General features: G+C 42.1%; 106 protein-coding genes, 2 tRNA genes, 5 rRNA genes and 1 pseudogene (2 of these 114 running past the window's edge). 60 read left to right on the top strand and 54 right to left on the bottom strand.

Annotated features, from left to right (window positions below):
- The 4 genes in view from KQP93_RS00765 to KQP93_RS00750 are tightly spaced (at most 42 nt apart) and all read right to left on the bottom strand, a layout consistent with a single transcriptional unit that may run on beyond the window.
- Positions 1–431 carry the 5' end (the start) of an SIR2 family protein gene (locus tag KQP93_RS00765; protein WP_217875489.1) on the bottom strand. It extends 919 nt beyond the left edge of the window, so only the first 431 of its 1,350 coding nucleotides appear in the window; it begins with the start codon at positions 429–431; its stop codon lies beyond the left edge, outside the window.
- Positions 432–446: 15 nt separating this feature from the next.
- Positions 447–1,592, bottom strand: coding sequence for a restriction endonuclease subunit S (locus tag KQP93_RS00760; RefSeq protein ID WP_217875488.1), 1,146 nt, complete (start codon positions 1,590–1,592; stop codon positions 447–449).
- A complete protein-coding gene (locus KQP93_RS00755) occupies positions 1,582–3,102 on the bottom strand; it encodes a type I restriction-modification system subunit M (protein WP_217875487.1) in 1,521 nt (506 codons plus the stop codon). The genes KQP93_RS00760 and KQP93_RS00755 overlap by 11 nt, the downstream gene beginning before the upstream one ends.
- Before the next feature lie 42 nt (positions 3,103–3,144).
- Entirely contained in the window at positions 3,145–3,393 is a 249-nt protein-coding gene (locus tag KQP93_RS00750) for a helix-turn-helix domain-containing protein (RefSeq protein WP_217875486.1), read from the bottom strand.
- 121 nt (positions 3,394–3,514) lie between these two features.
- Between KQP93_RS00750 and KQP93_RS00745 the strand changes: the two genes are divergently transcribed.
- The 3 genes from KQP93_RS00745 to KQP93_RS00735 are packed head-to-tail and all read left to right on the top strand — an operon-like array spanning position 3,515 to position 5,935.
- A complete protein-coding gene (locus tag KQP93_RS00745; protein WP_217875485.1) occupies positions 3,515–4,033 on the top strand; it encodes a hypothetical protein in 519 nt (172 codons plus the stop codon).
- Positions 4,034–5,599: a DEAD/DEAH box helicase gene (locus tag KQP93_RS00740; RefSeq protein WP_217875484.1), complete on the top strand. Its 1,566-nt coding sequence runs from the start codon at positions 4,034–4,036 to the stop codon at positions 5,597–5,599. It begins immediately after the preceding gene.
- Positions 5,600–5,608: 9 nt separating this feature from the next.
- Positions 5,609–5,935 (top strand): hypothetical protein, encoded by a 327-nt coding sequence (locus KQP93_RS00735; RefSeq protein WP_217875483.1) that lies wholly within the window; start codon positions 5,609–5,611, stop codon positions 5,933–5,935.
- A gap of 43 nt (positions 5,936–5,978) precedes the next feature.
- Here KQP93_RS00735 and KQP93_RS00730 read toward each other — a convergent pair whose 3' ends face one another.
- From KQP93_RS00730 to KQP93_RS00715, 4 genes and pseudogenes are all read right to left on the bottom strand, one after another.
- Positions 5,979–7,106 (bottom strand): hypothetical protein, encoded by a 1,128-nt coding sequence (locus tag KQP93_RS00730; RefSeq protein WP_217875482.1) that lies wholly within the window; start codon positions 7,104–7,106, stop codon positions 5,979–5,981.
- Positions 7,103–7,909, bottom strand: coding sequence for a hypothetical protein (locus KQP93_RS00725; RefSeq protein ID WP_217875481.1), 807 nt, complete (start codon positions 7,907–7,909; stop codon positions 7,103–7,105). Before KQP93_RS00725 ends, KQP93_RS00730 begins: the two co-directional genes overlap by 4 nt.
- A gap of 52 nt (positions 7,910–7,961) precedes the next feature.
- Positions 7,962–8,417: a dUTP diphosphatase gene (gene dut, locus KQP93_RS00720; RefSeq protein ID WP_217875480.1), complete on the bottom strand. Its 456-nt coding sequence runs from the start codon at positions 8,415–8,417 to the stop codon at positions 7,962–7,964.
- Positions 8,418–8,610: 193 nt separating this feature from the next.
- Positions 8,611–8,751: pseudogene (locus KQP93_RS00715) on the bottom strand (dUTP diphosphatase); the annotation flags it as partial.
- Positions 8,752–8,884: 133 nt separating this feature from the next.
- Here KQP93_RS00715 and KQP93_RS00710 point away from each other — a divergent pair.
- The gene (locus tag KQP93_RS00710; RefSeq protein WP_055021757.1) at positions 8,885–9,514 is read left to right on the top strand and encodes a peroxiredoxin-like family protein; all 630 of its coding nucleotides are present in this window, start codon (positions 8,885–8,887) and stop codon (positions 9,512–9,514) included.
- Between the two features lie 32 nt (positions 9,515–9,546).
- Here KQP93_RS00710 and KQP93_RS00705 read toward each other — a convergent pair whose 3' ends face one another.
- Together KQP93_RS00705 and KQP93_RS00700 are read right to left on the bottom strand one after the other, a co-directional pair.
- Positions 9,547–9,915 (bottom strand): YacL family protein, encoded by a 369-nt coding sequence (locus KQP93_RS00705; RefSeq protein ID WP_217875479.1) that lies wholly within the window; start codon positions 9,913–9,915, stop codon positions 9,547–9,549.
- 121 nt (positions 9,916–10,036) lie between these two features.
- A complete protein-coding gene (locus KQP93_RS00700) occupies positions 10,037–10,261 on the bottom strand; it encodes a hypothetical protein (protein ID WP_054554878.1) in 225 nt (74 codons plus the stop codon).
- Positions 10,262–10,520: 259 nt separating this feature from the next.
- On the opposite strand from KQP93_RS00700, the gene uvrD reads away from it, so the two are divergent.
- The 4 genes from uvrD to KQP93_RS00680 all read left to right on the top strand — a co-directional run bounded on the left by uvrD (position 10,521) and on the right by KQP93_RS00680 (position 16,736).
- Positions 10,521–12,686, top strand: a complete 2,166-nt coding sequence (gene uvrD, locus KQP93_RS00695) for a DNA helicase II (RefSeq protein WP_058583696.1) — start codon at positions 10,521–10,523, stop codon at positions 12,684–12,686.
- The gene (locus KQP93_RS00690) at positions 12,664–14,733 is read left to right on the top strand and encodes a GNAT family N-acetyltransferase (protein WP_217875478.1); all 2,070 of its coding nucleotides are present in this window, start codon (positions 12,664–12,666) and stop codon (positions 14,731–14,733) included. The genes uvrD and KQP93_RS00690 overlap by 23 nt, the downstream gene beginning before the upstream one ends.
- A complete protein-coding gene (locus KQP93_RS00685; protein ID WP_217875477.1) occupies positions 14,696–15,820 on the top strand; it encodes an ABC transporter substrate-binding protein in 1,125 nt (374 codons plus the stop codon). The genes KQP93_RS00690 and KQP93_RS00685 overlap by 38 nt, the downstream gene beginning before the upstream one ends.
- Positions 15,821–15,887: 67 nt before the next feature.
- Entirely contained in the window at positions 15,888–16,736 is an 849-nt protein-coding gene (locus KQP93_RS00680; protein WP_217875476.1) for a CZB domain-containing protein, read from the top strand.
- Between the two features lie 499 nt (positions 16,737–17,235).
- On the opposite strand, the gene rrf (KQP93_RS00675) is transcribed toward KQP93_RS00680, so the two are convergent.
- From rrf (KQP93_RS00675) to rhlB, 5 genes are all read right to left on the bottom strand, one after another.
- Positions 17,236–17,350, bottom strand: a 5S ribosomal RNA gene (rrf, locus tag KQP93_RS00675).
- Between the two features lie 124 nt (positions 17,351–17,474).
- A 23S ribosomal RNA gene (locus tag KQP93_RS00670) occupies positions 17,475–20,357 on the bottom strand.
- Between the two features lie 281 nt (positions 20,358–20,638).
- Positions 20,639–22,179: ribosomal RNA gene (locus KQP93_RS00665) — 16S ribosomal RNA — on the bottom strand.
- The 16S, 23S and 5S rRNA genes sit together here, the layout of an rRNA operon.
- 521 nt (positions 22,180–22,700) lie before the next feature.
- A complete protein-coding gene (gene gppA / locus KQP93_RS00660) occupies positions 22,701–24,194 on the bottom strand; it encodes a guanosine-5'-triphosphate,3'-diphosphate diphosphatase (protein WP_217875475.1) in 1,494 nt (497 codons plus the stop codon).
- A 48-nt stretch (positions 24,195–24,242) separates the two neighbouring features.
- Complete coding sequence (gene rhlB / locus KQP93_RS00655) at positions 24,243–25,517, bottom strand: ATP-dependent RNA helicase RhlB (RefSeq protein WP_217875474.1); 1,275 nt, start codon at positions 25,515–25,517, stop codon at positions 24,243–24,245.
- Positions 25,518–25,607: 90 nt separating this feature from the next.
- On the opposite strand from rhlB, the gene trxA reads away from it, so the two are divergent.
- The 3 genes from trxA (at position 25,608) to KQP93_RS00640 (ending at position 28,789) form a co-directional block, all read left to right on the top strand.
- A complete protein-coding gene (trxA, locus tag KQP93_RS00650; protein WP_054554679.1) occupies positions 25,608–25,934 on the top strand; it encodes a thioredoxin TrxA in 327 nt (108 codons plus the stop codon).
- A gap of 181 nt (positions 25,935–26,115) precedes the next feature.
- Positions 26,116–27,375 (top strand): transcription termination factor Rho, encoded by a 1,260-nt coding sequence (gene rho, locus KQP93_RS00645; RefSeq protein ID WP_062566226.1) that lies wholly within the window; start codon positions 26,116–26,118, stop codon positions 27,373–27,375.
- Positions 27,376–27,538: 163 nt separating this feature from the next.
- Positions 27,539–28,789, top strand: coding sequence for a methyl-accepting chemotaxis protein (locus KQP93_RS00640; RefSeq protein WP_217875473.1), 1,251 nt, complete (start codon positions 27,539–27,541; stop codon positions 28,787–28,789).
- Here the strand turns inward: KQP93_RS00640 and KQP93_RS00635 are convergent.
- Positions 28,762–31,596 carry a tetratricopeptide repeat-containing hybrid sensor histidine kinase/response regulator gene (locus KQP93_RS00635; RefSeq protein WP_217875472.1) on the bottom strand — a complete coding sequence of 945 codons (2,835 nt, stop codon included), beginning with the start codon at positions 31,594–31,596 and terminating at the stop codon, positions 28,762–28,764. The two genes, KQP93_RS00640 and KQP93_RS00635, sit on opposite strands and share 28 nt — an antisense overlap.
- Before the next feature lie 158 nt (positions 31,597–31,754).
- Here KQP93_RS00635 and KQP93_RS00630 point away from each other — a divergent pair, with 158 nt between their 5' ends.
- Positions 31,755–32,336, top strand: a complete 582-nt coding sequence (locus tag KQP93_RS00630) for a DNA-J related domain-containing protein (protein ID WP_217876721.1) — start codon at positions 31,755–31,757, stop codon at positions 32,334–32,336.
- 9 nt (positions 32,337–32,345) lie between these two features.
- Here the strand turns inward: KQP93_RS00630 and dbpA are convergent, their stop codons facing one another.
- Positions 32,346–33,734: an ATP-dependent RNA helicase DbpA gene (gene dbpA / locus KQP93_RS00625; protein ID WP_055199234.1), complete on the bottom strand. Its 1,389-nt coding sequence runs from the start codon at positions 33,732–33,734 to the stop codon at positions 32,346–32,348.
- A 187-nt stretch (positions 33,735–33,921) separates the two neighbouring features.
- On the opposite strand from dbpA, the gene KQP93_RS00620 reads away from it, so the two are divergent.
- Positions 33,922–34,878, top strand: a complete 957-nt coding sequence (locus KQP93_RS00620) for a tetratricopeptide repeat protein (RefSeq protein ID WP_217875471.1) — start codon at positions 33,922–33,924, stop codon at positions 34,876–34,878.
- A 277-nt stretch (positions 34,879–35,155) separates the two neighbouring features.
- Here KQP93_RS00620 and KQP93_RS00615 read toward each other — a convergent pair whose 3' ends face one another.
- Positions 35,156–37,114 (bottom strand): alpha/beta hydrolase family protein, encoded by a 1,959-nt coding sequence (locus KQP93_RS00615; RefSeq protein ID WP_217875470.1) that lies wholly within the window; start codon positions 37,112–37,114, stop codon positions 35,156–35,158.
- A gap of 108 nt (positions 37,115–37,222) precedes the next feature.
- The gene (locus KQP93_RS00610) at positions 37,223–38,128 is read right to left on the bottom strand and encodes a DUF808 domain-containing protein (RefSeq protein WP_217875469.1); all 906 of its coding nucleotides are present in this window, start codon (positions 38,126–38,128) and stop codon (positions 37,223–37,225) included.
- A 113-nt stretch (positions 38,129–38,241) separates the two neighbouring features.
- Here KQP93_RS00610 and KQP93_RS00605 point away from each other — a divergent pair, with 113 nt between their 5' ends.
- The 4 genes from KQP93_RS00605 to KQP93_RS00590 all read left to right on the top strand — a co-directional run bounded on the left by KQP93_RS00605 (position 38,242) and on the right by KQP93_RS00590 (position 41,444).
- On the top strand, positions 38,242–38,529 hold the full coding sequence (locus KQP93_RS00605; protein WP_217875468.1) for an MliC family protein: 288 nt from the start codon (positions 38,242–38,244) through the stop codon (positions 38,527–38,529).
- 85 nt (positions 38,530–38,614) lie between these two features.
- Positions 38,615–40,081, top strand: a complete 1,467-nt coding sequence (gene ubiD / locus KQP93_RS00600; protein WP_217875467.1) for a 4-hydroxy-3-polyprenylbenzoate decarboxylase — start codon at positions 38,615–38,617, stop codon at positions 40,079–40,081.
- An 87-nt stretch (positions 40,082–40,168) separates the two neighbouring features.
- Positions 40,169–40,882 (top strand): NAD(P)H-flavin reductase, encoded by a 714-nt coding sequence (gene fre, locus KQP93_RS00595; RefSeq protein WP_217875466.1) that lies wholly within the window; start codon positions 40,169–40,171, stop codon positions 40,880–40,882.
- 145 nt (positions 40,883–41,027) lie between these two features.
- Positions 41,028–41,444 carry a CBS domain-containing protein gene (locus tag KQP93_RS00590; protein ID WP_058585405.1) on the top strand — a complete coding sequence of 139 codons (417 nt, stop codon included), beginning with the start codon at positions 41,028–41,030 and terminating at the stop codon, positions 41,442–41,444.
- Between the two features lie 172 nt (positions 41,445–41,616).
- Here KQP93_RS00590 and add read toward each other — a convergent pair whose 3' ends face one another.
- From add to cyaY, 8 genes are all read right to left on the bottom strand, one after another.
- On the bottom strand, positions 41,617–42,618 hold the full coding sequence (gene add / locus KQP93_RS00585; protein ID WP_217875465.1) for an adenosine deaminase: 1,002 nt from the start codon (positions 42,616–42,618) through the stop codon (positions 41,617–41,619).
- A 103-nt stretch (positions 42,619–42,721) separates the two neighbouring features.
- Positions 42,722–45,418, bottom strand: a complete 2,697-nt coding sequence (locus KQP93_RS00580; protein WP_217875464.1) for a CHASE domain-containing protein — start codon at positions 45,416–45,418, stop codon at positions 42,722–42,724.
- Between the two features lie 30 nt (positions 45,419–45,448).
- Positions 45,449–46,558: a heme biosynthesis HemY N-terminal domain-containing protein gene (locus KQP93_RS00575; RefSeq protein WP_217875463.1), complete on the bottom strand. Its 1,110-nt coding sequence runs from the start codon at positions 46,556–46,558 to the stop codon at positions 45,449–45,451.
- Entirely contained in the window at positions 46,555–48,375 is a 1,821-nt protein-coding gene (locus KQP93_RS00570; protein WP_217875462.1) for a uroporphyrinogen-III synthase, read from the bottom strand. The genes KQP93_RS00575 and KQP93_RS00570 overlap by 4 nt, the downstream gene beginning before the upstream one ends.
- A gap of 1 nt (position 48,376) precedes the next feature.
- Complete coding sequence (gene hemC / locus KQP93_RS00565) at positions 48,377–49,315, bottom strand: hydroxymethylbilane synthase (protein WP_175079610.1); 939 nt, start codon at positions 49,313–49,315, stop codon at positions 48,377–48,379.
- Positions 49,316–49,351: 36 nt separating this feature from the next.
- On the bottom strand, positions 49,352–50,239 hold the full coding sequence (locus tag KQP93_RS00560; RefSeq protein WP_217875461.1) for a DUF2914 domain-containing protein: 888 nt from the start codon (positions 50,237–50,239) through the stop codon (positions 49,352–49,354).
- Positions 50,240–50,260: 21 nt separating this feature from the next.
- On the bottom strand, positions 50,261–50,917 hold the full coding sequence (locus KQP93_RS00555; protein ID WP_217875460.1) for an alpha/beta hydrolase: 657 nt from the start codon (positions 50,915–50,917) through the stop codon (positions 50,261–50,263).
- Positions 50,914–51,237 (bottom strand): iron donor protein CyaY, encoded by a 324-nt coding sequence (gene cyaY, locus KQP93_RS00550; RefSeq protein ID WP_054554661.1) that lies wholly within the window; start codon positions 51,235–51,237, stop codon positions 50,914–50,916. The genes KQP93_RS00555 and cyaY overlap by 4 nt, the downstream gene beginning before the upstream one ends.
- Positions 51,238–51,385: 148 nt before the next feature.
- Between cyaY and lptM the strand changes: the two genes are divergently transcribed.
- From lptM to KQP93_RS00510, 8 genes are all read left to right on the top strand, one after another.
- Positions 51,386–51,565, top strand: a complete 180-nt coding sequence (gene lptM, locus KQP93_RS00545; RefSeq protein ID WP_054554660.1) for an LPS translocon maturation chaperone LptM — start codon at positions 51,386–51,388, stop codon at positions 51,563–51,565.
- On the top strand, positions 51,566–52,819 hold the full coding sequence (lysA, locus tag KQP93_RS00540) for a diaminopimelate decarboxylase (RefSeq protein ID WP_217875459.1): 1,254 nt from the start codon (positions 51,566–51,568) through the stop codon (positions 52,817–52,819). It abuts the gene before it with no gap.
- Between the two features lie 64 nt (positions 52,820–52,883).
- Entirely contained in the window at positions 52,884–53,714 is an 831-nt protein-coding gene (gene dapF, locus KQP93_RS00535) for a diaminopimelate epimerase (RefSeq protein WP_054554658.1), read from the top strand.
- Positions 53,711–54,322 (top strand): DUF484 family protein, encoded by a 612-nt coding sequence (locus KQP93_RS00530; protein ID WP_217875458.1) that lies wholly within the window; start codon positions 53,711–53,713, stop codon positions 54,320–54,322. Before dapF ends, KQP93_RS00530 begins: the two co-directional genes overlap by 4 nt.
- The gene (locus tag KQP93_RS00525) at positions 54,319–55,272 is read left to right on the top strand and encodes a tyrosine recombinase XerC (RefSeq protein WP_217875457.1); all 954 of its coding nucleotides are present in this window, start codon (positions 54,319–54,321) and stop codon (positions 55,270–55,272) included. The genes KQP93_RS00530 and KQP93_RS00525 overlap by 4 nt, the downstream gene beginning before the upstream one ends.
- Before the next feature lie 12 nt (positions 55,273–55,284).
- Positions 55,285–55,995 carry an HAD-IA family hydrolase gene (locus KQP93_RS00520; protein WP_217875456.1) on the top strand — a complete coding sequence of 237 codons (711 nt, stop codon included), beginning with the start codon at positions 55,285–55,287 and terminating at the stop codon, positions 55,993–55,995.
- 69 nt (positions 55,996–56,064) lie between these two features.
- Positions 56,065–57,177 (top strand): retropepsin-like aspartic protease family protein, encoded by a 1,113-nt coding sequence (locus tag KQP93_RS00515; protein WP_217875455.1) that lies wholly within the window; start codon positions 56,065–56,067, stop codon positions 57,175–57,177.
- Between the two features lie 9 nt (positions 57,178–57,186).
- Positions 57,187–57,546, top strand: a complete 360-nt coding sequence (locus KQP93_RS00510; RefSeq protein WP_217875454.1) for a HopJ type III effector protein — start codon at positions 57,187–57,189, stop codon at positions 57,544–57,546.
- A 14-nt stretch (positions 57,547–57,560) separates the two neighbouring features.
- Here KQP93_RS00510 and KQP93_RS00505 read toward each other — a convergent pair whose 3' ends face one another.
- Together KQP93_RS00505 and KQP93_RS00500 are read right to left on the bottom strand one after the other, a co-directional pair.
- Complete coding sequence (locus KQP93_RS00505; RefSeq protein WP_217875453.1) at positions 57,561–57,968, bottom strand: GNAT family N-acetyltransferase; 408 nt, start codon at positions 57,966–57,968, stop codon at positions 57,561–57,563.
- A 307-nt stretch (positions 57,969–58,275) separates the two neighbouring features.
- On the bottom strand, positions 58,276–58,581 hold the full coding sequence (locus tag KQP93_RS00500) for a DUF6482 family protein (RefSeq protein ID WP_062566248.1): 306 nt from the start codon (positions 58,579–58,581) through the stop codon (positions 58,276–58,278).
- Between the two features lie 80 nt (positions 58,582–58,661).
- On the opposite strand from KQP93_RS00500, the gene KQP93_RS00495 reads away from it, so the two are divergent.
- The 3 genes from KQP93_RS00495 (at position 58,662) to KQP93_RS00485 (ending at position 61,006) form a co-directional block, all read left to right on the top strand.
- Positions 58,662–59,348, top strand: coding sequence for a pseudouridine synthase (locus KQP93_RS00495; protein ID WP_217876720.1), 687 nt, complete (start codon positions 58,662–58,664; stop codon positions 59,346–59,348).
- A 68-nt stretch (positions 59,349–59,416) separates the two neighbouring features.
- Positions 59,417–59,791 (top strand): BlaI/MecI/CopY family transcriptional regulator, encoded by a 375-nt coding sequence (locus tag KQP93_RS00490; protein ID WP_054554650.1) that lies wholly within the window; start codon positions 59,417–59,419, stop codon positions 59,789–59,791.
- Positions 59,792–59,800: 9 nt separating this feature from the next.
- Positions 59,801–61,006 carry a M56 family metallopeptidase gene (locus tag KQP93_RS00485; RefSeq protein ID WP_217875452.1) on the top strand — a complete coding sequence of 402 codons (1,206 nt, stop codon included), beginning with the start codon at positions 59,801–59,803 and terminating at the stop codon, positions 61,004–61,006.
- A 78-nt stretch (positions 61,007–61,084) separates the two neighbouring features.
- Here KQP93_RS00485 and KQP93_RS00480 read toward each other — a convergent pair whose 3' ends face one another.
- Entirely contained in the window at positions 61,085–61,468 is a 384-nt protein-coding gene (locus tag KQP93_RS00480) for an MAPEG family protein (RefSeq protein ID WP_063700644.1), read from the bottom strand.
- 235 nt (positions 61,469–61,703) lie between these two features.
- On the opposite strand from KQP93_RS00480, the gene KQP93_RS00475 reads away from it, so the two are divergent.
- Positions 61,704–62,582: a DMT family transporter gene (locus KQP93_RS00475; protein WP_217875451.1), complete on the top strand. Its 879-nt coding sequence runs from the start codon at positions 61,704–61,706 to the stop codon at positions 62,580–62,582.
- A 40-nt stretch (positions 62,583–62,622) separates the two neighbouring features.
- Here the strand turns inward: KQP93_RS00475 and KQP93_RS00470 are convergent, their stop codons facing one another.
- Together KQP93_RS00470 and KQP93_RS00465 are read right to left on the bottom strand one after the other, a co-directional pair.
- A complete protein-coding gene (locus KQP93_RS00470; RefSeq protein WP_217875450.1) occupies positions 62,623–62,940 on the bottom strand; it encodes a DMT family transporter in 318 nt (105 codons plus the stop codon).
- Positions 62,940–64,472: a carbon-nitrogen hydrolase family protein gene (locus tag KQP93_RS00465; protein WP_058585386.1), complete on the bottom strand. Its 1,533-nt coding sequence runs from the start codon at positions 64,470–64,472 to the stop codon at positions 62,940–62,942. Before KQP93_RS00465 ends, KQP93_RS00470 begins: the two co-directional genes overlap by 1 nt.
- Positions 64,473–64,732: 260 nt before the next feature.
- On the opposite strand from KQP93_RS00465, the gene KQP93_RS00460 reads away from it, so the two are divergent.
- Entirely contained in the window at positions 64,733–65,833 is a 1,101-nt protein-coding gene (locus KQP93_RS00460) for a GGDEF domain-containing protein (protein WP_254907700.1), read from the top strand.
- On the opposite strand, the gene KQP93_RS00455 is transcribed toward KQP93_RS00460, so the two are convergent.
- Entirely contained in the window at positions 65,826–68,108 is a 2,283-nt protein-coding gene (locus KQP93_RS00455) for a penicillin acylase family protein (protein WP_217875449.1), read from the bottom strand. The genes KQP93_RS00460 and KQP93_RS00455 overlap by 8 nt on opposite strands.
- Before the next feature lie 165 nt (positions 68,109–68,273).
- Between KQP93_RS00455 and KQP93_RS00450 the strand changes: the two genes are divergently transcribed.
- The 6 genes from KQP93_RS00450 (at position 68,274) to folX (ending at position 75,088) form a co-directional block, all read left to right on the top strand.
- Positions 68,274–71,639 (top strand): response regulator, encoded by a 3,366-nt coding sequence (locus KQP93_RS00450; RefSeq protein ID WP_217875448.1) that lies wholly within the window; start codon positions 68,274–68,276, stop codon positions 71,637–71,639.
- A 15-nt stretch (positions 71,640–71,654) separates the two neighbouring features.
- The gene (locus tag KQP93_RS00445) at positions 71,655–72,281 is read left to right on the top strand and encodes a YceH family protein (RefSeq protein WP_217875447.1); all 627 of its coding nucleotides are present in this window, start codon (positions 71,655–71,657) and stop codon (positions 72,279–72,281) included.
- A 67-nt stretch (positions 72,282–72,348) separates the two neighbouring features.
- On the top strand, positions 72,349–73,185 hold the full coding sequence (nadE, locus tag KQP93_RS00440; protein ID WP_217875446.1) for an ammonia-dependent NAD(+) synthetase: 837 nt from the start codon (positions 72,349–72,351) through the stop codon (positions 73,183–73,185).
- 248 nt (positions 73,186–73,433) lie between these two features.
- The gene (gene folM / locus KQP93_RS00435) at positions 73,434–74,153 is read left to right on the top strand and encodes a dihydromonapterin reductase (RefSeq protein WP_062566254.1); all 720 of its coding nucleotides are present in this window, start codon (positions 73,434–73,436) and stop codon (positions 74,151–74,153) included.
- A gap of 18 nt (positions 74,154–74,171) precedes the next feature.
- Positions 74,172–74,726: a GTP cyclohydrolase I FolE gene (gene folE / locus KQP93_RS00430; RefSeq protein ID WP_055199245.1), complete on the top strand. Its 555-nt coding sequence runs from the start codon at positions 74,172–74,174 to the stop codon at positions 74,724–74,726.
- A gap of 2 nt (positions 74,727–74,728) precedes the next feature.
- Positions 74,729–75,088 carry a dihydroneopterin triphosphate 2'-epimerase gene (gene folX / locus KQP93_RS00425; protein ID WP_054554637.1) on the top strand — a complete coding sequence of 120 codons (360 nt, stop codon included), beginning with the start codon at positions 74,729–74,731 and terminating at the stop codon, positions 75,086–75,088.
- On the opposite strand, the gene KQP93_RS00420 is transcribed toward folX, so the two are convergent.
- Positions 75,085–75,519 (bottom strand): YqaA family protein, encoded by a 435-nt coding sequence (locus KQP93_RS00420; RefSeq protein WP_217875445.1) that lies wholly within the window; start codon positions 75,517–75,519, stop codon positions 75,085–75,087. The genes folX and KQP93_RS00420 overlap by 4 nt on opposite strands.
- Positions 75,520–75,576: 57 nt before the next feature.
- Positions 75,577–75,948, bottom strand: coding sequence for a DUF4870 domain-containing protein (locus KQP93_RS00415; RefSeq protein WP_217875444.1), 372 nt, complete (start codon positions 75,946–75,948; stop codon positions 75,577–75,579).
- Between the two features lie 205 nt (positions 75,949–76,153).
- On the opposite strand from KQP93_RS00415, the gene KQP93_RS00410 reads away from it, so the two are divergent.
- The 4 genes from KQP93_RS00410 to KQP93_RS00395 are packed head-to-tail and all read left to right on the top strand — an operon-like array spanning position 76,154 to position 79,852.
- Positions 76,154–76,855 (top strand): spondin domain-containing protein, encoded by a 702-nt coding sequence (locus KQP93_RS00410; RefSeq protein WP_130166501.1) that lies wholly within the window; start codon positions 76,154–76,156, stop codon positions 76,853–76,855.
- Between the two features lie 9 nt (positions 76,856–76,864).
- Entirely contained in the window at positions 76,865–77,593 is a 729-nt protein-coding gene (locus KQP93_RS00405; protein WP_217875443.1) for a spondin domain-containing protein, read from the top strand.
- Between the two features lie 58 nt (positions 77,594–77,651).
- A complete protein-coding gene (locus tag KQP93_RS00400; protein WP_217875442.1) occupies positions 77,652–78,377 on the top strand; it encodes a response regulator transcription factor in 726 nt (241 codons plus the stop codon).
- Positions 78,377–79,852: a sensor histidine kinase gene (locus tag KQP93_RS00395; protein ID WP_217875441.1), complete on the top strand. Its 1,476-nt coding sequence runs from the start codon at positions 78,377–78,379 to the stop codon at positions 79,850–79,852. Before KQP93_RS00400 ends, KQP93_RS00395 begins: the two co-directional genes overlap by 1 nt.
- 21 nt (positions 79,853–79,873) lie before the next feature.
- On the opposite strand, the gene KQP93_RS00390 is transcribed toward KQP93_RS00395, so the two are convergent.
- Positions 79,874–82,039: a S9 family peptidase gene (locus KQP93_RS00390; RefSeq protein ID WP_217875440.1), complete on the bottom strand. Its 2,166-nt coding sequence runs from the start codon at positions 82,037–82,039 to the stop codon at positions 79,874–79,876.
- Between the two features lie 129 nt (positions 82,040–82,168).
- Positions 82,169–85,870 carry a S8 family serine peptidase gene (locus KQP93_RS00385; protein ID WP_217875439.1) on the bottom strand — a complete coding sequence of 1,234 codons (3,702 nt, stop codon included), beginning with the start codon at positions 85,868–85,870 and terminating at the stop codon, positions 82,169–82,171.
- Positions 85,871–86,114: 244 nt separating this feature from the next.
- Between KQP93_RS00385 and KQP93_RS00380 the strand changes: the two genes are divergently transcribed.
- Both KQP93_RS00380 and KQP93_RS00375 read left to right on the top strand, forming a co-directional pair.
- A complete protein-coding gene (locus KQP93_RS00380; RefSeq protein ID WP_054554628.1) occupies positions 86,115–86,585 on the top strand; it encodes a DUF2721 domain-containing protein in 471 nt (156 codons plus the stop codon).
- A gap of 103 nt (positions 86,586–86,688) precedes the next feature.
- Entirely contained in the window at positions 86,689–87,141 is a 453-nt protein-coding gene (locus tag KQP93_RS00375) for a c-type cytochrome (RefSeq protein ID WP_217875438.1), read from the top strand.
- Positions 87,142–87,198: 57 nt separating this feature from the next.
- On the opposite strand, the gene KQP93_RS00370 is transcribed toward KQP93_RS00375, so the two are convergent.
- Positions 87,199–87,849: a cytochrome b/b6 domain-containing protein gene (locus tag KQP93_RS00370; protein ID WP_217875437.1), complete on the bottom strand. Its 651-nt coding sequence runs from the start codon at positions 87,847–87,849 to the stop codon at positions 87,199–87,201.
- 152 nt (positions 87,850–88,001) lie between these two features.
- Between KQP93_RS00370 and KQP93_RS00365 the strand changes: the two genes are divergently transcribed.
- The 3 genes from KQP93_RS00365 (at position 88,002) to KQP93_RS00355 (ending at position 89,595) form a co-directional block, all read left to right on the top strand.
- Positions 88,002–88,709, top strand: a complete 708-nt coding sequence (locus KQP93_RS00365) for an AzlC family ABC transporter permease (RefSeq protein WP_254907699.1) — start codon at positions 88,002–88,004, stop codon at positions 88,707–88,709.
- Positions 88,706–89,005: an AzlD domain-containing protein gene (locus KQP93_RS00360; protein ID WP_217875436.1), complete on the top strand. Its 300-nt coding sequence runs from the start codon at positions 88,706–88,708 to the stop codon at positions 89,003–89,005. The genes KQP93_RS00365 and KQP93_RS00360 overlap by 4 nt, the downstream gene beginning before the upstream one ends.
- Before the next feature lie 107 nt (positions 89,006–89,112).
- Positions 89,113–89,595, top strand: a complete 483-nt coding sequence (locus KQP93_RS00355; RefSeq protein ID WP_217875435.1) for a glutathione peroxidase — start codon at positions 89,113–89,115, stop codon at positions 89,593–89,595.
- A gap of 54 nt (positions 89,596–89,649) precedes the next feature.
- On the opposite strand, the gene KQP93_RS00350 is transcribed toward KQP93_RS00355, so the two are convergent.
- Entirely contained in the window at positions 89,650–89,838 is a 189-nt protein-coding gene (locus tag KQP93_RS00350) for a PA3496 family putative envelope integrity protein (protein WP_082389337.1), read from the bottom strand.
- Positions 89,839–90,229: 391 nt separating this feature from the next.
- On the opposite strand from KQP93_RS00350, the gene KQP93_RS00345 reads away from it, so the two are divergent.
- Positions 90,230–91,030: a YggN family protein gene (locus tag KQP93_RS00345; protein ID WP_217875434.1), complete on the top strand. Its 801-nt coding sequence runs from the start codon at positions 90,230–90,232 to the stop codon at positions 91,028–91,030.
- A gap of 61 nt (positions 91,031–91,091) precedes the next feature.
- Here the strand turns inward: KQP93_RS00345 and KQP93_RS00340 are convergent, their stop codons facing one another.
- On the bottom strand, positions 91,092–92,534 hold the full coding sequence (locus KQP93_RS00340) for an aminotransferase-like domain-containing protein (protein WP_217875433.1): 1,443 nt from the start codon (positions 92,532–92,534) through the stop codon (positions 91,092–91,094).
- Positions 92,535–92,635: 101 nt separating this feature from the next.
- Here KQP93_RS00340 and KQP93_RS00335 point away from each other — a divergent pair, with 101 nt between their 5' ends.
- Positions 92,636–93,565 carry a DMT family transporter gene (locus tag KQP93_RS00335; protein WP_217875432.1) on the top strand — a complete coding sequence of 310 codons (930 nt, stop codon included), beginning with the start codon at positions 92,636–92,638 and terminating at the stop codon, positions 93,563–93,565.
- Between the two features lie 53 nt (positions 93,566–93,618).
- On the opposite strand, the gene KQP93_RS00330 is transcribed toward KQP93_RS00335, so the two are convergent.
- On the bottom strand, positions 93,619–94,467 hold the full coding sequence (locus KQP93_RS00330) for a diacylglycerol/lipid kinase family protein (protein ID WP_217875431.1): 849 nt from the start codon (positions 94,465–94,467) through the stop codon (positions 93,619–93,621).
- A gap of 324 nt (positions 94,468–94,791) precedes the next feature.
- Here KQP93_RS00330 and KQP93_RS00325 point away from each other — a divergent pair, with 324 nt between their 5' ends.
- From KQP93_RS00325 to KQP93_RS00305, 5 genes are all read left to right on the top strand, one after another.
- Positions 94,792–94,932 carry a hypothetical protein gene (locus KQP93_RS00325; RefSeq protein ID WP_166341396.1) on the top strand — a complete coding sequence of 47 codons (141 nt, stop codon included), beginning with the start codon at positions 94,792–94,794 and terminating at the stop codon, positions 94,930–94,932.
- A 227-nt stretch (positions 94,933–95,159) separates the two neighbouring features.
- Positions 95,160–95,250, top strand: a tRNA-Ser gene (locus tag KQP93_RS00320).
- Between the two features lie 53 nt (positions 95,251–95,303).
- Positions 95,304–95,396 (top strand) — tRNA-Ser (locus KQP93_RS00315).
- 108 nt (positions 95,397–95,504) lie between these two features.
- Positions 95,505–96,005, top strand: coding sequence for a DUF4124 domain-containing protein (locus KQP93_RS00310; RefSeq protein ID WP_217875430.1), 501 nt, complete (start codon positions 95,505–95,507; stop codon positions 96,003–96,005).
- Between the two features lie 69 nt (positions 96,006–96,074).
- On the top strand, positions 96,075–96,842 hold the full coding sequence (locus KQP93_RS00305) for an MBL fold metallo-hydrolase (protein WP_217875429.1): 768 nt from the start codon (positions 96,075–96,077) through the stop codon (positions 96,840–96,842).
- Between the two features lie 12 nt (positions 96,843–96,854).
- Here KQP93_RS00305 and KQP93_RS00300 read toward each other — a convergent pair whose 3' ends face one another.
- Together KQP93_RS00300 and KQP93_RS00295 are read right to left on the bottom strand one after the other, a co-directional pair.
- Positions 96,855–97,970: an aminotransferase class V-fold PLP-dependent enzyme gene (locus KQP93_RS00300; protein WP_217875428.1), complete on the bottom strand. Its 1,116-nt coding sequence runs from the start codon at positions 97,968–97,970 to the stop codon at positions 96,855–96,857.
- On the bottom strand, positions 97,970–99,139 hold the full coding sequence (locus KQP93_RS00295; protein WP_217875427.1) for a PrnB family protein: 1,170 nt from the start codon (positions 99,137–99,139) through the stop codon (positions 97,970–97,972). Before KQP93_RS00295 ends, KQP93_RS00300 begins: the two co-directional genes overlap by 1 nt.
- 113 nt (positions 99,140–99,252) lie before the next feature.
- On the opposite strand from KQP93_RS00295, the gene KQP93_RS00290 reads away from it, so the two are divergent.
- The 3 genes from KQP93_RS00290 (at position 99,253) to KQP93_RS00280 (ending at position 102,286) form a co-directional block, all read left to right on the top strand.
- On the top strand, positions 99,253–99,714 hold the full coding sequence (locus tag KQP93_RS00290; RefSeq protein WP_062566269.1) for an Lrp/AsnC family transcriptional regulator: 462 nt from the start codon (positions 99,253–99,255) through the stop codon (positions 99,712–99,714).
- Between the two features lie 68 nt (positions 99,715–99,782).
- Positions 99,783–101,150 (top strand): alpha/beta hydrolase, encoded by a 1,368-nt coding sequence (locus KQP93_RS00285; protein WP_217875426.1) that lies wholly within the window; start codon positions 99,783–99,785, stop codon positions 101,148–101,150.
- Positions 101,147–102,286, top strand: coding sequence for a GNAT family N-acetyltransferase (locus KQP93_RS00280; protein ID WP_217875425.1), 1,140 nt, complete (start codon positions 101,147–101,149; stop codon positions 102,284–102,286). Before KQP93_RS00285 ends, KQP93_RS00280 begins: the two co-directional genes overlap by 4 nt.
- Here KQP93_RS00280 and KQP93_RS00275 read toward each other — a convergent pair.
- A complete protein-coding gene (locus KQP93_RS00275) occupies positions 102,263–102,853 on the bottom strand; it encodes a DUF938 domain-containing protein (RefSeq protein ID WP_217875424.1) in 591 nt (196 codons plus the stop codon). The genes KQP93_RS00280 and KQP93_RS00275 overlap by 24 nt on opposite strands.
- A gap of 182 nt (positions 102,854–103,035) precedes the next feature.
- Between KQP93_RS00275 and KQP93_RS00270 the strand changes: the two genes are divergently transcribed.
- The 5 genes from KQP93_RS00270 to KQP93_RS00250 all read left to right on the top strand — a co-directional run bounded on the left by KQP93_RS00270 (position 103,036) and on the right by KQP93_RS00250 (position 106,137).
- The gene (locus KQP93_RS00270; protein WP_054554610.1) at positions 103,036–103,230 is read left to right on the top strand and encodes a hypothetical protein; all 195 of its coding nucleotides are present in this window, start codon (positions 103,036–103,038) and stop codon (positions 103,228–103,230) included.
- 145 nt (positions 103,231–103,375) lie between these two features.
- A complete protein-coding gene (locus tag KQP93_RS00265; protein ID WP_058585360.1) occupies positions 103,376–103,702 on the top strand; it encodes a hypothetical protein in 327 nt (108 codons plus the stop codon).
- 8 nt (positions 103,703–103,710) lie between these two features.
- Positions 103,711–105,087, top strand: a complete 1,377-nt coding sequence (locus tag KQP93_RS00260) for a class II fumarate hydratase (RefSeq protein ID WP_217875423.1) — start codon at positions 103,711–103,713, stop codon at positions 105,085–105,087.
- Between the two features lie 149 nt (positions 105,088–105,236).
- Complete coding sequence (locus KQP93_RS00255) at positions 105,237–105,722, top strand: hypothetical protein (protein WP_217875422.1); 486 nt, start codon at positions 105,237–105,239, stop codon at positions 105,720–105,722.
- A 13-nt stretch (positions 105,723–105,735) separates the two neighbouring features.
- Entirely contained in the window at positions 105,736–106,137 is a 402-nt protein-coding gene (locus tag KQP93_RS00250) for a hypothetical protein (RefSeq protein WP_217875421.1), read from the top strand.
- Here the strand turns inward: KQP93_RS00250 and KQP93_RS00245 are convergent.
- The 10 genes from KQP93_RS00245 to KQP93_RS00200 form a co-directional block, all read right to left on the bottom strand.
- Positions 106,130–106,315, bottom strand: coding sequence for a hypothetical protein (locus tag KQP93_RS00245; protein WP_054554683.1), 186 nt, complete (start codon positions 106,313–106,315; stop codon positions 106,130–106,132). The genes KQP93_RS00250 and KQP93_RS00245 overlap by 8 nt on opposite strands.
- A gap of 65 nt (positions 106,316–106,380) precedes the next feature.
- Entirely contained in the window at positions 106,381–106,698 is a 318-nt protein-coding gene (locus KQP93_RS00240; protein ID WP_217875420.1) for a hypothetical protein, read from the bottom strand.
- Positions 106,695–107,333, bottom strand: coding sequence for a hypothetical protein (locus KQP93_RS00235; protein ID WP_217875419.1), 639 nt, complete (start codon positions 107,331–107,333; stop codon positions 106,695–106,697). Before KQP93_RS00235 ends, KQP93_RS00240 begins: the two co-directional genes overlap by 4 nt.
- Positions 107,334–107,404: 71 nt before the next feature.
- Positions 107,405–108,097 carry a PspA/IM30 family protein gene (locus tag KQP93_RS00230; protein ID WP_130050095.1) on the bottom strand — a complete coding sequence of 231 codons (693 nt, stop codon included), beginning with the start codon at positions 108,095–108,097 and terminating at the stop codon, positions 107,405–107,407.
- A gap of 24 nt (positions 108,098–108,121) precedes the next feature.
- On the bottom strand, positions 108,122–108,535 hold the full coding sequence (locus tag KQP93_RS00225) for a YjfI family protein (RefSeq protein WP_054563728.1): 414 nt from the start codon (positions 108,533–108,535) through the stop codon (positions 108,122–108,124).
- Between the two features lie 79 nt (positions 108,536–108,614).
- A complete protein-coding gene (locus tag KQP93_RS00220) occupies positions 108,615–110,267 on the bottom strand; it encodes a polyamine aminopropyltransferase (RefSeq protein WP_371319681.1) in 1,653 nt (550 codons plus the stop codon).
- Positions 110,268–110,340: 73 nt separating this feature from the next.
- A complete protein-coding gene (locus KQP93_RS00215) occupies positions 110,341–111,240 on the bottom strand; it encodes a DUF350 domain-containing protein (protein ID WP_054563730.1) in 900 nt (299 codons plus the stop codon).
- A gap of 30 nt (positions 111,241–111,270) precedes the next feature.
- Positions 111,271–112,203 (bottom strand): CHAD domain-containing protein, encoded by a 933-nt coding sequence (locus KQP93_RS00210; RefSeq protein ID WP_217875418.1) that lies wholly within the window; start codon positions 112,201–112,203, stop codon positions 111,271–111,273.
- Positions 112,204–112,715: 512 nt separating this feature from the next.
- Positions 112,716–112,830: ribosomal RNA gene (rrf, locus tag KQP93_RS00205) — 5S ribosomal RNA — on the bottom strand.
- A 124-nt stretch (positions 112,831–112,954) separates the two neighbouring features.
- Positions 112,955–115,343 (bottom strand): 23S ribosomal RNA (locus tag KQP93_RS00200) (it continues 494 nt past the right edge of the window).

The raw sequence follows: 115,343 nt of genomic DNA, 5'->3' as shown, positions 1-115,343 counted from the left end.
TCGTGCTCTAGAATTTCTAAACCTTCTAATAGCTTGTTTGCTGTTCGAATCTGATCTTCTATATTGGCTTTATCACGGCCAGCATTTTTGGCAGAGGTGTCAACAGCTTTTAATAAAGTGTCTTTGTGCGGATATGTAGGAAAGTCTGCTTCCTCCATATTGGCCCCAGTTTGTTGTGAAGCAAGATAAGCTGTTGCGCAGGTTAAACCGCTACCAGCGAGTAGATTAAGATGCTCGTTTTGAAATAATGCCGTCAACCACGGCTCTACATCCTGCCTAAATTGAGTGCTACAAACACCTTCATCTTCACCTGAACCTTCAAGGAAAAGTTTTGTGCCATCCTGAACAAAATGTCGAGGCTCTTTATCTTCAAAGACTTTAAGCGTGATTTCCCAAGGAGTAACTTCCCTGTTATTGTTATTCTGTTCCATAAATACTCCTTGATACTAAACTTTTACTCTGCGCTTGCCCGTTATTAACTGCTGCATTAACGCTTTTTTCTCTTGTTTTAAATCTGCTAGTTGTTGTTCTAATAATTCGATTTCTTTATCCGCATTCGTTAGCACTTGAGCTATTTTTTGTTGCTCAATTAATGGCGGTAACTTTATTTTAATCTTTTCGATGATTGATTTAGACAAACTAGGAACGCCGCTAGCCTCACTATATCTTCTCCAATGTATGGTCAGAAAATACTGGTAGATAAATTTAGGAATTGTGTTCTTAAAGCTGTGCGTATAGAACAAAGTGTCAACTGTCCAAAATTTACCACTTAAGAACATTGGCTGATCAATTGTACCTTTTCGGCCTATGCAAACACTTTCTCCGTCATATAAGTAATCGGAAACATACAGCATATGCCCCCCAGAGCCGTAAACTGGTACATTACCTTCTGATAAGTGCTTATAGTCCTTCCCTCCGCCAATTTTTAACACATCTCCTAACTTGGTTTCGATCCAATCACCTTTAAATTCTTTACCTGATTCGTCAAGTAAACGTTTTTTACCATTGAGCAGTTGTTGCATTAGTGCTTTTTTTTGCAGTTTACTGTTGCCGATCAGACGCTCGATATTACTAATCGCTTTGTCCCAAGTTGATAGGATTTTAGCGATTTTGCGTTGTTCTGGTAGTGGTGGAGTTAATACTTTAATTTTATCAAAATCAGCCTTACCAACATTTGGTTGAGCAGCCTCATTGACTATATTTTCTATTCTCTTTTGAACAGTGAAAGAAATAAGAAAATAATAAAGAAAATCTTTATCCAAAAAATTAGGTTTAGGTTTAAAATTACCTACTCGGTAGTTTTGTAAACATAACTCAATGTCTTCTTGAACCTTACAGGTTTTACCTAGTGTACCACCAGTCAACGCCATTAAGACATCGCCAGCTTCTATTTGGTATTTGGAAAATTCACTAGCTAGTTCTTCTGAAATATAGGAACATTTTTCAAGACTAACTCCACGAAGATGTGAAATGCTCGCAATTTTTACTATCGGCACACCAGATTCAGAAAAGTGATGTTCTCTAAATTGAAAACCATGAATTAATTCTGCTACAGAATTGAAGTTATTTAATGTCCATCCATTAGGCACCATAACCCAACTCCTTTAAGTAGCTTTCCATTTCTGCTTCAAGGTTTTGCAGCCTATTTTTCAGTTGCACACGCTCAGCCCGAACAGCGACTAAATCAATCTCAGCTTCTTCTTCAAACGTATCTACATAACGTGGAATATTAAGGTTAAAGTCGTTTTCTTTAATCTCATCTAGTGTTGCTAAGTAAGCGTATTTATCAACTGTTTCACGGGTTTTGTAGGTGTCGATAATCTTTTGGATATTATCTTTAGTTAACTGGTTTTGGTTTTTACCAGACTTAAACTCTCGGCTGGCATCAATAAACAACACATTATTATCGGTTTTATGCTTTTTGAAGATTAGGATTGCCGCTGGAATACCTGTGCCAAAGAATAGTTTTTCTGGTAAGCCAATCACTGCATCGAGTAGGTTTTCTTCAATAAGTTGTGTACGGATTTTCCCTTCACTTGATGCTCTAAAAAGTACACCATGAGGAACTACCACCCCCATGCGCCCAGATTCTGGTTTAAGCGTTTCTATCATATGGCTGATGAACGCATAGTCACCTTTGGTTTTAGGTGGGACACCACGGCGGAAGCGGCCAAACTCGTCATTAGCAGCACCTTCAAAACCCCATTTGTCGAGTGAAAATGGCGGGTTTGCAGTTACAACATCGAAATGCAATAACCCCGTACCTTCTTTATCGAGTAGCATTGGATGACGAATGGTATCGCCCCATTCAATACGGTGGTTATCTTCACCATGAAGGAACATATTCATCTTGGCAAGTGCCCAAGTAGAACCTATCGCCTCTTGCCCAAAAAGTGCGTACTTTTTCGATCCATTGAAGTTGTTCCTGATCATTCGTCCACACTTCATTAAAAGCGATCCTGAACCACAAGCGGGATCACAAATTTGATCACCTTCTTGCGGATCAAGTATTGCCGCCAACAGATCCGAGACTTCTGGAGGTGTATAGAATTCGCCAGCCGACTTACCGCTACCCGCAGCAAAGTGTTTGATTAGGTATTCGTAAGCATTGCCGATAATATCAAGTGAACCTACACGGCTTGGGCGAAGGTCTAATACTGCTTTTCCAAAGTCTTCTAAAAGATGGCGAAGGATATCGTTCTTTTGTTTTTCTTGGCCTAGCTTGTCTGTATTAAAGCTGATGTCTTGGAAGACATTTTTTAACTTGCCACCATTTGCTTCCTCTATGGCGTGTAATGCTTGGTCAATACGTTGTCCGTTGCCAGCTTTGTGACGCTCTTCGTACAAATCCCAAAAGCTTGCACCTTTCGGTAATACAAAACGTTGTTTTGCCATCATTGCATGAATTAAGTCAGGCTGTTCACCGTACTGTTCTACTAGCTTGTCGTACTCATCCTGATAAACGTCAGAGATGTACTTTAAGAACAGCATGGTCAAGATGAAATCTTTGTAGATTGAAGGGTCAACTGTACCTCTAAAGGTATCGCAAGCAGCCCATACCGCTTTATTAATTTCGTCTTGGTTAATCTGGGTAATTGTCATTTCAAGATCCTTAATACGTCATTCCCTGTTGCTTGGAGAAGATTATTGTTCTGTACGATTAAATTGTGTTTCCACTTCTTTTGATTCAGGAAAGATGTCAGAAGCTTTGCAACCTAATAAGTGAATAATTTCATATATGCGTTCACAGGATGCAGCTACTGAACCAGATTCCACGCGACTTATATAACTTTGCTCAACGTTCAATTTGTCAGCTAACTCTGCTTGGCTAAAGCCACTTTTTGTTCTTGCTAACTTGATGTTAAGTCCAATAATTTTTAGTGCTGGCTGCATCCAAAAGCTCCGCAGTTAAATGGAATATCTTCCCACATTGCGGATCTTTCACCTATGCCATATAATACATAAAATATGACCTATTAGTCATATTTTATGTATTAATGTAGATAATTTTGAAATGAAACTAGATCCAGTAATTAAAACAATCATCAGCATGAAAAACATTGATCGTTTTTCAGTCACTGAAATTCGAACTGCTTACCTTGCTTTGATGAGTGATGAAATGCTGGATAGTCAGAAGATCAGGCAATTTATTTATGATGACTTACACAAATTAGTAAAACAGGGGTGGTTAGTTAAAAAGACCGCCAGTAATGGCAAAGAGAGTCGTTTTACAAAAACAGAAGCTTTTGATCCTGAATTAATAGCTGAAGAACTAGAGCAACCTTTTACAAAACCTAACAGCAAATTAAGTGAAACAATTAAGTCGCTCTACTCCGATTTGAGCGCGTTAAATGCTGACCTTTTACAGTGTATGGGGGCACTAGATTCATTTCTAAATTTAAAACAGCAGCACCCAGAATTATCAGACGAATTCAAAGAGTTCATTCATTCTACTAAAGAGCAGAAGCATATTTTAAAAGGGAAAATAGCTGCAACTGAAGAGATTTTAAAAAAGTTAAAAGAGAAAAAGTAAATGAAATTAAGAAGTTGGCAGTCTGAGTGTATTAACTCAGCAATTTCAAAATACACCAGTTCAACAGATTCCAGTGATTTTAAAAAGCACTTCCTAGCGCTCGCAACACCTGGGGCTGGCAAAACTATTATGTCGGCAACGTTAGCTCGAAAAATGTATGAACTTGGTTTAATAGACTTAGTGTTATGTTTTTCGCCGTCGTCAATCGTATCATCAGATTTTAGTGATGAACTCACCGCACAGTTTAAAACTGAATTTAATGGCAAAGTTGGCTCTTTAGGTGACGCATTCACATACCAAAAACTTGGAACTCTCGATAATGACACTTGGAAGTTATTTGATCGTTTTAGGGTATTCGTGATCTTTGATGAGATTCATCACTGTGCAGGATCTTCAACTCATGATGCCAATGCTTGGGGCGCTCCGATCATCGAAGTCATTCGAGAGAAAGCAGCCTACAGCATCGCTTTAACAGGTACGCCGTGGCGCTCGGACTCGTTGCCAATCGCTCTTTCAACTTATTGTGAAGACAACCGGATTCAATGTGACTATGTTTACGGTTTAAAACAAGCAATAGCTGATGACGTTTGTAGGGTTCCTCAGGTCATTGCCGTAGACAACAATAAAATTGTTGTCACCAAAAATAAAAAACAAAAAGTATTCAAAAGTTTCAATACCTTGCTATCAGCTAAGGCCACTTCATATTCTCATATCGTTTTAAACGAGATAGTAAATGACCAAGTGCTTTCTAGAGCGATTATTAAATTCAATGAGATAAGAAAAATAAACAGGAATGCAGGGGGCTTGGTTGTAGCATCTTCTATAGAGCACGCTGAAGCTATTAAGCAGCTGATGACAAAAAGCTACAACATAGGTGCTGTAGTTGTAACAACGAATGAGGCAAGACCTTCCAATAAGATAAAAGACTTTAGAAATAGCAGTGATGAATGGCTCATTAGTGTAGGTATGGTCAGTGAAGGTACTAACATTCCTCGTTTACAGGTTTGCTGTAACCTAACAAACGTCACAACAGAAATGTACTTTCGCCAGATATTTGGCCGTATTCTTAGAAAAACAGATGCTCCCAACCAAGAAGCCTTCATGTTTATGCCAGCGGAACCTAATCTGGTGAATTATGCAAGGAGAATGGTTCAAGATATCCCTGATGAAGTAGCTAAAGTCAAAATCGTAAAAATGGATGAGGAAATAACTACAAATGCTGAGGAGCTGACACCTGTTGAAGCCGCTCGGAGCAATACGCATGTTTTACCTGAGAAGCATGAAATTACTTTTGGTCGCCACTGTGTCGAAGATATTCAGCGCCAAATCCAGAATATGCTGTCGAATCATTACTTAGATGAGTCTGAAGGAGCACAGGCTAAAGGGCTAAGTTCTAAAAAACCAAGTTCGCACCAAAGTGTTTCTAATATACCTAAGGCTAAATGGTCGATGGGCATTGTCGGAAAATATCGTCAAGAAACGTTAAAAGTTGCTGATATAGAACCCTTCCTAATATCTCAAGCTTCAAAAGCTAAGTTGGCCGAACTTAGTCAGCAACTAAAATAAGGTTGAATCATGATCGTAAAACCACAAGGCTGGGTAATTTTAAAGTTTTCAACACCTGCTGATACATTTTATAAAATATTCAGCAGTTGGCGCGGTGGCTACTTGGATGGAGATTCTTGGCGACTTAGTTCCGGTTCTCTTCACCTACCAACACTTTCAGAGTGTGGAAAGTATTGGGTTTGGCCGCAAGAGTCAGGCTCTTGTTATCACCTGTCTATTAATGGTGAAGATGGGTATTCATATTATACCGCACAAGTTTTAGGAAATATCATCCTCAAGTCTGGAGAAAATGATGTTTTCATTGAGAGAATAAAACTGGTTTCACTTTTAAGTTAAAAGTGGACTGAGGTACTAAATTTTGAAGAATAAATGTTCTGGTCTACATATACAGGGGGTCTGTTGTTTTAAACAATGAATCCCTAGTCTTACCACCATACATATAAGAAAAGATTTTACAGTGACCAAAATTTTCATTCATTTTACTTTCTAGTTCTTGAAAATTTGGTGAAGCACTTAGCTCTAGGAATGAATCTGTTACTAAAGAACCTATGACAAACTCATCACCAAGAGGAAGACCTACCGAATTGTTTGCCCATGCACTTAGCAAAAGTTCTCCCTTATAATTAATGCCAAAAGATTCACGCATCATATCGCAGGGGTTTAAATCCAAATTTGAATTCGTCAAATGCTTCAGAGCACACTGGAGTCTGACTTTTGTACTTCCTTGTTCTGAAAGTTCTGTAAACTTGTTTATAGCGTGTTTTAATGCTTCTCGATCTAAGTTATTTTTTCGTAAATACTTAATACCTCTTCCAACAGGAAAAGTTCGCATCAGAAGAAGTTCGTCAATACCTCTTGAATCAAGTTCCGCATATATTTTATTAATATTTATAGACTCGATATTCCCAACATGTAGAGGTAATTGAGCTTTAGTGCGTATCCCAATTTGCGCAAATCGCTCTGCAATTTTGATATTTGAAACATTGTATCCTTTTGGCCTTGTACAGGGGGTGGTAGTATGATTTTCATCGTAAGTAAACTCATACTCTCCGATATACTCTGCTAATTCACTCAACTCATACCTTTTTATCGAATACCCTGTAGAAGTTATAGATATGTTATCGGCTCCAAATAACTTTGATGCTTCTCTTATTACTAAATAATTTTCATAGCAAGATAAAGGGTCACCTCCAGCAAAATCTATAGAAACATCATATCCCTCTAAATTCTTTAAAATCTGCAATTTACTTTCTAAGTCCGGCTCAACTCCTCTTAACTGTCTATCAAGAAGAGCAAGATCAAATTGGGTAGGTTGTTTCGTAGGGTATTTTTCTTTGAAAATATCAGACAACTTAGCGTTAACAACTCGTTCATTTGTCAGAGAGTGTTCTGTAGCAATAATCTCGCCAAACTTATTGCTCACATGTACTGCATCAGTACAACAAAACTCACAATCCCAAGGGCAAACTAGAGTTATATTCCATATTATATCCAGCTTTTTAATCATTTAAATGTGGCGCTATTGGTAATGAAATCGGATTTATTGTCCCTTAACATGTCCAGCACATCCCTATTTTTGTTCTGGGTAGATAAATCTGCTTCAAGTTCCTCCAGAGCTTTCCATTGAAACTCTTTTGTGCTCACTTTGAATGTATCCAATGTTGAGATGTCTCTACTTTTTAAAGAAGTCGTTGCAGCAAGGTGGAAATAAGAGCTGTGATATTCTTTTACTACTCGTTCAGATGGATGAAATTTCTCTGTAATTTCTTGCTTGTCTAACAACTGATTAATTTCTATTTCTGACTCGTGGTAATCAAGTAAATCTCCAACTTGTTTTCTGATACATTCTTGCGTCGAAGAATTCCTATTAATTCTTACATAAGGCAAGAAATAACAATCACCCCACGCTTTGTTTTTAAATACTAAAATCTGATCTTCACCTGAGTGAACTCTTTTCACAATAAAAAGTGCATTTCTATCCGGCTGATTTATATAATTCTCGAATAAGGTTTCTTTTAACTTTTTTATAGGGTCTTCTTTTTTTATGTGCGTCACTAGACTATGAACAAACTTGAAGAAAGATAACGCTAGACCCAATACAAACAAAAACTCAAAGGGATGTTTAAAGTGCATCAAATCCATAGAAGAAGATAGAACCGTCACCAACAAAGTTAATGTTATTCCAGCCCAAAACTGCCAAGACTTATCCGAGTGGATATATTGATCGTGTTTTGTTAAATATAACTCAAGCTTGTCTTTTGTATAGGTAAGCTTATCTGCTACATAGTTTTCTTTGTTTTCTGTAGACACTTCGACATCCTTTTGCGTTAATAATATTTGTATATTTTATATACGGGAGGTTTTATTTCTTCCCTGAATGACCAAAGCCCCCTTCACCACGATCACTCTTATTAAATTCTTCTACTATCTCGAATTGAGCCTGAATAACGGGTAAGAAGACTAGTTGAGCAATCCTATCTCCTGACTCAATTTCAAAGGTCGTATCGCCTCTGTTCCAGCAAGAAATGAATAGTTGACCTTGATAGTCCGAGTCAATCAAACCTACTAAATTACCAAGCACAATACCGTGTTTATGCCCAAGACCTGAGCGTGGCAAAATCGTTGCTGCCAAGTTTTTATCCTGCATGTGGATAGCTATTCCTGTTGGAATCAGCTCTGTTTGTCCTGGTTCAAGAGTAATTGTTTCATCAATACATGCTCTTAAATCTACACCAGCTGAGCCTTCTGTTGCGTATGCTGGAAGAGGGATTTCATTACCGATTTTTGGGTCGAGGATTTTTACTTCTATACTTTTCATCTATATCTCGTCTGTTTTGATTTTAGTCACTAGAATTTAGTGAGCATAATAGTTTGGTTTAGTCTGTGAAGCATCAAAAAAATGAGTGGGTAAAAAATGAGTGGTTATAGCTAACATTTAGCTCTACAAATCAACAAACTTAGGACAAAAATTAAAAACACTCACTTTTTAGTGAAAAATTAATTGACTAAAAGTGATCAAGCATTTCAGCACACTCAACCCAAATTGCACGATACCATTCAAAACCTTGGCTAAACCATTGCTCATGAACTTTGGTATTCATCGCATTTTGCATTTCGAGCATAACAACGAGTTTTTGTAAATTAGCAGACATTCTTTATCCCAACTTGCATTTTTTATTTGCCTATATACTACAGTTAAATTTGAGTTTGATGTAGGTAAAGATGAAATAAATCCCGCAACAATCAGGTCATCTTTGCAGTTGATAAAAATAACCGAGGAAGCCCATGTTTAAATCTCTATTCATTAGTGCACTGTTTGTACTATCAAGCCACGTTATCGCTGCAACTGCAACCAATATTGCCGAGTCAGCAGAGCAAGTAAGTCCGTTGTTACCCGGCTTAACGGTGCCAAATGTTGAATTGAAAGACCAATATGGTAAAACCGTCTCGCTAGCTGAGCGCTTTAAAGAGAAAACTACCGTGCTGATTGTTTATCGTGGTGGCTGGTGCCCATATTGTTCAAAACAATTGGCCAGCGTGCAAAAAATTGAGAAAGAATTAGCAAGCTTAGACGCGCAATTAATTGCCGTTTCGCCAGACAGCCCTGAAAAACTCGCTGAAACAAAAATTACAGCACCTAGCTATCAATTGCTTTCTGACGACAGCCTTACTTTGGCGCAAACGTTAGGTTTAGCGTTTTATTTAGATGACAAAACAGCAAAGATTTACCGCAATAAGCTTGGGGTTAACTTTGTCTCGTTAGAAGGTGAGCCGAAAGTAGCACTGCCAGTACCCGCAGTATTCGTAATAGATACTAATGGGTTAGTTCATTTTCAATACGCTAACCCAAATTACAAAGTACGCTTAACAGAAGATTTATTACTAGCCGCTGTTAAATCAGTGAGTGAGCAATAAATTAGCAACCGATAAGCAGAATATGCTTCTGCTTATCGGCCTTGTGTAAATTCTTGCCAAGATTCAATTAAATCAACAAAATCTTCAAAACCACAGCCACTGCACAGGCCTTCTTCTTCAAGCATTAAATCATCATCTTGGTAGGCAACTAAGTCTTCGTTATCTTGATGTAATGCATGTGCTTCGAATAGCGCTTCATCTTTACTTAAGATCAAATCAATTTCTTGACCTTGTAAGGTTAATAACTCATGACTACTCTTAACAGCAGAGATCAACGCTTGCACCATCGCAATTTTTTCTTTTCCGACTTCTTCGTTTAGCCAACGGCCTATGATGGCGTGTTCAGAGGAAATTTTAATGCGTAAACCGCTAATAGGATCGCGGATAAATTGATATTCCATGAAGGGTACTCTTAATACGTTATCTGCTAATTATACCGTTTGCAGCTAAACGTGGCGAGTTTAGTCGTCTTAAAACAACTCGAGCGCCTAAGTGGCGCTCGTGTTTGTGCTAATTAAATAGCTAGAGTCGCGATTTGAAGCGTGCAGCATCAATAATCGCCCATAGGTATACGATTGGTAGTAGAATAAAACCAACTGCCACATAAATTAGTGCACCACTAATAACCCATGCTAAAAAGAATGCAATAGCCGCCATTAAACGACCTTGTACCAATTGTCCTAAACCAGGAAAAAAGATATTACATATTGCTGCGATTACATTACCGCCAGAACCTTGCTCTGCCATACTAACCTCTGTAGTTTTTAATGATTATACTTTTTATAATCACACTTTATGCCAACTTATTATGACTTACAAATCAAAGTGTTAAAAAGTAGCGTTATTTTGATTTTAGTTCTTTTTGCTAAAAATCGGTCAAATTGACAATTTTTATATCGTAATTTTAATGACTTGCCAAAATAGCTGTTTATAAAAACAGTATTTTATTTAGCCTTGCATAAACACCTGTTATACTCCACCCATTATAGATTGAAAAGGCGTAACGATGGACGTTTCTGAATTACTCGATGGCTTAAATGACAAACAACGGGATGCAGTCGCAGCCCCATTGCAAAATATGCTGGTACTTGCAGGTGCAGGTTCTGGTAAAACTCGAGTACTTGTTCATCGCATCGCATGGCTCATGCAAGTGGAGCAAGCTTCTGCATACAGCATCTTTGCGGTAACCTTCACTAACAAAGCCGCGAAAGAAATGCGTACACGTGTAGAAGAAACGTTAAAAGCACCGGTTGGTGGTATGTGGATTGGTACCTTCCACGGCTTATCTCATCGTATTTTACGCGCCCATCACCGTGAAGCGAACTTGCCTGAAAGCTTTCAAATCTTAGATTCTGACGATCAACAACGTATGATCAAACGCTTACTCAAAGCGATGAACATCGATGATAAAAAGTGGCCAGCAAAACAATTTGGTTGGTATATCAGCGCGAAAAAAGATGAAGGTCTACGCCCTAAAGACATTCAAGCCTACGATATTAATGAGCAAATGATGCTGAAAGTCTATGCTGCATATCAAGAGGCTTGTGACCGTGCAGGTTTAGTCGACTTTGCAGAAATACTGCTGCGCTGCTACGAAGTACTTAAGAACCACCCAACACTTTTACGTCACTATCAACAGCGTTTTGCCCACATGTTGGTAGACGAGTTCCAAGATACCAATACAATCCAGTACGCTTGGTTAAAACTACTCGCGGGTAACACCAACAGTATTATGATCGTAGGTGATGATGACCAAAGTATCTATGGCTGGCGTGGCGCAAAAATTGAGAATATCAAACGCTTTTTAACTGACTTCGAAGCGGAAACTATTCGCCTTGAACAAAATTACCGTTCAACGGCAACAATTTTGAAAGCGTCAAATGCGCTGATCAAAAACAATGCCGAACGCATGGGTAAAAGCCTTTGGACGGACGGCAATGATGGTGAGCCTATTTCTGTTTACGCTGCGTTTAATGAATTAGACGAAGCGCGCTTTGTCAGCAGCAAACTACGTAGCTGGCTAAATGCAGGTAATGCATTACAAGACGCCGCAATTTTATACCGTAACAACGCGCAATCTCGTGTACTCGAGGAAGCAATGCTACAAGAAGGTTTAAAATACCGTATTTACGGTGGTATGCGCTTCTTCGAACGCCAAGAGATCAAAGATGCACTGTCGTATTTACGTTTGGTAGGTAACCGTCAAGATGATGCTGCTTTCGAGCGTGTTATTAACACCCCAGCCCGAGGAATTGGTGATAAAACACTAAGCCATATCCGTGATTGCGCGCGCAATGAATCATTGCCACTTTGGTATGCCGCAAAAGCAATTATCGAGCAGCAGCACTTATCTGGCCGTGCAGCAAGTGCCGTCACAAAATTCTTAGAACTTGTTGAGCATATCGAAGATAAGATCAGCGATCTCACTTTAGAAGAGCAAGCGAAATACGCCATTCAAACCTCTGGGTTAATGGCAATGTATCAAGCTGAAAAAGGTGAAAAAGGCCGTGCCCGCGTAGAGAACTTAGAAGAGCTTATTAGTGCTTGTGGTCAATACGAACTCCCTGAAGATGAAGAGTTCAGCTCACCACTGCAGGGATTTTTGGCTTATACCTCACTAGAGTCTGGCGAAGGTCAAGCTGACGAGCACGAAGACGCGGTGCAAATGATGACTCTGCACTCAGCAAAAGGCCTAGAATTCCCGCTGGTATTTATGGTTGGTGTTGAAGAGGGTATGTTCCCATCACAACAAAGTAATGAAGAGTCTGGTCGTTTAGAAGAAGAACGTCGCCTATGTTATGTTGGTATGACTCGCGCGATGGAAAAACTATATATTAGCCATGCAGAAAGCCGCCGTTTATACGGACAAGAAAAATACCATAGCCCATCACGCTTTTTACGTGAAATGCCTGAAGACTGTATCGAAGAAATTCGTATTAAAACACAGGTTTCAAGGCCACCTGCGGCAGGTCGTTTTAGTCCCTCAGTAACACACGCAGCATTTGAAGATAGCGGCTTTAACTTAGGGCAACGCGTATTACACGCTAAGTTCGGTGCAGGAACCGTACTCAATTACGAAGGTAGCGGCGCACAGTCACGTATTCAAGTGAACTTTGATGACCTAGGCAGCAAATGGCTTGTAACACAGTATGCAAGACTTCAAGCCTTATAATGAATATTTAACAGCACTATGTCATGAGCTGGTGATTGAAAAGCATCGCCAGCTTGTCATTGTGCAAGGCAGCGAAACTTGGTGCTACCAGTTTGCAAGCCAATTAGCGCTTAAAAATACCTATGTTTTCAGTAGCAGCTCATTATTAGCAAATAGTGAGTTTCCAAAACATACTCACCAAATTCTTGGCCAAGAGTTTCAACACGCAATTTTTGATGGTTTTAGCGGTTTATATGCCGATAAACTCGCCGCGCTTGCCGGTACCGTAAAAGCAGGTGGTGTACTGATACTGTTGCTGCCCGATGACCGCAAGTGGCAAGACCCTGCACTCACAAGTATTACCTCTTACGGCCAAGTGATTAAACACAGCTTTTTTAATCAGCGTTTATTCGCCAAGCTAAAGTTGCAGCCATATTATTTTACTGAGCACTCGCTTCCTACTTACCAATCAGTATCGCCAGCAACTGCTGAAATAAATTATCAGCAACAACAAGCATGTGTTGAGCAAATTATTAAAACCGCAACAGGGCGCGCTAATCGTCCTTTTGTGATCAGTGCAGACCGGGGTCGTGGTAAGTCAGCTGCTTTAGGGCTTGCAGCAGCAAGTCTTCAAGATAAAAGAATCCTTATTTGTGCCACACAAGCCAAAGCCGTACAAACAAGTTTTAAGCATTTAGCCACTGAGCTTGGTGTTAGCAAAGAGCAAAACTGCAAGCAACTAGCTAACCTTAGCTATATTGCGCCAGATACACTGCTAAACGAAAAACCTGACTGCGATCTGTTATTTGTCGACGAAGCAGCGGCAATTCCGGTTCCTATGCTATTGCAGATCCTAAAAAGTTATCCACGAATCGTATTTGCTAGCACTATGGTTGGTTATGAAGGAAATGGGCGTGGTTACACGTTACGTTTTTTACATTACTTACGTAGCCAATATAAATCGCTAAAGGCCGTTACTCTGGATGAACCTATTCGTTTTGCTAAACATGACCCTCTCGAAAATAGCCTACGCGAACTATTACTACTCGATGCAAAGTACCTAGATACGCAGAGTGTTAAGTCTTACCAATTTGAAAACATAAGCAAAGAGCAACTCATTGATGATGAGCAGCTGCTTAGCCAAATTATGGCGCTATTGGCTTTAGCTCATTACCAAACCACTGTAAATGACTTACGCCAATTGCTTGATGCCCCAGAGTTACAGCTATCGATCTGCAAACAAGAAAATGCATTAAAAGCCGTTTGCTTAATTGCTGTTGAGGGTGGCTTAACACCAGACATCGCAGAGCAAGTAATAAAAGGAAAGCGCAGGCCACATGGTCATTTAATGGCGCAAACCCTGACTCAATTGAGCCGATATACAGAAGACTTATGTAAACGCTCAGCGAGAGTCGTGAGAATAGCTGTTGCACCTGAGTGTCATCAACAAGGTATAGGCTCAGCACTGTTAAACTACTGCGAAAGCCAATTAAACAATTGCAGTTATTTTGGTGCCAGCTTTGGCGCAAATGCAGCGTTAGTTAAGTTTTGGCAAAGTAATGGCTTTAATGTTGTTAAGCTTGGATTTGGTCACGATAAAGCAACGGCTGAACATGCTGCTTTAGTGATTAAAGCGTTAGATAAACAAACTACAGATAGCGCAGCACTCTTAATAGAAGAGTTCAAGCAAGACCTGTCTTTGCAACTACTCGGTCACTTTAGCTCACTTCCTTGGCAGCTTATTGCAGAGCTATTCAAAAGCTTACCAAAAAGTGACTATTCTCCTACCTTAGATGCAAGAGCTGAGCGACTGTTAACCGGTGACATTAACCTCTTCCAAGTACAGCCATTGCTATGGAAAATGATTTGGGGCACACCAATTAGTCTAAATTTATTAGATGAACATACAAAATTCATCCTTATTCGACTAGTATTACAGCAAACCTCTGTAAATAGCTTAATCGAAGAAGCCGGTTTTACAGGTAAAAAAGACTTAGACTCACAGTTCAAAACCGCAGTGCAAGGTTGGTATGCTCACTATAAATCACTTCAAAATAACAGCCATTAAGTGTTTATGTTTTTATGCCTTGCTGCTATCTCAGATAGCTTTAGCTGAACACGCACAGCCTACCATTAAACTCGGCATGTCGACGGCACTGACTGGACCTGCTAAGCAAATAGGTGAACAACTGGCGCTTGGCAGTAATATTTACTTTAACAAAATCAACAAAGAAAACGGTATTAATGGGCAAAGTATCGATCTGATCTTAGCTGATGATGGCTATGAGCCAAAAAATACCGTAGTGAATACCCGCGAGTTTCTATTTGACCAAAAGATCCATGCGATTTTTGGCTCTATGGGCACACCAACAGCTCATGCAATTAAGCCCCTGCTAGATAGACACCGTATTCCATTTCTAATGCCGTTTACGGGGGCTGATTTTTTACATAACAGCTCAATGCCAAATGTATTTAATCTTCGCGCTAGCTACCAAGATGAAGCCATTGAGCAAATTAACTACCTCGTTAAAGAGCGTAAGCATGAAAAAATTGGCTTAATGATCCAAGCCGATGAGTTTGGTTATATGGTAGAGAGCAATCTCGTTAACGCCCTAAAAATACATGGTATTAAACCTGTAGAAGTCACGCGGTTTAAGCGTAATAGTGATGATATTTCAAAAGCTTTAACACTTCTAAAAGAAAGTAATGCAACCGCAATTTGTTTGGTCGGCACCTACGAGCCTCTCGCTGAATTTGTTAATGCTGCAAACAAACAAAACTTCAACCCAGACTATACTTCTGTGTCTTTTGTATCCAGTCATGATTTATATCTGCGAATTAAGCAGCCCGCCAACATTATGGTCACCGAAGTGGTACCTGACCCAAATAATTGTAAAAACCCTTGGTGTAAGCAATTTATTGAAGATATCGAGCCTTATCACACTAGTGCAAATAGAATTATATTTGAAGGTTATTTGAATGCTGTTGCACTCGTAAGCGCGGCCCAAAAATGCCCAACGCCATTAAACAATCAATGCCTACTGACCGAGCTAAATCGCCTCTTTACTGACACATCAGATTTCGCTGATCTATTTAACACTCACACTTCTGGAAATAACAAAAAAATCTACCGCTCATATTTTAAGAGTAATTAGGTTAAACTACGCCTAAATTACAATAATGTTCTATGCTATAGAAACTTAACAAGGCTTTGAGGGAAATATGGATCTGATTAATTTTCGAGTTGGCCAAAAGACCATTTCACTAAAAATTCTCGATATTCTTCTAACTGAGCGTTACGAAGGAAATTTAACGTCGTTGCCAAATGAAAATAAAAGCTTCATTGGGGTTAAAGATTACATGGAAACTCCAACGCCTATCTTTGATTTAGGAATTGTATTAAACAATCACTCAACCAAAGAAACCAATGCCGAATTATCCGACCTTTTAGTCGAAAGAGAGAAAGACCATTTAGATTGGCTTGATGCCTTAGAAAATAGCTTAGTAACAGGTGCGCCTTTTACAAAAGCCACAGATCCAGACAAATGTGCCTTTGGTCGTTGGTATAACAACTTCGAAACCGATAACGAAGACTTACAAAGTATCTTAGCCAAGTTTGATAAGCCACACCGTGAATTACATGCCATGGCTGGTGAGTTATTAGAATTACAAAAGAGCCAACCTCACGACAAAGTAATCAACTTATTTGCAGAAAAAAAACGCCAAACATTCAACCAACTTATTAGGCTGTTTGAATCGGCACGTGAGCAGATCATTCTTGATTACAAGCCAATCATCATCTTCACCACAAAAGACGGCGTAACACCTCATATAGGCCTTCTAGTCGACAAAGTAGAAGACAACATCAACGTAAAAAAAGAAGACATCAAACCGTTAGACCAACTTACCTCGGTTGGTTTTGATGTTGATCCGCAAACTAAAAACATGATGCGGGGACTAATCAAAATGAAGCATAAACACAGCTTATTATTAGACCCAAGTGCCATCTTCCGCCCAGAGCACCTCATGCGCCACGAAGCAGAAGAAACCGAAGAGTATGGGCTTTTTTAGTTGCATGAGTAAAGTTTTGAGGACTGGCGTAGGTTGGGTAGAGCCCAGCGAAACCCAACACAGAGCTATCAGCTTTCAGCCGTCAGCGATCAGCCGCGCGGTGGGGTTGTTTGCTGCTGCGTTTCCCTCTGCTCTAGGTTCTAGGTAAAGTGTACTTGTAGGAATGGCTTTAGCCGTGAATGTGTTTGTTATGGTCTAGATTCGGCACTGAAGTGCCTCCTACGGGGTTTTGTTGCTGTGGGTGACTCTGTACTACATTCTCTGTAGATCAACTGACATCTAATATCTAATGTCTAACCTTCTCATCACGTAGGAATGGCTTTAGCCATGAATGTGTTTGTTATGGTCTAGATTCGGCACTGAAGTGCCTCCTACGGGGTTTGTTGCTGAGGGTGACTCTTTACTAAACAACCCCACAGCTCAACTGACGTCTGACGGCTGAAAGCTCCCAGACGCAAAAAAGCCCGACTCTTTCGAATCGGGCTTTCTCTTATTTGGAGCCTGGCGATGACCTACTTTCACATGGCAAATGCCACACTATCATCGGCGCTGTTTCGTTTCACTACTGAGTTCGGCATGGGGTCAGGTGGGTCCAAAACGCTATTGTCACCAAGCAAATTTGGTTCGTTAATCGCTCTAGCAATTAACTAAAATTTGGAATTCTGATATCAAGTAAATGTCTACTTTAGTAACTTAACTTCTGTCTGTTACGCTGTCATAAAACGCGTTTGGCGTTGTATGGTTAAGCCTCACGGGTAATTAGTACAGGTTAGCTTAATGGCTCGCACCACTTCCACATCCTGCCTATCAACGTTGTAGTCTTCAACGGCCCTTCAGAGACTTTAAAAGTCTAGTGAGAACTCATCTCGAGGCCTGCTTCGCGCTTAGATGCTTTCAGCGCTTATCAGTTCCGAACGTAGCTACCGGGCAATGCCATTGGCATGACAACCCGAACACCAGCGGTTCGTTCACTCCGGTCCTCTCGTACTAGGAGCAACCCCTCTCAATTCTCAAACGCCCACGGCAGATAGGGACCGAACTGTCTCACGACGTTCTAAACCCAGCTCGCGTACCACTTTAAATGGCGAACAGCCATACCCTTGGGACCGACTTCAGCCCCAGGATGTGATGAGCCGACATCGAGGTGCCAAACACCGCCGTCGATATGAACTCTTGGGCGGTATCAGCCTGTTATCCCCGGAGTACCTTTTATCCGTTGAGCGATGGCCCTTCCATTCAGAACCACCGGATCACTATGACCTACTTTCGTACCTGCTCGACGTGTCTGTCTCGCAGTTAAGCTGGCTTCTACCATTACACTAACCGTACGATGTCCGACCGTACTTAGCCAACCTTCGTGCTCCTCCGTTACTCTTTGGGAGGAGACCGCCCCAGTCAAACTACCCACCAGGCACTGTCCGTAATCCCGATTAGGGACCAACGTTAGAACATCAAAACTACAAGGGTGGTATTTCAAGGACGGCTCCACAAAAACTAGCGTTTCTGCTTCAAAGCCTCCCACCTATCCTACACATGTAGGTTCAATGTTCAGTGCCAAGCTGTAGTAAAGGTTCACGGGGTCTTTCCGTCTAGCCGCGGGTACACAGCATCTTCACTGCGATTTCAATTTCACTGAGTCTCGGGTGGAGACAGCGTGGCCATGGTTACACCATTCGTGCAGGTCGGAACTTACCCGACAAGGAATTTCGCTACCTTAGGACCGTTATAGTTACGGCCGCCGTTTACCGGGGCTTCGATCAAGAGCTTCGTCCGAAAACTAACCCCATCAATTAACCTTCCGGCACCGGGCAGGTGTCACACCGTATACGTCATCTTGCGATTTTGCACAGTGCTGTGTTTTTAATAAACAGTCCCAGCCACCTGGTCACTGCGGCTCCCGTCCGCTTAGAGAGCAAGTCTCATCACAGATAGGAGCGTACCTTCTCCCGAAGTTACGGTACGATTTTGCCTAGTTCCTTCACCCGAGTTCTCTCAAGCGCCTTAGTATTCTCTACCTGACCACCTGTGTCGGTTTGGGGTACGATTCGGTATAATCTGAAGCTTAGAGGCTTTTCCTGGAAGTATGGCATCAACAACTTCACACCCTTAGGTGCTCGTCTCGTGTCTCAGTCTTAAGAGTCCGGATTTTCCTAAACTCTCAACCTACTCACTTTCACATGGACAACCAACGCCATGCTTGTTTAGCCTGCTCCGTCCCCCCATCGCAATTATACCAAGTACGGGAATATTAACCCGTTTCCCATCGACTACGCCTTTCGGCCTCGCCTTAGGGGTCGACTTACCCTACCCTGATTAACATGGGATAGGAACCCTTGGTCTTCCGGCGTGCGGGTTTTTCACCCGCATTATCGTTACTCATGTCAGCATTCGCACTTCTGATACCTCCAGCATACCTCCCGGTACACCTTCAACGGCTTACAGAACGCTCCCCTACCACTCAAACAAAGTTTGAATCCGCAGCTTCGGTGCATAGTTTAGCCCCGTTACATCTTCCGCGCAGACCGACTCGACCAGTGAGCTATTACGCTTTCTTTAAAGGATGGCTGCTTCTAAGCCAACCTCCTGGCTGTCTGGGCCTTTCCACATCGTTTCCCACTTAACTATGACTTTGGGACCTTAGCTGGCGGTCTGGGTTGTTTCCCTCTTCACGACGGACGTTAGCACCCGCCGTGTGTCTCCCGGATAGTACTTTACGGTATTCGGAGTTTGCAAAGGGTTGGTAAGTCGGGATGACCCCCTAGCCTTAACAGTGCTCTACCCCCGTAAGTATTCGTCCGAGGCTCTACCTAAATAGATTTCGGGGAGAACCAGCTATCTCCCGGTTTGATTAGCCTTTCACTCCTAGCCACAGGTCATCCCCTAACTTTTCAACGTTAGTGGGTTCGGTCCTCCAGTTGATGTTACTCAACCTTCAACCTGCCCATGGCTAGATCACCGGGTTTCGGGTCTATACCTTGCAACTATACGCCCAGTTAAGACTCGGTTTCCCTACGGCTACCCTAATCGGTTAACCTCGCTACAAAATATAAGTCGCTGACCCATTATACAAAAGGTACGCAGTCACCCTCGAGGGGCTCCTACTGCTTGTACGTACACGGTTTCAGGTTCTATTTCACTCCCCTCACAGGGGTTCTTTTCGCCTTTCCCTCACGGTACTGGTTCACTATCGGTCAGTTGGGAGTATTTAGCCTTAGATGATGGTCCACCTATATTCAGTCAAAGTTTCACGTGCTCCGACCTACTCGATTTCACTTAAGATGCATTTTCGTGTACGGGACTATCACCCTGTATCGTCAAACTTTCCAGAATGTTTCACTAACACATAATAAGCTTAAGGGCTGGTCCGGTTTCGCTCGCCGCTACTTCCGGAATCTCGGTTGATTTCTGTTCCTACGGGTACTTAGATGTTTCAGTTCTCCGCGTTCGCCTCTTACACCTATGTATTCAGTGCAAGATACCTGCAAGCAGGTGGGTTTCCCCATTCGGAAATCCTAGTCTCAAGCGCTTTTTACTAGCTTGACTAGGCTTATCGCAAGTTAATACGTCCTTCATCGCCTCCAACTGCCAAGGCATCCACCGTGTACGCTTAGTCACTTAACCATACAACCCAAACGGGTCTTTGTTAGTGACAGCTGTTAACTTCGCCAGAAGTTAATTCATCAAATAATGATGAGAATACTAAAGTAGATACCAATTAATCTTTCGATTAATGGCATATTTTTTACTTTTGAAAACTCTTTATAAATAACAATGTTATCTATAAGAATTTTAATATCAGCTTTCCAAATTTTTAAAGAGCATATTAATTAGTTAAACCAAGCGGTTTAGCTAACTAACAATCATCTGTGTGGACACTACGAACAAATAAGTTCTAAATCGTATAAGGAGGTGATCCAGCCCCAGGTTCCCCTAGGGCTACCTTGTTACGACTTCACCCCAGTCATGAATCACTCCGTGGTGAACGTCCTCCCGAAGGTTAGACTATCCACTTCTGGAGCAACCCACTCCCATGGTGTGACGGGCGGTGTGTACAAGGCCCGGGAACGTATTCACCGCATCATTCTGATATGCGATTACTAGCGATTCCGACTTCATGGAGTCGAGTTGCAGACTCCAATCCGGACTACGACGCACTTTAAGTGATTCGCTTACCCTCGCAGGTTCGCAGCACTCTGTATGCGCCATTGTAGCACGTGTGTAGCCCTACACGTAAGGGCCATGATGACTTGACGTCGTCCCCACCTTCCTCCGGTTTATCACCGGCAGTCTCCTTAGAGTTCCCGACCGAATCGCTGGCAACTAAGGATAGGGGTTGCGCTCGTTGCGGGACTTAACCCAACATCTCACAACACGAGCTGACGACAGCCATGCAGCACCTGTATCAGAGTTCCCGAAGGCACCAAACCATCTCTGGTAAGTTCTCTGTATGTCAAGTGTAGGTAAGGTTCTTCGCGTTGCATCGAATTAAACCACATGCTCCACCGCTTGTGCGGGCCCCCGTCAATTCATTTGAGTTTTAACCTTGCGGCCGTACTCCCCAGGCGGTCTACTTAATGCGTTAGCTTTGAAAAACAACTCCGAAGAGCCGAGCTTCTAGTAGACATCGTTTACGGCGTGGACTACCAGGGTATCTAATCCTGTTTGCTCCCCACGCTTTCGTACATGAGCGTCAGTGTTGACCCAGGTGGCTGCCTTCGCCATCGGTATTCCTTCAGATCTCTACGCATTTCACCGCTACACCTGAAATTCTACCACCCTCTATCACACTCTAGTTTGCCAGTTCGAAATGCAGTTCCCAGGTTGAGCCCGGGGCTTTCACATCTCGCTTAACAAACCGCCTGCGTACGCTTTACGCCCAGTAATTCCGATTAACGCTCGCACCCTCCGTATTACCGCGGCTGCTGGCACGGAGTTAGCCGGTGCTTCTTCTGTAAGTAACGTCACAGCTAAGTGCTATTAACACTTAACCTTTCCTCCTTACTGAAAGTGCTTTACAACCCGAAGGCCTTCTTCACACACGCGGCATGGCTGCATCAGGCTTGCGCCCATTGTGCAATATTCCCCACTGCTGCCTCCCGTAGGAGTCTGGGCCGTGTCTCAGTCCCAGTGTGGCTGATCATCCTCTCAAACCAGCTAGGGATCGTCGCCTTGGTGAGCCATTACCTCACCAACTAGCTAATCCCACTTGGGCTAATCTTATGGCGTGAGGCCCGAAGGTCCCCCACTTTGGTCCGTAGACATCATGCGGTATTAGCAGTCGTTTCCAACTGTTGTCCCCCACCATAAGGCATATTCCCAAGCATTACTCACCCGTCCGCCGCTCGACGCCAGAGGTGCAAGCACCTCTTCGTTTCCGCTCGACTTGCATGTGTTAGGCCTGCCGCCAGCGTTCAATCTGAGCCATGATCAAACTCTTCAATTAAAAGTTTTTTTCTGTCCCGAAGGACATGCTCAATGAATTCTGAATTTTGATATCTTTCGATATCGAATTGACTGTGCTGAAACAAGTAAACTTGTTTCCGTTGGTCACTCAGTTCAATTGAGACTCTAAATTTGTTTGCGTCATCTAGCGAACTAGAATCTGCTGTTAGAACTCAATCTGTACGAGTGCCCACACAGATGATTGCTTTATATTGTTAAAGAACGTTTTGAGATACTTTTGCGTCTCAAGGGCTGTGCATTCTACGCAAGCCGTTATTTTTGTCAACACTTAATTTTGAGAAAAGTTTATTTTTTCAAAACTCAGTTTTACTTGACTCAATCGACTCGTTGTTTTGCTTGTTTGTAAGCAGTCCGCCGTGTCGATGGATGCGCATTATAGGGAGATCCGAATTGAGATCAACTGTTTTTTGAAGTTTTTATGAAAAAAATGACTGTTCGCGCAAAATACGAACGAAACGGGTAAAAACAGCACTAAAAAAGGCCCTTAAGGGCCTTTTAACGTTATTTTACTATGAGCCTCCAACCTACTTTTGCTTGTAGCTTGGACTCTAGTTGCAGCTCACTGGCCATTAATGGGTGATATTTTAACCAATCACCATCAAATGTCAGTGTGAGGATGTTTTCATTAACACTGAGATCAATCGCTGGTAGTACATCATCTTGGCGACGCATTGATAAGATCACGGCGATCCGCACCACTCTTGTTAAACATTCTGCGACTACTTGATGACAGCCTAAGTGAGCAAAGCTGTTTTTAATAAGATCAGCACGATGTTCATTAGCAACAGCGGTGATCAGTTTATGCTCAGATTGCGAGAACCCTGGCATATCTGTGTTTTCTATAATGTAAGCTGTGTGCTTATGATAAAGCTTATACTCTATCAGTAAGCCAATCTCGTGCAATTTTGCTACTGTCCTTAGTAATGCGATTGCATTTTCATCGATTGATTGCCACTGCCCCATCACACTTTTTGCTAACTGCTCTGCAAGTTGCGCAACACGACAAGCCTGTTTTTGATCTACATGATAGCGACTCATTAAACCATCAACTGTGCGCTTGCGGATGTCGTTGTTATGAAGCTCTGGCACCATGCTATATAAAACACCTTCACGCAATGCACCGCGCGCAAGGCCCATTTGTTTTATATCTAGCGATTCAAACAAGGCGATTAATATAGCGAGGCCAGATACAAATACTAGGCGGCGCTCTTCACTCAAGCCTGGAAGTTCAAGATCAGCAATCGTTTCAAATTGCACTGATTGCTCTTTAATAGCGAGAAGTTTATCAAGCGTTAAAAGCTCATCTTGGTTTTGTGCAACCATGATTTCTTGAATTGCTTGCACTGTGCCTGACGCGCCGCTCGCAATTTGCCATCCGGTTGCTTGGTATTCATCGACAATTTCTGCAACCACTTCACTTGCAGCTTTAATTGCAGCAGCAAAATTTTCGTTACTGAGCTTTTGATCTTTGAAGTAGCGTTCTAGGAAGGTAACACACCCCATGTGTAGGCTTTTATAATGCAGTGCATCAAAACCCTGACCGATAACAACCTCGGTACTGGCTCCGCCAATATCGATAACCAGTTGTTTTCCGCTACAAGCAGAAGTGTGCGCCACACCTTTATAGATTGTCTTAGCTTCTAGCTCACCGCTGATAACATTGATTTTATGACCAAGGATCTGTTCAGCTTTATGCTTGAATACATCAGCATTAGTAGCAAGACGTAAAGTTGCGGTCGCAACAATTGTGATGTTTTTCTGTGGTATGTCTTGCAGACGTTCAGCAAACAAGGCTAGGCATTCCCAACCTCGTTGCATGGCTTCAGTGCTAAGGACGTTGTTTTCATCAAGCCCTGCAGCAAGCCTTACTTTACGTTTGACTCGACCGATCGTTTGTAGACCGCCAGCAATCGATTTAGCGATCAGCATATGAAAGCTATTTGATCCTAAGTCGATTACTGCATACACATTTTTTTGCGGTTGAAGTTGCCCCACCGTTCAAAAACCTCTAGTTACTACTAAGTCTTCAATGGCGGTCGTTTATCACGACCGTGATTTCTGGTAACTATTATTTGGTCGACGTCCGTTGTTATTACGATTACGTGGGCCTGTAGAATAGTTGCGCTTTTTCTGAATAGTAGGCTTAGTTAAATCATCAAGCAATGCACTTTTATCATAATGTGATAATGGAATGCTGTGTTCTATATATTGCTCAATTTCGTGGAGATTATAGGCATACTGTTCACAGGCAAAGCTAATAGCGTGTCCTGATGCACCAGCACGTCCGGTACGACCAATACGGTGTACATAGTCTTCACAATCATCTGGCAAATCAAAGTTAAATACATGACTTACTTCTGGGATATGCAAACCACGAGCAGCAACGTCTGTGGCTACTAAAAAGTCTAAATCGCCTTTGGTAAATTGAGCCAAAATTGATTGACGCTTTTTCTGGTTTACATCACCGGTTAATAAGCCAACTCGGTGACCATCCGCTTTCAGCCATGCATAAACATTCTCACAACTGTGTTTCGTATTTGCAAACACAATCGCTTTATCTGGCCATTCTTCTTCAATTAAAGTTAACAGTAACTTAATTTTGTCATCTTGTGATGGATGGAATAGCTCTTCTTGAATACGCTTACCTGTTTTTACATCAGGTTCAACTTGTACGTGTTCTGGATTAGTCATATGTTCAAACGCTAATTCCTGCACACGATATGACAAGGTTGCAGAGAATAATAGATTTAGTCGTTCAGACGTTTCTGGCATACGTCTAAACATATAACGAATATCTTTTATGAAGCCTAAATCGAACATACGATCTGCTTCATCAAGCACTACAACCTCGATTTCATTAAGGGTATAACAGCCCTGCTTGTACAAATCGATAAGGCGTCCAGTAGTACCAATTAAAATATCAACGCCTTTTTCTAGTTGTGCACGTTGTTTTTCGTAATCTTCGCCACCATATACTAATCCTAAGTTAAGATTACAGTGTGGCGCTAAAATTTTTGCATCTTTGTGTATCTGAATCGCCAGCTCCCTTGTTGGGGCCATGATCAGGGCTCTTGGATGTTTACTAGATGCTTTGCTAGATTGTAATAACCGATGGCACGTGGCAGTTAAAAACGCCAACGTTTTGCCCGTACCTGTTTGCGCTTGGCCCGCAATATCGCGGCCTTCACAAATAAAAGGTAGGCATTTAGCTTGAATGGGTGTGCAATATTCAAACCCATTTTCGGTTAAACCGGCAACCACTTCCGGTGCGATAGCAAAGTCTGAAAACTTTTTATCGGTCAAATGTGTCTTAGTCATAGCGTTTAAGCATAACGTTTAAACTTGCAATAAGAAACAAGAGTGTTTAAATACGCATTAAATATTTCGCCTAACTAATCGGAGATCGCAATGAGCGAGAAAATTATTCAATTAACTGACGATAGCTTTGAAGCTGACGTACTACAATCAGACAAACCTGTACTTGTTGATTTTTGGGCTGAATGGTGCGGACCTTGTAAAATGATCGCCCCTATTCTTGACGAAGTAGCTGGCGAGTTTGATGGCCGAGTTACCGTTGGTAAACTTAACATCGACCAAAATGCAGGCACACCACCAAAGTTTGGTATCCGTGGTATCCCTACATTACTTCTTTTCAAAGATGGTCAAGTTGCAGCAACTAAAGTTGGTGCACTTTCTAAAACTCAATTAGTAGAGTTTTTAGAAAACAACATCTAATGAAAATATAAAAAAAGGGCTTTTTGCCCTTTTTTTAGCTTTATTTTGTTTAAAGACTGGACGCCTTGCTAGTGACCTGCTAGTTTATAAAGCCAACTAATCCTTAGTTATACCAACAAACCTCACTCATGTATCAAACGATGATTTTGAGTATGACAATTGTAATAAAGAACCCACCAATATGCATTTACGCGAATTAAAAGACAAGTCTATCAAAGAGCTTGTAAACTTAGCTGAGTCCATGGGGCTCGAAAACGTAGCCCGTTTAAGAAAACAAGACATTATTTTCGCCATCCTTAAAGCGCACGCTAAAAGCGGTGAAAACATCTATGGCGGCGGTGTACTAGAGATCTTACAAGATGGTTTTGGTTTCTTAAGATCATCTGAAGCATCATATTTAGCCGGCCCAGATGATATTTATGTATCACCGAGTCAAATCCGTCGATTCAGCATGCGTACTGGTGACTCAATTTCAGGCCTTATTCGTCCACCTAAAGACGGTGAACGTTACTTCGCACTATTAAAAGTAAATGAAGTAAACTTCGACAAACCTGAAAATTCTCGCACAAAAATCCTATTTGAAAACCTTACCCCACTACACGCAAACGAACGTTTACGTATGGAGCGTGGTAACGGTAGTACCGAAGACATCACAGCTCGTGTACTTGATTTAGCCTCTCCAATTGGTAAAGGCCAACGTGCGCTTATCGTTGCTCCGCCAAAAGCGGGTAAAACGATGCTACTGCAAAACATTGCGCAATCAATCAGCTATAACCAGCCTGATTGTGAGCTAATGGTTCTTCTTATCGACGAGCGTCCAGAAGAAGTAACAGAGATGCAGCGTCTTGTTAAAGGTGAAGTAATAGCATCAACGTTTGATGAGCCGGCAAGCCGTCACGTTCAAGTTGCCGAAATGGTAATTGAAAAAGCGAAGCGCCTGGTTGAGCACAAAAAAGACGTGGTTATCTTACTTGATTCAATCACACGTCTTGCTCGTGCATACAATACCGTGATCCCTTCATCTGGTAAGGTATTAACCGGTGGTGTTGATGCAAACGCATTACACAAACCAAAACGTTTCTTTGGTGCAGCTCGTAACGTAGAAGAAGGCGGTAGCTTAACAATTATTGCAACGGCTCTTATCGATACTGGTTCGAAGATGGACGAAGTTATCTACGAAGAGTTCAAAGGTACTGGTAATATGGAATTACACTTAAATCGTAAGATTGCTGAAAAGCGTGTATTCCCAGCGATTGACTTTAACCGTTCAGGTACGCGTCGCGAAGAATTACTTACTAAACCTGATGAACTACAAAAAATGTGGATCTTACGTAAGATCGTTCATGAGATGTCAGAAATTGACGCAATGGAATTCTTAATTGATAAACTTTCAATGAGCAAAACCAATGACGAGTTCTTTGACTCAATGAAACGTCAGTAAAAATTATTTCGTTTTAAAAAATGCCTGTTTAATACAGGCATTTTTTTTGCTTAAAACTAAGGACATAACACTTTAAAAGTTATACTTTTACAGAATAAGTTTATTGGTAATTAACAGAAATTTGTTCTATACATTATAGGATTAAAAGGTAAGGATCTCCTCAATGACCCGCATTAAAGTAGCTGTAGCTCTATTTATAATAAGCTTACTTAGTTGTATTGCTAGTTTTACCGTATTTGATATTTCTACTACTGCTATGGCCGTGCTTACACTTATTGTAATCATTCCATGGCTTGCTTTAATTGCTTTTGTTTATACAACAGATAAAAAGCAACAAGATCATTTAAGCTACTTTGTTAAGCAAACTACTTCTGAAAAAGGTATCGATTTTACTTTTCGCTTTGACGAAAATGACAGAGAGTTGCCTAATGCGTGTCATGCACTTAACGCAGGTTTGACAATGGCTGAGCATATGCTTGGCGAAATATATTCGTCATCTGCCCGCTTGTTACCTATGGCTGATGCACTTCGTGATACCTATGCATCGATGACTCAAAAAGCCACCATCCAAGATGCCCACGGTATTGATTTAGCAAATACGATCAATCGAATGATTGAAGTATCTAAAGAGCTGGATAGAAGTCTCGAACAAATATTAAGTTCAGTATCTGATGCCACTAAATCAGTACAACAAACCCGTTTAGACACAGATAAAAGCCAGGCTAGTCTTATCAAGCTTGCCGATAATATCAACCTGACGAGTGAACAGATTATTTTACTTAAGCAAGATAGTGATGCGATTGGCTCAGTTATTGATGTTATCAATAGTATTGCCGAGCAGACTAACTTACTTGCGCTAAATGCTGCCATTGAAGCTGCGCGTGCTGGCGAGCAAGGGCGTGGCTTTGCGGTGGTCGCTGATGAAGTACGAAACCTAGCTGCCCGCACTAGTAAATCAACACAAGAAGTGCGTGAGATGGTTTCTAAAATTCAGCATAGTACTGAACAAGCAAATTCATTAATGCAAACGGCACTTAAAGAAACCGAGCGCACGGTTGAGCTATCTGAGGCTTCAACTAAAGAAACAAATAAAATTGAACAAGCGATGCTTGAAATTAATGCGTTTTCTGAGAGTGTTCATGAGCAAGTGGCCATGCAAAGTCAAATGTCTGATGAAGCACAAACCAGTATAGATGCGATGGTTGAACTTAACTCTGATGCACTTTCAAGTTCACAAATACAAGCTGTATCGAGCAAAGACTTAGTACGCCTTGCACACTCTTTAGATGAAAAACTATCAATGTTTCTGATCACTCACCCAGAAACCGATCAAGAGCAGCGTATTGATCGCTCTAGATTCGAAATGACTCAAGAAGTTGAGCAAATTCAAGACGGTGATATAGAACTGTTCTGACCAACCGATGCATTATGTAGTTGCTCAAGTAGCTGAGCAACTAAGCTCGTTAAGTCAGTAAGTTTATCTTGCTTTAACGCTGACTCAAGTGCCATGGCACTCATCGCAACATCATCTAACTCAAACATTTTAGCCGCGCCACCTATACGGTGAGCATCCTGCTGTAAGTTAAACAATTCATGAGCTGCAAAGTGCTGTTGTATCAATGCGCTTTCATGCTCAAAGCTATTGATAAAACTTGCCACTAAGTCGCTCATATCATGCTGGGACTTATTTGTGGCACTGTCTTTTTTGCAATGCTTAGCAAGTTGCGTGTAAAACACTTTTTTATCAATCGGTTTAGCAAGGTAACCTGTAAAACCAGCTTCAAGGTAACTGTCGATTTCGTGGCTAATTGCGTTAGCCGTTAATGCATACACAGGCTGGGTAAAGCCACACTCTTGTAGTAGCTTGAGTGCATTTAATCCGTCTAGCACTGGCATTTGAATATCGAGCAGCACCACATCAGGGAATTCCTTGAGGCAATGCTCTACAGCTTGCTCACCATTTTCTACCGCAATAACCTCAAGACCCATCGACTCTAAATAACGAGAAATTAAACGGCGGTTATCTGGGTGATCTTCAGCAAGCAGCACTTTACCAGACAAACCTTTTGTTGCTGGCTGCACAAACTTTGCAAGCTCAACTGTTTCCGTGCTTGGAGTATGCTCTTTGCACGGCAAGTAAAACGAAAATATGCTGCCTTTATTTAACTCACTTTCAACACTGATATAGCCACCCATCATCATCGCAAGCTGTTGCGATAGGCTTAAACCAAGCCCGGTGCCCCCAAAGCGACGGCTGATGCTATTGTCGCCTTGTCTAAAACATTCAAAGATTTGCTTAAGCTGCTCAGCGTTCATACCAATACCGGTGTCAGTTACACGAAACCATACGCCTTGCTCAACTTTATAGACTTTTAACTCTACTTCACCTTGATTAGTGAACTTAATTGCATTGGCACATAGGTTGATAAGAATCTGTTTAATGCGGGTAAAGTCGAGCTGACTGTAAAACTGTTCGCCAAGCTCATTATGAAATGAAAAGTAAAGCCCTTTATCTTTAGCTTGACCACTAAGCATAGAATGAACATCAGTAAGTAATCGAACTAAATCACCTTCCTTTAGGCTTAACTCTAGCTTGTTAGCTTCGATTTTACTGATATCAAGTACGTCATTAATCAGCTCTTTTAAGTGATCGCTTTGTTTTTGAATAACAGCCAGCTCATCGTTTAACTGCTCTGGTTTATAATAACCATTCATTAGATTATCGGTTTGGCCTAGGATTGCAGTTAAAGGTGTACGAATTTCATGGCTAATATTTGCCAAAAACTGACTTTTAATTTCATTCGCGCTGCGTAATTGATCTGCGGTTTCTTCAAGCTCTTTGGTGCGTTTAGCAACCATTAACGAAAGTTGCTCTTTTGCCCCTTTTTCGATGTTACGACGATAAATAGTAATCCCCGTCACTACTATCATCACAAACAAGATAAATAGCATAATGCCCAACTGACGTTGTTTAGACATTTCGAGCTCTTGTACATTCTGTAACTGCTTTAATTCAACAATTTCTTGATTAAGCTGACTTGCTTGGATTTGGCTTTGCAGCTCACCCATAGACTTTAATAATTTTAGACTTTGCTCGCTTTTAAAAGCCCGAACAAACTCATCAAAACTAGCAACAGCTGCTGCATAGTCACCCTTACCTGACTTAATCAGGGCCATCATTCCAGCACCGTCTTGTACTCTCAAATCATCTTTATATTGTTTAGCCATAAAAACTGAGGTAGTTAGAGTGGCCTCAGCTTCAGCTAGCTTACCTTGTAATAACTCGATTTTTGCTTGCGACAATAAGCCTGCCAACTCTAATGTTTTATTATCAATTTTTTTTGCAAACTCAACGGCTTTTTCTGCATGACTTAAGGCAAGCTCTAAATCACCGGTGCGAAGATACACATTAGCGATATTAGCGTGGCGTGAAGAGAGAAAGTAAGCGTTATCCGTTTCTTGGTAATAGCGCAAAGCACGCTGATAGTAGTGTAAAGAAAGTTGATACTGGCCAAGCTCTGAGTAAGCCACTCCCATATTGCCATACGACTGAGCAACGCCATCTTCATCGCCTAATTTTTGGAAGATCTCTAGCGTTTCTCTATACATATCTAGCGCAATATCATAACTCGATAAACGAATATAAATACCCGCTATGTTGTGTAAAATATCGGCTTTATCTTGCTCGCTACCATGCTCTTCATATATTTCTTTCGCTTCTTTGTAATATTTAAGTGCTTGATCCATATTGAACATATCAAAGTAAGCAAGGCCAATATTACTGAGTAAGTTTGCTTCGGCAATTGGCTCTGGTAGTTTTTCTGCAACGCTTAATGCCTTGCTATACGCAAGCACCGCTTGTTGCATCAAGCCTTGATAATAATAAGTGACGCCTTGCATTTTTAGACTACGAAAATAGCGATTTGGCGTTGCTGTAAAACTTGTAGCTTGCTCTGCCAATTGGTAGTTTTTTACCGCCGCCGAGAAATTACCTTTCTCTAAAGCAAAGTCGGCAAGCTGCATGTAAATATCGAGGCTTAGTTCTTGATTTATCGTATTTTGATTAAGCAGCTTTTTGGCAAGCTGTTGCTTTTCTTGCCATTGCTCGGATTGGCTAAATTGCTCAAGTAGCGAAGTGGATGCAAAGCTAGACTGCGAACCAAACAAACTACAGCTGAACAATAAAGCAGTGAGCAAGCTTACACGCAGTGATGTGAACATATGGCGAAATCCCTTAAAATCAACTTAGCCTGAAAATGAAGTTATTTAAGCTCGGCTAAATGCATTCCCTAGTATCTAAAAACATTAGCGTAGTTTCAAAAAAACAGCTGTGATAGCGTATACCAATGTAGATTACACTAAAGATAGACTTGCGAACAATGGTTAACCCACTGATTGATGAGATTTTTTACCTTCTTTTGGAACAAGCAACGTGGAAGGTTCATACGCTTGCCAGCGCACTTAGCGAATTAGGAAAAATAGAGCAATTAGACAATGACCCACAAAAAGATCTGTTTAAACGCAACTTTTTAGTTATGAATGGTCTATATCAACTACAAGCACAACTTGCACCTGAGCAACAGCTACAGATTGCGTCACTTCACATTGAACTTGTTAGTAAGCAAACAGGTAACGCATTAGAAAGTCATGACCCACTACGAGATTACTATTTAGATTGGCAAAACTTTGATACAACGAGCGATGAAATAGATGCGTTGTTAACTGATTTTTGGCAGCGATTTTCTTCATTTAGCCCAAACAAGGGCATTCACTCATTACCTCAGCAGCAGCTATTAGAATTACAACAGGCGTGGCAGCTACCTACTGACTTTTCAGAAAAACAGTTACAAAAGCGATGGCGGCAACTGGCATTAAAACATCACCCTGATCGCCAAGGCTGTGCAATTGAGTTTAAGAAAATACAACTCGAATATGAGCAACTTAAAGCAAGCTGCTCATAACTCAACAATTTATCGGCTCAAACGTCGCGCACGGATCTTACGCTTTTTAATATTACCTTCAGTCAATTTACGTAATGCAGGTTTTGCAGCAGCTCGCTCCACAGCAATAAAGGCCACATTATCAAGTACGTTAATTTTACCTACCTGATGACCGGCAATTCCCTCTTTACCAGTTAATGCACCTAAAATATCACCGGCACGAATTTTTTGCTTCTTGCCAGCATCAATCATAATGGTTGCCATGGTTGGCTTATAAGCGGGCTTTTCTAGCAAGCTAAATGGCGGAATTGGTTCAGGGTCAAAGTCACGCTCGTAGTGGTCGCCAATTTGTGCCACTTTAAATTGCTCAGCTTCACCATAAATAGAACATGCAATACCCTTTTTACCTGCTCGACCAGTACGGCCAACACGGTGTACATGGGTTTGTGGGTCATGCGCTAGGTGGTAGTTCACGACCATATCCATATCGTTGATATCTAAGCCACGCGCGGCAACATCCGTTGCAACAAGAATACAGGCGCTTTTATTAGCAAAGCGGATTAAAGTACGCTCACGTTCACGTTGATCTAAATCACCGTGTAAGGCAACAGCACTAAACCCTTCAGCATAAAGGTCATCACAAATCTGTTGTGTTTCAACCTTGGTGTTACAAAAAACCACACAGCTTTCTGGTTGGAACTTCAATAACAACAGCTTCAATGTATTAAAGCGCTGTTTGTTATTATCTAGCTTGTAAAAGTATTGCTTGATTGTGCTTTTTGTTTGCTCTTCTTCTACCTTAATCATTTCTGGGTTGCTAAGCACTCGCTCAGCTATCGCAGCAATTGATTTTGGATAAGTCGCACTAAACAATAATGTTTGGCGTTGATTTGGAATGCACTCAACGATAGCATCAAGGGTATCCTGAAAACCCATGTCTAGCATTTGGTCAGCTTCGTCTAGCACCAAGGTCTCGACATCATCTAAACGCAATGTGCCTTTGCGAATATGGTCATCAACACGACCAGGAGTACCAACAATGATATGCGCGCCATGCTCTAATGATCCAATTTGTGGACCAATAGAGACACCACCACATAAAGTTAAAACTTTAATGTTATGAATACCACGGGCAAGCTTACGAACTTCTTCAGCTACCTGCTCTGCTAATTCTCGGGTTGGACATAAAATGAGAGACTGAATACGAAAGCGTTTCACATTTAACTTAGCCAGCACACCTAAACTAAATGCAGCCGTTTTACCCGACCCCGTTTTGGCTTGGGCAATAATATCTTTGCCTTGCAAGATCACTGGCAAACTTTGCGCTTGCACTGGCGTCATTTGCGTATAACCTAAAGTTGATAAGTTATCGGTTAACTCTCGCGGCAAAGCCAAAGATGAAAAAGCAGTAGCAGTCACAGTAATATTCCAAACTTGATAATTGAGGGACATCCTCGAAGATGCTGTGGATCATAGCAGAGAATGTGCTGTTTCTCTAAACGAAAACACTGTTCAGCATATTTAATTCATATTTGCTTACAGTTTGCTGCTTTCTAACTCTCTGCATTTGTTCTAGTTTATTGATAGCAACCTTCAGGAAGAAACTATGCTTCTATTTAATACCGCTGCAGCTGATGTTTTCTATAAAAAACAAAAAACGTGCCCTCACTGTCATAGTGAACATTATTCTTTAAGCAATCAGAGTAAAGTTTTGCGCTTTACTATTTTGCCCATCATGCCACTTTCTATTAATTATCAAAGACAATGTGATGACTGTGGCTATGTTACTCCTGCACCTTGGTATTCATTGCCCGCCTTAGAGTTAGCGTCGTTTATAAAATACTTTATTGGCCTATTCATTATCGTTTACCTATTAACAAATGCATTAATCGGTGCGAATGAACAAACTGAAAATGAGCAAACTTACTTAAACGAGCCAAAGTTATTTGATACCTATTTTGTCTATTCAGATAAATTTACTGGCAAACCAAAACGTATTAACAACTTAAAAGTAGCTCAGCTCGTTGAATTTGATGACAAGAACATGACTTTTAGAGTTGCTAACTACACTTACAAGTACAATAAAGACATCGAGATTGCGATGCGCACCAGCATGCTAGTTCAAGATGATTACTTTTCTAGTAAAACCCTGACTTTCAGTAAGTCACAAATAAAGCAGCTTTATGATGAAGGCAGCATTTATAAAATTATGCGACCTGAGCTTTATAGTTTATTTGGTGGTTTTGTTATGCACCCGCCTAGACCTAAGCCTTTATATACGGGCGTTAAGCTCGATAAACATAATCAGGAAGGGATTACTTACTTCAAAGATGGCCTATACGAGGAAGCGTTGAAAAGTTTTACTCTGTCTGCGGAAGATGGTTATGCATGGGGGCAATTAAACTTGGGTCAGATGTATCGTGATGGCCAAGGGACAGAAGTGAATAACGAAAAAGCAGCTTACTGGCTCAACAAAGCGACCTTACAAGGGAATCCTAAAGCAAAGATTGAGCTCGCAGAGCTATGCTTGAGTTACGATTGTAGTAAATTGAATACTCAATAATCTATTACCCATAAATATCACACATAAGAAACCAGCCTAATTATATGGTTCTCACTATTTACTTTAAATTTGTTATGTTATAACATCTTTGTACTGACGTAGTATTTATACTCTTTTAAAGCCGAGTTACTCTCCCTGCTCTGCTTTTGAGATTACGCAGCCTGATGAAAGAATCATCTTTTGAGTTTGTATAACTTGAAGGAAGACCTTGCACACTAGCACGCTTACGTTCCCGTGCTAAATCCTTGCCGGCGAGCTTGCTCGCCGGCACTTTTCTTTAAAGCTTTAAATGATCATCTAAAAAAGCCAATACTTTTTTATAGTAAAGAGTGCGGTGCTCTTCTTTATAAAAACCGTGGCCTTCATCATCTAGAATAGTGATTTCATATGGATGCTTAGCTTTTTTCAACGCTGCTTCTAATGATTCTGCTTGCTCAATTGGCGCACGTTCATCTTCACCACCATGCACAATAAGCACAGGTGCTTTTAGCTTATCGACATTATAAGCAGGCGAGAATGCTTTTAACTCGGCTTCATCTGTACCAATCACTGTTTTTAGGTAATTAACACCATAGCTTCGGGCTTGCGTGTCACCTTCTTCATACATAAGAGGCAAGTCGTAAACCCCCATCAGGCCAATTGCACATTTGAACATATCCGGCTCGATAATCGCGCTTTGTAGTGCAGAGTAACCACCGAAGCTGGCTCCCATAATACAAATGTTATCCTTATCAACGGTGCCATCTTTTATTAATAGTTTTACACCATCAATAATGTCGTGCTGAACATTTTGTCCCCATTGACGATAACCTGCTTCTTGGAAGTTCATACCAAATCCTTCCGAGCCACGAAAGTTAACCTTGAGCACAGCCATACCTTTATTGGCTAACATTTGTACTTCTGGATCGTAGCCCCAGTAATCTCGTGCGATTGGGCCACCATGCGGCATAACAACTAGTGGTAAATTTTTATCAGCTTTGCCATTTGGCACCGTTAAATAAGCAAGAATTGTTAAACCATCACGGCTTTTAAAACGCAGAGGTGTGGTTTGTGCCATATCATCTTGGTTGATCCAACCACGAGTAGAAAATAACACACGTAATTTGTTAGTGTTCGCATCATACAGATAATATTGCCCAGGGTTTATATCGCTTGATGCAAAAATAATATTTTTTGAATCGTCTTCTGTACTGCTGACTAACTGCACTTGACTGCCTGGCAATGCGCCCAATAAATCTTTAAGGCGCTGTGATTTTGCTGAATTACTATCAACAAACGCATAACTTGGGTAGTCAGCCTCAGTTTCTATGGCAAATAGCTCTTTAGAGATTTCATCAACCCAAATATGTGAAGGTGAAACATGCTTATCTTGAAATATTTTCGTCACTTCTTTTGTTTTTAGGTTAATTTTAATAAGGCTTTCGGCTTCCCCGTCCTTTGATGCAGTGGCATATACAGACTCACCAGATTTATCAAATGCCTTTAATGAAATATCGGTGTAGTTAATACCTTCTACATCAAGCTCTTTCCAAAAACCACCTTCAGACTCTCGAACATGAATTGTCGCGTTGAGGTAATCGTCACTTGATACAGCGATACGAACATTACCATCATGATCTGTTAAAAAACGTCCCATAGGTGCAGGTGATCGTGTAATTAAAGTGCGAAGGCCGCGATAAACATCGACTTCATATACAACGGTAGTTGGTTCATTGGTTGCAGTCCATGGGTAAGTGACAACCAAAACTTTATTATCATCATGAAGTAATGGATCTAAAAGGTATGACGTTCCTCGAACTGGTGTTTGCTTTTTTAACCGAGTACCAGTTTGCTGCTCACCATGATAACCAATGACATATGCGCCACGGCTACCATCAACATTCACAGCAAATAGCTCACCATAATAAATAGGGGTATCTTGCCACCCTTTTAAATACTCTTTTTCAAGAATAACTCGTTCATTATTAACCCAGTGGTATTCGCCAACTTGTGCTTTGCCTGGAAATGCAACCGCATGGGTTACTGCAAACTTGGTTGTATCAACAATGATGAGAGAATTTTTACCTTCGTGCTTTTTAATAGCAGCGACGTAGTTGCCATCAGGAGAGATGGTTACACGACTAAAGTCATTACCTTTACTAAAGTCTTCTACTGATAATTTTGCAGATTTAGCGAAGCTGGTAAATGATAGCGTAAATAACGCTAGCCCCAGCATAAAAGTGAGGTATCGAGACATGATTAACTCCATTTAACGATTTAATTGTTATATTTAGCTGAGCAATAATAAAGCAAAGACCCTAATTTATATACAAAAAGTCAACAAAAATGGTTAATTTGATACTTTCTAATGACGAATTTTATGCCAAAGTTCAACTGCTAATACTACGAGAACGCCGGCAACAACACCTAATAAACCATCAAATATAATCGGCGTAGCCAGCTCACCGGTTTTACCAACTAAATCCGTAACAAACTCGGTGCTACCCTGTTGGGCGTGATGTAAAACGGGGATCCCATGTACCAATATGCCTCCGCCAACTAAAAACATAGCAACCGTTCCTGCAAAGGCTAAAAAGCGCATTAACTTGGGTGCTGCAGCAAGTAAAAACTTACCCACTAGCTCTTTTATTTTACCGCCACTTTGCTGCGCTTTTTGCAGTAAATACAAACCAGCATCATCAAGTTTAACAATCCCGGCAACTAACCCATACACGCCAATGGTCATAATAATTGCGATTACACTGAGCACTAAAGCTTGATTCACCAGTGTTGCGCCAGCAACCGTGCCTAGCGTTATCACGATAATTTCTGCAGAGAGGATAAAATCAGTGCGGATCGCCCCTTTTACTTTTTGCTTTTCGTATTCTTGTAAGTCTTGTTGTTCAGCCAGAGTTTCATCTTCTTGTTGAGCATGACCAAACAGCTTTTCGATAATTTTCTCTGCACCTTCAAAACACAAAAACAGCCCGCCAACCATTAACAGCGGAGTAATTAACCAAGGCAACCAAACACTAATCAATAATGCTGCGGGCACTAAGATGGCTTTGTTAATAAACGAGCCTTTTGCCACAGCCCAAACCACTGGCAACTCTCTATCGGCGGTTACTCCTGTGACTTGCTGAGCATTAAGAGCCAGATCATCACCTAACACCCCTGCTGTTTTTTTTGTTGCGACTTTACTCATCGTCGCAATGTCGTCTAGAAGTGTAGTAATATCATCAAGTAAGGTTAGTAAATTTGTGCCTGCCATGGTGGTTCCTTGCCCATTAAATACACTATCAACATAACTTATCCTGCCATTTTCACCAACGGTTAATTTTTCTTTGTTAGGCTTATAGCTCATTCAAAAATAGAGGTGTTTCTATGATTAAACCACTTCTCTTAGGGCTCGCTTTAGTTACCTTGTGCGCGTGTGCTGAGCAAAGTGCACCAAGCAATTATCTGTGCGATGAGACCCTTAGCGCCAGTATTGTTGAATACAATGATGAGGAAGCAAGACTGACATTTAAGGAGAGTGAATTTTTACTCAATCGCCAAGTAAGCGGCTCAGGGGTTAAATACAGTGCCGATAATGTGCTGTTTTGGTCTAAAGGCGATGAAGCCATGTTGATTTTAAAAGGTAAAAAGTACCAATGTAGCTTAACTCAGTAATAGCAAAAGCTTTCGTGGCTAAATTAGCTTAATCAGTGGTTTTGAGTATAATAGCGACAGTTTATTCAGCGTTTAAGCGGCTATAATGAAATACAAAGATCTTCGCGAATTTATCGAGTTATTAGAACAAAAAGGTGAGTTAAAACGGATCAAACAAGAAATTGATCCTTACCTTGAAATGACCGAAATTGCCGACCGCACGTTACGTGCCGAAGGCCCTGCTCTGTTATTCGAAAACCCTAAAGGCCACACTATTCCCGTTCTTGCCAACCTTTTTGGTACGCCTAAGCGTGTTGCTATGGGCATGGGGCAAGATGATGTTAGTGAACTGCGCGAAGTTGGTAAGTTATTAGCTTTTCTAAAAGAGCCTGAGCCACCTAAAGGCATTAAAGAGGCACTAGGGCAAATCCCAGTATTCAAACAAGTACTGAATATGCCAGCTAAAGAAGTAAAAAAAGCGCCTTGTCAGCAAGTTATTCTTGAAGGCGATGATGTTGACTTAACAAAGCTGCCTATCCAACATTGCTGGCCGGGTGATGCTGCTCCCTTGATCACATGGGGTCTAACAGTTACCAAAGGGCCTTATAAAAAGCGCCAAAACTTAGGTATTTACCGTCAGCAGCTACTAGGTAAAAACAAAATTATTATGCGTTGGCTATCGCACCGCGGTGGCGCATTAGATTTTCGTGAGTGGTGTAAAGAGCACCCAGGCGAACCCTACCCTGTATCGGTGGCATTAGGTGCCGATCCTGCGACAATCTTAGGCGCTGTAACACCAGTACCAGACACCCTAAGTGAATATGCGTTTGCTGGTTTACTACGTGGTAGTAAAACTGAAGTTGTTAAGTCGATTTCAAATGACCTACAAGTGCCTGCTACCGCAGAGTTTGTGCTTGAAGGTTACATTATGCCGGGTGAAACAGCACCAGAAGGCCCATATGGCGATCACACAGGTTACTACAACGAAGTAGACGAGTTTCCAGTGATGACGGTCACTCACATTACACATCGTGAAAACCCAATTTATCACAGCACTTACACTGGCCGTCCACCCGATGAGCCAGCAGTACTCGGGGTTGCCTTAAATGAAGTGTTCGTGCCAATTTTGCAAAAGCAATTCCCTGAAATTGTAGATTTTTATCTACCACCCGAAGGCTGTTCTTATCGTATGGCTGTGGTCACGATGAAAAAACAATACCCAGGTCATGCCAAGCGCGTGATGATGGGGGTGTGGTCTTTCTTGCGTCAATTCATGTATACCAAGTTCGTGATTGTTTGCGATGATGATGTAAACGCACGCGATTGGAACGACGTGATCTGGGCAATTACCACGCGTATGGACCCTGCTCGCGATACAACTATGATCGAAAACACGCCAATTGATTATTTAGATTTTGCATCGCCAGTTTCTGGTCTTGGCTCAAAAATGGGCATGGATGCAACCAATAAATGGCCAGGCGAAACAGATCGTGAATGGGGTGAGCCCATTGTCATGGATCCAAAAATCAAAGAACGTGTTGATGAATTATGGGACAGCTTAGATATTCTCTAGGCTGTGTCTATGTTAAACTGCTCAAAATTTAACGGTTATGAGTGCGATTCATAACCGAATTTGCTTCTGTGCTTATAAAGGTAAACTATGCAAACATTACTCGCTGACGTTGTTGCGATCAGCCCGCTTACAGACCACGTACATAAGGTCATTTTGAAACCACAGCAACCTGTGTCATTCGAGGCAGGCCAATATATGCAACTTGTATTAGGCGAAAAAGATAAGCGTGCCTTTTCTATTGCAAGCCGCCCTTCGCAAACTGACCAAATTGAACTACACATTGGTGCCGCGGGCGCTGATTCGTATGCAATGCAAGCGCTTGACCATTTACGTCAAGCTCATACAGAGCAACAGCAAGTTAATGTTGAAGTGGGCTTAGGTGTATCACAGTTGCGAGTTGAGGGTGAGCGCCCAATTATTCTACTTGCTGGCGGTACAGGTTTTTCTTATGCCAAATCAATGGCTGATCACCTTGCTGAAATCGGCTGTGAGCGTCCTGTATTATTTTACTGGGGTGTACGTGAGCAAGCTGCACTTTATGCTCATGATGAAATGCAAGCATGGGCAAACAGCAACCCACATTTCCAATACATTCCAGTAGTTGAAAATGCGCCGCAAAGCTGGAATGGCAAAACCGGTTACGTCCACAAGGCTGTTATGGAAGATATCGTGTCTTTAGAACCATACGATATTTACATGGCAGGCCGCTTCGACATGATTGGCGTGGTTCGCGATGACTTTATTAATCATGGTGCGGTACGTGAGAACATGTACGCCGATGCATTTGCATTCATTAAATAACTAACTCATACCGGTTATTTTTAAGGCATCCAATTGGATGCCTTTTTTATTTGTTTTACCTATCGCCTTAATCCGTCTAAACGATTTCACAAACTGCATTTCCTTGACCATACTCTGATTAGAATAACGATGGGGAGAGACCCAAATGCTAAATACAAAAGTACAAGACTTTATGCAACGTAAGTTGCCACACATTACGCCTGAAACTGAAATGACCACCGCGATTAGCGAGCTGCAAAAGTTTAAATTACTAGGCGCACCTGTATTCGATGACAACAAAAGCCTAGTTGGCTTTATTTCTGAACAAGAGCTGCTGCAACCGCTTATGCAAAACAGTTATTTCTGTGATGGTGTAGTGAAGGTAAAACAGCTAATGCGCACCGATGTGGTCACGGTAAGTAGCGATCAAAACATCATAGAACTGGCAGATGGCATGCAAACAGGTAAACCAAAAAACTACCCGGTTATCGAGGATGGTAAGGTTGTTGGCATGATCAGCCGAGCAGACGTGCTCAAGGCATTGTATGAAAACTACGTTTCATGCCAAGAGCACCAAGTATAAGTTATACCAATTCGCTTAATTAAGTAGTTTATTTTGAGGCAAGAAAACCTTGTTGATAACAAGGCAAAAATTTCGTTATTTAGTTGTTCTAAATGAGAAATTTTTAACGCAGGTAGCGACAGGTTTAATCCCTCAAAATGATTAAGTATTATTGCGGATTGGTATTAGCTGCTTAACGATTAGCAGCTAACTGTTTTAAAGCAGCTTTATCTGCATCGCTTAAATAAGCAATTTCAAGCGCATTAGCTTGCGCTTTTTCCATATCGGCTTGGCTTAAGCCTGCCGCAGGTGCTGCTACTTTATACTCATACGCTATTTCAATACCTTCAACTGCTGGATCATCAGTATTAATTGATGCCAAAATACCATGGTCTAAGAAGGTTTTTAACGGGTGTTTTGCAAGCTCAGCAACAGTGCTGGTTTGAATGTTACTGGTTAAGCAAGACTCAATACCAATGCGCTTATCACGTAAGTAGTCCATTAGTGCAGCATCTTCAATCGCTTTTACACCATGACCAATACGCGTTGCACCAAGCTCGTTAATTGCTTGCCAAATGCTTTCGCTACCTCGCGCTTCACCGGCATGAATCGTGGCAGCTAAGTATGCATCATGAACTTGTTTAAAGTGATCAACAAATAGCTCACCCGGGAAACCAATTTCATCGCCAGCTAAATCAACCGCGACTAAATCATTTTTAAAAGCAAGAAGCGCATCAAGCTCTTGCTGACAGATTTTAGTGCCATATGTACGTGACATAATACCGATTAAGTTAGCTTTAATTGGTGCGTTATGACAGGCACTTTTTACACCATCAACCACCGCTTCAACAACACCTTGCGGGTGTAGGCCTTGGCTTTGCGCCATATAATATGGGCTAAAACGAAGCTCAACGTAATCGAGGTTTTGGGCAATCGCATCTTCAACATTTTCGATAGCAATACGACGACAAGCATCGTAATCACCCAATACTTTTACACCCCAATCTAGCTTTTGTAAAAACGCCACTAAATTTGGTTCAGGGTCGATAACCTGTACGTGCGGAATAAGCGCTTCAATATTGTCAGCAGGTAATTCAAGATTAAACTGACGACCAAGGTCTAAGATCGTTTGTGGGCGAACATTACCATCTAGATGACGGTGAATATCAAGCAAAGGGAGTTTGTTATTGATCATAATTAGCACTCAGGTTCAGTAAATTTGCGCGGATCATACGTACCCACGGCGATATTTCAAGTTTAGATGATTTTATTTACTTTTTAGAGGTCAAATGTCTGCTTTAATGGCTGCTAGCATTATGCAAAAAATGCCACAAAGTCTTAAAAAGTTTTTCTGCATCAATTGGTTTAGTTAAATAACCATTCATACCACTGGCTAAGCCTTTCTTTAGGTCATCATCATGGGCATTTGCCGATAAGCCAATAATCGGTAAATCGGTGATCAGCAACTCATTACGAATAACCTTAGTCGCTTGTAAGCCATCCATATTCGGCATTTGAATATCCATGAGTACAAGGTCATAGCTTTTTTCACTGATCATCTTAATAGCCTCGTGGCCATCTTTAGCGATATCAGGTTGGCAGCCTTTAGTTTTTAAAATCGAACTCGCCACATGTTGATTCAATGGGTTATCTTCAACCAATAGAATTGCATCATCGGCAAATGAAACAGCAGTCACATCGATATCAGCTAACTCATCATCACTATGAATTACCCCTTCAAGAGGAGACTCAAATGGCAGCGAAATTGTAAACGTTGAACCTTGCCCCTCAGAGCTAGTTAGGCTTATCTCGCCTCCCATCATAACAATGAGTTTTTGGCAAATACTCAAGCCTAAACCTGTCCCACCAAAGCGACGAGAGGTTGAGCTATCAGCTTGTGAGAATGGTTTAAATAGGCGCTGCTGGGCCTCTTTGCTGATGCCGATGCCTGTATCAATAACACTAAAGTAAGTAAATTCACCCTGCTGCCAAATACGTAATGTTATCGTGCCTTCTTGAGTGAACTTCACCGCATTGTTTAACAAATTCAACAATACTTGTTTTAAACGAATTGGGTCGGTGTGGATCAGCAGGTGTTCAGAAGCATCAAAATCAACTCTAAATTCTAAAGAGCGAGAGTTAAGCTCAAACTGCAATAAGTTAGTCAGCTCACTAACCAACGCATTCACATCAATAGGCTCTTGATGTAGCTCCAATCGCCCAGCTTCTATTTTAGAAAAATCTAAAACATCATTTATCACCCGTAATAGTACATTCAGCGCACCATCGGCTTGATCAATATAACCACGCGCTTGTTGCCAGTCAGGTTCTTGCATTGCTAAATAATGCAAACCCTTAATACCATTAATAGGCGTGCGTATTTCATGGCTCATATTCGCCAAAAACTCACTTTTAATTTGGCTGGCTTTATCGGCTTTTAATTTTTCTTCGCGAAGGCTTTGAGTTTGCTTTGCCACTTGCTGACGAATTTGAATATTAGTACCAGTTACTGAAATCAAAAAGGTAATCAATAGCCAAACAAACAGCATACCGGCTATTTGCGCCAACCAATAAGGCAACCATGACGACTGTGTAACTGACTCCCATAGTTTTACCTGCCAAACGCGCTCACCAATAATAAAATTAAAGCTCGCAATGGCCGATGTACCAACACGTTGCGAGCTGTACATTTCGACAGGGTTACTGCCGTCAGTAACATCATAGAAGCTGGCATCAATCTCAGTGTTCTGATTAAAATTAAGTGTTTGTGCTAACACTTCTAAATTGAGCACGGCGACAACATAACCTCTAAACCCGACCTGATGATTAATGTCTGAATAAACAGGGTTGAAGAATAAAACGCCCTTTCCGTTATCATCACCTTGCAACAGGGTAATAGGCTCACTGACGGCAACATTTTTAATTAATCGAGAGTCAGTTAACGCTTGTTTACGTAACTCGTTTGAGGCTAAATCAAAGCCCTGCGCGGGTTCGTTCCCTACTAGTGGGTGAATATATTGCACCGGATAATACACTGCTCGCTTACTTACCGGCTGCCACTGCCCTGCAGCATTTTTTTCTTTCACGTAGTAATCTGCGCCGAGTTCATCACGCAGTAAGTTTTGATAATTATTTAGTTGTGAGTGAATCACTCTAGGTGCCCACTCAAAGGCAAGAATTTCTTCGCTGTATTGTAGTTGCCTTGCTGTGAAGCGCTTAAACTCATCAAAATCAACCGCATCGCTACTAGCAAAAAAAGTGGCTAATAAAGATAAGTGCGACTTAATTTCATCGACTTTATGTTCAAGGTTCGTGTGCATCGCACTGACTTTGGCTTGCTGGCGCTGTAAGTCTTTGTCTTTTTTTACACTGGCTGCGCCATAAAAGCTGACACAAATAACCATATAGATTAATAGCGATGGCACAATGATTTGCAGCCGTTGGCGAGTATGATGGTAACTAAATGCCGCTAAAATTAATGGCGTGAAAATCAGCACCCCAATGCTGTCGCCAATCCACCATGCAATAAAATTATTAAGCGCCGCATAACTCGGAATAACATTATTAATGACCAGTAAGCCGGTGCCAATTGATGCTGCAATCAAGCTACACAAAGGGCCACCAATCATTAAACCAAGCATACTTTGCTTTAATGACGATAATTCAATCGGGCGTTTAACGACATGAATAATAATGTAATAGGCAAGCCAAGCTTGGAATGTAGATGCAGTTGTTACGCCAATAGCCTGTAGCATCATTTGCCAGTGAAAAATATCAGTGGCTTTATCAAGGTGAATAAGGTTTACAAAGAATGCCCCTAGCAGAACCCCTGACAAGGCACGATTTCTAAGTAGCAAGATACTGGCAAGCGCAATACCTGAAGGCGGCCATGCTGCAACCGCATAGCCATCAATCGCCAGCAAAGAATTACTTAAGTACCCTGTAAGAAAGTAAGCAAGTGCAATGCTTATTGTCAGTGTAAATAAGTTCTTCAAGCCATCGCTCCTTTGCTGGCTGGAGTAAAATTATTGATAGAGTACCAATGCTTTTTCTGGTTGGGCACTCTTACTGTAGCTGAGCACCGCTTGTTGCAAATAAGCATGGCGATTATCTGCATTAAGCGCTTTATCAAACACTCGCGCGGCTAAGTCGTATTCACCGTGAGCATTTGCTAAACATGCTAGAGCAAGTAATAAGTCTGTATTTTCGGTGTCTTTTTTTAATACATCCTGCAAACTTGATTGCAGCTTGAGTGCATCGCCAGCGCTACTAGTACGTAAAATACGTGCTAAGTCTTTATGCTGCAGCGGTTTTTTTATCATTTTAATTAAGCTTAGCTCAATTTTGTTTAATTCACCTGCCTTCGCCATCGCTGTTAAATAGCTTACCTCAGCATGTGGTTTCAGGTTTTTGGCTAGTTGCTCATAACGCTCAGTTAAATCCCCGTTTGACTGGGCTGCAAAGTAACGGTCAAACAGTTGTTGCCATTCTTGCTCTGAAAGTACTTTTTTGCGTAATAAACGTGGCATAAAGTCATTAAGTGCCGCCCACTTTTGCTCTTGCACTAAAACATGGGCATACATTTTAAGCTCTAAACGAGAGGCTTTTTTACGTTCAGCTAACGCTTTAAGGTCAGCAAAAATAGTGCTGGTTTCGCCGCTAGCAATCCATAAATTAGCCACTTTTAGCTGCTTATCTTGGCTTATTTTATCAAGATAGCTAATTGCTTTTTCATTTTCATTATTCGCCAGTGCCGCTTTAGCTAGAAGCGCAAAACGTATATCGCTCCACTTTTCTGCAACACTGTTGTTATCAAGTGCAAGCTCAAGCTCCGTATAATCGTTATTTATTAAGCTCCATACACCTTGCTCAATAGCCGCTTGTTTACGCTCTTCACTGCGCGCAAAGAAACCATGGCGTGTATGGCTATATAAAGATATTACGTAACGGCAAAGCTTATAAAGTAAAAACAGTGCAGCGAATGCCAATATTAAAAGTGCAGTAACGCCCCAAATAGTCCCTTCAATGGTTGTTTTATTAAAGGCAATTAGTACATAACCCTTTTGATCTATAAAAAAAGGGGCTATCCCTAAGCAGACTGCTATTGCAATAATGATTAATAAAAAGCGGATCATTGTGCCCACTCCTTCACCTGCTCAGTACTTTGTAGTGACACTTTTGGACTAAAATCGAGCTGCTCTTTCGAAAGCTCAGCAAGACTTTTTAAGGCCGCCTTTGTTTGCGCATCATCTTGTTTAAAGTAATCTTTTACCAAGCTATGAGCAGCATCAACAGCACTAAAATACACACTGCTTTGCTTACTTAATACCGCATCTTGCGCTTGAGCTAAGTATAAGCTTAAGCGCTGTTTTACTAGGTGACGCTCTTGCTCACTTAAAAATGGTGCGATAACCATATCTTCACGTGTGCGCACTTCTACAAAGAAGTCTTTAAACTGCTGCCACGACTTGGCAAGGTTTTGACGCCATTCACTGACATTTTCACTTAATTGATTAGGGTCTTCTTTGACGACCTCTTCAGGAAGTGAAATAGCATTAAATACCAGTTCATCAACTTTTTGATTAATGCCATGCAGTTTTAAGTAAATTGCTTCAACAGCCACAGGTTCTATGGCATTCAAGGTTTGTAAATCTTGGTGAATTGCTTGGCGAATAGCGCCTGTACCCGGGTGTTCTGCAAGTAAGCTATCTAAGCGAGACAGCACAGCAGCAGCCCCCTGGTAATCGTGCTCTGCCCACAATTTAAATTCGGCCATACGCTGCAGGCTTGTGACTTCTTGCGGATTAAGCGTGAAAGTTTGCTGCTCGGCGCGCTTTAAAGCCGCTTGTAATTGCTGCTGTGTTTGCTCTGCACTTTCATTTAGTGCATCAGTGACCTTTTGTTCACTGTTATAAAGCGAGTGCTGCATTGTTTGTTGGGCACTTTTTAATGCATCAATTTGCTGCTGTAAGCGTAGGTTTTCATCTGTCAGATCAGTCAATGCCACAGCCGATTGCTGATCGCTATTTAATTTTAGATAAAACTCATAGCCAACTGCACCAGCCACTAAAAGTGAAATAAGTAACGCTAAGCTACCTGTTTTGCTGATGCCTCTTTTAGCTTGTACAGGCGCTTTCGCCCCAGTATTTGCCGTTTGCGCTTTTTTCTCTGGCTGTGCGGTCACTGGCTTTGCGGGTTGTTTTGATTCTGCTTCACTCATTTTGCTACCTTGCTGATTAATGCAGGTGAACATAGCGCTGTCGCTCGCCCCTGCAGCAATATGTATCTGTGTTCTTGCGACATTTTGTTGCTTTAAATAATCAGCGATACGCTCACTGGCAACGAAAAATTGTCGCTCTTTCAACCATGCAAGCTGAGGCTCATTTAGGCCATTAAAAATGGCATCCACCGCTGCATTACTAGTAATGACTATACCTTCTACATCAATTGTTTGCCAGTGGTCCATCCACTTGCCCGGTTCGCTCTCAATTGCGCTCCGCTTGTAAACAACCAACTGATTTAATAAAGCACCACGTTGTTTTAAGGTTTTTGCTATGGTCGTGCGCCCACCTTCACCTTTCACTAAAACGATGTTACTTAGCTCAACATCTTGTAGTGTTTTTAATTCAAGCAGACCTTCTGAATCATGCTGTTTGGGTACTGCAGCACGTCGCCCAAAGGCTTCATAAACCGCATCAGCAGTTTGCTGGCCGACCGCATAAAGTTGCGCTGCTTTGTTGATGGTTGGTGTGAGTTTTAACAAGGCATGCACGGCATCTTGCGAGATAAAAATGATTTTATCGGCATTTTCTAGCGGCGCGAGCTCACTACTATGTACTGTGAGGTAATCTAAGGTAAGAACTGGACACAGGGTTGTTTGATAACCCGCCTGCTGAAGCTCAAGAGCAAGCTCAGTGCCTTTACCTTCTGGACGAGTTATCAAAATATGCATATTAAGCGTCTCTATATACTTCAGCTAAAATTTTATCAGCACCTTGCTCAAGTAGTTTTTCAGCAAGTGTAATACCTAACAGCTCTGCGTCAGCCACTGGGCCTGTCACTTCATCACGCAGCATTTGGCTGCCATCAATAGCGCCCACTAAACCGCGTAAATGCACTTGCTCACCATCGACCAATGCAAATGCACCAATTGGCACTTGGCAACCACCTTCTAAACGGCGATTCATAGCACGCTCGGCATTTACACGAATGCGTGTTTCATTATGTTCTAGTGGCGCTAACAGTGCTTTTGTCACTTCATCATCAATACGGCACTCAATACCCACAGCACCTTGACCATTTGCAGGTAATGATACCTCTGGCTCGATAAAAGCTGTAATACGCTCTGGCATTTCTAAACGAATTAGACCCGCTGCAGCTAAGATGATTGCATCATATTGACCATCATCTAGTTTTGCTAAACGCGTATTAACATTTCCGCGTAAATCACGAATGTCTAAATCTGGGCGAGCTTCGCGAATTTGGCATTGGCGGCGTAAGCTTGATGTACCAACAATAGCGCCTTGTGGTAACTCATCTAAGCTTTTGTAGTTGTTTGATACAAACGCATCGCGCGGGTCTTCACGCTCACAAATTGTGTGTAACGCTAAACCTTCAGGAAACTCAACTGGCACATCTTTCATTGAATGCACCGCAATATCTGCGCGACCATCAAGCATGGCTTGCTCAAGCTCTTTTACGAATAAGCCTTTACCACCAATCTTGGCCAGTGGTGTATCAAGGATAATATCGCCTTGCGTCGACATAGGAACCAACTCTACCGTTACGTCGTCATGGAAGTGCTCTAATTGAGCTTTTACAAATTCTGCCTGCCATAAAGCAAGTGCACTTTTACGGGTCGCGATACGAACTAGTTTTGTTGTCTGTGTCATGAAAAATCCAATTAATTATCTGGCTGATACTAAATATTACTCAGCTAAAATTCTAAATTCTTTTTGGGCCAGTAAGTTGCCATCTGCGTCAATAACTTCAACTCGCCAATCACCCAATTGCTCTGGCATGATGTTTTTCGTTGAATAAGTACGAAAACGTGGGCTACTTACCGTTAATTCAATTGAAGCAAGCTGTTGGTCTTGGTAATACCATTGATGACGAACAGTTTGCCCCTGCATATTTCTAAGCTCGCTAAAAAAGCTCAGGCTATTGCTTATTTGCGCTAATTTTACATCGTTCTTTAAAACGTTTACTGGTTCTCGATCAACAACATCGGTTGTTAATACCGCGCGGCTTACTTTATCTGTGTCTATTTTAGCGCCAATTGCGACACTGGCAATATGTGCTGACTGTGAAAACTGCTGCTGAGCATCGGGTGCTGCAGCAATCTCGGCTTGCTGTTCTGTTTGTAGTGGCTCTTCATCAAGAGTGACCGCTGATGCCTCAGGTTGTTGCTCGTCAACAACCTGCTCACTGTCGCTCTCATTCTCTACTGTTGTAACGTCAGGTTCTACAATGTTTGAACCCACAACCTCTGCTTTAGCCGTTTCTGTGTTATCAGCCAGCGGTGTTTGCTCATTCATTGACGGAGTAACGACTGCTTTTGGCTCTTCTTGCTCAGCGTCATTTAAAGGGGCTTGTAATTGAGCATTTGCAAACTCTGATTGCGGCTCATCTTGCGGTGATTGCTCTGCATTTACAGCGCCAATAAAGCTATACACTAAAATAGCGAATGCTACTAAGATAACACTGCTAACCATAAAGATGCGTCGCCAATGCCATTGATAAGTTACTGCCGTCGGCGCTGAATTAACCGGTTCAACGGTATTCATATTTGCTGTAATTACAAGTTTCTTTGTCATGTTGGCCTCTAAAACCAAAAATTAACTCAAGCGAGCAATTAACCACTCTCGAATAGCCATTAGTTCTTCACCACAAACTTGGTGCGCCATCGGATAGTCTTGCCAGCTTACTTCCATGTTGTTAGCGCTAAGCACGTCAAATGCTTGTCTGCCTGCGCTATGCGGGACCACATCGTCAAGTCGACCATGTGCCATAAAAATATTTAACCCCTGCTGCTTAGCTTCATCGGCTAATTTTGTAGGCACACACATATAGGTTGAAAGTGCCATTACACCCGCTAATTTATAATCTAGACGTGGCGCTAAGTGCAGCGATACCACACCACCTTGCGAAAAACCGGCAAGAATAATTTTGTTAGGAGCGATACCTTTTGCTATTTCTTGATCAATAATTGCAGCTACTTTTGCAGCAGATTCACGCACTCCTTGCTCATCGGCGCGCTTATCTAAATCCATTGATTTAATGTCGTACCAAGAGCGCATTGCCATACCACCATTTATGGTGACCGGTTGCACTGGCGCATGTGGAAACACAAAACGCACACCAAGCTCTTTTGGTAAAGCAAGTTGCGGTGCAACGGGAGCAAAACCATCACCTGAATCGCCTAAACCATGTAGCCAGATAACCGTAGCTTTGTGATCGCCTTGTGCTGGGTACTCAACAAACTCTAAACTCATAGTTCAGAACGCCATTCAATTGTTTGACCTGCTTGACGGGTTGCCGCATCACACATAAATTGCCAAAACTCTGCACCTGAGCGGTTATCAATCCACTTATCGTCGCGTAGTTCAAAATGGTGACCGTTAAATTTAGTCGCTACCCAAACTTGGTGTAATGGTGCTTGCTTGTTGATCACTATTTTACTGCGATCTGGAAAGATGATTTCTAAAATACCTGACGCTGATTCATAATCTAAATCGGCATCACATTCATCGATTTGCTCTTCAATAGTTAGCATTAATGCATCGGCTAGTGTGTGGTATTCATGATCAGTCATTTTAGTGTCCTTTAACTGGCTTTAAGCCTAGATCTGGGGGCAGATTGTGTACATCAAGTGTAACAGGAATAAATTCATCCGCGAATAGCTGCATTTTTTAAATATTCTGTTACTCTGCGATTATAAAGCCAGCAACCGTATTAATCTAATGAAAGAGACTCATAGCCAAAAATTAAAAACCATTTTACCTCTAAGCGCCCTTCTACTAACCCTAGCAGGTTGCGGACAAAGTGGTGCTCTTTATCTGCCAGATGATACTAAGCCGCCTGCAAAGTCTCAGCCACAAGCTGATCCATCCGAACAACCAGAGCAAAAACAGGACCAATAGATGGACTTTTTTAACTACAAAAATAATCAGCTGTTCGCTGAAGACATCGCTGTCAAAGAGCTTGCCGAACAATATGGTACGCCTTGTTATATCTATTCACGCAAAACCTTTGAACGTCATTATCTAGCATTTGCTGAAGCTGCTAAATCACATAAGAGTTTGGTGTGCTATGCCGTAAAAGCCAATTCAAATATTGCCGTGCTGAACATTTTAGCGCGACTTGGTTCAGGTTTTGACATCGTCTCAAAAGGTGAGCTAGCACGCGTTATCCAAGCAGGCGGAGATGCAAGTAAGGTTGTGTTTTCTGGCGTTGCAAAAACCGCTGACGAAATTGCTTATGCACTTGAATTGGGGATCAAGTGTTTTAACGTTGAATCAGTGGCTGAGCTTGAGCGTATTTCAAAAGTGGCAACGGATCTCAACTTAGTGGCACCGATTTCGATTCGTGTAAACCCAGATATAGATGCTAAAACGCACCCTTATATTTCAACCGGTTTAAAAGAGAATAAGTTTGGTATTGATATTCAAACTGCAGTGACGGTGTATCAACATGCCGCATCATTACCCGGTTTAAACATTACTGGTGTAGATTGCCACATTGGTTCGCAGCTAACTGAAATTAAACCTTTCATAGCAGCCCTTGAAAAAGTACTGACTCTGATCGAAGAGTTAAAAGCGGTTGGCATCAAGCTAACTCACCTAGATATCGGTGGCGGTCTTGGCGTGCCTTATAATGGCGAAACGCCGCCTCACCCGAGCGAGTATGTTGATAAAATTACCGCTCGATTAGCAGACTACCAAGATTTAGAACTTATTTTTGAACCTGGTCGTGCGATTGCTGCCAACGCAGGCATTTTAGTTACTAAGGTTGAGTTTATTAAACAAAACCAAGATAAGTTCTTTGCTATTGTTGATGCAGGTATGAACGATATGTTGCGCCCATCGCTGTATCAAGCTTGGCAAAGTATTGTGCCAGTTGAACCTCGCGCAGATGATACGCCTACTCACAACTACGATATTGTCGGCCCAGTCTGTGAAACCGGCGACTTTTTAGGTAAAGACCGTGAGCTTGCACTACAAGCCGGTGACCTATTAGCGCAGCGCAGCGCTGGCGCGTATGGTTTTACCATGAGCTCAAACTACAACTCACGCCCGCGTGTTGCAGAGATTATGGTGGATGGCCAGCAAAGCCATTTAATTCGCCAACGCGAAACCTTAGAAAGCCTTTGGCAAGGTGAGAAAATTTTACCATAAACGTTTTTATAACCGCCCTGCTCTGTGGCATGATTAGCTCAGAGCAAACCCGAATTAGAGCGTTATGTTAGTTAATTTTTCAAAAATGCACGGCCTAGGTAATGACTTTGTCGTTATTGATAACATTACTCAAAATGTTTTTTTATCACGTGATCAAATAAAGAAGCTGGCAGATCGCCATTTCGGCATTGGCTTCGATCAACTGCTTATGGTTGAAGCCCCTTACTCTCCTGATCTCGATTTTCATTATCGTATTTTCAATGCCGATGGTAACGAAGTTGAACAGTGCGGCAACGGTGCGCGCTGTTTCGCCCGCTTTGTACGTATGAAGGGCCTGACCAATAAGCATAAAATTTCGGTTTCAACTAAATCTGGTAACCTCACGCTTTATATAGAGAAAGATGGCCAAGTAACGGTGAATATGGGCCACCCCAATTTTGAACCGAACAAAATCCCATTAAAAGCCAGCAAGCGAGAGCTAACCTATATACTTCGCACTGAAGAACACACTGTATTTAGTGGCGCAGTGTCGATGGGTAACCCACATTGCGTGTTAGAAGTTGATGACATTCATACCGCAGAAGTAACAACCTTAGGCCCACTCCTTGAAAATCATGAGCGTTTTCCTCAACGCGCAAATGTTGGTTTTATGCAGGTAATTTCGCAAGATCACATTAAACTAAGAGTGTGGGAACGTGGCGTTAGTGAAACCTTAGCCTGTGGTACAGGTGCCTGTGCTGCGGTCGTGGTTGGTCAAATTCAGAGTAAACTTGCTAATACCGTACAAGTTGACTTACCCGGCGGCAGTTTACAAGTACGTTGGCAAGGCGAAGGCCACCCTGTACGAATGACGGGCCCTGCTGAGCATGTATTTGATGGACAAGTGGCATTATGAGCAAACTAACAGAACAACAAATTGCTGAATATTTAAAAGCACACCCTGATTTTTTTATTAATAACCCTGATGCGCTCGCTGAAGTTGAGCTACAGCAACAAACAGCGGGAACAACGTCTTTGGTACATATTCAACAGCGCCAATTACGTGAACACAATACGTTATTAAAAAATAAGATTGATCAGCTCGTTGAGCAAGTAAAAGAAAACGAATTGATTTACCGCTTATTCAGTGAATGCCATCGTCAGTTATGGACTAACTACGACTTTACGACACTAGCTAGCAACTTACGCAATATTATTTGTACAAATCCATCAATTAACGAATGTCACTTAGTTAAGTACGATACAAAGTTTGATGAGTTAATTGCCCATCGCCTGCAAAACGACGGTATTTACTTAGGTCGAGTAAGTCAGCAAGAAAGAGACTTACTATTTTCAGACACAACTCAGTCTACTGCCCTATATCTAATTGGTAACACGAAACATCCTGTGGCTATTTTAGCGTTTGGTAGTGATGACGTAAATCACTTCGAACCGGCAAAAGACAGCTTTTTTGTCCTTGAGTTTGTGCGCTCATTGCAACTGCGCTTATTGGAACTTGCATGAGCGATGTGACGACGCCAGACATTAATGAATTAAGTGATGCTTGGCGTACACCCATCCAACTTTTTGCAGATTACTTACGCTACGAAAAACAATACTCAGCGCACACAGTAAACCAATACACCAGCCAGCTAGGCTTTGCAGCTTTGTACTTTAGTAAACTATGTGAAGACTGGTTTGCCGTTCAAGGTGAGCATATTCGCCGTTACAGCATGCAAATGCGCAGCAAACAATTAAGTGGTCGCACAATCAGTTTAAAACTGAGTTGTATTCGCAGTTTATATAAATTCTTAAAAGCCAAAAATATAGCCTGTCAGGCACATTATCATAATCCGGCAGAAGCCATTAAAGGTCCGAAGTTTTCCAAACCTTTACCCAAAAATTTAGACGTAGACCAGATGGCTAAGCTACTAGAGTTGCCCGATGATGAGCCTTTAGCTATTCGTGACAAAGCCATGATGGAATTAATGTACTCATCAGGTTTACGCATTAGCGAGTTAGTTGGCGCTAACATACATGATATAAACCCGACTGAAGGCGAAATTTTAGTCCGTGGTAAAGGTAACAAAGAGCGTTTATTACCTGTAGGCAGCAAAGCGCTCAGCGCATTAAAAGCATGGCTGAAAATTCGCCCTCAATTTGCACACCCAGATGAAATAGCCGTGTTTGTTAGCAGCCAAAAAAAGCGAATTTCCGTACGCCAGGTTCGCCTTCGCATGCAAGAATGGGGTATTAAGCAAGGGATCAGCTCGCAAGTGCATCCGCATAAGTTGCGCCACTCGTTTGCATCACATATCTTAGAATCATCAGGGGATCTGCGCGCCGTACAAGAATTGTTAGGACACAGTAGTTTGTCTGCTACTCAAGTTTATACGCATTTAGATTTTCAGCATTTAGCTAAAGTGTACGATAACACCCATCCACGCGCTAAAAAGCGCTCAACATCAGAGTAAACCCTTGTCATTATGATCCGATTTAACCGTGCCCTATCGCCAGTTTCTGTTTTAAGTTTTGATTTAGACGACACACTTTACAACAACCATCCGATCATAAAATCAGCCTTGCAAGCACAAGCTGATTACCTCGAAGCGCTAGACCAGTGGCCCACCGATAGCATGAGCTACTGGTTAACATGCCGCGATAATGCCTTAAAGCAAGATGCGACTTTAATTGATGACGTTACGCGCTGGCGACAAGCAGCATTACACTATGCCATGACAGATCTGGGTTTTTCAGCAGAGCAAGCTCAGTTGCATGCCGAAAACGCTTATCAGGCATTCGCTGATGCCCGCAGTCAAATAACCGTAACTGATGAAGTGCTTGAATTACTTGCTAACCTCGGTAAACACTACCGCCTCATCGCCATCACCAATGGTAATGTCGAAGTAGAAAAGTTTAACCTTAATGGTGTGTTTGAGTTAGTTTTACAAGCAGGCCCACACGGAAAAGCGAAGCCGCACAGCGCTTTATTTGATAGCGCAGCAAAGCAGTTAGAGGTTAATCATAAGGAAATTTTGCACATTGGCGATAGTCTAGATACTGATGTAAAAGGCGCCAATAATGCCGGATGCCAAAGTGTTTGGCTAAATAACCAAGCAATGCAATATCGTTATCAAGGATTAGCGGATATTGAAATAAGTAATATCATGGCGCTCAATCATTTAGTTAAAAAGTAACGACTTTGAAGAATTTGTTTTATGCTGAGTAAATAGGCAACGAAGATTTAAAACTGGTGGGCGAAACGGATGAATGCTTTACTTAAATTAATATTACTGTGTTCTCTTAGTTTAAATGGTTACTTTATTTGGCAGCTTTTTAACCCAGCAAAGCCGTTAGAAATAGAAACTGTCGCACCAGCGCCTAAAGTACAAAAAGGCACGGCGTTACCTGCCCACTTCCAGCAAGCAGTTGCACTATTTAGCAATCAGTTATTCGATAAAGCGGTTGCTGAGTACACTCAATTACTTGTGAATGAACCTCGTTATGCAAGGCAGCTAAAACGAGCTTGGCAACAGCAACTAGAATCATGGCTTTCCCACCAAAAATTCACTTTAAGTGAACAATTTCTAACGGCCTTTTTAAATAACCACCCTTACGATGTCGCTATGCTTGAGCTTGATGCTAAGCGTTTAATAGCACAAGGTGATACCCAACAGGGAATTATCAGCTTACTGGCTCTTAGCAACCAGTTAGACAGCAATGATAAGCAACTACTTAACAAACAAATTAACGAGATAAGCGCATCCTATATTGATGAGCTAACTGCAGCACAACAATGGCAGGCATTGCTTAATAGCAGTCAACAGTGGCTTGATTACGCGCCAGGTAACGCGTATTACTTATATAACCATGCATTAGCTAACTATCATTTAGAAGATTATGTCGCAAGCCAAATTACCCTAGATCAACTGCCTGAAGATCATGACTATAAACCACAGGCCGAGCAATTACATCAGTTGATTCAACAAGCCTTAGCAGGTGTTGAAGTTATAAAGTTAACCGCTCGAGGTTCACACTTTTTAGTAAACAGTATTATTAACGATGATATTAAAACCGAGCTGATGATCGACACGGGCGCTAGCTTTACTGTAATTAACCAAACATTATTAAACTCGCTTAACACCCCAGCCAATTATCTTGGCACACTTGAAGTAAACACTGCTAATGGAATTGTCGAAGCACAGCGTTATCAGCTCGAATCGTTTCAAGTTGGACAACAGCGTATTAGTAATTTTGAAGTGCTGGTAATAGAAAATCATGCCGGCTATGGTTTATTAGGTATGAACTTTTTAGAGAATTTTAAGTTTAATATCAATCAGCAAGTGAATGAGTTAGAGTTGATAAAGAACAATTTTTAAGGACAAGCAATGACTCTTAACGAATTCCTGGCGACATTAGCAAGCACACCACAGCAAATTGAGTTTACCGATACCATGGCGGTCATAGACAGCAATTACGATTTTACCCCAAGCGGTTTTAACAATCATGGCCTGCTAAGCGAGGCAAATGAAAATAATGGCTCATGTAAAATTTTTGCCTTTGCAAAGCTTAATCAACTAAGTAAACAAAATACCCTAGATTGCTTTGGCGCGTTTTATCGTGATGACGTGTTGCCCAATCCTGAAGGGCAAGACCATATGAACATTCGCACCTTTATGCTTGCCCCTGAAGCGACTCCTTTCTTAGGGATTACTTTTACCGAGCAAGACGTGCTCAAAGCAAAGTAAGTAAAAGCCAATAGTTAAAGGCTTTTTTCCATAAAATAACGGTAACCGTCAAGTGGGTAGTTACTCATTTCGTATTTAACTTGGTAGCCGTTTTTTTCGTAAAAGGGTTTGGCTTGGAAATCGAGCGTATCAAGTTGAGCGGTATTTGCACCAAACGCTTTAGCTTTGCTCTCTAATTCAGCTAACAATCGTGTCGCTAGCCCTTTACCACGTGTCTTATCATCACACCAAAGCCAACCAATAAGCAGCCAATTACCAAATACTTGGCCATGTATACCAGCAACAACAGTGTTTTGTTTATTTACAAATTTAAAGCCTAAAGGAATACGCTCGGCATTAAAATGCGCGGCGTTGAAAGCCACAATATGTTCTCTTAGCTGGTTGTTTAGATCAGCTGAGTCATCACTTTTTAATTGATACATAGCATATATACCCAAGCCACCTCAAGATGCAGAATTCAGCGTTTCACAGGTGCTTAATATCAAGGCGTTACTTTGCAAGAATGGCAGTCCCTTTTAAGAAGTAACAACGATGAGAGTAAGTGCCTGTGAAGCGCCCAAAGGGTTGGTTTAAAAGCGATTTATACTGCGTTATTGATTTTAACAATAGAACCCTATTACTTGCAATCAATGCCTTGCCTAAATCGCTTTTAATTCCAACTGAAACTCGCATCTTGAGGTGGTTTGGGTATATAGAATGTTATGACTCAGTATACGCTTATATCGTTAATCAGTATAAGTGGTTCTTGCCATAAGGTACTTCGAGCATGTTACTCGCCAGCTTTTCGGGCTGACCGCACATTTCATCATAAGCACTGGTGTGGCGTAAAACCATATCGCCATAACTTAGGTGATCAAGACGCTTTTGAATATGCAACGGGCTAATATCACGAATAAACTCACCTTGCTCATCAGTAACATAATACTCAACGTTATTAATTACCACAGACACTTGATACAGCGCCATTTCTAATGAATGAAGGATGACCTTTTGCAGTGGTTGGTGATCTGCAAGCTCTGATAACTTGATAGGCATGTGCGTTCCTCTTTGGTGGTGGAACTATTTATACGTGATTTTGATATACTGTGATCAAATTAATTGTACAAAAATCACTCATGCCAGAAAAAGTACGACTTGCTAAATTTATTGCCCATGCGGGTGTTTGCTCTCGAAAGCAAGCATCGCGCTTGATAGATCAAGGTGATGTAACAGTAAATGGCCGTGCCGCAAATCATATAGATCATGTTGATGAGCACGATGATGTGATTGTACTTGGCGAAAAAATATCAGCAAAAGCGCCACTCACCTACTTTGCGTATCACAAGCCTGTTGGTATAGATTGCAAATTAAATGCTGACGACCCAACCAGTCTTATTCATAGTCTGCCTAAAACCACTCGGGTTTACCCAATTGGCCGGCTCGACAAAGACTCGCGAGGTTTGTTGATTTTGACCAATGACGGTGAGTTTTGTAATCAACTGATCCACCCTGATTACCATCAACCAAAACGCTATTTAGTTACGGTAGATAAGCCCCTTGATGGCGACTTTTGTAAAAAAATGGCGAGCGGTGTGCCTGTCGATAAACAAATAACCCTCCCTTGCACGGTGAACCAAGTCAACGAAACGCAGTTTTGTATCGTCTTAAAACAAGGCTTAAATCGGCAAATACGTAAAATGGCTCGTTTTTGTGGCTACAAAGTCATCGACCTTTACCGCACAGATATCGCAAATCTTTCACTCTCCACGCTGAATTTGCCCGAAGGACAGATAGTCAGTATCAAAAAAAGTGACATTCTCTAACAAAAAAGTTTGCATTAATTGATTACGCGTGTAATCTTAAATTATAGATTACATCTGTAGGCATAAAAATGATTGAACTTTCTAAAGCTGAATTCGAAGTATTAGATGCGGTATGGCTTGGCTACCCAGCCACGGCAAGTGAAGTAATTGCGCGTTTAAGTGACGATAAAGAATGGCACGAAAAAACCATTAAAACGCTACTCAGCCGTTTAGTTAAAAAAGGCGCACTAAGCTTCGAGAAACAAGGTCGCCAGTATAACTACACCCCTTGCATTGCTCGTGAAGAATACACATTAAAAGAAAGCCAAAGCTTTATTGAACGCTTTTTTAATGGCCGAATTGCGCCGCTGGTGAGTGGCTTTGCTAAATCAGAGCAACTCTCGCAACATGATATTGATGAGCTGAAAAAGGTTATCGATGATTGGGAAAAACAGCAAAAATAAGGCGTTGTTATGTTAGATGCATTTTTTAATTGGTTGTTAGATCAACAACTTTTGATCTCATCTGCAATTATGTTTTTATTGCTGCTAGAGCGAAAGTTACTAAGCCAGCTGTCGGCACGCTTGGTTTATACACTGTGGGCGCTTTTACCAATTAGTTTATTGTTAGCGAACCTACCAGAGCACTTAAAGCCAATTCAAAACGACTTTATCAGTAAGCTGACTATCACGCCAAACACAGCAATAATGCCGCAGTTTACGCTCACTTGGTTTGCTATTTATGGCTTTATTAGTGCCGCACTGCTGATCACTGCCGTATATTTTCATTACCGCTTTTTAGCAAAACTGCAATTAGCGCCAATTACGCTTGATCAGCACAGCAACCAAAGCATGCGCTTATACCAAAGCAATCAGGTGAGTTCACCAATGGTTGTGGGGGTTATAAACACCAAGCTAGTGCTGCCAACAAACTACCAAAGCCATTACAACAGCCATGCTTTAGCGCTTATTTTAGAGCATGAATCAGTGCACATTAAACGCAAAGATAACCTAATTAATGCCATCGCTTTAAGTGCCATTATTTTGTTGTGGTTTAACCCTGTCGCTTGGCTTGGTTATGCAAGTCTGCGCCGCATTCAAGAGCTTTCATGTGATGAGCAAGTACTCAAAAATAAATCAACTGAACAACGAATTTTATACAGTAAGGCATTAGTGCACTGTGCAAGCTTTAGCAGAACAGGCTTAATGGCTTATTCACAATACGGAGATAAAAACACCATGTTACAACGTCTAAATCAGATCAAGCAGATCGACAACAGCTCATTTATTGCAAAAACAGCGTTAGTTATTTTTACAATGGGCATGCTTAGCAGTTTTGCCATTGCAAAACAGCCGATGTCCGTTGAAAAGACAAAAGACTATCAAGCGGTAATGCGCGTAGAGCCGATATACCCAATTCAAGCGGCAGAGCAAGGTATTAGCGGTTCAGTCGTTTTGAAATACGATATTTTACCAAGCGGCGCCACCAGCAATGTTAGTGTGGTGAGTGCAGAGCCTGAAGGTGTTTTCAATCGAGAAGCGAAAAGAGCCTTAAAACAATGGCAATATGCGCCGTCTGAATCTGGCTTTAAAAACGCCTTAGTGCAACTCGATTTTGCCTTAGACGAAAACTATCAAGCAAAGGATTTAATAGAGAAAATTAAAGTTAGCTCTAAGTAAAAGTAACCACTTAAGACCCTAAAGCAAGCGCCTTATTTAAGCCGCTTGCTTTGTGGTTTTTAACTCATTGGCTTGTGACTAGAGGCAAACAGCAATCATCGCCACAGCACAAACATAACCCACTAGCCAGACTAATGAGCGCAGAATATCCTGGTTTATGTAGTAGAAAATACAATACAACACGCGGGCGATAACATGCATAATCGCCAGAGTTTCTGTCACCTGATAGACATTATTGCTACCTATTACAACTGCCAGCGCGACGGCAAAAATAATTAGTGACTCAAAGCTATTTTGATGTGCAGCCAATGCACGAGCACCAAAGCCTGTTAGTTTAGCTTGTTGTTCACGCGGGTGTTTATTGTCATAGCCCGACAACTTATTTTGTGCAAAAGCCACGGGGGCTTTAGCTAAATAAGGTATGAGCACTGCGATGAGTGCGCAGATAATCAATGTGGTCATGAAATTTCCTTATCTTTTAACTGTAATAGCTCACCCTACCGCAAACAAAAAAAAGCCGCTACTTAAAACAGCAGCGGCTAGCAATAGCATCATTGTCACTATAGCCCAATGACAGCATAAAAGCCCTGCGGCATATTGTCACAGCTGAGTTTTTCTCAAGTTGGTCGATAAGCTAATGCTCTCATACTTTGGTTTTGTTACTCTAATTGCCTCTCCTCATTAATTTAATTTCAATATGACTTGGATTTTCTTAACTATTTTTGCGGCATTTATGCAGTCGTGGCGCAACGCTCTGCAAAGTAAACTCAGTGCAACTGTGAGTGTTGCCGGGGTAACACTTGCTCGCTTTATCGTTGCCAGCCCAATTGCTGCCCTGTATTTATTTGCCCTTTATCAGTATCAAGACGCCGCACTTCCTGATTTTAACCTAGCTTTTATTGGCTACATTGTTGGTGCCAGTATCGTCCAAATCCTTGCCACTGGTTTGATGGTAAAACTGTTTAAAATGAATAACTTTGCAGTCGGCGCAGGGCTTGCCAAAAGTGAAGCACTGATGGCGGCGATTTTAGGTGTAATGTTCTTTGGCTCAGCACTGTCATTGCTAGGTTGGGTTGGCGTATTTATTGGTGCAATTGCGGTATTGCTATTAAGTGGCATAGCGAATGTTAAACACTTTAATTTGGGCACCGCACTGCTTGGGCTTGCCTGTGGTACTTCATTTGCTCTTTCATCGTCATGGATTCGTGAGGCAAGTTTAAATTCAGGACTGACTTTCCCGCACTCTGCCGCTTGGGTGTTAGTGCTGATTATTAGCTTACAAACACTGATGCTGTGCGTGTATATTGCATTAAAAGAGCGCGATACATTTAAGAAAATGTGGCATCACAAAGGCACCACGACCGCTGTTAGTGTTTGTAGCTGTTTAGGTTCTATTGGTTGGTTTAGCGCCATGAGCTTGCAGCATGTTGCTTATGTAAAAACATTGGGGCAGATAGAAGTATTCTTTACCATTTTGGTATCGATTCTTTGGTTAAAACAACCGCTAAAACGCCAAGACACGGCGGGGCTTGTGTTAATTGCACTGGCAGCCATTCTGGTAATGCTACCTAACTAGATGCGTTTCTAGTCATTAAAAAAGCGGCTATGCCGCTTTTTTAATGACTAATCTTTAGCGTTATTACACCACTAATTATCAACAGTACTCCGGCAATGCGGCCAAAAGTGGCAGCATCCCCATAAAATAAAATACCAACTAAGAAAGTGCCTGCGGCTCCTATGCCTGTCCAAACCGCATAGGATGTCCCCATCGGAATATCCTTTTGCGCCAACCACAACATAAAACCACTGGCGACCATAAAGGCAACAGCTATTGCAATACCTAACCAGCGACTGTCTTCCTGTTGAGACATTTTAAGGCCAACTGGCCAACCAATTTCTAACAGTCCTGCGACAATTAAATACAGCCACGCCATTAGTTATCTCGCTTTTTCAAGATCACGTCATACAAATCTTCACGGCGATCTTTTAAGTTTCTTACCGTACCTTCACTGTGAAGGATTTTCAACTTATCCATATCTAAATCACTGAATAGCAACATTTCGGTATTCGGTGTTGCTTCATTCAAGGTCGCATCATGCGGGAACGAGAAATCAGAAGGGGTAAGCACTGCTGATTGCGAATACTGTACGTCTAAACTCTCAACCTCAGGTAAGTTACCAACCGAGCCTGCAATCACAACATAACATTCATTTTCGATTGCGCGTGCTTGCGCACAATGACGAACACGTAAGTAACTATTTTTTGTATCTGTCCAAAATGGCACGAACAAAATATCTAACCCTTGCTTAGCGAGAATACGTGACAGCTCAGGAAACTCTACATCGTAACAAATTTGAATACCCACACGACCCGCATCCGTTTCAAATACAGCAATTTTATCACCGCCTTGGATCACCCAGTCATTTTGCTCGTGGGGCGTAATATGAATTTTGCGCTGCTCATCGATTTTACCGCTACGATGGCATAGGTAGCTGACATTATAAATCTTGTCATCTTCAGCAAGCGGCATGGAGCCTGTGATAATATTGGCATTGTATTCAACCGCCATGCGCGACATTGCATCACGGAAGGTTTCTGTGTATTCGGCCAGATAGCGAATGGCTTCCGTTTGATTGCTTTGCTCGGTGAGGCCCATTAACGGGGCATTGAAAAACTCCGGAAACAGAATAAAGTCACTCTTATAGTCAGACACCGTATCAACAAAGTATTCCACTTGCTTAAGTAGCTCTTCAACAGACTCAACACAGCGCATTTGCCACTGTACGGCACCGACACGGACAATTGATTTGGTCGACTCAAGTACCGTATCAGTCGGCTCAAACATAATGTTATTCCACTCTAGTAAAGTGGCATAACCTACTGACTCCTGATCTTCAGGAAGGTATTTTTTTAGTAAACGTTTAACTTGGAAATCATTAGATAGCTGAAAGCTTAAAATCGGATCGTACAGCTCTTTGTGGTCTACTTTTTCGATGTACTCCATCGGAGTCATCTCTGCACTATGATTGTAATAACGCGGAATACGCCCACCCGCTAAAATGGCGCGTAAGTTATACTGACGGCACAGCTCTTTTCGTGCATCGTATAAGCGACGTCCCAATCGCATACCTCGGTGAGTTGATGAAATCACCACATCTAAACCATAAAGTGCATCACCTTCAGGATCACTAAATACACGGTCATGGCCATCAACAATATCTTCGTAGGTATGTGGGTTAGAAAAGCGCGCGTAATCTACCTGAACACTCAGGGCGATGCCGACTAAGACACCATCGTCAACAATACCTATTTGCCCTTCCGGAAACTGGTCTATTAGCCTAAAAATAGTATGGCTTGGCCAAGCTCCACCAAGCCCTGGGTACGCTTGATCCATGAGGGTCTTTATTTGTGGGTACTGTTCTTTGGTTAGATTACAAATCTCTAAATGCGTTTTTTCCGCCGGCATAGCTACTCCTTTTTAGGCACGAGAGAATAATCACAGCAAACATTGCTCAGCATGTTTCTAGATTAGCTTTAACTAGAGTGGCATCAAATGCCCACTCTGCCAAGCCCCAAGCTTAACAAACATGATGTGAACAAACGCTTAGCTTCATTCATAAACATCAGTGACATGCGTTTACAAAGCAAAAGCGAGCAATTATAAACCTGCATTGCTCAATTTTTCATCTATAATTACGCTACTCTCCATGTGTATTTGAGGTTGGATTGATCAAACACTTATTAAAACAATCAAAGCAATCTGGCTTAGAAGAGATTGAACACGTTAAATTTCTGATTATTTCTAAAATCGCCTATTTCGCGTTGATTGTTCATGTCTTGCTGATCCCCGTATTTGCTCACATAGGGGCAAATACGCTTGCTTTAGTTAATATCTTGAGTGTGCTTGCTTGGGCAAGCGGCATCTTTTTAATTAAGCAAGGACTGACTTCGCTGGCACTTAGAGTATTTTGCCTTGAAGTAATTATTCATGCGGTCATAGTCTGTGCCACCCTTGGCTTAGGCGCAGGGTTCCAGTTTTACCTATGGACTGTATCTTGTATTTTAATGATCGATTATCAATTAACCTTTAAACATGCAGCTTTATATAGCTTAGTGATGATTGCGATATTCGCCCTGCTATATGTATTTTTTTCAGATGTTCAGTACAGCTTTGCTTACCCAGAATTACTACCACATGTAAATGTAATCAATATTATTATCGCTGGTTTACCTATGGTCTATGGCATGGGTCTAATCAGAGAAATTACTTTGTCGCAACGGGTTGAGTTAACAGAAATGGCAGCCCGCGATCCACTTACTAAGCTCTACAACCGCCGTTTTGCAAAAAAATTAATCACTGCAGCACATCAAAAGAGCATAGAACTTGAGAGCAGTCTTTGCATCGTTATGGCTGACATCGATAAGTTTAAAAATATTAATGACAATTACGGCCATGAAAAAGGTGATACGGTGCTCATTAATGTCGCAAGGTTAATTCGCCAATTTATTAATGATGACGATATAGCGGTACGCTGGGGTGGTGAAGAGTTTTTAATTTTATTAACTAATACAGATGCAAAGCAAGCCTTTGCAAAAATTGAAACTTTACGTTTAAAAATCGCCGAACTAGAGGCGCATCATGAATTCCCCGATCTCACGGTCACCATGAGTTTTGGACTTATTGAATGGCAACCGCTCGCCTCAATAGAAAAAATGCTACAACACGCTGATGAAGCGCTGTATAAAAGCAAGCACGCAGGACGCAACCAAACTACCATTGCTAAAGGTCAACGCCCTGCTTTCAAAGATGCTGATGCGGTTAATTAACCGCATCGATAGTGATACTGTGGGCAATCTCTTGTGGCAATAATGGCGTTAAACCATTACTGATATAATCGTTAAACCCAGCACGATAAAATTCTGACAATGGATGCCCCGACTGCCCACCCGGAATAGCCATAATCGCTTTATCTAAGTGCCCAGGTTGAACAATAAAGCGCTGTGAAGCACCAAAGCTACGTCCTTGCACCGAAGGCATAAAGGTATCGCCAAACCCAGGCTCCGTAGGCATATTCAATAAACTTTTCAGTGCAGGTATTTGCTTGGCAAATGGGTGCTCAATCACTAATTCGTTAACCTTGCCCCACTCCCAGCTGTGCGGGTTGTTACCGTATTGCTCGGTTAGTTTAGTGATAACGCGATCAAAGGCTCCTATCATTTGTTGTTGCCAGTTTGCATACTCAGGGTTTAACCATGCTTCAGGCTGCGCTTCGATAAGTTGCCAAACAGCAGGCTCTAAGTCTCGCTTTACTGGTTTTAAACTACTATCAAGGGCTTTTAGCTTATTCTCTAACGGGCTAAATAAGCCGTTAATCACTTCACTGCGGTAGCGTTTTACTAAGGTGTAGCCAATTGAGTCGCTACAAGCACATGCCTGCCAATTATTTAGCTCTTTTAAATACAGGGCATATTTATCGCCTGCGGTGCTAAGCTGTTTGACCAGCAGTTTATGCCAAGAAGTTAAGAATCGAGCTTCGTTATCATGTTGTAAGTCATAAAAATCTTGTTCGTTGAACTGTTGTTTTTCAAATAAGCGGTCGCGAATTTGTGCCGAGCGAGCCCCCATGGCATAAGCACCATTACCAAAGCGCTGGTCATCCTCTGCGGAAACGACTCGTGAGTTGCCTGTCCATAAACGGCCACTTTCAGGGTTTTTAACAAATGGACGCTGGGTTTCGTTTTCGTGCCACTGTGCTGGATATGCTTGCTCAGCCACCGCTAATTGATGGGGCTCTTTACGGGCAGGCACAGCTCCCATATTCTTCCAGGCTGCATTACCTTTATCATCAACAACCATCAAATTTTGTACAGGAATACCCACTTCAGCCGCAAGCGCTAGTGCATCATCAACATTGTTTGCCTGCTCAAGCTTAAGCAGCTCCATATCAACCGCATACTCATGGTGGGCAACCCAACTTAGCGCATAAGGTTTGCCGTTGATTTCTGTAACTGGGCCATACTCACTCATGGTTAAAGCGTAATTTTCGCTGTTGCCGTCATTGAGTAAGATAGGTTCATCTATCTGCCAGGTTTTCTCTTTACTCTCAAGAGCTATCCAGTCGGCTGTATCTAGATAACCATTGGTGAATCCCCAAGCTATCTTATTATTGGTACCAACAACAATGGCAGGAGCCCCAGGTAGTGACACACCGGTGATTTGCTGCATTTCACCATTGAGTGGGTAATTGAGCTGGGCACGGTACCAAATAATTGGCACAGCAAACGATAAATGCATATCGTCAGACAACATTGCAGCACCAGTTTCAGTTAACTGCCCAGTAACCGCCCAGTTATTACTACCAAGCTCCTTTCGGTCTGCAATCTCAGTCATAGCCCATTGAGCACCTTTAAGGTTAGGAATACCGCCGTCATAAGGCGCTAATTGACTGTTGTCGAGTGCCGCTTGATAAAGGCTAGGCTGAGTAATAAAGTCGACCATCGCCTTACCGTATAGATCTTCGATTTCGATAAGTGTTTTGTCGCGCTCAAAGGTGGCCGTTTGTAAATCTAAATACATACTAAAAATGATTAGTAAGCTGTCTTCACTTTGCCAAGGCTTTGCTTCAGCGCCAGTGAGTAAATATTCAAAGCTATCGAAACCTACTTGCGCATGGCCCTCATTAACCCCATTCGCGTACGCTTTTAATAGCGCTTTATCGTTAGCAGGTAATTGCGCAACAGCAATCTGACTACGTTTACGTAACTGGTGAAAGCGCATTTTTTTATCAAGCCCAATAGCAGCTTTACCAAATAACTCACTTAGTTCACCTGCAGCATTGCGGCGCAATAAATCCATTTGAAAAAATCGGTCTTGTCCATGCGCAAAACCAAGGGCATAAGCCGCATCTAAACGGTTTTCGGCATGAATAACAGCCTGTCCTAGGGTATCTCGCTCAATCTTAACTGATTGCGAAATCGCGTCGCTTTTACCGCGACCATCAAGTGCCGGTAAACTTAAGTTTAGTACACCATAAACAAGCCCCGTTGCGAGTAACATCACAACAAACAAACCTATTAGTAACCATTTGATTATCTTAAACATGCCAATTATCCTTGCGCCAAAGTAACACTATATTAACCTGAGTTTTGTGAAAAAATAGTGTTGCGATACAAATAATTGAAATTAGTACTCTTAGCTTGCTGTTCATTGTTAATTACCACAGAAATTGTCTATAGTAGGTAGATAGTATAAAACCTGATATTTCTCATGCCGCTAGCGACCGAAACAGATAATAAAAAACTACAAAAACTGAAGCTAGCCTTCTGGTTTTCACTTGCCTGTATCATCGTGATTGGCCTTGTAATCGACCAAATTAATTACAGCCGCGAGAAAGATGCTTTTCGTGCACAGGAGCTGGCAAAAGTAAGTGCCTATCGTGCAGAGCTCGAAGCCACCTTAATATCTAACATTCAACTTGTTAGGGGCCTTGCAGTTGCCGTTGCAGCCGAACCCAATTTAGACCAAGCCCGCTTCACGCAAATAGCCAGCCCCTTATTTTCAACGTCTTCAGAGCTTAGAAACATCGGCGCAGCCCCTGATATGGTTATTCAGATGACTTATCCTCTTGTGGGTAATGAGAAATCTATAGGGCTAAACTTTTTAGAAAACCCAGCGCAGCGTGACGACGCAATTAGAGCACGAGATGAAAACCGTATTGTTATGGCCGGCCCCTTAGAGTTGGTGCAAGGTGGTCAAGCATTGATAGCAAGAATGCCCGTATTCACTCCACCAGAACTCACTTTTTGGGGGCTCCTCTCTGTTGTCCTCGATATAGATAAGATTTACACGAACTCGGGGTTAATCGCGCTAAGTCAGCATTATGATATTGCCCTACAAGGCAAAAATGGCCTTGGTGCTAAAGGTGATTTTTTCTTCGGCTCTAAGGACGTGCTCAACACAAACCCTCTGAGCTTTAGAATTAACTTTCCAGGTGGTGAGTGGCAGATGTACGCCACACCAAAATCTGGATGGCAGCCACCAAGTTCTGCTATTTGGCCGCTAAGACTGGCCATTATTTTATTCTGTATCTTGTTTGCTGGCGCCTCTGTATTCTTTTTACGCATGGTCGAAAGACAGTACAAAAGCGAACGTATGTTAGAAACCATGAGTAGTCTTGCTAAAGTCGGCGCTTGGTCTTTTAATCTAGAGACAAGAACCGTCTATTGGTCTGATATGACCAAGCAAATTTTTAAGTTTCCTCTTAATGTACAACCAGAGTGGCCTGCTAACTTTACGCATTTTAAGGCTGGTGAAAGCCGGGATAAAATTCGTCGCCTTAACGAGCGTGCAATCAAGTATGGTGAGAGTTTTGAGACTCAAGTACAAATCATCACTGCTGAAGGTGATGAAGTTTGGGTACTGTTACATGGTGAAGCCGAGCATAAAAATGGCCGTTGTATAAAACTATTTGGCTCGCTGCAAAATATTGATACCCGTAAGCGAGGTGAGCTAGAAAACAACAAAATAGCCTTACATAACGAGATTTTAGCCTCTCTTACCGTTAATGATGCGGTACTGACTGGTAACCTTAACTTATCTAAACATGTGATTGTGCAAGCAATTTGTCACGCTTTTGATATTGATCGCGCTAGTATTTGGCTATTTAGTGACGACCGCCAGTCGCTCAATACCTTTGCTATTCACGACCAAAGCCAGCCTGAATTTAGCGAGCCGATTTCACTACAACAATTTGAATTTCAGAATTATTTTGATGCCATTAACAATCACGCTGTAATTAATGCCAGTGATGCTCAGCAACACCCTCTGACTAGTGACTTACGTAGCAATTATCTTGATTGGTTTAATGTACGCTCAATGCTGACTGTGATCATCCCCACAGGTAGCAAAACGATGGGGGTTGTGTGTGCCGAAAAATGTCATAACCGCAGACACTGGAGTAAAAATGAGGAAAGCTTTTTAATCGCAGTTGCGGCACTCATTGGTAGTTTACACGCAAGTCAGCGCCGTATAGAGACAGAGCAGCAACTTGTTCAAGCGAAAGAAGCAGCAGAACAAGCAGTAAAAGCCAAAAGTGAATTTTTAGCAAGCATGAGTCATGAGATCCGCACCCCCATGAATGGCGTGATCGGGATGCTCAATATCATCAAACAAACTAAACTAGACAACCAACAAAACCACCATATAGATTTGGCGCAATCATCGGCTGAATCACTATTGCATATCATAAACGATATCTTAGATTTCTCTAAAATTGAGGCCGGTAAGCTCGATATTGAAAATGTTAGCTTCAATGTATCAAAATTACTTGGCGATACTATCGAATCATTTGCCATTAAAGCAGAACAAAACAATACCAAGTTACTGCTAGATACCACACAACTTAATCACGGCTTTATCATTAGTGATCCAAATCGGATTAGACAAATCATCAATAACCTAGTGAGCAATGCGGTTAAGTTCACGAAAGATGGTGAGATTATCGTCATCGCCAAGCTCGAAACAAACAACGAAGAATTGTTCTTGAACTGCTCTGTTATTGATTCGGGTGTAGGCATTAAGCCTGAAAAGCAAGCAACTCTATTTGACTCCTTCACTCAAGCTGATGCATCAACTACGCGCCAGTACGGCGGTACTGGGCTTGGCCTTGCGATAGTAAAACAGCTGTGCCATTTAATGGGAGGTGATGTCAGTGTGGTTAGTTCGTACGGGGAAGGCAGCACCTTTAACTTTACTGTAAAAGTTAAGCGTGATCACACAAAGCAAGTGCCAGAGCCAAGCCACATTATAGATAAAAAGCATATTTTAATTGCTGATGATTGTAAGCTCAGTATCAATATTGCCAAAAAACAATTGCAGCTATGGGGAGCAGAGGTCGAGACCTATAGTGATATGCCAAGCTTACTTAATCGTGCCGAAATACTAAATGATAAAGGCTGCGATGCAATTTTAGTGGATTATCAACTTTATAGCAGCGCAACAAAAGAGCACCAACAATCGTTTTTAAAATACTTTAATGCCACTAGCTGTAAACGAATTTTGATGGCACCAATGAGTCTCACTGAAAAACAAACGAGACAAACATTAAAAGTTGAGAGTATTATCTTTAAGCCATTAACACAGTCTGATTTATTTAACTCACTGGCAAACGACAAATACATTGAACAGCAACAGGTTAATAAAGAAACCTTAATAACCAATGTTGTCACCAGTAGCGATAATGCTGAGTCGCAAGTCTTGCTGGTTGAAGATAACAAAGTAAATCAGATGGTAGCGGGTTCGTTACTTAAACAGGCGGGCCTTAGTTTTGATATTGCCGAAAATGGTCTTGAAGCAATTGCAAAACTTTCGAGCCGTGAGCAAAATCCTTATCAATTAGTGTTAATGGATTGCCAAATGCCAGAAATGGATGGCTACCAAGCAACACGAGCTATTCGGGCAGGTGAAGCAGGCGCAGCTCATCAAGGGGTTAATATCGTCGCACTCACAGCAAATGCGATGCAAGGTGACAAGGAACGTTGTTTAAACGCAGGTATGAACGACTATATCACCAAACCTCTTAAGTTTGACTCGCTCAGTAAAAAATTAACAGTGTGGCTAAGCACTGAAGAATAAAAAGAGAGTAAAACCATGCAATTATCATCAATTCAACAACGTGTTATTGGCTGTTTACTCGAAAAGCAAAGTACAACACCCGAACATTACCCATTATCTTTAAATTCACTGACCAATGCATGTAATCAAAAATCTAACCGTGAGCCAGTATTGGCTCTCACTGAAGCGCAGGTCCAAGATACACTCGATGAGCTTATTGCATCACGTTTAGTGACGGTTGATGAAGGGCTGTCAGGGCGCGTAAATAAATATGCTCACCGCTTTTGTAATACCGAGTTTGGTAGTTTGCAATTTACTGAGCAGCAACGCGCTATTATCTGTTTGTTACTATTACGTGGCCCGCAAACACCGGGAGAGTTGAGAACGCGCAGTAATCGCCTCGCTGAATTCAGTAACGTCAATGAAGTCGAAGCCGCATTAAACGCACTCATCGAACAAGAACATGTGGCACGCTTAGCACGAGAGCCCGGCAAACGAGAGAGCCGCTACATGCACTTGTTTGTTGACCCAGACAGCATTACTGAAGAAATGGCTGCTAATGAGCCTATGCAGGATAACAGTAGTGAAGTACAACAATTACGAAGCGAAATCGAAGATCTTAAGCAGCAAATTAACGCAATAAAAGCGCATTTAGGTCTTTAATAAAAACCGCGCCCGTAACATAATGTACAAGACGCTGACAACCACAACGAAAAATAGGAGCTCTAACATGCGTGCCGACATTCTGGCGGAAATGAAAGTCCAACCAACTATTGATGTAAAAGCACAAATCACCCGTCGTGTTAACTTTCTTAAAAGCCGACTTATTGCTGCGCACTCTCGCTCACTTGTATTAGGGATCAGTGGCGGTGTTGACTCATCAACCTGTGGCCGTTTATGCCAATTAGCGGTTAATGAATTAAACCAAGAACATAACACCAACGAATATCAATTTATTGCTGTACGCTTACCTTACGGCGTACAAGCAGATGAAGACGAAGCACAACTAGCCGTAGATTTTATTCAACCAAGTAAGCGTATGACGGTTAACATTAAAGCAGCTGTCGATGGCATGCATGAACAAGCAATGGCCGCGGTTGTTGGTGGTGGTGCTGAATTACCAGAGCAAGCTAAAATCGACTTTATCAAAGGTAATGTAAAAGCACGCCAACGCATGGTTGCGCAGTATGAAATTGCCGGTTTCAGCCAAGGCTTAGTTGTTGGTACCGATCACAGTGCTGAAAACATCACAGGCTTTTACACAAAATTTGGTGATGGAGCATGTGACTTAGCACCTTTATTTGGCTTATCAAAGCGTCAAGTTCGTGCGCTTGCTGAGCACTTGGGAGCGCCAGCTGTACTTGTACATAAAGCCCCAACGGCCGACTTAGAGTGTGATCGCCCAGGTCTAACTGACGAAGAAGCGCTTGGTCTAACTTACGATCAAATTGATGATTTCTTAGAAGGTAAAGAAGTCAGCAATGAAGTCGAAGAAAAGCTAACAGCAATTTACTTACGTACTCAACATAAGCGCCAAGCGATCCCAACGGTATACGACGAGCTTTAAAAACGGTTAAAACACTAAAAGGGCAATAATAATTGCCCTTTTTCCTTCCTCGTACAGACCCTTAGCAATATTCAAAACCTTCAATCACTCATTATCGGCCGCGCTAAATGATCTAGAGCGCTATGCTTGACGTAAAAGTTAGCAACATGATTGCAGTAAAGATGAAATAGTTCTGTAATTTGGTTTATAGTTGTTACAGTTAAATACATTACATTTCAAATCAAAAATCTAAGGTTTTATATTAGTTTATGTCATCGCCCATTTTAATTACTGGCGCAGGCCAACGTATTGGACTCGCTCTGGCCGAGCACTTTTTAGCGCAAGGGCAAGAAATCATCGTCACTTACCGTACCCGCCATGAAGCAATTGATGTGCTTGCAGGTAAAGGGGCTATTTGCATCCATGCTGATTTTAATAGTGACCAAGCTATCGGGCATTTTATCGAAGAATTAAAAACCCATACCAATCAGCTCAAAGCAATTATCCATAATGCGTCTAGCTGGGATTGCGAAGCAAATAACCACGATTACGCAGACCTGTTTGATAATATGATGCGTATCCACGCCAAAGCGCCCTATTTAATTAATTTAGCAGCTTCTGATTTGCTACTGCATTATCAGCAAAACAGTGGCCAAGCCGCAGATATTATTCACTTAACCGATTACGTCGTTGAAAAAGGCAGCCCTAAGCACCTTGCTTATGCAGCAAGTAAAGCGGCGCTTGATAATTTAACTAAGTCGTTTGCCGCTAAATTTGCACCAGACATTAAAGTGAATGCTATCGCCCCTTCGTTAATTATTTTTAACGAACACGATAGCGACGAATACAAAGCCAAAACATTAAAGAAATCGCTAATGGGCATTGAGCCCGGCTGCGCCGAGATTATTAACAGCGTAGAACTATTACTAAGCAGTCACTACATCACAGGTCGTTCTATGCCTGTTGATGGTGGCAGACATTTAAAATAACGAATTACTGAGAAAGCTATGCACGATGATTTAAAAAACAGTTACCAACAAATAATTACCGCAGTAGGTGAAGATCCTGCTCGTGAAGGATTACTCGACACACCAAAACGCGCAGCAAAAGCGATGGAGTATCTGACTAAAGGCTATCGTCAAACATTAGATGAAATCACCAACAATGCGGTATTCACTTCAGATGCCGATGACATGGTCTTGATCCAAGACATTGAGCTTTACTCTATGTGTGAGCACCACTTGCTGCCATTTGTTGGCCGCTGCCATATTGCTTATATTCCTGATGGCAAAGTGCTTGGTTTATCTAAGTTTGCGCGAATTGTTGACATGTTCGCACGTCGTTTTCAAATTCAAGAGCAATTAACCCATCAAATTGCTAAAGCGGTTGAAGAAGTAACTGGCGCGAAAGGTGTTGGTGTAATCGTTGAAGCAAAGCACATGTGTATGATGATGCGCGGTGTTGAAAAGCAAAACTCAAGCATGCGTACATCGGTTATGTTAGGTAACTTCAGAGCCGATCCAAAAACCCGTAACGAGTTCTTACAACTAGTTAGAGGGTAATGATGGCCAATGCAATTATAAATGTCACTAACCTCAGGCTTCGAACCTTTATAGGTTTTAACCCTGAGGAACGTGAGAAAAAACAAGATGTAGTGATTAATTTAGAAATTCACTACCCTGCTGATCAAGCTTGTGAAACTGACGCAGTCGATAAAGCACTAAACTACAAGACCATTACTAAAGAAGTGATCAGCCTTGTCGAAGAAGGCCACTTTTTGCTGTTAGAAAAACTGGTTGCTGAAATTTTAGCTATTTGCCACCAGCATCAAAGTGTTCACTATGCCAAAGTACGCGTCGATAAACCTCATGCGCTGCGCTTTGCGGATTCTGTATCATTGACCCTTGATTGGCAAAAAAGCTAGAATAACTTTTCTAGTCCTACCGCAAAGGCAAGCACAGCTAAATAACGTGCGCCTTTGCCTAAGGTCACGAGTAACAAAAAAATTGAAAACTTAACCCTAAAAATTCCGCCAACAACCGTTAAAGGGTCGCCGACAATAGGCAGCCAAGCAAACAACAAACTGTAAATACCGTACTTATTGAATTGCTGTTCGGCTTTGTCTATCGAGTTTTGTGAAACGGGAAACCATTTACGGTCTTTAAATCGCATGACTTGCGTGCCCAGCCAATAATTCACACAACTCCCAAGCACATTACCCACGGTTGCACTTAGCCATAACAACCAAAGTAGATAATCACCACTGGCTATCATAGCTGTCATTACTAATTCTGAAGAGCTAGGTAATAAGGTTGCGGAAATAAACGCGCTGAAAAATAACGATAAGTAGGCCATAAACATCACATAAAAAAGCTCAGCAAATGGCTGAGCCTTTAGTATATGGCAATTAATTTACTTTATAAATTCTATCGCCATAGGGTATTTAACATCTTTACCATCGTTGGCTTTAATCGCCGATACGACCACCATAATCAATGAGAATAGCGCAACCAATGGCAGCAGAATGACACCAACGACAACAAACATCAGCATAAAGCACACAATGTAAGCAATCATCATGGTTAATTGAAAGTTTAATGATTTGCGACCATGCTCAGCAACAAGTGGCATTTCTTCTTTTTTTACAAGCCAAACAATCAAAGGCCCAATCACCGAACCAAACGGGAAAATTAACCCTGCTAAGGCACTTAAGTGACAAAACATTGCCCATGTGCGCTGCTCTTTATCTGCCACAATTATTTCAACTTTTTGATTATCATCCATTTTAAATTCCTTGTTATGGGTTTGTTTGTATCTCTACTATAAACCGTAATAACCTTTTACACTAGTTAAATTGGTTAAATTTAAAACTCTCAACCAGCAAAAAAGGCTGTAATCAACGTTGTGATAAAAATGTGATAACTTCGTGAAGGTTTCTGGATATTGCTATTCGATACTGGTTTTGAATCATCAAAAACAGGAATCTCACATGAAAGCTTTACCTTTAACTTTATTCGCTGCATGCGCAGTAACTAGCCTTGCAAGCCAAGCTGCTGAGCTTGATATAAAACTAACTAACCTCACGCAAGGTTTACACTTTACCCCTATTCTCATTACGGCTCATAACAGTGATAGCAAACTTTTCAGCGTTGCTATGCCTGCTTCTACAGCCCTACAGACTATGGCTGAAGGTGGCAATCTCGAGCCATTAATGACTGAAGCCACAGCCGCAAACAGCGACATGGTTGCCAACCCTGCTGAAGGTTTATTAGCCCCAGCAAGCTCAACAATGGCGAGCTTATCCACCAAGGATGGCAATAACTACTTATCTCTAACAGCCATGCTACTGCCTACCAATGATGGCTTTGTAGGTTTAGATAGTTGGATGATCCCAACCGAAGCTGGTACCTACACTGTTTATCTCAATGCGTATGATGCAGGAACCGAAGCCAATGATGAGCTTGTTGTTGAGGGTTCAGGAATGCCGGGCACGCCAGGCATTCCTGCCGCACCGGGTGGCAATGCGGGTATGAATGGCAGCGGCGTCACCAGTAGCGAAACCAATATGATGGTGCATATTCATCCGGGTAATTTAGGTGACGACGATTTAGAAGCAGGTATGAGTGACCTCGATAACACCGTACACAGATGGTTAAACCCAGTTGCGATGCTAACAGTTACGGTTAAATAGGAGGTTATTATGCGCTTTTCAAAAAGCTTAATTATCCTCGCATTGAGTGCCGGCCTTGCGGCTTGTGGGGATTCAGATAAATCATCAGACAACATGGATGAAGCGCTTGAAGAAATGACAATGGAAATGGGTGAGATGGCAACAAATCATCAATTTATGGTGGAGGTAGTCAATCTCACCGCTGCTCAACCTTTCTCCCCTGTTGCTGTGATTGCTCACACTGATGGCATGCTTTGGGAAATTGGCGAACCAGCATCTGAAGCACTTGAAATTATGGCTGAAGGCGGCGATAACAGCGAGCTACTCGCAGCAGAAATGACAATGCAAGCAGCTTCAGCAGAAAGCCCATTACAACCAGGTGAGCAAGTCACGTTAACCCTGACAACGGGAGAGCTTGATTCATTAAAAATTAGCTTAGCGACCATGTTGGTGAATACAAATGACGCTTTTACCGGTCTTAATGCTATAGATGTGTCTTCGTTAGCGGTTAATGAGTCACTGTCTCGTACTAGTTTTGCCTATGATGCAGGCACCGAAGCTAACTCTGAAGCTCAAGGCACGATCCCTGGTCCTGCCGACTCAGGCGAAGGCTACAACGAAATGCGCGACGATATTAACCGTGTTGCAATGCACCCAGGTGTGGTTAGTCAAGATGATGGCCTGACAAGCTCTGTGCTCACCAGCCAGCATAAGTTTGATAACCCGGTTGCTCGGATCACGATAACGCGGACGCAATAATAATCGCACTCCTTACACCGAGGTCATAAGGATGTGCCTCAGTGATTTGGAGTGAACCATGCGCCAAGAAAAATTATTAATCGTCGAAGATGATAGAGCAATCCGCCAGCTCATCAGCACACAATTGCACTGCCTAAACTTACATATTGATGAAGCCTCGAGCGCTGAAGCTGCAATAAAGAAGCTTGCCAGCTCAAGTTACGGCTTAGTACTGCTCGATATTAACCTGCCACAAATGGATGGCTTGAGCTTATGCCGCAAAATTAAAGAGCACTATCCAAGTATTGCCGTTATTTTACTGACCGCACTCAGTAGTGATATGGACAGAGTGATAGGTCTGGAAATGGGCGCTGATGATTATATTTGCAAGCCGTTTTTCGCTAGAGAATTACAAGCACGAATAAAAACACAATTACGGCATAGGTCACAACTTATAGCAGCTCAATCACACTATGAAGATAGTACTCAAGCGGCAATTCAACTTGGAGAACTACACATTGAATTTACCAGCCATCAAGCATTTTTAGCTGACCAAGCTATTAACTTAACCGCCACCGAATTCGATTTACTGGTCTATTTTGCTAAACACCCAAACCATGTTTTTAGCCGCCAACAGTTACTTGACCAAGTATGGGGTTATCAACACAGCGGCTACGAGCATACGGTCAATTCCCATATAAACCGTTTACGCAGTAAGTTTGAGCAACATCACCCAGCCAACTTTATCGAAACAGTTTGGGGTGTAGGCTATAAACTAAACCCCGGTCAATTGAGTGCAAATTAATGAAATCAATGACGCTTTATCAAAAACTCGCTTGGTCTTTGGTGCTTATTTTTAGTCTTTTGTGCACACTGGTTTTAAATTGGAGTAAGCAGCTAGAGCAAAGCTCGGTACACCATGCTCAGCAAAACTTGCACCTCCAACTAGCTGAGCATTTAGTGCATGACAACCCACTGATCCAGCAAGGTGTGTATGACTATGATGCACTAGAAAACTTATTCCACACGCTGATGATACTTGGTCCGGCTTTTGAATTTTATTTTGTAGACTCAGAAGGTCATTTACTGACTTATTCCGCCAAACCAGGGCAAGTCGTGAGGCAACAAATAAACTTAACCCCAATACAGCAGCTACTCGACAACCCCACTGCCACACCGATTTATGGTGACGATCCACGTAGCAAGGATGGCGTAAAAATATTTTCGACTGCGCCAGTTTATAATCAGCAGCAACTGCAAGGCTATTTATACGTGATTATTGGCGGGCAAGCTTACGATACAACCCTTAAAAACATTAAAGCCAATGATAACCTTTGGCTTGCTGCCATGTGGTTTGTAGCTGCCTTAGTTGCGCTCTTTATTGCGATGTTGCTGTTATTTCGGTTTTTCACCTTACCGTTAAAAAAACTCAATAAAGAGCTTAATAAAATAGAAGCGGCTAACTACAGCCTAACCAAAATGTCATTGGACTCTAGCTACACAGCTCACGATGAAATTGGCAATTTAAGCAAAGGCGTCAATGCCATGCTGGCACGTATTGATGAGCAGTTTCAGTCATTACAGCAAGCTGATAAACAACGCCGTGAGTTACTGACTCACTTATCACACGATTTACGTACGCCGCTCTCTTCACTCCACGGCTTTTTGGAGGTGATCAATAAACCGGATAGCCACTTAAACGAGCCTGAGCAACGTCATTATCTCAACCTTGCAATGGATAACTGCCAGCAACTAAAACAGCTGATTGAACAAATTTTTGAGCTGGCTAATTTAGAATGCGGCCAAGTAAAAATACAATCCGAGACCTTTAATTTGGGTGAGTTAATTTATGATTGTGTGGCAAAGCTTGCTCTAACAGCGCAATCAGCGGGAATTTCACTCAAGGTTATTCCCGAAATCTGCGATTTTACCGTGACGGCAGACATCGCAAAATTAGAGCGGGTACTTACAAACTTAATCGAAAATGCCGTTCGGCACACCCCTAATGGCGGTGAAATTGCCGTTAAGGTTAGCCAGCAAAGTGATCAATTATACGTGGCAGTGTCTGATACCGGGGTTGGTATTCATGAGGATGAACTCAATGCGATTTTCGAGCCTCACTATCAGGCACGTAATAGTATAAAACGAGGCTCAACAGGCTTAGGACTTGCTATTAGCAAGCAACTGCTCACCCTAATGGATAGTGAAATAAACGTAAAAAGTACCTTAGGAAAAGGCAGTGAATTTCGCTTTAATTTAGCTATGCAGGCATCCGCTTAATCACGGATGCCTGTGTTGTTATTATTTTTCGATACCCGCCAAATCGAGCATAAAGGCGTAATATAAAGCGGTATCTTGCAAGCTTTTAAAGCGCCCAGAAGCACCGCCGTGCCCTGCTTCCATGTCGGTTTTGAACAGCAAAAGGTTATCATCGGTTTTATAATCACGTAACTTAGCAACCCATTTTGCAGGCTCAAAATACTGAACTTGAGAGTCGTGTAAGCCGGTAGTGACTAACATATTTGGGTAAGCCTGCTGCTTAACTTGGTCGTACGGCGAATATGACAGCATGTAATCATAATAGACTTTATCGTTCGGGTTACCCCACTCGTCATACTCATTCGTTGTCAGTGGTAAGCTGGCATCTAGCATGGTCGTGACCACATCAACAAAAGGCACAGCAGCAATCACCCCTTTATAAAGTTCAGGCGCTTGATTCACAACAGCCCCCATTAGCAAGCCACCTGCACTGCCACCCATAGCAAAAATATTATCCTTATCACCATACTTTTGAGCGGCTAATGATTTAGTCACATCAACAAAGTCATTAAAGGTGTTTTGTTTTTTCAGCAACTTGCCGTCTTCGTACCAAGGACGACCCAGCATTTGTGAGCCACGGATATGCGCAATCGCAAACACAAAACCGCGATCAAGTAAGCTTAAGCGTGAACTAGAAAAGCTCGGATCCATGGTCGCACCATACGAACCATAACCATATTGCATAAGCGGATTCGAGCCATCTTTTTTGAACTTATCTTTACGATAAACAAGGCTCACAGGAACATCGACACCATCTCTAGCCGTCACATAAACTCGCTCAGAGGCATAGTTGTCAGGATTAAAATCACCTAACACTTTACGCTGTTTAAGTAGTGTTTTTTCGCCACTTTCTAGGTTGATATCGTAGCTGCTGCCTGGCGTCGTCATACTTGAATAGTAAACACGTAAGCTAGGGTTATCTAACTCACCATTACCATAACTAAAGACCATATAAGTTGGATCATTAAACGCAACGACTTGCTCTTGTTGGTTACGAAGGTCGCGAATAGTGATTCGGGTTTGCCCCATTTCTCGCTCTTCATAAACCAAGTGATTGTTAAATAAATCAATGCCTTCAAGTTTTACGTTATCACGACCAGCAATTAGCGTTTGCCAATTTGCTTTATCATGAGCCTTATCGCGGTGCACTTTCATAAGTTGAAAGTTAACTGCATTTAAATTGGTAACGACGTAGTACCAATCGCCTAATTTACTGATGTCATATTCAAGCCCTGCCTCGCGTTCAATAAAACGTTTTGGCATTGCTTTGACATCATTAGCATCAATAACCGAGACGCCAGACGCACTGGTGCTGCCATGACTAATATAGATTTCCTGTTGGTCTTTGCTCTTATAAATACCGGTGTAGTAACTGGTGTTTTTCTCTTCGTAAACGAGTTCATCATCGGCTTGTGGGGTGCCTAACGTATGGCGATATACTTGATAGCCTAACAGCGTCTGTAAGTCTTTTTTGATGTAGTAAAAGGTTTTGTTGTCATTAGCCCAGACTACATCTCCTTCTGTGCCTTCAAGGCTCTCTGTGAGCATTTTACCTGTTGTTAAATCTTTTACTTTAATTGTGTAAATACGACGACTCACAGTATCTTCACCATAAGCCAGCAAATTGCCATTTGGGCTGACAGCTAAACCTGTTACGGCAAAATAGTCATGATTTTTAGCAAGCTCATTCACATTTAAAATAACCTGCTTATCTTCTCCTTGGCTATCTTTGCTGCGCACATAAACAGGGTATTCGTCATCACCGCGCGTTTGTGAGAAGTAGTAATATTCCCCTTTTTTTGTCGGTACGGTATCGTCATCCTTCTCAATACGCCCTTTAAGCTCTTCGAACAGGGTGTTTTGTAGCATTTGAGTATGTGCCAGTTTGCTTTCAACATACGCATTTTCAGCATTCAAATGGGCAATAACAGCGGCATCTTTGCGTTCATCATCACGCATCCAATAGTAGTTATCGATACGTGTGTCACCATGAATGGTCATTTCATGAGGTATTTTTTTGGCGACGGGTGCTGCAATCTGAACTTGCTCTGTAATAACGGCTTGTTCTTTATTATCTGGGACTTTATTACACGCTGATAAAGCAGCTAAAGAGAGTGCCGCAAGGCAAAGTGAATGGCCAACTTTCATGGGATTCCTGTATTTGTTTTATTATTCTGTCTCCAATATAAGTAAAAAAACTGCAATATATAAGTAGCCTTTGTGAAGCAATGTAAAAAGGGAGCCGTAGCTCCCTTTTATTACTTATTTATCAAGTAATTACTTTTGCTTACGACGACGCATAAATGCGAACGGTGCAGCAAGTAATGTTAACCATGCTAGTGAACCTGAAGAAGATTTCTTCTTCGCTGGTTCTTCAGCTACAACATCTTCTGCCGGGTCTTGTGTTACTGCAATAGTAATCATCACCGCTTCAGACATATTGCCTGCAGAGTCAACTGCAGTTACTGATACTTCGATAGAGGTTGTTTGCTCATAATCGATAGCACCCGCAACCATTAACTCACCCGCATCGCTGATGCTAATGCTCTCGCTACCTGTCACTTCATATGTTGCGATAGGAGTTAGATCTGCATCAGGGTCAGTTGCAGTCACAGTGCCAATTACAGTACCTTCTGCTGCATTTTCCTGAACAGAGAACTCACCAAGCTCAGCGTCGATTACTGGGTTAACTTCTTCTGGCTCGTCAGCAACGTTCATAACTTCAACAGTTACCATCGCTGATTCAGAGATATTGCCAGCAGAATCGGCAGCAACAACTTCAAGCTCAATGCTCATCATACCAGCATCGTAGTCAAGCATGTCGCTGTTCATAACAACAACGTCACCTGAAGCAGTCACTGACACAGCTGAAGAAGTAGAGCTAACTACAATGTATTCAGCGATTGGATTAGCAAGCTCAGCACCAAATGTTGCTTCTAATGTGCCAATCACAGTATCTACTGCCGTGTTTTCATCAACAGAGAATGATGCATCAGCAAGAACTGGCGCAACGTTAGCATCTTCGCTTGGTGTTGCTACGTAAGCTTTTGAACCTGAGTCAGATAAGATCATGAAGTCTGCACCAGCGTTCAACAATGTTGCAGAAGCGCCTGGCTCTAATGAGCTAACTACTTCACCAGCTTCATCAACTAGAGCTGCATATACGTCACTTGATGCGTCTGTAAATGTATATGTACCCATCGCGACATCGCCTTCACCTGATGCAATTGGTGTCCACGTTTCTTCTTCTGTACGGAAACGTACATTTGCAGTTGCGCGGCCAATATCATCAGCAGTTAGACCAAATGCACCTAAACAGCTTTGCATTGTAAGATGGTTATTACCAATGATTTGGTAAATATTATCAAGGTTACCTGACGAGCTACCATAACCATGAGTAAAGGTAATTGCAGTGCCTGGCTCAACATCGTAGAACCATTCTAATTTACCATTTTGTACTGTTACATCGTATGTACCATCTTGGTCTACGTCGAAGTCAGCCATGAAACCACCCACGTAAGAGTGAGTAATACCCTCATTCATCACAAGAGTAGTCAAAGTAACATAACCGCTATCACAGATATCAGTAGGCACTTGGAATGTTTCGATTGATGCACCCACTAAGTCAAAGCGTTGATCTTCATCAACATCATCAGTCATCACTGTAGGAGCAAATACTGGCTCAAGTGCTACCGCACCTGTATTTGTTAACTCATGAGCAACACCATTATCTGTCATTACAGGCATGAAGCTCATTGCTGCATTTGCTTTTGGTAATACGTGATAAACAAGGTGGAATGCTTCATCGCTACCATCAGAGAAAATTAACGCACCATCAAGCTCTAGGTTAGTTAAATCAGCCGTTGCATCTTGTGAGCCGATGTTATCATCGGTTAATGTCCACTCAGGTAATGTTGCAGGGTCAATCGTCGCTGTCACGTCAAATGACATAGTTTGACCTGCCGGCACTGTGATTGACTCTGGGTAGTCAAGTGCAAATGAACCACGTTCAACATCATCTGCATAACGCTGCTCAAGAGAAAGTGTGTACACTTTATCTTCGTTAGAGAAGTTCTTAACTTGAACTGTTTTAGTAAGCTCAACGGTTTCTGATGCGTTTACTAAACCAAACGAAAGTGCTGCTTGTTTAGTATCTGCAGCCCATGCAGCAACTGGTAAGTTAGCCGCTTTGTTTACATCAACAAGACCCGCACCGATATAACTAATTGGTGCAAGCTCAGCGTCTGGGTTAATCGCTAACGGCTCCATAGTTACATTTAGGTTTGCCGTGTTCATTAACGTCGCTTTAATTTCAAACGCGTTACGCTCTGGCAGCGCTTCTTTTAATAAGCTCACCGCACCAGCAGTAATTGGGCCCGAGAATGAAGTACCTGTTGCGCCAGTAAGACCATCACCAAGACCAGGATGAGCAGTCATGATGTTTACACCTGGTGCTGTAATTTCTGGTTTTAACAGACCGCCCATTGAAGGACCACGCGATGTGAAATCAGCAATCGCGCCAGAAAGAACTAAACGTTCAACTGTTAGATTAAATGTACCGCCCGCTTTAAGCGCTGTACCTGCAGCAAACGTTACACCTACAGAAGGGATAGTTACTGAAGGATCTGAACCGCCCATAGGTGCTGGCGTGCCATCGTCATTATTGTTTGCAATAATAACAAACTCTGCGCCTTTAGCTTGTGCTGCTAATACTTTAACTGTAAATGCACATGCACCACGGTCGATGATAACGCCTTTACCAGTAAAATCTACGTCATCAGCAAACGCTTCACATGCTGTTTGATTTGCATCAGGGTAAACAAGCTCAATATCATCATTTGAGAAGCTAAACGCTGTTTGTGGGCCAAAACTTGCTGGTTGCACAATTGCTTCTTCGCCATTTATTGTACCGCTACCAATTGACTCTGCACCTGTAGGGTGAGTCATCGCACCTACTGAAAGAGCATTTTCTGTAGTACTTGGACCACCGACGATGAATGGGTAAGCGCCATCATTACCTGCAGAGATAACAACGTTTGTGCCAAGCTTAACCGCTTGGTTGATAAATAGGCCAACTGCATCGTTGGCAATATCACCGTAATCGCCACCTAGAGACATGTTGATAACATCAACACGATCACTAATGTCGCCATTACCATCAGGGTCCATTGCACTTTCAAGTGCTAGTAGTTGTGCAAGACCAGGACAACCGCTATTACATACCGAGTAAACAAATAAATCTACGTTTGGCGCGATGCCATTAACAGAGTGAGAAACGTGTGTACCATGGTTAGTTGTTACATCAATTGGATCATCGTCATAATTGATGTAATCATAACCGCCTAATACTTTACCTTGAGGCCAATCTACAGAAGCAGGATCAGCAATAGCTGCCGCATATGCTTCGTCAGTTCCCGCACCACCAAAGGCTGTATGAGTGTAGTCGATACCTGTATCAAGCACAGCAACGCGAACACCTTCACCTGTCGCTAAACCATTTGATACTAAAGGAGTTGCTTCAATATAGTCAGCGCTGTCAGCAACATGCAATTCATAATCGTATACAGGGTAAATACCTTCAACTTGAGAGTTTGATAGTAACTTAGCAACATCTTGCTTATTACCATTTACTACAATTGAGCTGACTAGCGTTGAAGTTTTAGCCACAACTTGAAGAGGCAAGTCCATGCTGTTGATTGCTTGCTCTACGCTTGCTTGCGCTACTTTTGCTTGCGCTTGAATCGACGCAACATCTGCACCCATTGTTTTTGCGTTAATAGATGCTGGAGCATTAAGTTTTACAAGCCAACTTGTTGCTTCACTGCGAACTTTTTGTTCTTTTTTAGTTACCGCGCTCGCTTTAATTAATTTTTTGCCGGCAAGATTATATTTAGAAAAGTCGTTGGCTTGTGCACTAGCGCACATTGCACTTGTTACAGCCAAAGCAACTGCAGTTCTTTTTATTAGATTATTAGACATGGGTTCCCCTGGGATATGTTATGTTATCGTCTAAATAGTGATTGAAACAAAGTTTCAGCCCCAATATAAAACGGAAACACAAACAAGAACAACATTTCAGTTACAAAACAATTACAATTATTTGAAGCTGAAACACACAATAAATTACAACCCACTGTTTATAAATGATTTTACATGGTAAAGAGCAGTTGTAAATATTTGTAAATGAACATTATGTTGAGTTTTATAAAATAGAGTCTTAAAAATGAATTCAGAAGTAATCAACATTCTTACCATGGCAAAAGTAATTCAAACAGCTGTTGCGCCCGTCTTTTTAATTACCGGTATTGCTGCAACATTAGGCGTGCTTTCCAACCGCTTGGCGCGTATTACCGATCGAGCGAGACAATTAGAACGCAAACTTAAAGTCAGTACTGATGAAGACTTCAATAAGTCATTAACAACGGAGCTAAGGGCACTGTTGAAACGCTCTCGCTGCATTCATATCGCATTTAGTTTAAGTGTACTCAGTGCCTTATTAGTATGTGCTGTGGTTATGTGTCTATTTTTATCGCATATCCAATCGATCAACTTAAGCGTGACAATTGCTAGCTGCTTTGTGGCCGCTATGGCGCTGTTGATATGTGGATTTTTATCTTTACTATGCGAGGTTTTCTTAGCAACAAGAAGCATGCGCCGCGGCATGATCTTCGCTGATATAGATATAAATGATTAAATTAAACTTAAGTTAAGATTAACCGCAATACACTTGAATATTATATTGAGCTAAGATACAACTCAGTTAGTTTATTTTTATGACATCTTAAGGGGCAAAAGGAATGAAATTAAAACAATTAGTATTAGGTGCAATGCTATCTACAATGGCACTAGGCGCATCAGCAAATTCTGTATTTGAAGAGCCAAGCGATGCAATCGAGTACCGTCAGGCAGCATTTTCAATGATCCGCGTACAAATTGGTGACATGGGCGATATGCTAAAAGGAAAAGTACCTTTTGATGCAGAACGCTTTCAAAAGCGTGCCGACAATGCAGCGGCATTATCTAAAATGCCTTGGGAAGCTTTCGTAGCGGGCTCTGATAAAGGCGATACATCTGCACTTGCAGCTGTGTGGAGCGACAACGAAACCTTTATGAAAAAAGCCGTTGCTTTCCAACAATATGCAGATGAGCTAGCAGTTGCAGCACAAAGCGGCGATAAAAAAGTAATTGGCAAAGCATTTGGCGCATGGGCTAAAGGCTGTAAAGATTGCCACAAGTCTTTCAAAGACTAGTTAAAAATTTGAACTAAAAAGGCGCTAAAAAGCGCCTTTTTTCATGTCTTGAAGTTGCTACCCAAGCAAATAGCTGAGCGGCTCTGCACCCCAAGTCGTAAATAGCACCACTAAGCACACTGCAAAAATAACAAAAGCGATCAGCGGCGATTTAGTAACAGGCTCAGTAACCGCAACTTGCTCACTATTACCCGTTAGCATAGGCTTCACTAAGTTTTTTCCTTTAATGCGGTAAATCACAATCGCCAATACATGCAACACAATGGCATACAACAAAATGTCAAAGTTTAAGTGATGTAACCAACCGGCAAAATCTACGGTATCTGAGGATACATGCGCCACCAGCGGGCCATCCGTTAATATATCGTCACTAGTCATTAAGCCAGAGGTTAGCTGCACAATGAGTAACGCAAAGAAGGCTATCACCATATAACTACCCGCCGCGCCGTGACCCGCCTTATGTTCATTGCTTGTAAACGATTTAATTGCAGCAACAGGTGAATGAATCAGCGCTGAGAGCTTTGCCGTTTTACTACCAATAAGGCCCCAAACAAGACGTGTAATAATAAGCGCTAGAGTGAAGTAGCCTGCAGCAAAATGCAGCTCCAACATACCTTCTTCAGCACTAAAATAGAGTGTTGCGATGGCCGCAACTAATAACCAATGGAAGCTTCTTATAAAGCCATCCCATACTTTAACTTTAGACATTGTAACTTTCCCTTTAAAAGACGCTTATAACTTGCAGATATGAAATTTCAACAACGGGTTCGGCTATACATTATTGCAAACTTCAGTTATTTTGACACACCTCTATTTCAGCTGTTTTGATCTGAGCCATAACAACAAACATGAGCGATAAGATGCATAAATCAACAATAAGAGCCTTGCTAAAAGGATTTTTCGACATGCTCCCCTTATGCCTCGCGGTGTTACCTTGGGGAATTTTATGTGGCTCGTTAGCAGTTCAAAATGGCTTCAGTGCTTTAGAAACACAAGCGATGTCGTTATTGGTATTTGCAGGTTCAGCACAGCTCGTTGCAATTGAATTAATGGCCGGCAACACGCCGCTTTTAACTATCTTATTTACCACACTCATTATTAGCTCACGGCACTTTTTATATGGTTTAGCTATTCGCCACAAAGTCATTGACCAACCCTTTCGTTGGCGACTGCCAGTGAGTTTTGTGCTAACCGATGAATTATTTGCTTTTTCGCATCATCACAAAGCCTACCGCACAAAAGTTCGCCTTATTTACGCACTCAGTGCCGGCTTTAGTTTTTATATTGCCTGGAATATCTGGACCTTACTAGGTATTGTCGCAGGAAGCTTACTTCCCGATTTAACACACCTTGGCCTTGATTTTGCCATCGCTGCCACGTTTATTGCTTTAGTTATTCCGGGAGTAAAGAACATTGCGACACTGGCTACAGTGATCACCGCAGGCGTTGTAGCAACACTATTAAAAAGTCAGGGCTTTCAACTTTGGCTTGTCACCGCAGCTCTTATCGCTATGACAGTGGGTTATCTAATTAGTCGCTGGCAAGCAAAAGAGGAGCATACACTATGATGACCACCATTTTATTAATGGCGTGTATCACCTTCTTCACACGTTACTTATTTTTGCACCGCGCATTACCGTTTAAAGTCGGCCCGAAAATGCAGCAATTTTTAAGTTTTAGCGCCCCTGCCGTACTCACCGCAATTTGGGTGCCCATTGTGTTTATTAATGACGAAGGAATAAATCTAGAGTGGCAAAACCCCTATCTAAGCGCTGCTGTTGTGTCTGTTATCGTGGCTTATAAAACACATAACATATACTACACAACACTGGCAGGGATGGGATTATTTATAATTTTAAGTTAGCTGCGATGCTTAACACCAAATAAGAAAAGCGCTGATTAAAATTTACCCTTTTAGAAAAACTCCAAGCAAGTTAGAATCAATGCAACAATAATAAAAAAGTTATCATTATGAGCGAATTTCACCAACTCTCAGCCACCAGCCTACAAGGCCAAACCGTTGACTTTTCTGATTTTGAAAACAAGGTCGTACTTGTTGTAAATACAGCAAGTAAATGTGGCTTCACTCCACAATATGAAGGCTTACAAGCACTGCATGAAAAGTATCATGAGCAAGGCTTAGTGATAATTGGTTTTCCTTGTAACCAATTTGGTAAACAAGAACCAGGTGATGCAAAAGAAATTAAAGAAGGCTGCCTAATTAACTATGGCGTTAGCTTTTTAATGATGAGCAAAGTCGATGTGAATGGCGAACATGCTCACCCTGTTTTTAGATACCTAAAATCAGAGTTACCAGGTTTTATCACCCGCAAAATAAAATGGAACTTCACCAAATTTTTAATTGGTAAAGATGGCAAGGCCATTAAGCGATATGCGCCACTTACAAAGCCTGAACAGCTCGAATCAGACATCGCAGCTGCACTGAGCAAATAACAAAGCATAAAAAAGCAATAAAGAGGCAAATTGCCTCTTTATCTAAATTAATGCTTAGTCGTTCAAGTACTCGTCAAAGTCGTCATCGCCTAAGTTTCTGCGCAAGCGTTTTTGCTCAAGATAGTCTTCCAACTTCTTCTTTACGCGTTGCTTTTTCTTGTCGTGTTGATTACGCCCGACCATTTCGTACTCGTCTTCAACAAAATCGTCATCTAGCGCGTCATAACTAAATGTCTTACCCACAACCCACTCCATAAAGTGTTTGAGACCAATTCTTGAGATTAAAATTTGCTCGATGAATTGGCAAAGATTAAAAAGCTCAGTAGTAATTTAGTATCTAAAAAACCACCAAAATAAAGCCATACACCCATGCTAAATAGGTCATATGTCAATATTGTGAATAAATAGCGCTAAATTTGATTTCTGAAAAGTGAGAGTTTTTTATCGTTTCGATAAGAGTCATTTATGCATGTGTATTTTTTAGTTAATTTGACTAAAAAATGGTTAAAAAGTTACTCTCCGCAATTTTTAAAAAAGCCTAAAAATACAGCAAGCAATTGAATTAATTAAATTTATAAATTTTGGCATTCAATTTGATTATGTATTAGTGTCATTTCAAACAGGAAAGAAAAAAATGAAAAAGTTATTGTTAGTAAGTTCTTTATTTATCGCTACCGGCGCAATGGCTCATAACGATAATGATACAAATATTTCATTCAGCGGTGAGCAGTGTGATGTTGAATTTATAAATGATGTACGCATCACACCAAGCGAGTTAGAAGTATACACAGCCGATAATCGCACTATGAAAATCATCGATCAGAACACTTTATATATCGATGGTCAAAGCGTGTCGCTTGATGCTTCACAACAGCAAGCAATTGCAGATTACTCAGACAGCTTACGCAGCCAACTTCCTGAAGTAGCAAATATCGCACTTGATGGCGTAAAAATAGCAGGTGTAGCCATCGAAGAAGTATCAAATGCTTTCAATATTGATGGCCTAAGCGACATTTCAGAATTAATGGACGATATCAGCGTAGAAGTACAAAACGCTTTCTATCAGCAAGGTGCGTTCACCATGGGTCAGCAAAATTTCGAAAAATTTGGCCAAAACTTTGAAGACCAATTCGATGAGCAAATTGAATCGGCTGTAGAGTCAGCCATGATGCAATCAATGGGCAGCATTTTAGTGGCACTAGGTTCTGAGCTTTTAGGTTCAGGTGGCGACATGGATGAGTTTGAGCAACGTATGGAAAACATGGGCGCACAAATAGAAGCACGCGTAGAAACACAGGCAGCTCAACTTGAAGAACGAGCAGATGCATTATGCGGCAGCTTTGCTGATATCGCTCATAAAGAGCAAGAGCTAGTTGTTCTAGTACCAGAGCTAAAAGAGTATCAACTATTTACTTTCAAACAGAACGCAGAGTAATGAATTAACATCCCTGAACCAAAACACTTGGTCCTTTGCGCAGAGCTTGCTCTGCGCTTTTTTATTTTTTGGCCAGCGCAGTCAGTTGCGATAACGTTTTAATCGCCTGCTCTAAGTTTTCAGACCAAGGCAAGCCATAACTTAAGCGAAAACAGCTACGGTACTTTTTACCCGCTGAGAATATCAACCCTGGAGTAATGCTGATCCCCGCCTCTAGTGCCAAATGGAATAACTTTACCGCATCATATTGGCTACCAAGGTCAACCCAGATAACACAGCCCCCTTGCGGGTTACTTATACGCGCACAACTTGGCATATATTGCTGCAGGCACCAAATCATTCGCTCTTTGTTGGTACTTAAGCGCTGTCTAAGCAAACGAATGTTACGGTCGTACTCACCGCTAGCTATAAACTCATACAAGGTCCACTGGTTTATAAGTGGCGCAGAGCAACTAAGCGCGCGTTTGTGTCGCCTTGCTTGCTCTGCAAACTTACCAGCAATGATCCAACCTATGCGGTAACTAGGGGCAGCTGTTTTTGAAAACGACGCGCAGGTGATCACTAAGCCCTTTTTTGAATAGGCCTGTGCAGGAGTGGCACGCTTAGCTGTAAAATGTAAGTCGCCATAAACATCATCCTCAATAAGTACCACGTCGCGTTGCTCTAAAAGTGCCACTAATTGCTCACGCTTGGCATCAGGCATAAAACTGCCAACTGGGTTATTTAATGAGGTTGAAAACACACAGGCTTTTATATCATGCTCATCGAGTGCTTGAGCCAAATCATCTAGCCATATTCCTTCATCGGGGCACAGCGGTACTTCCAGCGCCTTTAAACCTAAGCTTTCAATTAATTCGATAATGCCAAAATAACAAGGCGACTCGATAGCAATAACATCACCGGGTTTAGCGACACACTTAAGGGCAATCGCCAACGCTTCTTGAGCACCATTGGTGATCACTAATTCATCGCTATCAACCCCAATGCCAAAGTCCAAATAGCGATGAATGAGTTGTTTTTTAAGTGGTGCAAAACCATCCATCGGGCCGTAATTAATTGCCGATGCGCCAGCCAGTGTCATTACTCGGCGCATTGTTCGTGCCAGTGCTTTATCTGTTGGTGCAGCGGCTACAGGGTTAGCGATACCAAATGGCACCACATTAGCCTTATGGATAGCGCTATAGACTTGCTCTATTAAGCCTTGCTTATTGACAGTGGTAGGCTCTCGACTGAGCCTAACTCGCTTTGGACGGGACTGATTTAACTGTGAAGACTTTAAAAAGTAGCCTGACTTTTCTCTGGCTTCGATCAGCCCTTGCCCTTCAAGTAATTGATACGCTTGCTTTACCGTAGGAATACTAATGTTGAGCTTGTCTGCCATTTTTCTGAGCGAAGGTAATTTTTCACCCGGTAATAACGAGCCTTGCAAGCATAGATCCCTAACTAGCTGAATAACTTGTTGATATAAGAACTCACTGTTACTACGACTGATAACTTGTGACATAGCCCACCAAACTGTATAGGTTGCATTTCTAGTTTTCTGTATATGTTAAGTATACAGAAGAGGATTAAAATGAACATACTTTCAATTTTTGGGTACTAACTATGAAAAGCGCCGCTCTCTACCTTGCTACAGTGCTGATCTGGGGATCGACTTGGCTAGCTATTGAGTTTCAACTAGGTGATGTTGCTGTTGAGGTCTCTTTATTTTATCGCTTTGCCATTGCAGCCATTTTAATGTGGGCCTTTGTGCTCGTGAAAAAGCTCCCTATGCAATATTCACTGCGTGATCACGGATTTTTTGCATTATTGGCTTTATTTAACTTTGGTTTAAATTATTTAGTGCTGTATTGGGCGCAGAACTTTCTCACCTCAGCAATGGCCTCAATTGCCTTTTCGATGTTGCTATTAATGAACATTATTAACACCCGCTTGTTCTTCGCAAAACCGATTGCTAAGCGAATTTACTTTGGCGCTCTACTCGGCGTAATGGGTATTGCCAGCTTGTTTTGGCCACAAATTCAGCAATTCGACTTGAGTAATGGTGCATTGGTCGGGTTACTACTTGCGTTGTCTGGGACCTTTGTGGCTTCATTGGGAAATATGGTCAGTGTTCGAAACTCTCAGCGTAATATTGGCGTACTTCAGGGCAATGCCTGGGGCATGTTATACAGCGCTTTAGGGCTAGCTGCTTATGTTTTAGTAAGCGACGTTGAGCTGACATTGAATGCCCCAACCAGCTATTGGGTATCGCTCTTCTATTTAGCAGTATTTGGTACCGTAATCGCATTTGCTTGTTACTTCGCGCTACTTAAAAATATCGGCCCTGAGCGAGCAAGCTATGTAATCGTATTGTTCCCGCTGGTTGCAGTGGTCTTAAGCACCTTTTTTGAAGGATTTGAATGGCAAGCGAATACCTTTATGGGCTTTAGCTTGGTGTTATTCGGTAATGCTATCGTGCTAACTCCAACTCGACAAATTAAAGCATTTTTTGCTGCGCGTAACTTACAGCAAAGAAGCTCCATCCCCAGTTAGAAGTGACTATGTCGCCTCTAACACCAAGCGCTGGCAAATTTGCCGGCGCTTTTTTATGGCATATGAAAACGAAGTGCTTGTTTGTGTATCTTAACGTTAGCCGGAGTAAAACCAACAAGCTCACCATCGGCTTCTATAGCCAACCCTTTCGTTGTGACCTCGGCAGTTGTTAACCGGGTATATTCTAGCGCGTGCAAACCATGATGCTTTACGAGCAGCAAATACAAAAAGCTGACCAGGTTTTTCAACAAACCGCCAGCTGGCATGCAGTAGCAATCAAGCTGACCATCATTTAACTTTGCTCGAGGGGCAATCTTTAAGCCACCACCAAAGTAATGATGATTAGCAAAAATCGTCGCTAAATTACTGTAGTTGAGTGCTTTACCATTAAACTCACCCTGAAGTGAACGTGCCTGAAATGAAAATAGCTGTTTGATGCCCTGCCAAGTGTAGCCAAACGAGCTAAAACTTCCGGCTTTATTTAGTTGAGTCACGACTTCGGCGTCAAAACCTATTCCCGCCACATTAATAAAATAGCGCTGATTGATTTGCCCAACATCGATTAACTCCGTACGGCTATTAAAAACAGCGTCATACCAAGCCTGTTGCTTACACGCAAAGCCACGAGCAAAATCATTTCCTGTGCCTGCCGGAATTAACGCGATAGAACAGCGACTCGTCATTAATGCATTAACGGCTAAATGCAGCGTTCCATCGCCACCAATCACCACAACTTGGGTCTGGTTTTTAGCCAAAAGCGCAATATCAGCGCAATCATTCTCAAATTTGCCTGTGGTTAAATACAATTCAGGCTCAATCTGTCTTTTGTTACATTCTTTTAGTAGCCAATCAACACTGTTTTTATGATTTTTTTTGTCACTTGGCTTTATTATTATCAACATCAACGGTTACTTCTTTTCTTGCATGGCAAAAACACCACACTCGTTCAAATTATATTAATCTGAATAATTAATCACTTTCTCACTCTAAAAACGCATAAATAAAAAAGCCAAAAGCCAAAAACCTTTATTTACTTGCACTTCAACGCAAACGCAATTGCATAAGCATGCAAAATACCACTAAGACAAAAACTTAACCCTATGTTAATAAAAGGATTTTGGATTAGAAAAAGTTATCCGAAAGACTCAATTTTTATCGTTTTATTTTTGTCCAGTTTGATTGCAAAATACTCACGTTTTCAACCAAACACAACCCGGAGCAAAGTAATGAACCCAATTAATACATTAAATCAAAACGCTGCAACTCATGTTGCCGTAAAACCAACAAACCGCAAAGCAAAAATGTTGGCAAAACTAAATCGCTACGGCAAAAAGTTAGCTCTTGGCGGCGCAGTACAACACAAGTAATCCCCAACCATGGTTACTTTATCGGTGCAGTAAACACCCAACCACTAACGAAGATCCTTCTTTAGCTCCTCCGTTTACTGCTCCACCCCTCTTCTTTTAAGTTAAAAACAGCAATAAATTAAACCTTTTTACAAAAAACTCCCTCTTTACGCTCAAAAAACAAGCAAACAAACTTTTTCCTATTTACACAGCCGATTCAGCTAAGTATTATTCTCGCATCACGACGTGGAGAGATGGCAGAGTGGTCGAATGCACCGGTCTTGAAAACCGGCAGGGGTTTGTAGCCCCTCTAGGGTTCAAATCCCTATCTCTCCACCACTTATTTTTATTTGTTGATTAATTTCAGCAAATTACAATCAGAATTATGCGCTGGAGAGGTGGCCGAGTGGCCGAAGGCGCTCCCCTGCTAAGGGAGTATAGGGTTTGTAGCTCTATCGAGGGTTCGAATCCCTCCTTCTCCACCATTTTATTGTTAAAAACCGCTTTTTAGCGGTTTTTTTATGCCCGAAAACTTGCACTCCTCATTATATTTCATGCATGCTAAGTATCTATTTGCTACACAAAGTGATGCTATGTTTCGTTTTGCATTTTTTACTCTTGCCCTACTTGCCAGCGCCAACAGTCAAGCCACTATTTATAAGTGCATGATTGACGGTGTTGCCACTTTTACAGAGAAACCTTGTGGAAAAGATGCAGTAATCGTGAAAATTGCACCGCCACCAGCAACTAGCCAAACACCAGCTACAGAGCAGCCGCAAAAGCCAAACAAACCTGCCGACTTAAGTGTTGAAGATTATTTAAAAATTCAAAAAGCCGATCGCGAAATAGACCGCCTTCAGCTAGAAATCAAAGAGCTACAAAAGAAGCAAAGTGAGCGCATCGATAAACTCAATAATATGACGCAAGATGCCGCAAATAGGTTAGGCGCAGCGTCTATTGATGATGCTATCAGCAAACAAAGTGAGCGTATTAACGCTTACTATAAAAGCCAAATCAGCATCCTCGAAAAACAGGTAGCACAGTTAGAAGAAAACAAAAAGCAGCTCAAAGAGCGAGGCACGCAATCCAATTAGCTTAACTTACCAAAACTGGTCAGACATGATATAACAACATTTGCTGATTTAGTTTAGGGGTCAATTGATTTGCACATTCACACGCTCGAAGGTTATATTCAAAATATCTATTTAGTTGAATATCCAGATAAATTGATGCTGCTTGATGGGTGTTGCCGTGCTGATGTTGATACAGTATTTGACTATATTACCGAACAACTAAAGCGCCCTATCACTGACTTAAAACTGATTGTAGTCACCCATATGCACCCAGATCATGCCGGTGGAGCGCATGCACTAAGAAAGTTAAGTGGCGGTAAAATAGCGACGTCGAATGCTCCAGGTCAATGGTATAGAGGCATTGATGGTTTCTTAATGCATTTAACCGATATCGCTTTAGCTTGGTGGGTCGCAGGTAGGTTAAATAAAAAACGGCACAACCTTTGGTACAGCCGCCATCTAGATGCAGATTATTACCTTGCTACTGATGCAACCCTACCCGGCTTTGACGATTGGCAAGCACTACATAGCCCAGGTCACACTGACCGAGATATTAGCCTTTATCATATTCCTAGCGAGCGAATTTACATTGCTGATTTACTGGTAAAAGTAAAAGGACAGCTTGTGCCACCCTTTCCTGTTTTTTACCCAAAGCTGTATTTAAGCTCTTTGTTGATGCTAAAAGCGCTACAACCAAAACGGATTATGTTTGCCCACAGCAACGAAGTCAGTATTGATGACATCGACTTTGAGCAAATTTTAGCGCTGGTCCCCGAAAAACCAATGACGCACTGGCGTTCTGTCAAAGCAAAAGCTCGACAAGCTCTTAACGTAATACCAACTCGCAATAACACTTAATTAAGCGTTTTGTTATAAAGCGCTTTTCACAGTCGCGATAAAAGTATCTATATCCTGCTGATCATTATAAATATGAGCAGAGACTCTTAAGCCTAAGTGACGTTCATCAACCGCAATATTCGCTGCAATAAGCGCAGCTTTAACAGCCGCTTGTTGCTCGCCAAAATGCATAATAGCCGTTCCAGAGCATTTGTCAGCCTGTATTGGTGAGCGCATATAATCAGCCAATTGGTCATGAAACTGAGCGAGCATTGCTAAGTTATGAGCGCGTACTTTCTCAATCCCAAGCTCTACAAAGTAATTAATACTATGCGAAGCCAGAATATAAGGTGCAACTGAAGGGGTACCGCCCCAAAAGCGCAACGCGGTTTGATGATAAGCAAAGTGCTTAATATCAAATTCAAAAGGATTTTGATGAGAAAACCAGCCAACATCTTGTGGCTGACAAAGTGATAGCTGCTTGCTGTTAACCCATAAATAAGCAGCACCCGGTCCACCACATAGCCATTTGACACTTGAGCCCAGCATAAAATCGGCATCAAGCTTAGTTAAGTCGACCTCTAAAATGCCCGCAGACTGCGCAACATCAAGTAAGCTCAATGTGTTGTGTTGCTTTGCGATATTGATAATTTCATAAATAGGCGCTTGCTGACCCGTATTTGAATAAACATGGCTAATAAAGACTAAATCAATATCATTATTCGCTAAATATGACTGCCAAACCTGCGCATCGGTTAAGTCTTCATGCTTATCAATAAACACGATTTCAGCACTTTCCGGTAAGGCTTTTTGCATCGCAAAACCCATGCTTGGAAAGTCACTTTCTGCCATTAACACTTTGCAATTCTCTTGCTGCAGTCGCGGGTGCGACATCAACAGCTTGGTTAAACCGCTCGATAAGTTAACTTGTGGACAAAATAACTCACTTTGCGAGTTAAATAATTTAGCGAGACTACTCGTAAATGCCTCAACACCTTGCAACCACTGTTGCCATGGTTCTTTATTTTCATTTTGCCAAGCAGCAAAAAACTGCTGATGAAAATGCTGCTCAGCAGATTTTAAGGGGCGCCCAACAGAGTGGTTAAGCAAATAGCTGCCTTGTGGAATTACAAAATCGTTTTTGTTCATTACTTAATCCACTGCTTTAACTTAGTTAAATCATCAAACCGAGTGCGTATATCGTCCCGTTTAGCTGCCGCACGGCGATCACGTAACTGCTCTAATGAGTTAAGTAACACATGCAAAGGCGGCCCACTGGCTGTGACTTTATCCATATGTTGTTGCTGCATTTGCTGTGAAGGCTGCGCAATGTATTTACTGACCAATTGATTATGGTGGCCAATGGCTGTATCACCATGCAGTTTACACACTTGAATGAACAGCTTTAAGTTAGTTTGTAACCATTCGCTATCGCGCTCAGCTTCTGCCGCTAAAAAGTCATCCATAATGCTTGTCATACGCATGCTTTCACGCAGGATCTGCTGATCTTCAGGCATCATATACAAGAATTTATCCACCAGCATTTGCGAGTAGCTAGGTTCATTGGCAAAACAAAGACCAAGTAATAAGTCGATGACGTTAATGCCCGCAAAATCACCGGCATTCGCGCCACGATATACCTCTTTGCCTACTCGATACGGTTTGTAATACGGGCGTACACAATAGAAAAAGCGGTCTGTATCGAGCTTGTTGTATAGCGTATTGTTCGACTCAATCACATCAAGCAATGCTTGTTTTGCCACTGCGAGTAAATCTGCCGCGATAGGGTGCGATATCCCTAACGGCTGAATTTTTAGTAAAGCATCTGCCGCGCGCTTATACGCTAAAATGCCCTTGGTATTGTAATCGACAAAGGTTTTCTCATCTTCAAGGTCAGTAAAGCGCTTATACAAACCATCAACCGCTTTATTGTGGGTTGTTAAATGCGCCGTTGCAAAACGCGGGGTTACACCAATAGATGCACCAATGTGCATTGCCAACGCAGAAGCTTCAACTAGCGGAGAACTTGTTTCACGCGAAGGCTCAGTGATCTCATGACGACGGCATGCCGCCATATACAAGCCTACATTACCTAACAAATCGAAGGCGTTATCAAAGCCTTCATCGGTATTGCCCTCTGCCAGTAAGGCACGAATATGCTCATTACCCTCTTGCTCTAATTGACGCTTAAGGTGCTCACCGACACCCTCTACATTCGCTTTATCGTCTTGTTGCCAATATAGTTTTTCTAATTCGCTGTTGATCTCAACAAAACGGGTGCGAAGCCAGCTATCAAATGCCTTGGTGTTCTCAGTCACAGGCTCACTCCAAAATAATTATATTGCGGTAATGTTAACAGAGTTCAATGAGTGCTAATCGCCAAAATATAGACTAGAATCCACCTAGATTAGTGAAAATCACTCAAATAAAAATGAAATTAGATAAAAAAGACCAACAATTACTTAATGCTTTGCAGGATAATGCGAGAACTTCTGTCTCGGAGCTGGCACACTCGGTTAGCCTCTCCGATACCCCTTGCCTACGCCGCATTAAAAAGCTCGAATCAGCAAATGTGATCAGTGGTTACCATGCTGCCATCAATCCTAAAGCCGTTGATTTAAATGTGTCTGTGTATGCCTTTGTTCGCTTAAACCAGAACTCAGTTGCCGCTGCTGAGCAATTTGAACAGCAGGTTGAGAAGCTTGACCATGTGCTTGAGTGTTCTGTTATTTCAGGCAGTTATGATTACTTGCTGAAGATCGTTGCCGCTGACTTAGAAAGCTATGAAAGCTTTGTGAAACATAAATTAGGTAGTATTGATTGTATTGCTAACATCGAATCGACAGTAGTCTTAAAACAAGCGTTCACTAAGCGTCATTTACCGCTCGCTTGACGCAGCTTGCTTGCAAATAAAACATAACTCAATAAGCTAAAAACAGGCTTTAAAAGGATGCTTAAAATATGAAATTCATCAACTTAGTTGCTATCTCTTGGGCCATCAGTGGGCTATTTAGCAGCTCATTAATGGCGCAGCAACAAACCTGCCTTACTCAGCTTGAAGACCAAGAACTGATGATGAAAAGTAAGCGCGAAGGACTGTTTAGAGAGCCATTACCACGCACCCATAGCACCTTTAGCTATAATATCGAGCAAGCATTTAGTGACTATTTAACAGCGGCTTACCTGCAAATTAGTAGCGAAAACCCGCGTGCTAGTTTGCCATGCCCTGTTTACACAGACACCTATCAGCAGCTTGTTGCACAAGGCGCTCGACCAGCTAACGCGACTGTTGCCGATTTAATAAGCCCATTTGAACTTAAACAGGCCGATAGCCGTAAAGCCGTGCTCTTGATCCACGGTTTAACCGACTCACCCTTTACCTATCACGACCTTGCACAAGTGTATTATCAACAAGGGTATACGGTACGCACAATTTTACTACCTGGGCATGGTACCGCTCCTGCAGCACTTAGAGACATAGATGCCGATGATTGGCAAAAAGCTAGCGTGTATGCCATTGAACGCACATTAAAAGACTTTGATCAGGTGATATTAGGGGGCTACTCAACCGGCGCTGCACTGGTTATTGATTACTTAACTCAAGGCCCTGTCGATAATAAAATTACTGCTGCTATGTTGTTTTCACCGGCAAGCGAGCCACACAATAAAAACGGTTGGCTGGCGAAATGGGTCGATGCAATTCCATTTGTGAATTGGATTGATAAAGACGCGGATCTTGATTTTGCCAAGTATGAGTCGTTTCCATTTAGTGCAGCCTCAGCTAGTCACGAAGCAATGAGCCGTATTAGCCTCGATGAACTACGTCATCGCCAACTCCCTAACGTAGCGATATTTAGCACCTTTAGTGATGTTGACACCACAATAGATAACCAAGCGACATTTAAGATTTTAACTAAGCTGCACGACCCAAAAACGCGCAAGAATAACCAGCTTGATCGCCTTGTATACTATGGTGACGACAACAACATCCCAGCCAGCTTTCCAGCTGATTACCAAATAATTCGTGATGACTGCGACACCGATGACTGTAAAAAAATCAAAGGGATGTCACATATTAGTATTGTTAATAAACCCAGCAACCCTTACTACGGTCGCACAGCATTGTATCGCAATTGCGGAAGCTACTTAGATGACGACACGCTTTATACAGCCTGCAAATACCAAAAAGACGTTGTGATGGGTGAACGCACAGTCGAAAATTTACAAGCGCACAAACCCTTTGCACGACTCACGTTTAACCCTTATTTCGATAAGCTTGCTATGCATATCAACGGTTTCATCAAAGATATTGAATCGGCTGCACAATGAGTGAGTTTAGCCACCGCTGGTTTAATCAAATAAGTGAGATTGATGCCACTCTTTGGCAATCATTTTTTGATGATACGCCCTTTACTGATCACGCATTTTTAGCGGCTTTAGAACAAACAGGCTGTGTGAGTAAAGAATCAGGCTGGCAACCTATGCACCTAGCAATTTACCAGCAAGAACAGGTCGTAGCCTTACTACCCGGGTATCTAAAACACCACTCTTATGGTGAATATGTATTTGACTGGGCTTGGGCTGAAGCCTATCAACAACATGGCTTAGAGTATTACCCCAAATGGCTGTGTGGCGTACCATTCACACCTATTGCTGGGCAACGAATTAGTATAAATCACAATAAGCCCGCTGAAGTCTATGCGTATATTCAGCACATACTCACAGCAACAGCAGCGCAGTTCGGCTGGTCAGGTTGGCATATAAATTTTTGCCACCAGCAACAAGCGACTGCATTAACTAGCGATACCGTAATGCAACGTCATGGCGTGCAGTTTCAGTGGTTTAATGAAGGCTATAATTGCTTTGAGGACTTTTTAGCTTCACTCACCGCAAGAAAGCGTAAATCGCTCAAAAAAGAACGCGCTAAAATAACTGAACAGCAGATAGCCGTAGAATGGATAGATGGTGCTGACATCAGCAAACAGCACATGCAGCAATTTAGTCATTTTTACCGCCAAACCTATTTAAAGCGCTCAGGCCACAATGGTTATTTGAATACCGCCTTTTTCGAGTTATTGCAGCAAAGCATGGCCGACAAACTGGTGCTAATGTTCGCTAAATATCAAGGAGAGGTGATTGCCGCCACACTCAGTTTTAAAGATCAGAATTGTTTATATGGTCGTTACTGGGGAACGAACTATGAGCTCGATAGTTTGCACTTTGAGCTTTGCTATTACCAAGGCATTGAATACTGCATTGCCAACAAACTTAAACAGTTCCATTCTGGCGCGCAAGGTGAGCATAAAATAAGTCGCGGTTTTAAGCCCGTATCTACCTATTCACTGCATCATATTCAGCACGGTGATTTTGCAGCTGCCATTAGCGATTTTATAACTAGAGAACGCCAACATATGGCGCTCTATAAAGCCCAATGCGAAAGCTTACTGCCTTTTAAACAGCAATAATTGGTTGTTCGCTGGCATTTGCACATCTTCAACAAAGAATAAGCCAGCTTGCTCTGCAAGTTGGCAAATCGCTTCAAAATCACGAATCGCACTATTTGCATCTTGCTGTTTTAAAAAAGCATCGAATTCAGCATTACTGGCACTGGTATACTTACCTTGGTACTTAAATGGTCCATAAATACACAATTTACCTTTAGGCGCTAAATGCTTTGCTACACCTTGAAAAAAACGCTCAACCAGTGGCCAGCTAATTATGTGCATTGTGTTCGCAGTGAAAATGGCATTCACTGTTTCAACCGGCCAAGGATCATTAAGGTCAAGTGTAAGTGGCGCATGCAAGTTAGTTAATGCAGCTTCTTGATGCCATTGTAAAATCCCCGGGTGATTAACCTCGCGATCACTACAACGCCACTGCAAATGTGCTAAATGCGTTGCAAAATGCACACTATGTTGCCCAGTACCTGAGCCGACTTCTAATACATCCGTCACATCAGAAAAAAACGCTTCTAATACGTTTAAAATAGGTAATTTGTTGTTTTCACAGGCTTGAGAGAAGGGTTTATCCATACAAATTAGTGCACCATGTTTGGTAATTAGTGCACAACAGTAAAGCAAAAATAAATAGCAAAGTCGCGGTGAATTTATTAGTTAAAAATATAAAAGCAATATTTTCAATAAGTTATGATGTTGAACAATATTGGTACAGCTTATGCTATCTCATAAGTGAATTAACCAATAGGAGCAATATTATGTATATCTCACCCTACACCGCTGTAGATGCAGCACTTGCAGCCAGCGAACGTGCTGAAAGCGAAAAAGCCGCCTTAACAAGTTGTGACGACAGAGCAACCGTGATCGATCTTCTTTCTCAATGTAACAAAGAAAATGTACAGGCGCCGAAAAAACATGAAACAGACCAGATTTTTATTCTCGGCTACAATTAATCACACACAGTTAATCCATTCAGTCTTAGCTTCATTATATAAGACTTGCACTAAAACCGATTAACTGTAATGATAACAATTATCATTACAGTTAATCGGTTTTTCTATGCACTCTCACAATGCTATGCTCCATTATCAGCGGCAAATGAAATGTGTTTGCCAAAGACCAGGGCTACATGCCCCTGCACTTGTTGCTAACTATGTTGAAGCGGGTTTAAATATTGCACGCTATTACGAAAAGCATCACAACTTTATTTTGCAAGAGCTGTATCTAAGACGCACCTTTCATGAACTACTTGAAAAGATGTGTGATTCATTAGTGCATAATGCAATTCGTAAACAATGTTTGGCTCAGCTTTATAAACCGCAACTTGCGCTAAAGCGTTACTACAAAACTCATAACTGTATTGAAAAGTATTTCAGTTTGGAGCGAGAAGCGTGCCTTCTCAGCCAAGAATTTAACCCGATTTAGGAGTGTTTATGAGCCAATTTAGAACCGAATCAGATAGCATGGGTGAGCTACAAGTCCCTGCGAATGCCTTGTATCAAGCTCAAACGCAACGCGCTATCAACAATTTTCAAATTAGTGGCTTAGCCATGCCTAAGCAATTTATCACCGCCCTCGCCTACATTAAGCAAGCTGCCGCACAAAGTAATGCTGCTTTAGGCCATTTGAGCCAAGGCAAAGCCAAAGCCATTGAGCAAGCATGCCAAGAGATCATCGACGGTAAACATTTTTCAGAGTTTCCGGTTGATGTATTTCAGACAGGCTCTGGCACTAGCTCAAATATGAACGCCAATGAAGTCATTGCAACGCTGGCGAGCCAACTTGCTGGCGAAACCATTCACCCCAACGATGATGTGAACATGGGACAAAGCTCAAATGATGTGATCCCCACTGCGATTGCTGTAAGTAGCGCTATTAACATCATTTATGAGCTGTTTCCTAAACTCGATAAACTCAGTCAAAGCCTACAAAACAAACAAGCCGAAGTGGGCCATATTGTGAAAACCGGTCGCACTCATTTAATGGATGCAATGCCTGTGAGTTTTGCACAAACACTGGCTGCATGGCAGTTACAAGTGGATCATGCAATGGCAGGGATTCGCCAAGCACTCGAGCGAGTTTGTGAACTTGCACAAGGTGGCACAGCAGTTGGTACCGGTATTAATGCCGATCCAGCGTTTGCTGGTGAGTTTTGCCAACACTTGAGTGAGAATGTAGGTATTCGCTTTAGCCCAAGCAAAAACTTCTTTTATAACATCGGGTCACAAGATGCCATTGTTGCGCTTTCTGGTCAGCTAAAGGTACTTGCCGTAGCACAAATGAAAATAGCCAATGACTTACGCTGGATGAACTCAGGCCCACTTGCAGGTCTTGGTGAAATTGAACTTGAAGCTCTACAGCCAGGTTCATCAATTATGCCGGGTAAAGTAAACCCTGTGATCCCTGAAGCGGCAGCAATGGTCAGCGCACAAGTAATTGGCAATGACGCGACCATTACAGTGGCTGGTCAAGCGGGTAACTTTGAGCTCAATGTTATGCTACCTGTGATTGCCTTAAACATTTTGCAAAGTATCGAACTGTTGGCAAATAGCAGTGAAGCACTGGCAGATAAAGCGATTGCCAGCTTTAAAGTAAATCAAAGCAATGTTGATAAAGCGCTCGCTAAAAACCCAATTCTGGTTACTGCACTTAACCCAGTGATCGGCTATAGCAAAGCCGCAAAAATTGCCAAATTAGCTTATCAAGAAGGTCGCCCTATTATTGATGTTGCTGCTGAGCATACTGATATTTCGCGCGAAGAACTGAGCGAGTTACTGAACCCAGCCAAACTAACCGAAGGTGGTTTGTAATACCTATTTATTGCAGATAGGTGTAAAACTTTTATCTTATTGTAGCTCTGTGAATACAGAGCTACTTACTGAAAGCTAACGTTTTTATTGCTCCACTTTGAGCAATGTGTATGATAGTGAGTACTTATTCAACGATTTTTAGGTATGTTATGCGCTATCCACTATTGGCAATTTTATTTCCTGTGTTATTAACTGCGTGCTCGGACGCTGCAACTAATGAGCAAGCCGAATCAACGGCAACAAGCAATAAACTTGTCGAGGCACCAAAAGCCGTTGAAATAAAAAACTCTGAGGAAGTGACCAAAGCAGCCCCAGATAAAGCCACTATTAGCTCTGCCCATGAGCAACTTAAACAATTAATCGATGATCCAAGCTGTGACAACAGCAGCCAATGTAAAGTATTGCCTGTTGGTAGTCGTGCCTGTGGCGGCCCAAGTAGTTTCATTGTTTATTCAACCAAAACAGCGGACACTGCTGAGGTTGAAAAACTTGCAAAAGATATCACCGCCCTTGAAAAGCAATTTAACGCAGCAAACGACATGATGAGTATTTGTCAGCATCTAACCGCACCAGGTGCGCAGTGTTCTGAGAATACTTGTGTTAGAATCGAAGGCTCAGCGGCAAGTGTATACTAAGGAATAAGCAATAATGGTTCGTTCATCGATTTTCAAGAAACTTTTCATCACCACAACTGTATTAGCAAGTATTGCTTTAAGCGGTTGCGAAACAACAACGTCGGGTAGTTCTGCGCGCGTTGATTTAGGTGATTTAAACGATCAGCTGAACGATATCGTTAGCAATAATAGCTGTACTGCGAGCTTTCAATGTAAAGTGTTAGAAGTTGGTGAGCGAGCATGTGGTGGCCCAAGTCGCTATGTGGTCTATTCAACGTTAAACAACACACAAGAGCAAGCTGAGCAACTTGCAGAGCGAATTACAGCGGCTGAGAAGTCATCTGATCAAGCATTAACTGTTAACGATTGCTCACCAGTTCTGCCGGTACAATCGCTGTGTATTTCACAGCAGTGCCAAGCAATCGAGATTAAGTAAACAATGCAATAAGGCCGGAGACTATCACCACGCTGATGATACAAATCCCGGCCTTATATATGTACTTAACCTGCATTGTATTATGCACCCAGTAAGCATAAATGTAGCGAACAAAGTAACTTGCTGCAGTACCAAATAATGCAAAAATAACTAAATACGCAAGTAAAATAATATCCACAGTCATGCCACTTCTTTAAAACATCTAGTCTCAGTGTAAGGGCTTAAAGAAGTAAAGGCAAAACCTTAGCTTTTTTTACTGTGTTCAATGAGTAATTCAGCCACGCGCTGCTTCACAGCACGCTTATCATCAGCAGTAACACCAAACCGCTCAGCCAATAAGGCAATCTCTTCATCATTTAAGTTAAACGATAAACGCTGTCTGGTTTTTTTTGACTTAACGTCGAGCTCCAAAATCTTACGGATCATATCTGATGGCGTAAGCTCTTGGTCAATGGCTTGCTTCTTAATTGATTTTTGCACTTCAGAGCTTAAATCAAACGCCATTTGCGTGGCTCTAACGGCTTGCTCCTGACGCTGCCATTTGGCTTTTGCATCACTCACTTGGCATCCCCAGGAAATAAGTCAACAATATCGCTAATTGGTCTGGTTAACGTCAGTGATACTTCTGTTTCACCGCCTTCCCAAATCTCAATATTTAAACTATGCGATTCATCATCAGAGCTTAAACAGATCATTTCACACGGTTCACCGCCTTCATCTTCATAACGAGGTAAAGGCTTATTGCGGTAGTCCTTATTATGGAAGTAACACACATAAGGTGCTTCTGATTGTTTGTAACTCGATGCTAGGAAGTGACTAAAACGCTCCGGACTATTTTGCACGTTAATTGCCGTTAATTCGTCTTCATCAAAAATACGTGCGAACTCATCAAGGGTAAAAATCTCATCAACATCATCACGTTGAATTTTGATCGCAAAGTTTGCCCACTGTTCACCGTCATCTGACTCAATTTGCAAAAACACCACTTGGCCCGATTCGCTTTCGAGTACCAACTCATACTCTGCACTACGTTGGTACTGATACGTTTGCACATCAGTAACTCGCAGTGTCTGTCCTTTTAACCAGCTTGGGTAGGCGAACGAATCAATCACAGTTAGCATATCACCAACAAGTAATTGGCTTGGATCAGTAAGCTGACGCTCTGGGGCTTTTTTAGATTTGAAAAAGTTAAACATTGGCTGACTCCTTGTTGAAGCAAAAAAGGTAACCCAGTGAGTGGGTTACCTTTTGTCTTTGTGTTAACTGATTAGCTATTTTGTTTTGCTTTAATACGCGCCAAAATATCCGCGCTTTTCGGGTTGGTATCACCAATACCCGCTTCAGCCATTTTTGCTTTTAAATCGTCGCCGTTAGTATCAGCTTCTAGTTGCTTAGCCGCACCTAACTGGTCTTGGCGGTCTTGCTGGCGTTGTTTAATACGCTCTAGAGACTCACGTGCTGATGTCATTGATGAGCTATTAGTATTCAGCGTGCTGTTTACAGCCATTGTTGCTTGCTGAACACTTTCTGTCGTTTTAACCATTGTTAATTGACGTTGGTTTTCTTTAATCGACTTTTCAGCTTCTTTAACTTGCTGCTTTAGTTGCACAATGTGGTTACTAAAACCAGCTAAAACTTCTTCGTGCTCTGCTTTCTCAGCTTCAAAATCACCGATTTTTTCTGCGATTTCTAATGCAAGAGCTTCATTGCCTTTTTCAAGTGCTTGGCCTGCATACGCTTCATGTTCTGCAATTGATGCATCTAGTGCGCTAATTTTACGCTTCGTTTGCATCTCTTTTGCCATTACTTCGGTAAGGCTTTTCTTAGCGCGTTGTAAGGCATTTTGTGCATCAGCAATTTCTTGTTCAAAGATACGGATACCGTTTGCATCAACAACTGCTTGTCCTGCTTCACGAGCGCCACCACGTACAGCTGTAAATAGTTTCTTTAAAATACTCATAATCTTAACTCCAGAAATTGCTAATTAATCGTTTAAATAAATGGTCACGGCTTCAAGTGCATCAATCGCATTGTCAGCCAGTGTTACCAACTCATGGGTAATATCATCAAACGATGAATTAACCGATAGCGCGCCAAAAATAGCGTATTTATCATCAATTTTTGCAAATGCGCTTAATGGAATTGGCACATTTAAACGTAGTAACGTTTCGTTTAACTCATTACGCATATCTGCTTGTACTTCGTTTTCAGCAAACAGGTAGCTAATACACAGTAATTGCTCTTCTGTTTGAGTAACAAAGATAGGTAACTCATCATTCCCATCGACGATAACTTGTAACACATCTTGTTCACCTTCGTTGGCAATCAAGAAAGACTCAAAGCTCACACCTTCTGTTTCAAAAGAAGCCAGTTTGATTGATAGTTCATTTAATTCCATGTCTCACCTTTTTACGTTTTGACATATTATGTCTGAGTTAAGATTTGCATAGCCGACATATTATGTCAACTATAAAATATCAATTTTTGTACAATTCGGTTTCAACTTGCCACGCTTGGCGGTAATAATCATATAAGGTTCCAGAACCTAATCTATTGACTTCAATCGTGTTTACTTGTTCAAAAAAATGATTCGGAAACACAAAAGAAGCCAGTAAATATTCTTTACTTACCCAACGAGATGGCACCGGTAATTCGTTCGTTTCGCGAATTCGCTGACTTGCTGATTTACCAGCGGTGGTTGCGATAGTCCAACCCCATTGACCGAACGAAGGAATATTTTGTTGGTATTGCTCAACATAACCAAAGCCAGCAGCTTTCATTGTTTTAGCAATACTTAAAAATGCTTTCTTCGCATGATAAGGCGATGTTGATTGCACGGCCACAGCCCCATCAGGTGCCAACAACTGACGCACATGATTATAAAAATAATCACTGTACATCTTATTAAGATCTGGGTGATTAGGGTCTGGTAGGTCAATTAAAATGGTGTCAAAGCGCTCGCCTTTGGCAAGCATTGCTTCGACTTCTAAAAAGGCATCTGCAATACGAATATCAGCGCGAGGATCGCTCATAGAGTGCTTATTTAGCGCTGTTAAACGTGTTCTGATTTTCTCTGGCGCATCATAGTCGCCGACATCATTACCAAATAAGTTTAACAGCTGACCATCTAAGTCAACCAAGGTGACATGCTCTACTGGCCACTTCAAAACATCACGAAGTGCAAGCCCATCACCACCCCCGATGATCAACACGCGGTCATGACGATTTGAAGCCAACATAGCAGGATAGACAAGCATAGAATGATAAATTTGCTCATCCACACTTGAAAATTGTAAACGGCCATTGAGGTAAAGATCGGTAATTGCATTGGGCTGATTGCGGCTCAAACGCTCAGTTAAAACTAGGTGCTGATACTTAGTTGCTTGCGAGTAGATAACTTTATCTTTGTATAAAACATTGCTTAGATTTTTCATCCAACTGGTGCCAAGCACGAGCACAAATGCAAAAAACACCAACAACAGCACATGGCAAACTAACAGTAGCTTAGCGAAGCGAACATGTTGATGATAGCGCCATAAAAACACGAGACCAGCAATAATATTAAACAACGCCGTCCAAGCTGCTGCTTGCATAATTGGCATTGCGAGCATAATGCTCACCCAAATCGCAGCACCGACACCGGCACCGATATAATCCGCCCCGTAAATAGTTCCCGCATTATTTTCTAAAAAGCGGCCATAGACTTGCTGGCGAATACGCGCAATTAGCGGGATCTCCATACCAATTAATAGCCCAAGTAATAGACCAAACACATAGGGTAAAAAACGAGACCACTCTTGTAGCTTTTCAAATACATAGCCGTTAAGTACGGTATCTGCAGGCAAGTTGAAAATTTCAGAGAAGATATGCGGTAATGAATAACTCACAGCGATAACACTCGCTATCGCTAAAATACAGCCCATGCCGACCAAAGCAATAATACTCTCTAGCCACGCGAAAGCAGTAAACGCATCTTTAAACCATCGCGCTAAAAAGGCACCGATACCCATAGCCACAATCATGGTACCAATCATGGCATAAATGGCACTCTCGACTGAGCCTAAGACACGACCGGCATAATGAGATAGCAAGTATTCATAAATAAGGCCGCACCCAGCGAGTACGGCCATAACTGTTATTAATAGAAAGTCATGCCCAAGTAGATTGGCTCTACTTGGGGCGCTTGTTGTAGTAGACACTTAATTAGGCACCTAACAAGGTTGCCATAGTCGAACCAATCGCAAATGAGATTGCTGCAGAGATAGCAGCTACACCCACGTTCTTCTGGCGGTTCACTTCATCTGAAATATCACAACCAGATAGGATGATTTTGATAGTCACTAAGTGTAGTAAAATGAAGGCGACTAAACTCACTGCAGCACTTAATGCCCAGTAACCTAAACTAGCTACAATGTTGTCAGCCGCATAAGGAGCAATACCTGATGCAGCCGTTAATGCCAATGCACTACCCACTAAAAAGCCAGCATAACGAATACCTACTGCTAAGTTACCGTCAATAACCGCTTGCTGTAAGCAATCACCACTGCGATTAGTACGCTTGAATAACTGCACTCGATATTGACTGATCAGAAGCATCGCAATACTGCCAATGGCAAAAGCTGCGATCACAATTGGAATACCATGCCAGCCTTCCGTTGCCACCCAAAATAAAGCTGAGCGAATAACAATAGCCACACTCACCACATGGCCAAAATCAATCAATGCAGCAGTCGCATTACCTTTTACAATTTCGTCATGCAGGCTTACTTTACGAAGCGCTACCTTGTCTTGGAAGAAGTGACCTAGCTTGATAAGCACAATCGCCATCACACCATAACCTAGCATTTGTAATGCTTCTTGTTGTAAAGTCGGTGCAAATGCGCCGCTGCTCACGCCACTTAAAACAATAGCAAGTGCCACAAGCCCAGCCGCAAAACTAATACCAAAAGCAAAATTGTCACGCTCAGTTATTTCATCATTAGCGTGTAAATTAGATACCCAGCCTTTGATAAATTTTAGGCTGACAAATAAAGCGATAATGATTGCAAAGTCGATTGCTAAAGCTTGCAACGACCAAGTTGTTATTCCATTAAATTCATACATGTGTTGTAACTCCGGTGGTTATTCTTTTCACTACTTACCGCGGCTAATGCCACGTGATGTTCTGCTCGAGCTGTTACGTAATGACCCAGAGCTTCTACTGTAACTACTGCTAGAAGCATAGCTACTACGTGTGCGTGGCGGCGTATAGCTGCTACGGCTTAATCCAGATGCGCCACTACGCTTCTTGGCATACGGACTAGTGAATTGTTTACCTTGGCGTTGATAAGACTGACGTGTACGTGTCTCTACCGTTTGTTGTGCTTTAATCTGTTTTGGGCTCGAATAACGATAACGGCCATAGTCATTGTAATAGCTGTACTTTCTGTGACGGCTCCAGCGACCATACTCAACTCGGTCGAATACATCACCCAACATGCGATACATACCGTACCAAACCCAAAAGCTGGTACCGCTACTATTCGTTTGCCATTGTCCATAGTTAGGGTTACCAACTAATTGGTTGCCAACACTTTCACCTTCAGCGGCCTCACTAATTGCGCCAACACGCGCCAGTGACCCCTGCGACATATCAGCAAGCATATTGATAGGATCAGTAAGCGCATCTTGAAATAGCGATGGCTTGGCAGCATCACGAATGAGATCAAGTTGATGAAGAGTATCTTCATAAGGGGGTATTAGATAAGTAGACTTCACATCTGCTAAGCGTTGTGTAAGACCTGAATAAATAGCCCCTTCACGAGTGGCATCAAGACTAATTACACGGGCAAGCTCAGAAAGTTGCGGTTGCTGCTCAGCAAGCACCTTGCCGTATTGTTTAAGTATCGTCGCATTACGCAAAGAGCCATTATCAAGCGCTTTACCAAGTTGATTCAATTCAACTTCAGCTTTTTCTATGGATTGTTGTATTGTTTGTTTCAGCTGCTCTTCTTTCGACTCACAGCCCATAAGCAAGCTTACCAAACAAAACAGGCTAATAAGTTTCCAAGCTTTTATTTGAGACATTCATGTCACCTGATTGTGGTTTAAAAACGCAAATAGTTTTACATAGCTCAGGTACTAAACCAAGACTAAAATTGCAACAAAGGGTAAATTGGGTCACGAATTGCTAGTTAGCGAGAGTAAAGTTAGAAAGAGTAAAGTTAGAGGGTCTGGCGAAGGTTGGGTAGAGCGAAGCGAAACCCAACACAGAGCTATCAGCTTTCAGCCGTCAGCGATCAGCCGCACGATGTGGGTGTTTGGTACTGCGTCTTCCTCTGGCTCTAGGCTCTAGGCTCTAGGCTCTAGGCTCTAGGCTCTAGGCAAAGTGTACTTGTAGGAATGGCTTTAGCCATGAATATGTTTGTTATGGTCTGAATTCGGCACTGAAGTGCCTCCTACGGGGGGTGTTGCTGAGGGAGTCTCTGAACATGGCACCCCCACAGTTAAGCTGACGTCTGAAAGCTGACAGCTGACAGCTGACAGCTCAAGACGCAAAAAAGCCCGACTCTTTCGAATCGGGCTTTCTCTTATTTGGAGCCTGGCGATGACCTACTTTCACATGGCAAATGCCACACTATCATCGGCGCTGTTTCGTTTCACTACTGAGTTCGGCATGGGGTCAGGTGGGTCCAAAACGCTATTGTCACCAAGCAAATTTGGTTCGTTAATCGCCTTGGCAATTAACTAAAATCTGGAATTCTGATATCAAGTAAATGTCTACTTTAGTAACTTAACTTCTGTCTGTTACGCTGTCATAAAACGCGTTTGGCGTTGTATGGTTAAGCCTCACGGGTAATTAGTACAGGTTAGCTTAATGGCTCGCACCACTTCCACATCCTGCCTATCAACGTTGTAGTCTTCAACGGCCCTTCAGAGACTTTAAAAGTCTAGTGAGAACTCATCTCGAGGCCTGCTTCGCGCTTAGATGCTTTCAGCGCTTATCAGTTCCGAACGTAGCTACCGGGCAATGCCATTGGCATGACAACCCGAACACCAGCGGTTCGTTCACTCCGGTCCTCTCGTACTAGGAGCAACCCCTCTCAATTCTCAAACGCCCACGGCAGATAGGGACCGAACTGTCTCACGACGTTCTAAACCCAGCTCGCGTACCACTTTAAATGGCGAACAGCCATACCCTTGGGACCGACTTCAGCCCCAGGATGTGATGAGCCGACATCGAGGTGCCAAACACCGCCGTCGATATGAACTCTTGGGCGGTATCAGCCTGTTATCCCCGGAGTACCTTTTATCCGTTGAGCGATGGCCCTTCCATTCAGAACCACCGGATCACTATGACCTACTTTCGTACCTGCTCGACGTGTCTGTCTCGCAGTTAAGCTGGCTTCTACCATTACACTAACCGTACGATGTCCGACCGTACTTAGCCAACCTTCGTGCTCCTCCGTTACTCTTTGGGAGGAGACCGCCCCAGTCAAACTACCCACCAGGCACTGTCCGTAACCCCGATTAGGGGCCAACGTTAGAACATCAAAACTACAAGGGTGGTATTTCAAGGACGGCTCCACAAAAACTAGCGTTTCTGCTTCAAAGCCTCCCACCTATCCTACACATGTAGGTTCAATGTTCAGTGCCAAGCTGTAGTAAAGGTTCACGGGGTCTTTCCGTCTAGCCGCGGGTACACAGCATCTTCACTGCGATTTCAATTTCACTGAGTCTCGGGTGGAGACAGCGTGGCCATGGTTACACCATTCGTGCAGGTCGGAACTTACCCGACAAGGAATTTCGCTACCTTAGGACCGTTATAGTTACGGCCGCCGTTTACCGGGGCTTCGATCAAGAGCTTCGTCCGAAAACTAACCCCATCAATTAACCTTCCGGCACCGGGCAGGTGTCACACCGTATACGTCATCTTGCGATTTTGCACAGTGCTGTGTTTTTAATAAACAGTCCCAGCCACCTGGTCACTGCGGCTCCCGTCCGCTTAGAGAGCAAGTCTCATCACAGATAGGAGCGTACCTTCTCCCGAAGTTACGGTACGATTTTGCCTAGTTCCTTCACCCGAGTTCTCTCAAGCGCCTTAGTATTCTCTACCTGACCACCTGTGTCGGTTTGGGGTACGATTCGGTATAATCTGAAGCTTAGAGGCTTTTCCTGGAAGTATGGCATCAACAACTTCACACCCTTAGGTGCTCGTCTCGTGTCTCAGTCTTAAGAGTCCGGATTTTCCTAAACTCTCAACCTACTCACTTTCACATGGACAACCAACGCCATGCTTGTTTAGCCTGCTCCGTCCCCCCATCGCAATTATACCAAGTACGGGAATATTAACCCGTTTCCCATCGACTACGCCTTTCGGCCTCGCCTTAGGGGTCGACTTACCCTACCCTGATTAACATGGGATAGGAACCCTTGGTCTTCCGGCGTGCGGGTTTTTCACCCGCATTATCGTTACTCATGTCAGCATTCGCACTTCTGATACCTCCAGCATACCTCCCGGTACACCTTCAACGGCTTACAGAACGCTCCCCTACCACTCAAACAAAGTTTGAATCCGCAGCTTCGGTGCATAGTTTAGCCCCGTTACATCTTCCGCGCAGACCGACTCGACCAGTGAGCTATTACGCTTTCTTTAAAGGATGGCTGCTTCTAAGCCAACCTCCTGGCTGTCTGGGCCTTTCCACATCGTTTCCCACTTAACTATGACTTTGGGACCTTAGCTGGCGGTCTGGGTTGTTTCCCTCTTCACGACGGACGTTAGCACCCGCCGTGTGTCTCCCGGATAGTACTTTACGGTATTCGGAGTTTGCAAAGGGTTGGTAAGTCGGGATGACCCCCTAGCCTTAACAGTGCTCTACCCCCGTAAGTATTCGTCCGAGGCTCTACCTAAATAGATTTCGGGGAGAACCAGCTATCTCCCGGTTTGATTAGCCTTTCACTCCTAGCCACAGGTCATCCCCTAACTTTTCAACGTTAGTGGGTTCGGTCCTCCAGTTGATGTTACTCAACCTTCAACCTGCCCATGGCTAGATCACCGGGTTTCGGGTCTATACCTTGCAACTATACGCCCAGTTAAGACTCGGTTTCCCTACGGCTACCCTAATCGGTTAACCTCGCTACAAAATATAAGTCGCTGACCCATTATACAAAAGGTACGCAGTCACCCTCGAGGGGCTCCTACTGCTTGTACGTACACGGTTTCAGGT

The organism is Pseudoalteromonas shioyasakiensis (assembly GCF_019134595.1).
Classification (GTDB): domain Bacteria; phylum Pseudomonadota; class Gammaproteobacteria; order Enterobacterales; family Alteromonadaceae; genus Pseudoalteromonas; species Pseudoalteromonas shioyasakiensis_A.
Note: the sequence above shows the minus strand (reverse complement) of the source record. Positions and strands in the feature narration are given on the sequence as shown.

Bases quoted from the DNA above. Each gene is read 5' to 3' on its own strand.
- KQP93_RS00760 (WP_217875488.1), bottom strand. From the start codon at position 1,592: ATGGTGCCTAATGGATGGACATTAAATAACTTCAATTCTGTAGCAGAA.
- KQP93_RS00755 (WP_217875487.1), bottom strand. From the start codon at position 3,102: ATGACAATTACCCAGATTAACCAAGACGAAATTAATAAAGCGGTATGG.
- KQP93_RS00750 (WP_217875486.1), bottom strand. From the start codon at position 3,393: ATGCAGCCAGCACTAAAAATTATTGGACTTAACATCAAGTTAGCAAGA.
- KQP93_RS00745 (WP_217875485.1), top strand. From the start codon at position 3,515: ATGAAACTAGATCCAGTAATTAAAACAATCATCAGCATGAAAAACATT.
- KQP93_RS00740 (WP_217875484.1), top strand. From the start codon at position 4,034: ATGAAATTAAGAAGTTGGCAGTCTGAGTGTATTAACTCAGCAATTTCA.
- KQP93_RS00735 (WP_217875483.1), top strand. From the start codon at position 5,609: ATGATCGTAAAACCACAAGGCTGGGTAATTTTAAAGTTTTCAACACCT.
- KQP93_RS00730 (WP_217875482.1), bottom strand. From the start codon at position 7,106: ATGATTAAAAAGCTGGATATAATATGGAATATAACTCTAGTTTGCCCT.
- dut (WP_217875480.1), bottom strand. From the start codon at position 8,417: ATGAAAAGTATAGAAGTAAAAATCCTCGACCCAAAAATCGGTAATGAA.
- KQP93_RS00710 (WP_055021757.1), top strand. From the start codon at position 8,885: ATGTTTAAATCTCTATTCATTAGTGCACTGTTTGTACTATCAAGCCAC.
- KQP93_RS00705 (WP_217875479.1), bottom strand. From the start codon at position 9,915: ATGGAATATCAATTTATCCGCGATCCTATTAGCGGTTTACGCATTAAA.
- KQP93_RS00700 (WP_054554878.1), bottom strand. From the start codon at position 10,261: ATGGCAGAGCAAGGTTCTGGCGGTAATGTAATCGCAGCAATATGTAAT.
- uvrD (WP_058583696.1), top strand. From the start codon at position 10,521: ATGGACGTTTCTGAATTACTCGATGGCTTAAATGACAAACAACGGGAT.
- KQP93_RS00690 (WP_217875478.1), top strand. From the start codon at position 12,664: ATGCAAGACTTCAAGCCTTATAATGAATATTTAACAGCACTATGTCAT.
- KQP93_RS00685 (WP_217875477.1), top strand. From the start codon at position 14,696: ATGCTCACTATAAATCACTTCAAAATAACAGCCATTAAGTGTTTATGT.
- KQP93_RS00680 (WP_217875476.1), top strand. From the start codon at position 15,888: ATGGATCTGATTAATTTTCGAGTTGGCCAAAAGACCATTTCACTAAAA.
- rhlB (WP_217875474.1), bottom strand. From the start codon at position 25,517: ATGACTAAGACACATTTGACCGATAAAAAGTTTTCAGACTTTGCTATC.
- trxA (WP_054554679.1), top strand. From the start codon at position 25,608: ATGAGCGAGAAAATTATTCAATTAACTGACGATAGCTTTGAAGCTGAC.
- rho (WP_062566226.1), top strand. From the start codon at position 26,116: ATGCATTTACGCGAATTAAAAGACAAGTCTATCAAAGAGCTTGTAAAC.
- KQP93_RS00640 (WP_217875473.1), top strand. From the start codon at position 27,539: ATGACCCGCATTAAAGTAGCTGTAGCTCTATTTATAATAAGCTTACTT.
- KQP93_RS00635 (WP_217875472.1), bottom strand. From the start codon at position 31,596: ATGTTCACATCACTGCGTGTAAGCTTGCTCACTGCTTTATTGTTCAGC.
- KQP93_RS00630 (WP_217876721.1), top strand. From the start codon at position 31,755: ATGGTTAACCCACTGATTGATGAGATTTTTTACCTTCTTTTGGAACAA.
- KQP93_RS00620 (WP_217875471.1), top strand. From the start codon at position 33,922: ATGCTTCTATTTAATACCGCTGCAGCTGATGTTTTCTATAAAAAACAA.
- KQP93_RS00615 (WP_217875470.1), bottom strand. From the start codon at position 37,114: ATGTCTCGATACCTCACTTTTATGCTGGGGCTAGCGTTATTTACGCTA.
- KQP93_RS00610 (WP_217875469.1), bottom strand. From the start codon at position 38,128: ATGGCAGGCACAAATTTACTAACCTTACTTGATGATATTACTACACTT.
- KQP93_RS00605 (WP_217875468.1), top strand. From the start codon at position 38,242: ATGATTAAACCACTTCTCTTAGGGCTCGCTTTAGTTACCTTGTGCGCG.
- ubiD (WP_217875467.1), top strand. From the start codon at position 38,615: ATGAAATACAAAGATCTTCGCGAATTTATCGAGTTATTAGAACAAAAA.
- fre (WP_217875466.1), top strand. From the start codon at position 40,169: ATGCAAACATTACTCGCTGACGTTGTTGCGATCAGCCCGCTTACAGAC.
- KQP93_RS00590 (WP_058585405.1), top strand. From the start codon at position 41,028: ATGCTAAATACAAAAGTACAAGACTTTATGCAACGTAAGTTGCCACAC.
- add (WP_217875465.1), bottom strand. From the start codon at position 42,618: ATGATCAATAACAAACTCCCTTTGCTTGATATTCACCGTCATCTAGAT.
- KQP93_RS00575 (WP_217875463.1), bottom strand. From the start codon at position 46,558: ATGATCCGCTTTTTATTAATCATTATTGCAATAGCAGTCTGCTTAGGG.
- KQP93_RS00570 (WP_217875462.1), bottom strand. From the start codon at position 48,375: ATGCATATTTTGATAACTCGTCCAGAAGGTAAAGGCACTGAGCTTGCT.
- hemC (WP_175079610.1), bottom strand. From the start codon at position 49,315: ATGACACAGACAACAAAACTAGTTCGTATCGCGACCCGTAAAAGTGCA.
- KQP93_RS00560 (WP_217875461.1), bottom strand. From the start codon at position 50,239: ATGACAAAGAAACTTGTAATTACAGCAAATATGAATACCGTTGAACCG.
- KQP93_RS00555 (WP_217875460.1), bottom strand. From the start codon at position 50,917: ATGAGTTTAGAGTTTGTTGAGTACCCAGCACAAGGCGATCACAAAGCT.
- cyaY (WP_054554661.1), bottom strand. From the start codon at position 51,237: ATGACTGATCATGAATACCACACACTAGCCGATGCATTAATGCTAACT.
- lptM (WP_054554660.1), top strand. From the start codon at position 51,386: ATGAAAGAGACTCATAGCCAAAAATTAAAAACCATTTTACCTCTAAGC.
- lysA (WP_217875459.1), top strand. From the start codon at position 51,566: ATGGACTTTTTTAACTACAAAAATAATCAGCTGTTCGCTGAAGACATC.
- dapF (WP_054554658.1), top strand. From the start codon at position 52,884: ATGTTAGTTAATTTTTCAAAAATGCACGGCCTAGGTAATGACTTTGTC.
- KQP93_RS00530 (WP_217875458.1), top strand. From the start codon at position 53,711: ATGAGCAAACTAACAGAACAACAAATTGCTGAATATTTAAAAGCACAC.
- KQP93_RS00525 (WP_217875457.1), top strand. From the start codon at position 54,319: ATGAGCGATGTGACGACGCCAGACATTAATGAATTAAGTGATGCTTGG.
- KQP93_RS00520 (WP_217875456.1), top strand. From the start codon at position 55,285: ATGATCCGATTTAACCGTGCCCTATCGCCAGTTTCTGTTTTAAGTTTT.
- KQP93_RS00515 (WP_217875455.1), top strand. From the start codon at position 56,065: ATGAATGCTTTACTTAAATTAATATTACTGTGTTCTCTTAGTTTAAAT.
- KQP93_RS00510 (WP_217875454.1), top strand. From the start codon at position 57,187: ATGACTCTTAACGAATTCCTGGCGACATTAGCAAGCACACCACAGCAA.
- KQP93_RS00505 (WP_217875453.1), bottom strand. From the start codon at position 57,968: ATGTATCAATTAAAAAGTGATGACTCAGCTGATCTAAACAACCAGCTA.
- KQP93_RS00500 (WP_062566248.1), bottom strand. From the start codon at position 58,581: ATGCCTATCAAGTTATCAGAGCTTGCAGATCACCAACCACTGCAAAAG.
- KQP93_RS00495 (WP_217876720.1), top strand. From the start codon at position 58,662: ATGCCAGAAAAAGTACGACTTGCTAAATTTATTGCCCATGCGGGTGTT.
- KQP93_RS00490 (WP_054554650.1), top strand. From the start codon at position 59,417: ATGATTGAACTTTCTAAAGCTGAATTCGAAGTATTAGATGCGGTATGG.
- KQP93_RS00485 (WP_217875452.1), top strand. From the start codon at position 59,801: ATGTTAGATGCATTTTTTAATTGGTTGTTAGATCAACAACTTTTGATC.
- KQP93_RS00480 (WP_063700644.1), bottom strand. From the start codon at position 61,468: ATGACCACATTGATTATCTGCGCACTCATCGCAGTGCTCATACCTTAT.
- KQP93_RS00475 (WP_217875451.1), top strand. From the start codon at position 61,704: ATGACTTGGATTTTCTTAACTATTTTTGCGGCATTTATGCAGTCGTGG.
- KQP93_RS00470 (WP_217875450.1), bottom strand. From the start codon at position 62,940: ATGGCGTGGCTGTATTTAATTGTCGCAGGACTGTTAGAAATTGGTTGG.
- KQP93_RS00465 (WP_058585386.1), bottom strand. From the start codon at position 64,472: ATGCCGGCGGAAAAAACGCATTTAGAGATTTGTAATCTAACCAAAGAA.
- KQP93_RS00455 (WP_217875449.1), bottom strand. From the start codon at position 68,108: ATGTTTAAGATAATCAAATGGTTACTAATAGGTTTGTTTGTTGTGATG.
- KQP93_RS00450 (WP_217875448.1), top strand. From the start codon at position 68,274: ATGCCGCTAGCGACCGAAACAGATAATAAAAAACTACAAAAACTGAAG.
- KQP93_RS00445 (WP_217875447.1), top strand. From the start codon at position 71,655: ATGCAATTATCATCAATTCAACAACGTGTTATTGGCTGTTTACTCGAA.
- nadE (WP_217875446.1), top strand. From the start codon at position 72,349: ATGCGTGCCGACATTCTGGCGGAAATGAAAGTCCAACCAACTATTGAT.
- folM (WP_062566254.1), top strand. From the start codon at position 73,434: ATGTCATCGCCCATTTTAATTACTGGCGCAGGCCAACGTATTGGACTC.
- folE (WP_055199245.1), top strand. From the start codon at position 74,172: ATGCACGATGATTTAAAAAACAGTTACCAACAAATAATTACCGCAGTA.
- folX (WP_054554637.1), top strand. From the start codon at position 74,729: ATGGCCAATGCAATTATAAATGTCACTAACCTCAGGCTTCGAACCTTT.
- KQP93_RS00420 (WP_217875445.1), bottom strand. From the start codon at position 75,519: ATGGCCTACTTATCGTTATTTTTCAGCGCGTTTATTTCCGCAACCTTA.
- KQP93_RS00415 (WP_217875444.1), bottom strand. From the start codon at position 75,948: ATGGATGATAATCAAAAAGTTGAAATAATTGTGGCAGATAAAGAGCAG.
- KQP93_RS00410 (WP_130166501.1), top strand. From the start codon at position 76,154: ATGAAAGCTTTACCTTTAACTTTATTCGCTGCATGCGCAGTAACTAGC.
- KQP93_RS00405 (WP_217875443.1), top strand. From the start codon at position 76,865: ATGCGCTTTTCAAAAAGCTTAATTATCCTCGCATTGAGTGCCGGCCTT.
- KQP93_RS00400 (WP_217875442.1), top strand. From the start codon at position 77,652: ATGCGCCAAGAAAAATTATTAATCGTCGAAGATGATAGAGCAATCCGC.
- KQP93_RS00395 (WP_217875441.1), top strand. From the start codon at position 78,377: ATGAAATCAATGACGCTTTATCAAAAACTCGCTTGGTCTTTGGTGCTT.
- KQP93_RS00390 (WP_217875440.1), bottom strand. From the start codon at position 82,039: ATGAAAGTTGGCCATTCACTTTGCCTTGCGGCACTCTCTTTAGCTGCT.
- KQP93_RS00385 (WP_217875439.1), bottom strand. From the start codon at position 85,870: ATGTCTAATAATCTAATAAAAAGAACTGCAGTTGCTTTGGCTGTAACA.
- KQP93_RS00380 (WP_054554628.1), top strand. From the start codon at position 86,115: ATGAATTCAGAAGTAATCAACATTCTTACCATGGCAAAAGTAATTCAA.
- KQP93_RS00375 (WP_217875438.1), top strand. From the start codon at position 86,689: ATGAAATTAAAACAATTAGTATTAGGTGCAATGCTATCTACAATGGCA.
- KQP93_RS00370 (WP_217875437.1), bottom strand. From the start codon at position 87,849: ATGTCTAAAGTTAAAGTATGGGATGGCTTTATAAGAAGCTTCCATTGG.
- KQP93_RS00365 (WP_254907699.1), top strand. From the start codon at position 88,002: ATGCATAAATCAACAATAAGAGCCTTGCTAAAAGGATTTTTCGACATG.
- KQP93_RS00360 (WP_217875436.1), top strand. From the start codon at position 88,706: ATGATGACCACCATTTTATTAATGGCGTGTATCACCTTCTTCACACGT.
- KQP93_RS00355 (WP_217875435.1), top strand. From the start codon at position 89,113: ATGAGCGAATTTCACCAACTCTCAGCCACCAGCCTACAAGGCCAAACC.
- KQP93_RS00345 (WP_217875434.1), top strand. From the start codon at position 90,230: ATGAAAAAGTTATTGTTAGTAAGTTCTTTATTTATCGCTACCGGCGCA.
- KQP93_RS00340 (WP_217875433.1), bottom strand. From the start codon at position 92,534: ATGTCACAAGTTATCAGTCGTAGTAACAGTGAGTTCTTATATCAACAA.
- KQP93_RS00335 (WP_217875432.1), top strand. From the start codon at position 92,636: ATGAAAAGCGCCGCTCTCTACCTTGCTACAGTGCTGATCTGGGGATCG.
- KQP93_RS00330 (WP_217875431.1), bottom strand. From the start codon at position 94,467: ATGTTGATAATAATAAAGCCAAGTGACAAAAAAAATCATAAAAACAGT.
- KQP93_RS00325 (WP_166341396.1), top strand. From the start codon at position 94,792: ATGAACCCAATTAATACATTAAATCAAAACGCTGCAACTCATGTTGCC.
- KQP93_RS00310 (WP_217875430.1), top strand. From the start codon at position 95,505: ATGTTTCGTTTTGCATTTTTTACTCTTGCCCTACTTGCCAGCGCCAAC.
- KQP93_RS00300 (WP_217875428.1), bottom strand. From the start codon at position 97,970: ATGAACAAAAACGATTTTGTAATTCCACAAGGCAGCTATTTGCTTAAC.
- KQP93_RS00290 (WP_062566269.1), top strand. From the start codon at position 99,253: ATGAAATTAGATAAAAAAGACCAACAATTACTTAATGCTTTGCAGGAT.
- KQP93_RS00285 (WP_217875426.1), top strand. From the start codon at position 99,783: ATGAAATTCATCAACTTAGTTGCTATCTCTTGGGCCATCAGTGGGCTA.
- KQP93_RS00280 (WP_217875425.1), top strand. From the start codon at position 101,147: ATGAGTGAGTTTAGCCACCGCTGGTTTAATCAAATAAGTGAGATTGAT.
- KQP93_RS00275 (WP_217875424.1), bottom strand. From the start codon at position 102,853: ATGGATAAACCCTTCTCTCAAGCCTGTGAAAACAACAAATTACCTATT.
- KQP93_RS00270 (WP_054554610.1), top strand. From the start codon at position 103,036: ATGTATATCTCACCCTACACCGCTGTAGATGCAGCACTTGCAGCCAGC.
- KQP93_RS00265 (WP_058585360.1), top strand. From the start codon at position 103,376: ATGAAATGTGTTTGCCAAAGACCAGGGCTACATGCCCCTGCACTTGTT.
- KQP93_RS00260 (WP_217875423.1), top strand. From the start codon at position 103,711: ATGAGCCAATTTAGAACCGAATCAGATAGCATGGGTGAGCTACAAGTC.
- KQP93_RS00255 (WP_217875422.1), top strand. From the start codon at position 105,237: ATGCGCTATCCACTATTGGCAATTTTATTTCCTGTGTTATTAACTGCG.
- KQP93_RS00250 (WP_217875421.1), top strand. From the start codon at position 105,736: ATGGTTCGTTCATCGATTTTCAAGAAACTTTTCATCACCACAACTGTA.
- KQP93_RS00235 (WP_217875419.1), bottom strand. From the start codon at position 107,333: ATGTTTAACTTTTTCAAATCTAAAAAAGCCCCAGAGCGTCAGCTTACT.
- KQP93_RS00230 (WP_130050095.1), bottom strand. From the start codon at position 108,097: ATGAGTATTTTAAAGAAACTATTTACAGCTGTACGTGGTGGCGCTCGT.
- KQP93_RS00225 (WP_054563728.1), bottom strand. From the start codon at position 108,535: ATGGAATTAAATGAACTATCAATCAAACTGGCTTCTTTTGAAACAGAA.
- KQP93_RS00220 (WP_371319681.1), bottom strand. From the start codon at position 110,267: ATGGCCGTACTCGCTGGGTGCGGCCTTATTTATGAATACTTGCTATCT.
- KQP93_RS00215 (WP_054563730.1), bottom strand. From the start codon at position 111,240: ATGTATGAATTTAATGGAATAACAACTTGGTCGTTGCAAGCTTTAGCA.
- KQP93_RS00210 (WP_217875418.1), bottom strand. From the start codon at position 112,203: ATGTCTCAAATAAAAGCTTGGAAACTTATTAGCCTGTTTTGTTTGGTA.